General features: G+C 72.0%; 97 protein-coding genes, 1 pseudogene and 1 riboswitch. Of the genes and pseudogenes, 32 read left to right on the top strand and 66 right to left on the bottom strand.

Annotated features, from left to right (window positions below; genetic code table 11):
- The first annotated feature begins 156 nt into the window (after positions 1-156).
- Positions 157-414 (top strand): hypothetical protein, encoded by a 258-nt coding sequence (locus ACFWB8_RS12105; RefSeq protein WP_385224913.1) that lies wholly within the window; start codon positions 157-159, stop codon positions 412-414.
- A gap of 96 nt (positions 415-510) precedes the next feature.
- On the opposite strand, the gene ACFWB8_RS12100 is transcribed toward ACFWB8_RS12105, so the two are convergent.
- The 5 genes from ACFWB8_RS12100 to ACFWB8_RS12080 all read right to left on the bottom strand — a co-directional run bounded on the left by ACFWB8_RS12100 (position 511) and on the right by ACFWB8_RS12080 (position 5133).
- Positions 511-1686 (bottom strand): acyl-CoA dehydrogenase family protein, encoded by a 1176-nt coding sequence (locus ACFWB8_RS12100; RefSeq protein ID WP_385224911.1) that lies wholly within the window; start codon positions 1684-1686, stop codon positions 511-513.
- Positions 1687-1829: 143 nt separating this feature from the next.
- Positions 1830-2543, bottom strand: coding sequence for a TetR/AcrR family transcriptional regulator (locus ACFWB8_RS12095; RefSeq protein ID WP_385224909.1), 714 nt, complete (start codon positions 2541-2543; stop codon positions 1830-1832).
- Between the two features lie 331 nt (positions 2544-2874).
- Entirely contained in the window at positions 2875-3027 is a 153-nt protein-coding gene (locus ACFWB8_RS12090; protein WP_385224907.1) for an SCO1431 family membrane protein, read from the bottom strand.
- Positions 3028-3185: 158 nt separating this feature from the next.
- Positions 3186-3650, bottom strand: a complete 465-nt coding sequence (locus ACFWB8_RS12085; RefSeq protein ID WP_385224905.1) for an SPW repeat protein — start codon at positions 3648-3650, stop codon at positions 3186-3188.
- Positions 3651-3732: 82 nt separating this feature from the next.
- Complete coding sequence (locus tag ACFWB8_RS12080; RefSeq protein WP_385224903.1) at positions 3733-5133, bottom strand: peptidase C39 family protein; 1401 nt, start codon at positions 5131-5133, stop codon at positions 3733-3735.
- Between the two features lie 181 nt (positions 5134-5314).
- Between ACFWB8_RS12080 and ACFWB8_RS12075 the strand changes: the two genes are divergently transcribed.
- Together ACFWB8_RS12075 and ACFWB8_RS12070 are read left to right on the top strand one after the other, a co-directional pair.
- Positions 5315-5968: a uridine kinase gene (locus ACFWB8_RS12075; RefSeq protein ID WP_385224901.1), complete on the top strand. Its 654-nt coding sequence runs from the start codon at positions 5315-5317 to the stop codon at positions 5966-5968.
- A 375-nt stretch (positions 5969-6343) separates the two neighbouring features.
- Positions 6344-8314 (top strand): AAA family ATPase, encoded by a 1971-nt coding sequence (locus ACFWB8_RS12070; protein WP_385224899.1) that lies wholly within the window; start codon positions 6344-6346, stop codon positions 8312-8314.
- A gap of 39 nt (positions 8315-8353) precedes the next feature.
- On the opposite strand, the gene ACFWB8_RS12065 is transcribed toward ACFWB8_RS12070, so the two are convergent.
- From ACFWB8_RS12065 to ribD, 11 genes are all read right to left on the bottom strand, one after another.
- Positions 8354-8764, bottom strand: a complete 411-nt coding sequence (locus ACFWB8_RS12065) for a hypothetical protein (protein WP_385224897.1) — start codon at positions 8762-8764, stop codon at positions 8354-8356.
- An 87-nt stretch (positions 8765-8851) separates the two neighbouring features.
- Positions 8852-9931, bottom strand: a complete 1080-nt coding sequence (locus ACFWB8_RS12060; protein WP_385224895.1) for a hemolysin family protein — start codon at positions 9929-9931, stop codon at positions 8852-8854.
- On the bottom strand, positions 9928-11292 hold the full coding sequence (locus ACFWB8_RS12055) for a hemolysin family protein (protein WP_385224893.1): 1365 nt from the start codon (positions 11290-11292) through the stop codon (positions 9928-9930). Before ACFWB8_RS12055 ends, ACFWB8_RS12060 begins: the two co-directional genes overlap by 4 nt.
- A gap of 200 nt (positions 11293-11492) precedes the next feature.
- Entirely contained in the window at positions 11493-11957 is a 465-nt protein-coding gene (locus tag ACFWB8_RS12050; protein WP_385224891.1) for a PH domain-containing protein, read from the bottom strand.
- A 39-nt stretch (positions 11958-11996) separates the two neighbouring features.
- A complete protein-coding gene (hisG, locus tag ACFWB8_RS12045; protein ID WP_385224889.1) occupies positions 11997-12845 on the bottom strand; it encodes an ATP phosphoribosyltransferase in 849 nt (282 codons plus the stop codon).
- 53 nt (positions 12846-12898) lie between these two features.
- Complete coding sequence (locus ACFWB8_RS12040; protein ID WP_385224887.1) at positions 12899-13180, bottom strand: phosphoribosyl-ATP diphosphatase; 282 nt, start codon at positions 13178-13180, stop codon at positions 12899-12901.
- 35 nt (positions 13181-13215) lie between these two features.
- Positions 13216-13701 carry a 6,7-dimethyl-8-ribityllumazine synthase gene (gene ribH, locus ACFWB8_RS12035; protein WP_215031692.1) on the bottom strand — a complete coding sequence of 162 codons (486 nt, stop codon included), beginning with the start codon at positions 13699-13701 and terminating at the stop codon, positions 13216-13218.
- A 53-nt stretch (positions 13702-13754) separates the two neighbouring features.
- Entirely contained in the window at positions 13755-15062 is a 1308-nt protein-coding gene (locus ACFWB8_RS12030) for a bifunctional 3,4-dihydroxy-2-butanone-4-phosphate synthase/GTP cyclohydrolase II (RefSeq protein WP_385224885.1), read from the bottom strand.
- Positions 15059-15712 (bottom strand): nicotinamide riboside transporter PnuC, encoded by a 654-nt coding sequence (locus tag ACFWB8_RS12025; RefSeq protein ID WP_385224883.1) that lies wholly within the window; start codon positions 15710-15712, stop codon positions 15059-15061. The genes ACFWB8_RS12030 and ACFWB8_RS12025 overlap by 4 nt, the downstream gene beginning before the upstream one ends.
- A complete protein-coding gene (locus ACFWB8_RS12020; RefSeq protein WP_385224881.1) occupies positions 15709-16332 on the bottom strand; it encodes a riboflavin synthase in 624 nt (207 codons plus the stop codon). The genes ACFWB8_RS12025 and ACFWB8_RS12020 overlap by 4 nt, the downstream gene beginning before the upstream one ends.
- Positions 16333-17418 (bottom strand): bifunctional diaminohydroxyphosphoribosylaminopyrimidine deaminase/5-amino-6-(5-phosphoribosylamino)uracil reductase RibD, encoded by a 1086-nt coding sequence (gene ribD / locus ACFWB8_RS12015; RefSeq protein WP_385224921.1) that lies wholly within the window; start codon positions 17416-17418, stop codon positions 16333-16335. It abuts the gene before it with no gap.
- A gap of 245 nt (positions 17419-17663) precedes the next feature.
- A riboswitch (FMN riboswitch) is annotated at positions 17664-17794 on the bottom strand.
- A gap of 290 nt (positions 17795-18084) precedes the next feature.
- On the opposite strand from ribD, the gene ACFWB8_RS12010 reads away from it, so the two are divergent.
- The 3 genes from ACFWB8_RS12010 (at position 18085) to ACFWB8_RS12000 (ending at position 22251) form a co-directional block, all read left to right on the top strand.
- Entirely contained in the window at positions 18085-20445 is a 2361-nt protein-coding gene (locus tag ACFWB8_RS12010; protein WP_385224879.1) for a chitinase C-terminal domain-containing protein, read from the top strand.
- 85 nt (positions 20446-20530) lie between these two features.
- Positions 20531-21430 (top strand): RNA polymerase sigma-70 factor, encoded by a 900-nt coding sequence (locus ACFWB8_RS12005; RefSeq protein WP_385224877.1) that lies wholly within the window; start codon positions 20531-20533, stop codon positions 21428-21430.
- Between the two features lie 53 nt (positions 21431-21483).
- Positions 21484-22251: an SDR family oxidoreductase gene (locus ACFWB8_RS12000; protein WP_385224875.1), complete on the top strand. Its 768-nt coding sequence runs from the start codon at positions 21484-21486 to the stop codon at positions 22249-22251.
- Here ACFWB8_RS12000 and ACFWB8_RS11995 read toward each other — a convergent pair whose 3' ends face one another.
- Entirely contained in the window at positions 22252-23667 is a 1416-nt protein-coding gene (locus ACFWB8_RS11995) for a S41 family peptidase (RefSeq protein WP_385224873.1), read from the bottom strand.
- A 122-nt stretch (positions 23668-23789) separates the two neighbouring features.
- Positions 23790-24917, bottom strand: a complete 1128-nt coding sequence (locus ACFWB8_RS11990) for an ROK family protein (protein ID WP_385224871.1) — start codon at positions 24915-24917, stop codon at positions 23790-23792.
- 55 nt (positions 24918-24972) lie between these two features.
- Here ACFWB8_RS11990 and ACFWB8_RS11985 point away from each other — a divergent pair, with 55 nt between their 5' ends.
- The 3 genes from ACFWB8_RS11985 to ACFWB8_RS11975 all read left to right on the top strand — a co-directional run bounded on the left by ACFWB8_RS11985 (position 24973) and on the right by ACFWB8_RS11975 (position 28467).
- Complete coding sequence (locus ACFWB8_RS11985) at positions 24973-26187, top strand: MFS transporter (protein WP_385224869.1); 1215 nt, start codon at positions 24973-24975, stop codon at positions 26185-26187.
- Positions 26188-26274: 87 nt separating this feature from the next.
- Complete coding sequence (locus ACFWB8_RS11980) at positions 26275-27678, top strand: uracil-xanthine permease family protein (protein WP_385224867.1); 1404 nt, start codon at positions 26275-26277, stop codon at positions 27676-27678.
- A gap of 75 nt (positions 27679-27753) precedes the next feature.
- A complete protein-coding gene (locus ACFWB8_RS11975; protein ID WP_385224865.1) occupies positions 27754-28467 on the top strand; it encodes a DUF5995 family protein in 714 nt (237 codons plus the stop codon).
- Positions 28468-28539: 72 nt separating this feature from the next.
- Here ACFWB8_RS11975 and ACFWB8_RS11970 read toward each other — a convergent pair whose 3' ends face one another.
- The 3 genes from ACFWB8_RS11970 to ACFWB8_RS11960 all read right to left on the bottom strand — a co-directional run bounded on the left by ACFWB8_RS11970 (position 28540) and on the right by ACFWB8_RS11960 (position 31766).
- Positions 28540-30237: a flavin monoamine oxidase family protein gene (locus ACFWB8_RS11970; RefSeq protein ID WP_385224863.1), complete on the bottom strand. Its 1698-nt coding sequence runs from the start codon at positions 30235-30237 to the stop codon at positions 28540-28542.
- A 38-nt stretch (positions 30238-30275) separates the two neighbouring features.
- A complete protein-coding gene (locus ACFWB8_RS11965) occupies positions 30276-31076 on the bottom strand; it encodes a carbon-nitrogen hydrolase family protein (RefSeq protein WP_385224861.1) in 801 nt (266 codons plus the stop codon).
- A 189-nt stretch (positions 31077-31265) separates the two neighbouring features.
- Positions 31266-31766 carry a hypothetical protein gene (locus tag ACFWB8_RS11960; protein ID WP_385224859.1) on the bottom strand — a complete coding sequence of 167 codons (501 nt, stop codon included), beginning with the start codon at positions 31764-31766 and terminating at the stop codon, positions 31266-31268.
- Between the two features lie 713 nt (positions 31767-32479).
- On the opposite strand from ACFWB8_RS11960, the gene ACFWB8_RS11955 reads away from it, so the two are divergent.
- From ACFWB8_RS11955 to ACFWB8_RS11935, 5 genes are all read left to right on the top strand, one after another.
- Positions 32480-33199 (top strand): GNAT family N-acetyltransferase, encoded by a 720-nt coding sequence (locus tag ACFWB8_RS11955; RefSeq protein WP_385224857.1) that lies wholly within the window; start codon positions 32480-32482, stop codon positions 33197-33199.
- 432 nt (positions 33200-33631) lie between these two features.
- Complete coding sequence (locus ACFWB8_RS11950) at positions 33632-34801, top strand: LLM class flavin-dependent oxidoreductase (protein ID WP_385224855.1); 1170 nt, start codon at positions 33632-33634, stop codon at positions 34799-34801.
- A 75-nt stretch (positions 34802-34876) separates the two neighbouring features.
- Complete coding sequence (locus tag ACFWB8_RS11945) at positions 34877-36244, top strand: NtaA/DmoA family FMN-dependent monooxygenase (protein ID WP_385224853.1); 1368 nt, start codon at positions 34877-34879, stop codon at positions 36242-36244.
- A 78-nt stretch (positions 36245-36322) separates the two neighbouring features.
- Complete coding sequence (locus ACFWB8_RS11940; protein ID WP_385224851.1) at positions 36323-37453, top strand: LLM class flavin-dependent oxidoreductase; 1131 nt, start codon at positions 36323-36325, stop codon at positions 37451-37453.
- 80 nt (positions 37454-37533) lie between these two features.
- Positions 37534-37860: a WhiB family transcriptional regulator gene (locus tag ACFWB8_RS11935; RefSeq protein ID WP_385224849.1), complete on the top strand. Its 327-nt coding sequence runs from the start codon at positions 37534-37536 to the stop codon at positions 37858-37860.
- On the opposite strand, the gene ACFWB8_RS11930 is transcribed toward ACFWB8_RS11935, so the two are convergent.
- Complete coding sequence (locus ACFWB8_RS11930) at positions 37838-38293, bottom strand: Lrp/AsnC family transcriptional regulator (protein ID WP_007262967.1); 456 nt, start codon at positions 38291-38293, stop codon at positions 37838-37840. The genes ACFWB8_RS11935 and ACFWB8_RS11930 overlap by 23 nt on opposite strands.
- A gap of 10 nt (positions 38294-38303) precedes the next feature.
- The gene (locus ACFWB8_RS11925) at positions 38304-39761 is read right to left on the bottom strand and encodes an amino acid permease (protein ID WP_385224847.1); all 1458 of its coding nucleotides are present in this window, start codon (positions 39759-39761) and stop codon (positions 38304-38306) included.
- Between the two features lie 316 nt (positions 39762-40077).
- On the opposite strand from ACFWB8_RS11925, the gene ACFWB8_RS11920 reads away from it, so the two are divergent.
- From ACFWB8_RS11920 to ACFWB8_RS11885, 8 genes are all read left to right on the top strand, one after another.
- The gene (locus ACFWB8_RS11920) at positions 40078-41202 is read left to right on the top strand and encodes an LLM class flavin-dependent oxidoreductase (protein ID WP_385224845.1); all 1125 of its coding nucleotides are present in this window, start codon (positions 40078-40080) and stop codon (positions 41200-41202) included.
- Positions 41199-42029, top strand: a complete 831-nt coding sequence (locus tag ACFWB8_RS11915) for an SDR family NAD(P)-dependent oxidoreductase (protein WP_385224843.1) — start codon at positions 41199-41201, stop codon at positions 42027-42029. The genes ACFWB8_RS11920 and ACFWB8_RS11915 overlap by 4 nt, the downstream gene beginning before the upstream one ends.
- A gap of 83 nt (positions 42030-42112) precedes the next feature.
- Positions 42113-43078, top strand: coding sequence for a GDSL-type esterase/lipase family protein (locus tag ACFWB8_RS11910; RefSeq protein ID WP_385224919.1), 966 nt, complete (start codon positions 42113-42115; stop codon positions 43076-43078).
- A gap of 123 nt (positions 43079-43201) precedes the next feature.
- Positions 43202-44155 carry an SCO0930 family lipoprotein gene (locus tag ACFWB8_RS11905; protein ID WP_385224841.1) on the top strand — a complete coding sequence of 318 codons (954 nt, stop codon included), beginning with the start codon at positions 43202-43204 and terminating at the stop codon, positions 44153-44155.
- Between the two features lie 113 nt (positions 44156-44268).
- Positions 44269-45117, top strand: coding sequence for a LytR/AlgR family response regulator transcription factor (locus ACFWB8_RS11900; protein ID WP_385224839.1), 849 nt, complete (start codon positions 44269-44271; stop codon positions 45115-45117).
- Positions 45118-45297: 180 nt separating this feature from the next.
- Positions 45298-45573 (top strand): hypothetical protein, encoded by a 276-nt coding sequence (locus ACFWB8_RS11895; protein WP_385224837.1) that lies wholly within the window; start codon positions 45298-45300, stop codon positions 45571-45573.
- 104 nt (positions 45574-45677) lie between these two features.
- Positions 45678-47462 (top strand): cation acetate symporter, encoded by a 1785-nt coding sequence (locus ACFWB8_RS11890; RefSeq protein ID WP_385224835.1) that lies wholly within the window; start codon positions 45678-45680, stop codon positions 47460-47462.
- A complete protein-coding gene (locus tag ACFWB8_RS11885) occupies positions 47459-48694 on the top strand; it encodes a histidine kinase (RefSeq protein ID WP_385224833.1) in 1236 nt (411 codons plus the stop codon). Before ACFWB8_RS11890 ends, ACFWB8_RS11885 begins: the two co-directional genes overlap by 4 nt.
- Positions 48695-48813: 119 nt before the next feature.
- On the opposite strand, the gene ACFWB8_RS11880 is transcribed toward ACFWB8_RS11885, so the two are convergent.
- On the bottom strand, positions 48814-50256 hold the full coding sequence (locus tag ACFWB8_RS11880; protein WP_385224831.1) for a GuaB1 family IMP dehydrogenase-related protein: 1443 nt from the start codon (positions 50254-50256) through the stop codon (positions 48814-48816).
- A 536-nt stretch (positions 50257-50792) separates the two neighbouring features.
- Positions 50793-52088 carry an IS701 family transposase gene (locus ACFWB8_RS11875; RefSeq protein ID WP_385224829.1) on the bottom strand — a complete coding sequence of 432 codons (1296 nt, stop codon included), beginning with the start codon at positions 52086-52088 and terminating at the stop codon, positions 50793-50795.
- Positions 52089-52127: 39 nt separating this feature from the next.
- Between ACFWB8_RS11875 and ACFWB8_RS11870 the strand changes: the two genes are divergently transcribed.
- Complete coding sequence (locus tag ACFWB8_RS11870) at positions 52128-52475, top strand: hypothetical protein (protein ID WP_385224923.1); 348 nt, start codon at positions 52128-52130, stop codon at positions 52473-52475.
- Positions 52476-52503: 28 nt separating this feature from the next.
- On the opposite strand, the pseudogene ACFWB8_RS11865 reads toward ACFWB8_RS11870, so the two are convergent.
- Positions 52504-52785 (bottom strand): annotated as a pseudogene (locus tag ACFWB8_RS11865) (TMEM175 family protein); the annotation flags it as partial.
- Positions 52745-52921, bottom strand: coding sequence for a hypothetical protein (locus tag ACFWB8_RS11860; protein ID WP_385224827.1), 177 nt, complete (start codon positions 52919-52921; stop codon positions 52745-52747). The gene ACFWB8_RS11860 and the pseudogene ACFWB8_RS11865, both read right to left, overlap by 41 nt.
- 81 nt (positions 52922-53002) lie before the next feature.
- Between ACFWB8_RS11860 and ACFWB8_RS11855 the strand changes: the two genes are divergently transcribed.
- From ACFWB8_RS11855 to ACFWB8_RS11845, 3 genes are all read left to right on the top strand, one after another.
- The gene (locus ACFWB8_RS11855) at positions 53003-53512 is read left to right on the top strand and encodes a hypothetical protein (protein WP_385224825.1); all 510 of its coding nucleotides are present in this window, start codon (positions 53003-53005) and stop codon (positions 53510-53512) included.
- Between the two features lie 81 nt (positions 53513-53593).
- The gene (locus ACFWB8_RS11850; RefSeq protein ID WP_385224823.1) at positions 53594-53923 is read left to right on the top strand and encodes a putative quinol monooxygenase; all 330 of its coding nucleotides are present in this window, start codon (positions 53594-53596) and stop codon (positions 53921-53923) included.
- Entirely contained in the window at positions 53920-54393 is a 474-nt protein-coding gene (locus ACFWB8_RS11845; protein ID WP_385224821.1) for a group II truncated hemoglobin, read from the top strand. The genes ACFWB8_RS11850 and ACFWB8_RS11845 overlap by 4 nt, the downstream gene beginning before the upstream one ends.
- Before the next feature lie 58 nt (positions 54394-54451).
- Here ACFWB8_RS11845 and ACFWB8_RS11840 read toward each other — a convergent pair whose 3' ends face one another.
- The 7 genes from ACFWB8_RS11840 to fmt all read right to left on the bottom strand — a co-directional run bounded on the left by ACFWB8_RS11840 (position 54452) and on the right by fmt (position 60202).
- Entirely contained in the window at positions 54452-54862 is a 411-nt protein-coding gene (locus tag ACFWB8_RS11840) for a barstar family protein (protein WP_385224819.1), read from the bottom strand.
- Positions 54859-55305 carry a ribonuclease domain-containing protein gene (locus tag ACFWB8_RS11835; RefSeq protein ID WP_385224817.1) on the bottom strand — a complete coding sequence of 149 codons (447 nt, stop codon included), beginning with the start codon at positions 55303-55305 and terminating at the stop codon, positions 54859-54861. Before ACFWB8_RS11835 ends, ACFWB8_RS11840 begins: the two co-directional genes overlap by 4 nt.
- Before the next feature lie 64 nt (positions 55306-55369).
- Complete coding sequence (locus tag ACFWB8_RS11830; RefSeq protein ID WP_365918320.1) at positions 55370-55591, bottom strand: CarD family transcriptional regulator; 222 nt, start codon at positions 55589-55591, stop codon at positions 55370-55372.
- Between the two features lie 127 nt (positions 55592-55718).
- Positions 55719-56732, bottom strand: a complete 1014-nt coding sequence (locus ACFWB8_RS11825; protein ID WP_385224917.1) for a sugar-binding transcriptional regulator — start codon at positions 56730-56732, stop codon at positions 55719-55721.
- A 124-nt stretch (positions 56733-56856) separates the two neighbouring features.
- Positions 56857-57543, bottom strand: a complete 687-nt coding sequence (gene rpe / locus ACFWB8_RS11820; RefSeq protein WP_385224815.1) for a ribulose-phosphate 3-epimerase — start codon at positions 57541-57543, stop codon at positions 56857-56859.
- 136 nt (positions 57544-57679) lie between these two features.
- The gene (locus tag ACFWB8_RS11815; RefSeq protein WP_385224813.1) at positions 57680-59164 is read right to left on the bottom strand and encodes an RsmB/NOP family class I SAM-dependent RNA methyltransferase; all 1485 of its coding nucleotides are present in this window, start codon (positions 59162-59164) and stop codon (positions 57680-57682) included.
- A 93-nt stretch (positions 59165-59257) separates the two neighbouring features.
- A complete protein-coding gene (fmt, locus tag ACFWB8_RS11810; RefSeq protein ID WP_385224811.1) occupies positions 59258-60202 on the bottom strand; it encodes a methionyl-tRNA formyltransferase in 945 nt (314 codons plus the stop codon).
- A 282-nt stretch (positions 60203-60484) separates the two neighbouring features.
- On the opposite strand from fmt, the gene ACFWB8_RS11805 reads away from it, so the two are divergent.
- Complete coding sequence (locus ACFWB8_RS11805; RefSeq protein WP_385224809.1) at positions 60485-61018, top strand: hypothetical protein; 534 nt, start codon at positions 60485-60487, stop codon at positions 61016-61018.
- A 165-nt stretch (positions 61019-61183) separates the two neighbouring features.
- Here the strand turns inward: ACFWB8_RS11805 and ACFWB8_RS11800 are convergent, their stop codons facing one another.
- The 14 genes from ACFWB8_RS11800 to pyrR form a co-directional block, all read right to left on the bottom strand.
- Positions 61184-63283 carry a primosomal protein N' gene (locus ACFWB8_RS11800; RefSeq protein ID WP_385224807.1) on the bottom strand — a complete coding sequence of 700 codons (2100 nt, stop codon included), beginning with the start codon at positions 63281-63283 and terminating at the stop codon, positions 61184-61186.
- 81 nt (positions 63284-63364) lie between these two features.
- Positions 63365-64573, bottom strand: a complete 1209-nt coding sequence (gene metK / locus ACFWB8_RS11795; protein ID WP_385224805.1) for a methionine adenosyltransferase — start codon at positions 64571-64573, stop codon at positions 63365-63367.
- A gap of 195 nt (positions 64574-64768) precedes the next feature.
- On the bottom strand, positions 64769-65983 hold the full coding sequence (gene coaBC, locus ACFWB8_RS11790; protein WP_385224803.1) for a bifunctional phosphopantothenoylcysteine decarboxylase/phosphopantothenate--cysteine ligase CoaBC: 1215 nt from the start codon (positions 65981-65983) through the stop codon (positions 64769-64771).
- Between the two features lie 110 nt (positions 65984-66093).
- A complete protein-coding gene (rpoZ, locus tag ACFWB8_RS11785) occupies positions 66094-66366 on the bottom strand; it encodes a DNA-directed RNA polymerase subunit omega (protein ID WP_004948662.1) in 273 nt (90 codons plus the stop codon).
- 62 nt (positions 66367-66428) lie between these two features.
- Positions 66429-66992, bottom strand: coding sequence for a guanylate kinase (gene gmk / locus ACFWB8_RS11780; RefSeq protein WP_385224801.1), 564 nt, complete (start codon positions 66990-66992; stop codon positions 66429-66431).
- Between the two features lie 61 nt (positions 66993-67053).
- A complete protein-coding gene (locus tag ACFWB8_RS11775) occupies positions 67054-67377 on the bottom strand; it encodes an integration host factor (protein ID WP_008740406.1) in 324 nt (107 codons plus the stop codon).
- A gap of 328 nt (positions 67378-67705) precedes the next feature.
- Positions 67706-68548: an orotidine-5'-phosphate decarboxylase gene (pyrF, locus tag ACFWB8_RS11770; RefSeq protein ID WP_385224915.1), complete on the bottom strand. Its 843-nt coding sequence runs from the start codon at positions 68546-68548 to the stop codon at positions 67706-67708.
- A gap of 5 nt (positions 68549-68553) precedes the next feature.
- Positions 68554-69663: a quinone-dependent dihydroorotate dehydrogenase gene (locus ACFWB8_RS11765; RefSeq protein WP_385224799.1), complete on the bottom strand. Its 1110-nt coding sequence runs from the start codon at positions 69661-69663 to the stop codon at positions 68554-68556.
- A gap of 85 nt (positions 69664-69748) precedes the next feature.
- A complete protein-coding gene (carB, locus tag ACFWB8_RS11760; protein ID WP_385224797.1) occupies positions 69749-73057 on the bottom strand; it encodes a carbamoyl-phosphate synthase large subunit in 3309 nt (1102 codons plus the stop codon).
- On the bottom strand, positions 73050-74201 hold the full coding sequence (gene carA, locus ACFWB8_RS11755; protein ID WP_385224795.1) for a glutamine-hydrolyzing carbamoyl-phosphate synthase small subunit: 1152 nt from the start codon (positions 74199-74201) through the stop codon (positions 73050-73052). The genes carB and carA overlap by 8 nt, the downstream gene beginning before the upstream one ends.
- Complete coding sequence (locus tag ACFWB8_RS11750) at positions 74198-74779, bottom strand: hypothetical protein (protein WP_385224793.1); 582 nt, start codon at positions 74777-74779, stop codon at positions 74198-74200. The genes carA and ACFWB8_RS11750 overlap by 4 nt, the downstream gene beginning before the upstream one ends.
- The gene (locus ACFWB8_RS11745) at positions 74776-76062 is read right to left on the bottom strand and encodes a dihydroorotase (RefSeq protein WP_385224791.1); all 1287 of its coding nucleotides are present in this window, start codon (positions 76060-76062) and stop codon (positions 74776-74778) included. The genes ACFWB8_RS11750 and ACFWB8_RS11745 overlap by 4 nt, the downstream gene beginning before the upstream one ends.
- A gap of 2 nt (positions 76063-76064) precedes the next feature.
- Positions 76065-77054, bottom strand: coding sequence for an aspartate carbamoyltransferase catalytic subunit (locus ACFWB8_RS11740; protein WP_385224789.1), 990 nt, complete (start codon positions 77052-77054; stop codon positions 76065-76067).
- A 101-nt stretch (positions 77055-77155) separates the two neighbouring features.
- Positions 77156-77749 (bottom strand): bifunctional pyr operon transcriptional regulator/uracil phosphoribosyltransferase PyrR, encoded by a 594-nt coding sequence (pyrR, locus tag ACFWB8_RS11735; RefSeq protein ID WP_385224787.1) that lies wholly within the window; start codon positions 77747-77749, stop codon positions 77156-77158.
- Between the two features lie 231 nt (positions 77750-77980).
- On the opposite strand from pyrR, the gene bldD reads away from it, so the two are divergent.
- The gene (gene bldD / locus ACFWB8_RS11730) at positions 77981-78481 is read left to right on the top strand and encodes a transcriptional regulator BldD (protein WP_069929708.1); all 501 of its coding nucleotides are present in this window, start codon (positions 77981-77983) and stop codon (positions 78479-78481) included.
- Between the two features lie 172 nt (positions 78482-78653).
- On the opposite strand, the gene nusB is transcribed toward bldD, so the two are convergent.
- From nusB to ACFWB8_RS11665, 13 genes are all read right to left on the bottom strand, one after another.
- The gene (nusB, locus tag ACFWB8_RS11725) at positions 78654-79088 is read right to left on the bottom strand and encodes a transcription antitermination factor NusB (RefSeq protein ID WP_385224784.1); all 435 of its coding nucleotides are present in this window, start codon (positions 79086-79088) and stop codon (positions 78654-78656) included.
- Positions 79089-79090: 2 nt separating this feature from the next.
- Positions 79091-79657, bottom strand: a complete 567-nt coding sequence (efp, locus tag ACFWB8_RS11720; protein ID WP_385224782.1) for an elongation factor P — start codon at positions 79655-79657, stop codon at positions 79091-79093.
- A gap of 60 nt (positions 79658-79717) precedes the next feature.
- Positions 79718-80827, bottom strand: a complete 1110-nt coding sequence (locus tag ACFWB8_RS11715) for an aminopeptidase P family protein (protein WP_385224780.1) — start codon at positions 80825-80827, stop codon at positions 79718-79720.
- 78 nt (positions 80828-80905) lie between these two features.
- On the bottom strand, positions 80906-81682 hold the full coding sequence (locus ACFWB8_RS11710) for an AAA family ATPase (protein ID WP_385224778.1): 777 nt from the start codon (positions 81680-81682) through the stop codon (positions 80906-80908).
- 147 nt (positions 81683-81829) lie between these two features.
- A complete protein-coding gene (aroB, locus tag ACFWB8_RS11705; RefSeq protein ID WP_385224776.1) occupies positions 81830-82921 on the bottom strand; it encodes a 3-dehydroquinate synthase in 1092 nt (363 codons plus the stop codon).
- Positions 82918-83436, bottom strand: a complete 519-nt coding sequence (locus ACFWB8_RS11700; RefSeq protein ID WP_385224774.1) for a shikimate kinase — start codon at positions 83434-83436, stop codon at positions 82918-82920. Before ACFWB8_RS11700 ends, aroB begins: the two co-directional genes overlap by 4 nt.
- On the bottom strand, positions 83433-84617 hold the full coding sequence (gene aroC, locus ACFWB8_RS11695; protein WP_385224772.1) for a chorismate synthase: 1185 nt from the start codon (positions 84615-84617) through the stop codon (positions 83433-83435). Before aroC ends, ACFWB8_RS11700 begins: the two co-directional genes overlap by 4 nt.
- A gap of 164 nt (positions 84618-84781) precedes the next feature.
- The gene (locus ACFWB8_RS11690; protein WP_385224770.1) at positions 84782-85606 is read right to left on the bottom strand and encodes a shikimate dehydrogenase; all 825 of its coding nucleotides are present in this window, start codon (positions 85604-85606) and stop codon (positions 84782-84784) included.
- Positions 85603-87147, bottom strand: a complete 1545-nt coding sequence (mltG, locus tag ACFWB8_RS11685) for an endolytic transglycosylase MltG (protein ID WP_385224768.1) — start codon at positions 87145-87147, stop codon at positions 85603-85605. The genes ACFWB8_RS11690 and mltG overlap by 4 nt, the downstream gene beginning before the upstream one ends.
- A 229-nt stretch (positions 87148-87376) precedes the next feature.
- Positions 87377-87847: a Holliday junction resolvase RuvX gene (gene ruvX, locus ACFWB8_RS11680; RefSeq protein WP_385224766.1), complete on the bottom strand. Its 471-nt coding sequence runs from the start codon at positions 87845-87847 to the stop codon at positions 87377-87379.
- Between the two features lie 2 nt (positions 87848-87849).
- Positions 87850-90519, bottom strand: coding sequence for an alanine--tRNA ligase (gene alaS / locus ACFWB8_RS11675; protein WP_385224764.1), 2670 nt, complete (start codon positions 90517-90519; stop codon positions 87850-87852).
- The gene (locus ACFWB8_RS11670; RefSeq protein WP_385224762.1) at positions 90519-90881 is read right to left on the bottom strand and encodes a DUF6167 family protein; all 363 of its coding nucleotides are present in this window, start codon (positions 90879-90881) and stop codon (positions 90519-90521) included. Before ACFWB8_RS11670 ends, alaS begins: the two co-directional genes overlap by 1 nt.
- An 8-nt stretch (positions 90882-90889) precedes the next feature.
- A complete protein-coding gene (locus tag ACFWB8_RS11665; protein ID WP_385224760.1) occupies positions 90890-91318 on the bottom strand; it encodes a DUF948 domain-containing protein in 429 nt (142 codons plus the stop codon).
- 220 nt (positions 91319-91538) lie between these two features.
- On the opposite strand from ACFWB8_RS11665, the gene ACFWB8_RS11660 reads away from it, so the two are divergent.
- Positions 91539-91712: a hypothetical protein gene (locus ACFWB8_RS11660; protein ID WP_385224758.1), complete on the top strand. Its 174-nt coding sequence runs from the start codon at positions 91539-91541 to the stop codon at positions 91710-91712.
- A 259-nt stretch (positions 91713-91971) separates the two neighbouring features.
- On the opposite strand, the gene rpsD is transcribed toward ACFWB8_RS11660, so the two are convergent.
- Positions 91972-92583 carry a 30S ribosomal protein S4 gene (gene rpsD, locus ACFWB8_RS11655; protein WP_008740451.1) on the bottom strand — a complete coding sequence of 204 codons (612 nt, stop codon included), beginning with the start codon at positions 92581-92583 and terminating at the stop codon, positions 91972-91974.
- Positions 92584-92860: 277 nt separating this feature from the next.
- Here rpsD and ACFWB8_RS11650 point away from each other — a divergent pair, with 277 nt between their 5' ends.
- Positions 92861-93514, top strand: a complete 654-nt coding sequence (locus ACFWB8_RS11650) for a DUF2470 domain-containing protein (protein ID WP_385224756.1) — start codon at positions 92861-92863, stop codon at positions 93512-93514.
- A 119-nt stretch (positions 93515-93633) separates the two neighbouring features.
- On the opposite strand, the gene ACFWB8_RS11645 is transcribed toward ACFWB8_RS11650, so the two are convergent.
- The 4 genes from ACFWB8_RS11645 to ACFWB8_RS11630 all read right to left on the bottom strand — a co-directional run bounded on the left by ACFWB8_RS11645 (position 93634) and on the right by ACFWB8_RS11630 (position 97801).
- Positions 93634-94989: a replication-associated recombination protein A gene (locus ACFWB8_RS11645; protein WP_385224754.1), complete on the bottom strand. Its 1356-nt coding sequence runs from the start codon at positions 94987-94989 to the stop codon at positions 93634-93636.
- Positions 94990-95050: 61 nt separating this feature from the next.
- Positions 95051-95668 carry a vitamin K epoxide reductase family protein gene (locus tag ACFWB8_RS11640; RefSeq protein WP_385224752.1) on the bottom strand — a complete coding sequence of 206 codons (618 nt, stop codon included), beginning with the start codon at positions 95666-95668 and terminating at the stop codon, positions 95051-95053.
- Between the two features lie 140 nt (positions 95669-95808).
- Entirely contained in the window at positions 95809-97068 is a 1260-nt protein-coding gene (gene hisS / locus ACFWB8_RS11635) for a histidine--tRNA ligase (RefSeq protein ID WP_385224750.1), read from the bottom strand.
- Between the two features lie 10 nt (positions 97069-97078).
- Entirely contained in the window at positions 97079-97801 is a 723-nt protein-coding gene (locus ACFWB8_RS11630; RefSeq protein WP_385224748.1) for an MBL fold metallo-hydrolase, read from the bottom strand.
- 154 nt (positions 97802-97955) lie between these two features.
- Here ACFWB8_RS11630 and ACFWB8_RS11625 point away from each other — a divergent pair, with 154 nt between their 5' ends.
- Positions 97956-98738, top strand: a complete 783-nt coding sequence (locus tag ACFWB8_RS11625; RefSeq protein ID WP_385224746.1) for a peptidylprolyl isomerase — start codon at positions 97956-97958, stop codon at positions 98736-98738.
- Between the two features lie 191 nt (positions 98739-98929).
- Positions 98930-100159, top strand: coding sequence for a DUF349 domain-containing protein (locus ACFWB8_RS11620; protein ID WP_385224744.1), 1230 nt, complete (start codon positions 98930-98932; stop codon positions 100157-100159).
- The last annotated feature ends 57 nt before the right edge of the window (positions 100160-100216 follow it).

The raw sequence follows: 100216 nt of genomic DNA, 5'->3' as shown, positions 1-100216 counted from the left end.
GCACCGGCGCTCCGGGGCCGGCGCCGCCGCGCGGACCGCGCCCGGCCGGGGCCGGCGGGGGCCGGCAGGGCTGTATGCGCCGTTAAGGCGGGAACGGGGAGAGTGGGAGGGGTCGAACGGATGGGCGGCGGTGGAGAGGGGTTACGCGGAGGTGCGGTGGCGCGTTGGCCCGGCATGACCACGATGGAGACCTCCACACCGCGGGTGGGGCGTCGGCGGCGGCCGGCCTCGGACGGGTACGAAGAATCGGTTCGCCAGGCGGCGGCCCGATACCCCGACCCGCCCATCTACCTGGCCCTGCTGACCCGCTGGACCGAAGACGGCCGGACCGTGCCCGGGCGCCGCGACCCGGAGTGGTCCCGGATCGCCTCCTCCCCGATCTGGCCGACCGGCCCCCTCTTCGGCGGCCAGTAGCCCGGGCCCGGCCGCGTCACGCACGGCAGGGGCCCGGGTACGGCTCACGGTCGGCGCGCGCCCTCCGCGCCGGAACCAAGCGCACCGGACGAGCGGCTAGCGCGTCTCCGGCCCCGCCAGGTGGCGGGCGATCACCATGCGCTGGATCTGGTTCGTGCCCTCCACGATCTGCAGCACCTTCGCCTCCCGCATCAGCCGCTCCACCGGGAAGTCCGCGGTGTAGCCGTAGCCGCCGAGGACCTGGACCGCGTCCGTGGTGACGGCCATCGCCGCGTCGGTGCAGAACAGCTTGGCCATGGCCGCCTGCCGGGAGAACGGCTTGCCCACGTCCCGCAGCCGCGCCGCGGCCAGGTACAGCGCCCGGCCCGCCTCGATCTTCGTCGCCATGTCGGCCAGCATGAAGCGCAGCCCCTGGAAGTCCGCGATCGGGTGGCCGAACTGCTTGCGGTCCAGCGCGTACGTCAGGGCCTCGTCCAGCGCGGCCTGCGCGACGCCGATGGCGCAGGCCGCGATGCCGAGCCGGCCCGCGTCCAGGGCGGCCAGCGCGATGGTGAAGCCCTGGCCCTCCTCGCCGATGCGCCGGCCGTCCGGCACCCGTACCCCGTCGAAGTGCAGCTGGGCGGTGGGCGAGCCCTTCATGCCCATCTTCTTCTCCGGGACGGCCGCCGTCAGGCCCTGCGCGTCGCCGGGGACCAGGAAGGCCGTGATGCCCTTGGGGCCCTCGGCGCCGGTGCGCGCCAGCACCGTGTAGAAGTCGGCGACCCCGCCGTGGGTGATCCAGGCCTTGGTGCCGGTGATGACCCAGTCTCCCCCGCCGTCCCGGACCGCCTTGGTGGTCAGGGAGGCCGCGTCGGAGCCCGCGGCCGGTTCGGAGAGGCAGTACGCGCCGAGCAGGCCGCCGCCGAGCATGGCGGGCAGGTGGGCGCCCTGCTGCTCCTTGGTGCCGTAGCCGGCCAGGCCGTGGCAGGCCAGGGAGTGCACGCTGACGCCGAGCCCGACGGTGAGGCGGGCCGCGGCCAGCTCCTCCAGGACCTGGAGGTAGACCTCGTACGGCTGCTCGCCTCCGCCGAATTCGCCGGCGTACGGGAGCCCGAGCAGGCCGGCCTCGGACAGCAGGGTGAAGACCTCGCGCGGGAAGCGCCCGGAGTCCTCTTCCTCGGCGGCCCGGGGGCGGATCTCCCGCTGTGCGATCTCGCGTACGAGCGCCAGAAGGTCGCGGGACTCCTCGGTCGGCAGCTGACGGTCAACCGGCTGCGGGGCGCGGTCGGTCATGGCGGCGCTCTCCTCATTCGTGGGCACGGGGCGGCGCGTGAGGGTGTGACGCGACGCCGGGTCTCGGTGCTCTCACAGCCGATACTGCCCCTCCGGATCGCGGAAGGGGCTGTTCAGTGGCTGCGGCGGTTGAGTATGCCTGATCAGGAGCTTCCCGTCACGGGTACGAGATCACCGTCCGGGACGGGCGGAGCCGGGCACTGCGGGACGAACTCCGCGATCACCGTCAGCGTCGCCCGCAGCTGCCTGACCAGGAGGGCGCCGAGCTGGGCGTGGTCCGGCTGGCCGTCGGCCCCCGCACCCGCCGCGGCCCCCGCACCCGCCGCCGCCCGCGCCGCGAGCCCGCCGATCCACTCCAGTGTGATTCCCTCGACTCCCGAGAGCCAGCCGACCAGGGCCAGCCGGGCGAGGGGCGGGACGGTTCGGTGCCCGTACGCGCCTTCGGCGATGGTGGCGACCAGTTCCTCGCGGACGGCGTCGCGGATGGCGAGGACCTCGGAGTCGGAGCCGACCCCGCCGGTGACGATGGTGCGGTAGGCGGCCTGGTGGTGCTCGGCGTAGTACAGGTAGCCGTCGATGGTGCGGCGCACCCGTTCGGCGTTGGGGAGGTCGGTCTCCCCGCCGGCGCGGGCGACGAGCTCGGCGACCGAGTCCTCGACGATGGCCAGGTAGTAGCCGCGTTTGCTCTTGAAGTAGTAGTAGATGAGCCCCTTGGCAATGCCCGCGTGCTTGGCGATGTCGTCCACGGAGAGCGCGTCGTACGAGGTGTCTGCGAACAACTTGCGCCCGATCGCTATGAGTTCGGCCCGCCGAACCTGCGAACGCCCGGTCGTCCCACGCTGTTGACTATTATTCAAATTCAGCCCTAGCCTCGAACTGCCACAGGATGTCCGCAGTATCGCATCCCGGCACTTCCCCCTCAGCGCTTCCCTGCGCACCGGACGACGTACGGGAGGAACACCTGATGGGCAAGGGCGCGAGACCCGGCCGCTGAAGGTGCTGCGGATGCGCGACGGCCGGGAGGAGTGCGGGCTGGCCTCGAACTCCCTGGGACCTGCGCGGGGACGTGACCTCGCACCTGACCAGGTTCAGCGGCTGCATCGAGGGGGTGAGCGCGGAGCCGGCGGGTGGGACGGCAGCGGGCCGGGCTGCGGGAGGCGGGCGCCGGGGAGACCGGGGCGGGGGAGGCTAGAGCCAGCCGACCTGGGTGACGAACATCGCGACGACGACCACGAGGGTCCAGCCGAGCACGTGCTCGAGCCAGGCGGAGTCCTCCTTGGGGCCACCGGTGCCCACGACGTTGCGGGCACGGGCGGTGAGGGGGGCGCTGGAAGTCGTCATGCCGTCCAATGTGCCAGCGTTCGCCGCTTTCGCGGTAGAGACGATGGTCACTGGTGGCACGCGTCACGCGGCACGCGTCACACAGCCACCGCCGGGCCCCGACCGTGGTCGGCCGGGGCCCGGCGATGCCGGGAGCGTCCGCCGGGGCCGGTGTCCGCTCAGGTGACGGTGTCGCGCCTGCCGCCGCCGCGCCGGCTGTCGCGCCTGCCGCCCGCCATGGCCGCCATGGCCAGGCCGAGGCACAGGGCGACGGCGCCGGTGATGACATTGCTCGTCACGCTTCGGGTCGTGTCCATCTCACCGGCCATGACCCAGGGGGCGACGATCGTCCAGGCACCGATCGCGACCGCCGTCCAGGCCATCGCGTGGGTGCGCTCGTACGCCGAGCCCAGCCCGCCCATGCACAGACAGAACGCCAGGCCGGCGATGAGGTTGTTGATGGCCAGCGGGCCGAGCCCGCTGAAGCCGGCGATCCATGGCGAAGCCGCCAGGTACAGGCCCGTGATCAGGGCCAGTGCCTCCACGGCCTGCGCGCGGGGAGTGGTGGTCACCCGCTCGAACCGAGTCCGCATCTCGGCAAGGTCCGGGTGGTGTTCGATGTTCGTGTTCGGATGGGTGGTCATGGTGGGCTGCCTTCTACGAGAAGCCTTATGCGCCCCTTATGCCCATAATCTCCCTATTCAGCCCTTCGGACCAGGGGCATTTTCACAGCACTCCGACCTTCCGCAGCGCCTGGACCTGGGCGGCGCTCGGGCGGATCGGGCCGTAGAGGTAGCAGACTCCCCCGGTGCCCGAGACGACCTTGCCCGCGGCGTTGTACCGCTTGGTGCGCAACCAGTTGTTCTCGAACTCGCGGCGCCGGTAGACCCGGCGCACGGCCGGGTTCGCGGCCGAGTTGGGGTCGTTGGCGATGACGTCGCCGGCCGCCGTGAAGCCGATGACGGTCATGAGGTGGCCGGCGGTGCCGTAGCCCGCGCCGGTGAGCTCCTCGGACCGGAAGGACTGGGAGGTGATGGCCGGGATGCCGGCCCGGACCAGCGTCTCCAGGTCGGTCAGCGAGCCGAGCCGGGTGACGAGGCCGGCGAGCTGGCGGTAGGTGGCGGCGTAGGCGGCGTTGAAGGGCCAGTTGCCGCAGCCCTTGTAGGCGGCGTCGTAGGTGGAGCGGGCGGCGTGGCAGACCTGCGGGTCGGCGTAGGCCTTGTTGACCCAGGCCAGGGACTTCGCGGCGGGCCTGCGGCCCCAGAACTCGATGATCATCTGCGAGGAGGTGGGGCTGCACCAGGCCTCGCCGCCGTTGTCGTACTCGGGGTACTGGCCGACGTGGGTCTCCTGCGAGTAGCGGGGCACCTTCAGCTCGTGCGCCCCGCCCGACGGGGTGGAGGCGGGGACGGTGAACCGGTCCGGGACGTGGGAGACCATGGCTCCCGCCAGCCACACGGTGGGGCCGCGCAGGGCGCCCGGCTTGCGGTAGAGGGTCAGGCGCAGCCGCCAGTCCTTGATCCGCAGGCCGCCGGCCGCGGTGGGTGCGTCCACGGCCAGGGTGTCGGTCCAGACGGTGGACTTGCCGTCGGTCTGGCCGTCCACCGAGGTGCGCCGGATGTCGCCGTCGCCGGAGGCCCAGCGGCCCATGACGTACCAGGGGGTGGCGGTGCCGTCGGTGTAGGTGCCGCGCAGCTCGGTCTGGATCCAGGTGCCGGCCGGGGTGCGGGCGTTCCAGGAGGCGATGGCCTCGCTGGCGGGCACGGTGGAGGCGTGCACCGGGGAGGTCCAGGTGGCGTACTCCCAGGTGCTCTTCTTGCCGGTGTGCGGGTCGGCGTACTCGATGCGGCCGGCCGGGGTCTTGATCTCCAGGCCGGGGCGGGCGCCGCCGACGGCGGTGGTGCCCTGGTGGAAGCCGGCGCGCCAGTGGGCGTACGAGAACCAGAACCGGTTGTCCACGGTCTTGGCGGACGCCGCCCCGGAGGCGGGGGCCGGCGCGGCGCCCGGGGCGGCGGCCGCCGCGGGGCCGGAGGAGGCCGCCGAGGCCCTCCCCCCGGGCAGGGTGGCGGCGGTGGCGGCTGCCAGGGCGACGGCGAGCAGGGCCCGGCGTGGCGTGGGTGCGGTCATCGGCGTGGCCCCCAGGGGTCGGTGCGGTGGTCGGTGCGGTGGTCGGTGCGGTGGTCGGTGCGGTGGTCGGTGCGGTGGTTCGGGCTCCTCCGGCCTTCACCCTTGCAGTTCCCGGTGGCCGGGCGCCGAAGCCACGGGCCCGTGTCGGGGGTGACGCCGGGGGGCCGCCTAGGCTGGCCGGGTGAAGCAACACCAGTCACCCCCCGCGCAGCAGTCGCTCGAGGCCCTCGCGAGCGAGCTCGCCGCGCTGACGCCGTCCCTCGGCCCGGTGCGGCTGATCGGCATCGACGGGCACGCCGGTTCCGGGAAGAGCACCTTCGCGGCGCGGCTCGCCGGGGCGCTGGGCGGTGCACCCGTGCTGCATCTGGACGACGTGGCCACCCACCAGGAACTGTTCGGCTGGCCGGAGCGGCTGCGCGCGCAGGTGCTGGAGCCGCTCGCGGCCGGCCGGGCCGCGCACTGGGCCCCGTACGACTGGGTGGAGCGGCGGTTCGGTCCGGAGCGGGTGCTGGAGCCGTCGGCGGTGCTGCTCGTGGAGGGGGTCGGGGCCGGGCGGCGGGTGCTGCGCCCGCATCTGGCGCGGCTGCTGTGGATGGAGCTGCCGCGCGTGACCTCGTGGGGGCGCGGGCGAAACCGGGACGGGCGTGAACTTTCCGATTTCTGGGACGGATGGGAGCGCGCGGAGCTCGCGCACTTCTCGGATGATCCTTCGCGCCCCTTCGCGGACACCCTGGTACGCCAGAGCGGTACGGGATACGAGTGGACTTGCGGGACTGCTGGGGCCCCGGGAACAACTGCTTCCGTAACCGAGGGTGACGAACTCCCCCGGGCCTGAACGGGTCCTGATATCCGCTCCTCCAAGGCTCCACCGGGCCGCTTGACCCGGGCGCCGCAGCGGCCTTACGTTCTCAATGCGCGGTCTTCCAAGGCCGCAGCGGACGCGGAGCCCCCGATTGTTCCCCCGTGATCGGGGGCTTCGTTCTGTCCGGATCGCCTCCGCTGCCGCGTCGCGCGGGCGAAACCGACCCCGAATCTTCACCCTGCGTCACCACGACCGCCCGGGGTGCGTTCCCGACGCATGCCCGCCGCACCCTACGTAAGGTGCGTAACCGCAGGTACGATGCACCCCTGATTTCATCGGCGCTGGACAACTCGCGCGCACCACGCGGGGGTTGCCGCGCACCACGGGGGCAGGCTTGTGGGGGACGTGATGGATTTCGGCATGCCGGGCAACACCCACGCCCCGGCCGAACTTGCCTGGCTGCGGGGGGTGGACGCCTGCACCATGGGCGCCTATCCGCAGGCCGAGGAGGAGTTCCGGGCGGCGGTACGACTGGATCCCGCGATGGCCGACGCCTGGCTGGGCCTGCACGCGCTCCGGGTCGACACGACCAACGCCTTATTGCGCATGTACACCCACCGGGACCGCTTCGGCGAGCAGCGGGCCCGGCACCGACGGACGCTGAACTCCTGGTACTGGCTGGGTTGGTGGGTGCAGCCGGTGCTGGAGAGCCGCCGGGACCTGCTGCTGGCCCACGCCTCGCACTGGCTGGACGGGCGCCACGTGCCCGAGCTGGACCAGGCGTTGGCGGCGCTGCCCCCGGTGGACGCGGATCCGCAGGTGCGGTTCCTGCACGCCTGCCGGGCTTATCTGGTCAAGGACTGGGAGCAGTTGGTCCGGCACACCGAGCCGCTGGTGGACGATCCGCTGCTCGGGATCGAGGCGGGGCTGTTCGGCGGGATGGCCCGGGTCCGGCTGGAGATGTACGGGCAGGCCGAGCCCCTGCTGTCGACGGCGCTGATGCGCTGCCGCAGCGAGCAGCCGCAGCGCAAGGAGCTGCGGTACTGGCTGGCGCGGGCGCACGAGGGCACGGGGCGCAGCGCGGCGGCGCTTCCGCTGTACCGGGCGGTGCACCGGGTGGATCCGGCGTTCATGGACACGGCGGCCCGGCTGACGGCCATCGAGGACAGCGATTGCATCGACGGGTACGACGGGTACGAGGGCCATGCCGGGGACTCCCGCGTCGGCGGGCACGGCCTGGCTCCCGGCGGCGGGGGCTTCGCGGCGGTGGCGCTGGGCGGCGGTCCCGTACAGGACATCGCGGCGGACGGGCAGGTGGAGCAGGACCCGCTGACGGCCGCCGATCCCCCGGAGCCGCGCCACGGCCCGGGAGCGCCGCCCCAGCCGCCCGGCGCGGGCGGAAGCGGGGGCGGGGGCCGGCTGGAGGGCGTACGGCGCAAGGTGTCGGTGCCGCCGCAGCCGGCGCCGGCGGGGCTGCCCACCGGGCCCGCCGATCCGGCGGCGCTCGCCGAGGCGCTCGCGGAGCTGGAGCGGATGGTGGGTCTGGAGCCGGTGAAGCGGCAGGTGAAGGCGCTCTCGGCGCAGTTGCACATGGCCCGGCTGCGGGCCGGCCAGGGGTTACCGGTACAGCCGCCGAAACGGCACTTCGTCTTCTCCGGGCCCTCCGGCACGGGCAAGACGACGGTGGCCCGGATCCTGGGCCGGGTGTTCTACGCGCTGGGCCTGCTCGGCGGCGACCACCTGGTGGAGGCCCAGCGGGCGGACCTGGTCGGCGAGTTCCTCGGGCAGACGGCGGTCAAGGCCAACGAGCTGATCGATTCGGCGATCGGCGGGGTGCTCTTCGTGGACGAGGCGTACAGCCTGTCCAACTCCGGCTACAGCAAGGGCGACGCGTACGGGGACGAGGCCCTGCAGGTGCTGTTGAAGCGGGCGGAGGACAACCGCGACCACCTGGTGGTGATCCTGGCGGGCTATCCGGCCGGGATGGACCGGCTGCTGGCGACCAATCCGGGGCTGTCCTCACGGTTCACCACCCGGGTGGACTTCCCCAGCTACCGGCCGCCGGAGCTGACCGCGATCGGCGGGGTGCTCGCCGATGCGAACGGGGACCGCTGGGACGAGGAGGCGCTGGAGGAACTGCGCAGCATCAGCGGGCACGTGGTGGAGCAGGGCTGGATCGACGAGCTGGGCAACGGCCGGTTCCTGCGCACCCTGTACGAGAAGAGCTGCGCGTACCGGGATCTGCGGCTGTCGGGCTTCGCGGGGGATCCTTCGCGGGACGACCTGGCGACGCTGCGGCTGCCGGACCTGATGCAGGCGTACGGGGAGGTCCTGTCGGGCCGTGGGCCGCAGGAGCGGCCGGAGCCGCCGACGCTGTGAGCCCGGCCGGTGCCCTTCCTGCGGGCATGACCGGGGCCCCTACGGCATGACTGGGGGCGGACCGGAGAAGGCCGCGATCGCGGAGACGACCAGGAAGGCGATGACCAGGGCGATCAGGAACCAGACCGCCGAGAGGGGCCGTCCGCCGTACCGCTCCGCCCACTGCGCGTCCGCCTCGCCGTCCCCGAGCCTTCCCCGCAGCAGGGCGCGCACCTGCGTCGCGAACGCCGGGTCCGCTGCCGCGAGTTCCGTCAGGGCCGACTCGAGGTCATGGGCGGCGGCCGGTGCGTGCGGTGCGCGCTCGAAGGCGACGAAGGCGCCCGCGCGATCGGCCGGCAGCCGGTCGAGGAGCACCTCCCGCAGGCGGCGTGCCACCGGGGAGGGTGCGTCGGGGTCCTCCCTCAGCCGGTCCAGCACCTCGCGGGCCGTGTCCCGGAACTCTGACCGCATGACCGCGCCCCCTCACACCGCCGTGGCGCGAGTATGACGGACGATCGTGGCCGCCGGACCCGTCGTGCGACGGGTCCGGCGACGGTGTCAGGCGGTGAGCGCGCGCTCCGGGCGGAGTTCGGGCCTGCGGGCCTGCGGGGCCGTGCGGTGGGCGGGGTCGCGGACCTCGCCGACCAGCATCTCCAGGACGTCCTCCATGGCGACCAGGCCCAGGACCCGCCCCGCCGGGTCGGCGACCTGGGCGAGGTGGGTGGCGTCCCGGCGCATGACGCTGAGCGCGTCGTCCAGCGGGAGGGTGGAACACAGGATGGTCATCCGGCGCCAGACCCGCTGGGGTACGGCCCGCTCCCGGTCCTCCAGGTCCAGTACGTCCTTCACGTGCAGGTAGCCCATGAAGGCGCCGTCGTCGGAGCGGACGGGGAAGCGGGAGTACCCGGTGCGGACGGTGAGCTGCTCGATCTGCCGCGGGGTGGCCGAGGGGCCGACCGTGACGAGCCGGCCCGGGGCGAGGAGGACGTCGGTGACCGGGCGGCTGCCCAGCTCCAGGGCGTCCTCCAGGCGCTCCTGCTCACCGGGGTCGAGGAGGCCGGCCTGCCGGGAGTCCTCGACGAGCCGGCCGAGCTGCGCGGAGGTGTAGACGGCCTCGACCTCGTCCTTGGGCTCGACCTTGAAGAGCCGCAGGACGAGCTTGGCGCAGGCGCCGAGTGCGGTGGTGACCGGCCCGCACAGCCGGGCGAAGGCGACCAGGCCGGGGCTGAACCACAGCGCGGTCTTCTCGGGTGCGGCCATGGCGAGGTTCTTGGGGACCATCTCGCCGATGACCAGGTGCAGGAAGACCACGGCGGCGAGCGCGAGCGCGTAGCCGAGGGGGTGGATCATGCCCTCGGGCACGTGGGCCGCTTGGAAGACGGGCTCCAGCAGCCGGGCCACGGTGGGCTCGGCGACCGCGCCGAGGGTGAGCGAGCAGACGGTGATGCCGAACTGTGCGGCGGCCATCATGCGCGGCAGGTTCTCCAGGCCGTGGAGCACCTGGCGGGCCCGCTTGGAACCGGCCGCGAGGGGCTCGATCTGGCTGCGGCGCACGGAGACGAGCGCGAACTCGGCGCCGACGAAGAAGCCGTTGGCCAGGACGAGGAGCAGGGCGAAGAGGAGCTGGAGCGCGTTCACCGGCGGCCACCCACCGGTTCCAGCTCGGCGGGCGCGGGCACGGTGCCCAGCGGCGTGGTGCGCACCAGCCGGACCCGTTCGGCGCGGTAGCGGCCGACCTGGCGGACGGACAGCTTCCAGCCGGGGAGTTCGGCGCGGTCCCCGGGAGCGGGGATGCGGCCGAGCAGGTCGGCGACGAGGCCGGCGACGGTCTCGTACGGGCCTTCGGGGACCTCGAGGCCTATCCGGCGCAGGGTCTGGACGCGGCAGCTGCCGTCGGCCTCCCAGGAGGGGCGGCCGTCCTCGGCGGGTACGGCGGCCAGCTCGGGGCTCTCGTCCTCGGCGAGGTCGTGCTCGTCGCGGACCTCGCCGACGAGTTCCTCCACGATGTCCTCCAGGGTGACGACTCCGGCGGTGCCGCCGTATTCGTCGACGACGACGGCCATCGGCTGTTCGCTGCGCAGCCGCTCCAGCAGCGGCTGCACCGGCAGGGATCCGGGCACCCGCAGCGGGGCGACGCAGATGCGGCTGACGGTGGTGCGCCCGCGCTCGTCCTCGGGGACGGCGAGTGCGTCCTTGAGGTGGACGACGCCGGTGATCTCGTCGATGCGCTCGCGGTAGACGGGGAATCGGGACAGACCGGTGGCGCGGGTCAGGTTGAGCACGTCGGCCGCGGTGGCCGTGTGCTGGAGTGCGCTGACCCGGATCCGGGGGGTCATGACGTGCTGGGCGGTGAGTTCGCCCAGCGAGAGGGTCCGTACGAAGAGGTCGGCGGTGTCCTGTTCGAGGGCGCCGGCCTGGGCCGAATGGCGGACCAGGGAGACCAGTTCGCCGGGGGTGCGGGCGGAAGCCATCTCGTCGGTGGGCTCCACGCCGAGCGCGCGTACGAGGCGGTTGGCGACGGCGTTGAGGCCGGCGATGACCGGGCGGAAGGCGCGGGAGAAGGCGTTTTGGGGGCCGGCGACGACGCGGGCCACCTGGAGCGGCCGGGAGACCGCCCAGTTCTTCGGGACGAGCTCGCCGACGACCATCTGGACGGCGGAGGCGAGCAGCATCCCGATGACGACGGCGACGCCGGGGACGGCTCCTCGGGGCAGGCCCGTCGCGGCGATCGGCCCGGCCAGCAGGGCGGCGAGGGCCGGCTCGGCGAGCATGCCGACGACGAGGGAGGTGATGGTGATGCCGAGCTGGGTGCCGGAGAGCTGGAAGGACAGCTCCCGCAGGGCCTTGACCACCGTACGGGCACGGCGGTCTCCGTCGGCTGCGGCGCGTTCGGCCTCGGGTCTCTCCACGGTGACGAGGCCGAATTCGGCTGCCACGAAGAATCCGTTGGCGAGGATCAGAACGAATGCCGCCACGAGCAGGAGCAGCGGGGTGGTCATGCCGCCGCCTCCGGGGGGAGGGCGGCGCGGGTACTACCGGACGATCCGTCCATTGCTGGAGGGAGTCACTCCTCAAGTCGCAGGTGCCCAAGGGCCGCGGGGTCCCGGGGCCGGTGGGAGGGCGCCGGTCCGCGCCCCGCCACCAGGGTAGTCACTGAGATCGCCGCCGCAATGGGACGCATCGACGAGCCTCGGCGGGGTCAGTGGTCGTTTGCACCGGTTCCGTACGTTTCGGCCAGGGCGCGCAGCGTCCGGGCGTCACTGATCGCCTGCTGCTTGGCGACCCCGGGCTGGATGCCCAGTGCAGGCAGGCTCGTGCCGTCGCTGAGGTCGAGGAACACCCAGGGATCGCCGGGGCGGAGGTTGACGCGCAGGATCTGCGCCCACTCCAGGCGGTGGGTCCTGGTGAGATTGACCACGGTCACCCCGCCCTCGTCGGCGACCACCTTGGGGCGGCTGAGCAGGACGAGGACGGATGACAGCAGCACGGCCGTGAAGATGAAGCTGATCCGCTCCCCCGGGTGGAGGGTGTCGAGGAGCAGGGCGATGGCCGTGATGGTGAGGAACATGGCGGCGCCGACGCCCAGCAGAACGACCCGGGTGCGGGTCGGCCGGAAGGTGACCGGCAGGGCGGGTGGTACGTGCTGGGCGGCGGGCTCGGCCATGGGTGCGGTGCCTTCTGGAGCGTCGGTACGGCGTACGGGTCAGAGCCGGCAGGCGTGGATCGAGGTGGTGAGGATCGCGCGCGCGCCGAGCGCGTACAGGTCGTCCATGATCCGCTGGGCTTCCTTGGCCGGGACCATCGCGCGGACGGCGACCCAGCCTTCGTTGTGCAGCGGGGAGACGGTCGGCGACTCCAGGCCCGGGGTGAGGGCGACCGCGCGCTCCAGGTGCTCGGCGCGGCAGTCGTAGTCCATCATCACGTAGCTGCGGGCCACCAGGACGCCCTGGAGGCGGCGCAGGAACTGCTGGGCCCGCGGGTCGTCGGTGTCGGTGCCGTTGCTGCGGATCACCACGGCCTCGGAGGTGAGGATCGGCTCGCCGATGACCTCCAGACCGGCGTTGCGCAGGCTGGTGCCGGTCTCGACGACGTCCGCGATGATCTGGGCGACGCCGAGCTGGATGGCGGTCTCGACCGCGCCGTCGAGGTGGACGACGGAGGCGTCGATCCCCTTCTCGGCGAGGTGCTTGGCGACGATTCCCTCGTACGAGGTCGCGATCGTCATCCCGTGGAAGTCCTCGGGGCCCTTCGCGGTGCCGGGGATGGTGGCGTAGCGGAAGGTGGACCGGCCGAAGTTCAGCGGCAGGATCTCCTCGGCGCTGGCGCCGGAGTCGAGCAGCAGGTCGCGGCCGGTGATGCCGATGTCGAGCTTGCCGGAGGACACGTAGATCGCGATGTCCTTGGGGCGGAGGTAGAAGAACTCCACCTCGTTCTCGGGGTCGACGACCACGAGCTCCTTGGACTCCTTGCGCATCCGGTAGCCGGCCTCATGGAGCATCGCCGCCGCCGGTCCGGAGAGTGAACCCTTGTTGGGGACGGCGATGCGCAGCATGGGGCTTCCTTCGTGCGTGGATACGTGGACTACGGGCAGGCGGTGCGGGCCGGTCAGAGGTGGGAGTAGACGTCGTCGAGGGAGATCCCGCGCGCCACCATCATCACCTGGACGTGGTAGAGCAGCTGGGAGATCTCCTCGGCGGCGGCTTCCTTGCTCTCGTACTCGGCGGCCATCCAGACCTCGGCGGCCTCCTCGACGACCTTCTTGCCGATGGCATGGACGCCCTTGCCGACGAGCTCGGCCGTGCGGGAGGTGCTGGGGTCGCCGTTGGCGGCCTTGAGCTGAAGCTCACTGAAGAGCTCTTCGAAGCTCTTTGTGGGTTTGTTCGCCATGATGGTCCTCAGAATACGGGGTCCGGCCCTGCCACTCAGCGCCAGGGTTCGCTGACGGTGCGCAGGGTCATGGCGGTGGAGACGGCGGCGGTGACCGCTTCGTGCCCCTTGTCCTCGTTCGACCCTTCGAGTCCGGCGCGGTCCAGCGCCTGCTCGTCGTTGTCGCAGGTCAGTACGCCGAAGCCGACGGGGACTCCGGTGTCGATCGACACCTGGACCAGGCCTTGGGTGACGCCCTGGCAGACGTAGTCGAAGTGCGGGGTGCCGCCGCGGATGACCACTCCGAGGGCGACGATGGCATCGTAACCGCGACCGGCGAGTACCTTCGCCACGACCGGGAGCTCGAAGCTGCCGGGGACGCGCAGCACGGTGGGCTCGTCGATCCCCAGCTCGTGCAGGGCCCGCAGGGCGCCGTCCACCAGGCCGTCCATGACCTTCTCGTGCCACTGGGCCGCGATCACCGCGACTCGCAGGTCTCCGCAGTTCTTCACGCTCAGTTCGGGTGCGCCCTTGCCGCTCACAGCTCTGCTCCTCGGTGGTTCGTGGTGTTCGGGGTGTGGTGTGTGGTGTGTGGCTACTGGTTGCCGCAGGCGGACGTGGTCACGGCCGCTTCCAGCCAGGGCAGGTCGTGGCCCATCCTGTCCCGCTTGGTGCGCAGGTAGCGCAGGTTGTGCTCGCCGGCCTCCATGGGCATCGCTTCCCGGTCGGAGACCTCGATGCCGTGCCGTACGAGGGCCGCGGACTTGTCGGGGTTGTTGGTCAGCAGCCGGACGCTGTGGACTCCGAGGTCGGCGAGGATCTGCGCGCCGGCCGCGTAGTCGCGGGCGTCGGCGGGCAGGCCCAGCTCCAGGTTGGCGTCGAGGGTGTCGCGGCCGCGCTCCTGGAGCTCGTACGCGCGCAGCTTGGACAGCAGTCCGATGCCGCGGCCCTCGTGGCCGCGCAGGTAGACGACGACCCCGCGGCCCTCGGCCGTGATGCGTTCCATGGCGGCGTGCAGCTGGGGGCCGCAGTCGCAGCGCTGGGACTGGAAGATGTCGCCGGTCAGGCACTCGGAGTGCATGCGGACCAGGATGTCCGCGCCGTCGGCGGCGGCGATGTCGCCGTGGACGAGGGCGACGTGCTCGACCCCGTCGACGGTGGAGCGGTAGCCGTACGCCGTGAACTCGCCGAAGGTGGTCGGCAGGCTGACCTGGGCCTCGCGGCGCACGGTCGGCTCGGCGGAGCGGCGGTAGGCGATCAGGTCCTCGATGGAGATGATCGTCAGGCCGTGCTTGCGGGCGAAGGGGATCAGCTCGGGCAGGCGCAGCATGACGCCGTCCTCGCCGGCGATCTCCACGATGGCGCCGGCCGGGCGCAGGCCCGCGAGGCGGGCGAGGTCCACGGCGGCCTCGGTGTGGCCGCCCCGGACGAGCACGCCGCCGGGCTTGGCGCGCAGGGGGAAGATGTGGCCGGGGCGGACGAAGTCGCCAGGTCCGCTGACCCCGTCGGCCAGCAGGCGCAGGGTCGTGGCCCGGTCGGCGGCCGAGATGCCGGTGGTGACGCCGTGGGCGCCGCTCGCGTCGACGGAGACGGTAAAGGCGGTCTGCATCGACTCGGTGTTGTGCTGGACCATCTGCGGGAGTTCGAGCCGGTCCAGCTCGGGGCCCTCCATGGGGGCGCAGATCAGGCCGCGGCACTCGCTCATCATGAACGCGATGATCTCGGGGGTGGCCATCTCGGCGGCGATGACGAGGTCGCCCTCGTTCTCGCGGTCCTCGTCGTCCACGACGACGACCGGGCGGCCGGCCGCGATGTCGCGGATGGCCTGCTCGACGGGGTCGAGACGGAAGGTCTCGTGGGTCTCGGCGTCGGGCACGGGCTTGAGGAGGGGGTTGAGGGTCATGCCGTTGCTCCTTCCAGGGCCTGGGCGGGGGTGGTGCGCGAGCGCTGGTACCAGTCGTGGGCGCCCCACAGCACGAGGGCGAAGTACACGACGTAGACGAGGCCGGAGAAGGCCAGGCCGCTGTTGAAGGCGAGGGGGACGCCGACGAGGTCGACGAGGAGCCAGGCGAACCAGAACTCGACCAGGCCGCGGGCCTGGGCGACCATCGCGACGATCGTGCCGACGAAGATGTACGCGTCGGCCCACGGGCTCCACGACAGGTTCGGGAACAGCGTGAACAGGCCGCCGACGGCGAGGGTGCCCAGCGCCGCGCCGGCCAGGAGCAGTCCGCGCTCCTTCCAGGTGGCGGTGCGCACGGCGATCGAGCCGTCCTGGGCCTTTTGACTGCCGAGCCGCCAGGCGCGCCAGCCCCAGAGCGCCACGGAGATGACGAGGAGCTGCTTGCCGACACCGCCGGCGAGGTGGGCGGAGGCGTAGGCGCCCACCAGGATCAGGCCGGACAGGAGCTGGGCGGGCCAGGTCCATATGGAGCGGCGCCAGCCGAGGGCGAGGGCGGCGAGGCCCATCAGGTTGCCGATCATGTCGGACCAGATGACCTTCTGGTCGAAGACCTCGAAGGCCTCCGTGTTGAGCCAGGTCAGGGCGCTCACCGTTCGGCTCCGTCCGTGTGCAGCGGGTCGACGCCGGCGGCGAGCAGGCGCTCGACGTACTTGGCGAGGACGTCCACCTCGAGGTTGACAGGGTCGCCGGGCTGCTTGATGCCCAGCGTGGTCAGCGCGAGGGTGGTGGGGATGAGGCTGATGGTGAACCAGTCGGCGGCGGCCTCGACCACGGTGAGGCTGACGCCGTCGACCGTGATGGAGCCCTTCTCGACGACGTAGCGCGAGAGGTTCGCCGGGAGGGCGATCTTGACGAGTTCCCAGTGCTCGGAGGGGGTGCGGGAGAGGATCTCGCCGGTGCCGTCCACGTGGCCTTGGACCAGGTGGCCGCCGAGGCGTCCCCCGAGGGCCATCGGGCGCTCCAGGTTGACGCGGGAGCCCTTGGCCAGGGCGCCGAGGCTGGAGCGGTTGAGGGTCTCCTGCATGACGTCGGCGGTGAACTCGCCGTCGGCGGTCTCCACGACGGTGAGGCAGACGCCGTTGACGGCGATGGAGTCGCCGTGCTTGGCGCCCTCGGTGACGACGGGGCCGCGCAGGCGGAAGCGGGAGGCCTCGGCGAGCTCCTCGACGGCGGTGACCTCGCCCAGCTCTTCGACGATTCCGGTGAACACTCAGTGCTCCTTGAGGGCAGTGGGGAGGGAGGGGGCGGTGGGGACTGCGGTGATGCGGATGTCCGTGCCGATGCGGACCGTCTCGGTGATGCGCAGCCGGAGCGCGTCGGTGAGGGTGGCGATGCCGGCGTCGGCGAGGGCGCTGCGGCCCGCGCCGAGGAGGACCGGGGCGAGGTAGCCGACGACCTTGTCGACGGCGCCCGCGGCGACGAAGGCGCCGGCCAGGGTGGGGCCGCCTTCGAGGAGTACGGAGCGGACGCCGCGCCGGTGCAGCTCGCGCAGCAGGGCGTCCACGGAGATCCCGTACTTGTCGTACGGAAGGCGGACCAGCTCCACTCCGGCGAGGTGGCGGGTGTCCGCGTCCTCGGCGACGGCGATCAGAGTGGGAGCCGCCTCGTCCAGGACGCGGGCGGTGGGCCGGATGGTGGCGTGGGTGTCGAGTACGACCCGCAGCGGCTGGTCGGCGGCGGTGCCGGCGGGGCCGCGCACCGCGAGGTGCGGGTCGTCGGCGCGCAGGGTGCCGGAGCCGACGATGACGGCGTCGGCCTCGGCGCGCAGCCGGTGGACGTCGGCGCGGGATTCCGGGGAGCTGATCCAGCGGCTGGTGCCGTCGGCGGCGGCGACGCGGCCGTCCAGGGTGGCGGCGTACTTCCACAGGATGTACGGGCGCCCGAGCCGTACGGAGGTCAGCCAGGCGGCGTTGCCCTCCTCGGCCCGCTCGGCGAGCAGCCCGGTCTCGATGGCGATCCCGGCGGCGCGCAGGGTCGCGGCGCCGCCGCTGGCCTGCGGGTTCGGGTCGGGGACGGCGTAGACCACGCGGGTGATGCCGGCCTCGATGAGGGCGGCGGCGCAGGGTCCCGTACGGCCGGTGTGGTTGCAGGGTTCGAGGGTGACGTAGGCGGTGCCGCCGCGGGTGGCGTCGCCCGCCGCGGCCAGCGCGTGGATCTCGGCGTGCGGGCCGCCGGCCCGCTGGTGCCAGCCCTCGCCGACGACGGTGCCCGAGGCGTCGGTGATCACGCAGCCGACGACGGGGTTGGGACTGGTGGAGCCGAGGCCGCGGGCGGCGAGCTCGATGGCTCGGCCCATGGCGGATGCGTCCGCTTCGCGGGCGGATGCGTCGCTGTCGTGCGCGTCGGCGTGTGTCGCCACCGGGTCCTCCTGCCTCATCGGGCACGGACTCCGGGGCCTGTCGGGATACGACAGATGAAGCGGGTAGCGCACGGGGGGACGCCGAGGCCGGAAATACGGCCACTCTCGCTCGCACGTCCCGAGGGATGTGCCGTGAGGACCGCCGGGTGGAACCCGACGGCGGCGTACCGGTGACTGGCCCGCCGCGCACTGCCTCCCATCCGGACTTTAACCGTCGGTCCAGGAGTTTCACCTGGTCAACCGGCCGCTGGCTGCGGACGGGTCGCGGACTATAACCGCCGGTTCGGAATTACACCGACCCCGGAGTGCGCTGCTTACTGGTACTAGGGCAAGTGTGCCACGGGTGATCCGGGGCCATGCGGGTGAGTCAATGTGGCCTGGGTCACAGAACGGTCACTCTTGAGCGGCTTCATCGCGCCACTCGAGTGACCTTGAGCGAGGCCTCACTTTGGTCCAGACCTATTGACGGGTTGGTCTAGTCCTCTTAACGTTCCCTTCGTCTTCCCCGGGAGACGGCCCGTCAGATGTGCGCACGTCACGGGCCAACACGCGCCACATTTCCGCATGTTGTGTCCTGCCATCCTCCCCTCCCCAGGAGGCACAATGCCGTCCCCCACACGCACGAGAGCGATGCTCCTGGCGTCCGGCGCCGCGATCGCCGGAATGCTGGTCGCGGGCCTCTCCGCAGACGTCTCCCACGCCGCCGACCATGAATCCTGTCGCCCCGACGGGCTGTACAAGACGGCCGGAGTCGACGTCCCGTACTGCTCGGTCTACGACACCGCAGGCCGCGAGAAGATGGGCGCCGACCACCAGCGGCGCGTCATCGGCTACTTCACCGGCTGGCGCACCGGCAAGGACGGCACCCCCGCCTACCTGCCCAACAACATCCCGTGGTCCAAGGTCACCCACCTGAACTACGCCTTCGCCCACGTGGGCGGCGACAACAAGATCTCGGTCGGCGCGGACAACGCGAACAACTCCGCCACCGGGATGACCTGGCCCGGCGTCGCGGGCGCCGAGATGGACCCCGCCCTGCCCTACAAGGGCAACTTCAACCTGCTGAACAAATTCAAGAAGCAGTACCCGAACGTCAAGACGCTGATCTCCGTCGGCGGCTGGGCCGAGACCGGCGGCTACTTCGGCGACGACGGCAACCGCGTCGCCTCCGGCGGCTTCTACTCGATGGCCACCAACGCCGACGGCTCGGTCAACCAGGCCGGCATCGACACCTTCGCGGACTCCTCGGTCGAGTTCATCCGCACGTACGGGTTCAACGGCGTCGACATCGACTACGAGTACCCGACCACCATGAAGGACGCGGGCAACCCGCTGGACTGGCAGTTGTCCAACGCCCGCCGCGCCGGCCTCGTCAAGGGCTGCGCGGCGCTGATGAAGTCCCTGCGCGAGAAGCTCGACCGCGCGGGCGCCGCCGACGGCAGGCACTACCTGCTCTCCGTCGCCGCCCCCTCCTCCGGCTACCTGCTGCGGGGCATGGAGACGTTCCAGATGCAGAAGTACCTGGACTACGTCAACGTCATGTCCTACGACCTGCACGGCGCCTGGAACGAGTTCGTCGGGCCGAACGCCTCGCTCTTCGACGACGGCAAGGACGGCGAACTGGCCGCCGCCGGCGTCTACTCCACCTCCCAGTACGGCGGCGTCGGCTACCTCAACTCCGACTGGGCCTACCACTACTTCCGCGGCTCCATGCCGGCCGGCCGCATCAACATGGGCCTGCCGTACTACACCCGCGGCTTCAAGAACGTGCAGGGCGGCACCGACGGCCTGTGGGGCAAGGCCCCGGCCACCACCTGCCCGGCCGGCGCGGGGCTGACCAAGTGCGGTGACGGCGCCGTCGGCATCGACAACCTGTGGCACGACCTGGACACCAACGGTGTCGAGTCCCCCGCCGGGTCCAACCCGATGTGGCACGCGAAGAACCTGGAGAAGGGCGTCGTCGGCGACTACGTCACCAAGTACGGCTTCCCCGCCAACACCACCCTGACCGGCACCTACGTCCGCAAGTACGACTCCACCCTCGTGGCGCCCTGGCTGTGGAACGCCCAGAAGAAGGTCTTCCTCTCCACGGAGGACGAGCAGTCGGTGGCCGCCAAGGCCGACTACGTGGTCAACAAGGGCATCGGCGGCACCATGGTCTGGGAGCTGGCGGGCGACTACGCGTACAACGCCGCCAAGGGCCAGTACGAGATGGGCGACACCCTCACCACGACGATGTACGACAAGTTCAAGTCGGCCTCCCCCTACGGCGCCCAGCGCGCCACGATCACCATGCCGACCGAAGTGATCAAGGTGGACACGGAGTTCGGGCAGTTCCCGCTCGGCGACTCCAACTACCCCATCAGCCCGAAGCTGAAGATCACCAACCGCACCACGGCAACGCTGCCGGGCGGTACGGAGTTCCAGTTCGACTACTCCTCCTCCGCGCCGGGCAACGCCAAGGACCAGTCCGGCTGGGGCGCGAGCGTCATCCGCAGCGACCACACGGGCACCAACGTGGGCGGGCTGAAGGGCGACTACAACCGGGTCGCGCTCAAAATGCCGGCCTGGCAGTCACTGGCTCCCGGCGCCTCGGTGGAACTGGACTTCGTCTACTACCTGCCGACCTCGACCCCGTCCAACTGGACGGTGAGCTTCGGCGGCAGGACGTACGGCATCACCGGCGACCTGGCGCGCGGTGCGACGGTGGTGGAGCCGGGCGGTGCGACGCAGCCTCCGACCACGCCCCCGACGACCCCGCCGACGACACCTCCCACGACGCCGCCGACCACGCCTCCGGGCGGGACCTGCACGAACCCGGCGTACGTCGCGGGCCGGACCTACACCGGCGGCAGCCTCGTCTCGCACATGGGCCACACCTGGAAGGCCCAGTGGTGGACGCAGAACGAGGAGCCCGGCACCACGGGCGAGTGGGGGGTCTGGAAGGACCAGGGCGTCTGCTGACACCCCAAGCGGGCATGTGAGGTGTGAGGACCCGGTGGCCCGGCGGCCACCGGGTCCTCACATGTGCTCCTCGTACGATTCTGTGGTGGACACACAGGTCGCCGCGACCGTCGCGGACTTCGAGGAACACCGGCCCCGGATGTTCGGCATCGCGTACCGCATGCTCGGCTCCGCCGCGGAGGCCGAGGACACCGTCCAGGACGCCTGGCTGCGCTGGAGCTCCGCGGACCGCGCCGAGATCGAGCGCCCCGGGGCCTGGCTCGCCAAAGCCGTCACCCGGCTGTGCCTCAACCGCCTCGACTCGGCGCGGGCGCGGCGCGAGACGTACGTCGGCCCCTGGCTGCCGGAGCCGGTCCTCACCGGCGGCGGGGCGCTGGGCCCGCTGGATTCGGCGGAGCAGCGCGACGGCGTGTCGATGGCGCTGCTCGTGGTGCTGGAGCGGCTGACGCCGGTGGAGCGGGCGGTGTACGTGCTGCGCGAGGCCTTCGCGTACGGGCACCGGGAGATCGCCGACCTGCTGGACCTCTCCGAGGCCAACTGCCGCCAGCTCTACCGGCGGGCGGCGGCCCGGGTGACCGCGGATCCGGCAGCCGGGCCGAAACCGCGCTTCGCGCCGGATCCCGCGCAGTGGCAGGGCCTGGTGGAGACCTTCCTGGCGGCCGCGCGCAGCGGGGACCTGGCCCGGCTGGAGAGCCTGCTCGCGGCCGACGCCCGGTACGTGGCGGACGGCGGCGGCATCGTCAGCGCGGCACGGCGGCCGATCCTGGGGCGGGAGAACGTGGCCCGCTTCCTGCTGGGCGCGCTGGAGAGGTACGTGGCGGATCTGCCGGTCTCCTCCACCGAGGTCAACGGGGCGCCCGCGCTGGTCTTCGGCGAGGTGGCGGTGTTGGTCGTGGAATTCGAGAACGGGCTGGTCAGCGGCCTGCGGACGGTACTCAATCCGGAGAAGCTGGAATTTCTCCTGCGCCAGTTGTCACATTCCTGAACGCTGTCCGGTCCCAGCTGGTGAACCCACCCACGAGGGAAGGAACGGACACCATGAGCAGCGGCAAGAACACCGTCCTCGTCACCGGCGGCACCGGGAACCTGGGCGCGTTGGTCGTGACACGGTTGCGGGACGCGGGCCACGAGGTGCGCGTCCTGAGCCGGCACGCCGCGGACTACCCGGTCGACCTGCGCGACGGCAGCGGACTGGACGCGGCGATGGCGGGCGCGCAGGTGGTCGTGCACTGCGCGACCACCCCGCGCGGCGGTGACGACGTCGCCGCCGGGCACCTCGTGGAGGCGGCCCGGCGGGCCGGGACGGTCACGAACATCCTCTACATCTCGATCGTCGGGGTGGATGTGGTGCCCGTCGGCTACTACAAGATCAAGCTGAAGGTGGAGCGGATCCTGGAGCGGTCGGGGCTGGGCGTGACCATCCTGCGCACGACGCAGTTCCACGATCTGGTGGCCCAGGTGGTGGGAGCGGTCTCGAAGCTTCCGGTGGCGCCGTTGCCGAACGGGGTCCGGGTGCAGCCGATCGCGGTCGAGGAGGTCGCGGACCGGATGGCGGAGCTCGCGGTCCCGGTCCCGGCCGGGCGGGTCGCGGACATGGGCGGCCCGGAGATCCACACCCTGACGGAGCTGGGCCGCGCGTACCTGACGGCCATCGGCCGCCGGCGCCGGGTGGTGCCGCTGCCGCTGGCCGGGAAGGCGTACGCGGGCTTCAGGCGCGGCGGGAACCTGACGCCCGCGCACGCGGTGGGCAAGGTGACCTTCGCCGAGTTCCTCGCGCGGCGGGCGGCGGCCGCGGACGGCCGCTGATCAGCGCCGGGGAAGCCTGTCGAGGGCAGCGGTGAAAGCGGAGTCCCGGCGCCGGTCGAACTCCTCCTCGGTGAAGACCGGGGTGGTGTGGCCGACCGGGATGCCCGGGCCGTCGAAGGTCTTCCCGGCGGCGGTCAGGAACTGTTCGTTGGGCAGGCCGAGGCTCCAGCCGTTGGGGAGGGTGCGGCCCAGGACGTCGGAGAAGACCCCCTGGGTCGGCTGCCCGATGCGGATCGTCCGGCCGGGGCGGTCGAGGAGGGCCTGGGTGAAGGTCTCGCCCGCGCTGACGGTGGATCCGCCGGTCAGCACGGCGATCGGGCCGGTGTAGCGGGGGGCCCGGGCGGGCTGGACATGAAGGGGCTGCGGGCGGGTGAACCGGGTGGCGTCGGCGGGGTCGTTGCGCACGCGCTTGGCGTAGGCGAAGTACGGGCGGTCCGTGAGCCGGGCCGCGAGCTGGAGGCCGAGTGCGTCATGGCCGCCGCCGTTGATCCGCAGGTCGATGACCAGGCCGCGCAGGCGGGCGGTGCGCTCGGCGGTGAACACGGTGTCCAGGGCGCGGTTCAGCTCGGCGCTCTCGGCGGCGAAGTCCCCGCTCCCGGTGTAGCCGCTGAAGCCGGAGAGCCGCAGGTAGCCGCGGCCGTCGGGGAGGTCGGCGTAGGAGATCCGGCCCTGGGCGAACTCCTGGGGCGCGCGTCCGGCGAGGTCCACGTCCTGGATGTACGCCTTGACCCGCGTGTCGAGTTCCCGGCTGGGGATGGCGGTGCCCGGGCGGCCCTCGGCGAAGAACCGGTCGCCGGCGAGGAGGCGGACGTGGGCGTCGTGGAGGGGGGCGAGCATCTCCTGGAAGACGGCGAAGAGTTCGGCGTCGGTGGTGCCGGCGTGCACACGGGGACGCTGGCGGTCGCGCACCGCGTTCCAGTCGATGCCCTTGGCGGCGAAGAAGGGGTAGTTCTCCGCGAAGGTCTGCCAGAACACGTCGAAGGTGGCGACCGGGTCCGCGGCAGGGCCGGGGGCCGGGGCATCGCGGCACCGGTCGGGCAGGGCGGCGAGGCGGCGGGTGGCCCGGTCGCCTACGGAGCCGTCGATGTGCACCGACCCGGGGCGCACGGTGAGGACCTCGCCGTCCTCGGTGGCGTAGCGGAAGGGGCCGCCGCCCGGAAGCCGCCGGGCGCTCTCGCCGGGCAGGCAGCTGACGCCGGTGAGCTGGTACTCCTGGAGGCGGCCGGACTCCACGCGCAGCACGGTGCCGTAGCCGTCGAGCTGCCATACGCCGACGGGACTCGCGGCCGTGGCACCCGCGGCCCCGGCGGGGCCGGCGGGGCCGGCGAGGGTGGCCGCGAGGGCGAGGAGCACGGCGGTGGCGGCCGTGCGGCGGAGCGCGCGCCCGGGTGTGCGTGTGCTGGTTGTGCTGGTCATCGTGCCGTCCCCGTTCGACGAAGTCCCTTGCTGGTGCCCAGGATCCGGGGCGCCGAGGGGGCAGGAACATCCGGCGGCCCACCCGGCCGGGGTGGGGGTAACCCGACGGCCGCGGGCGGGACTCAGCCGAACAGCACCGCCTGGGCCGCCTCGCGGGCGGCGAGGCGGGCGCCCGCCAGGACCGCCGGGTCGCCGAGGGCGGTGGCGCGGACCTCGGTGGTGACCGGGGTCAGGGTGGTCAGCCGGCGGGCGACCCGGGCGGCGAGGTCGGGCCCGCCCGCGCGGCCGAGTTCGCCGCCGAGGACCACGCAGCCGGGGTCGAGGATGGCCGTCACGGCCGCCGCGCCGAGGGCGAGCCGCTCGGCGAGGGCGTCGAGGAAGGCCTCCCCGGCGGCGCCCGCGACGGCTTCCTCGGCCGGGCCGTGGAAGCCGTGTTCCGCCGCCAGGGCGGTCACGGCGGCGCGGCTGGCGAGGGCGTGGAACCCGCCGTCGCAGTCGGTGGCCGAGGGCAGTGCGCCGGTGCCGGGCACCGGGAGGAAGCCGATCTCGCCCGCCCCGCCGGAGGCGCCCCGGCGCAGCCGTCCGTCCAGGACCACGGCCGCGCCGACGCCCGCGCCGAGCCACAGCAGGACGAAGGAGTCGATGTCCCGGGCGGCGCCCAGGCGCTGTTCGGCCAGGGCCGCCAGGTTGGTCTCGTTCTCCACCACCACCTTGGCCGGCAGCCGCCGTTGCAGGGCCGCCACCAGGTCCCGGTGCCAGGACGGCAGTCCGATGGTGTCGCCGAGTTCGCCGCTGGCCGGGGCGACCAGGCCGGGGGCGCCGACGACGACGGTGTGCAGGCGGTCCGCGCCGGCCGTGCGGGCCAGGCCGACGAGCCGGTCCACGGCTTCCTCGACCGCGTCGACCGGGAGCGGCGCCTGGGCCAGGGGGTTGCCGAGCAGGTCCGCGACGACCGCGGTCGCGCTGTCGGTACGTACGTCCAGTGCGGCCAGGTAGGCCCGTCGGGCGACGATCCCGTACAGCCGGGCGTTGGGGCCGCGCCGCTGTTCGCCGGACTCTCCCACGACCTCGATGAGCCCGGCCTCGGTGAGTCGTTCCACGAGGTCGGCGACGGAGGGGCGGGAGAGGCCGGTCAGCTTCTTGAGCTGGGGGGCCGTCAGCGCGCCCTCGTCCTGGAGGAGTCCCAGCGCGAGGCGGTCGTTGATGGCCCGGGCCGTACTGGGCGAAGCGGGGGAAGTCACGGCGCCCATCTTAGGGAGCTGCGAGGCCTAACTATCAGGCAGGGTCCCTGATAGTTTATGGCCCATGACCGGGGAAACCGACCTCAGCCCGGCGCGACTGCGCCATGCCCGCCTCGCCATCGCCGCCGTCTTCTGCGCCCACGGCGCGGTGACGGGCTCCTTCGCCACCCGCATCCCCTGGATCCAGGAGCATTCCCAGCTCAGCTCGGGCACCCTGGGCCTGGCCCTCGCCTTCCCCGCCCTCGGTGCGGCGCTCGCGATGCCGCTGGCCGGCCGGCTGGGCCACCGCTTCGGCGCCCGAGCCGCCCTGCGGGGCCTGCTGGCGATGTGGACCCTGTCGCTGATCCTCCCGAGCCTCGCCCCGAACCTGGTGGCGCTGTGCTTCGCCCTCTTCGTCTACGGGGCCACCTCCGGGATGGCGGACGTGGCGATGAACGCGCTCGGCGTGGAGACCGAGAACCGGCTCGGCCGCTCGATCATGTCCTCGCTGCACGGCATGTGGAGCGCGGGCGCGCTGGCCGGCTCGGCCGCCGGTACGGTCGCCGCGCACGCCGGCGCCGACGCGCGGCTGCACCACCTGGTCGCCGCCCTGGCATTGACGGTGGCCGGGCTGGTCGCCGTACGGGGCGTGCTGGACCTGCGGCCCGGCCAGGACGCGCAGGCGCCGCCGCACTTCGCGCTGCCCCCCAAGTCCGCGCTGTTCATCGGGGCGATCGGCTTCTGCGCGGTCTTCGCGGAGGGCGCGAGCATGGACTGGTCCGCCGTGTACCTGCGGGACGTGCTGCACACCGAGGCGGGGCTCGCGGCCGCCTCCACCACGGCGTTCGCGCTGACCATGACGGTGGCCCGGCTCGCCGGGGACCGGGTGGTGGACCGGTTCGGCGCGGTACGCACGGTCCGCGCGGGCGGCGCACTGGCCACCGCGGGCGGGCTCCTGGTGATCGGGGTCCGGCACCCGGCCGCGGCGATGGCCGGCTTCGGGCTGATCGGGCTCGGCATCGCGGTGGTGGTCCCGCTGGCCTTCGCGGCCGCGGCGCGCAGCGGGCCGGCCCCGGCGCAGGCCATCGCCGGTGTCGCGACCATCACGTACACCTCGGGGCTGATCGCCCCGTCGGCGATCGGCGCGGTGGCCGACGCGAGCTCGCTGGTGGTGTCGTTCGGCCTGGTCACGCTGTTGGCGTTCGCGCTGATAGCGGGAGCCGCCGTACTGCGCCGGCGGCCCACGATGGGCGGGGCGGTCGCTGCCAATCGGGACGAACCTGCCGGTATCCAGCCGTAATATGGCCGCTGGCCGCGCGGCGGCCCGGAAGCTTGACCCGGTACCGGACAACCCGGATATGCCGGACGACGACGGAAGTGGTGGAACATGGGCCTCGGCGTGCGCTGGACCCTGCACGGAGACGGGCGGACGCCCGCCCCCGGCGCGGTGGTCCGGCCGGACGAGCGGCTGTCGTGGCCGCGTACCGCAGGGCTGGGCGCCCAGCACGTCGTGGCCATGTTCGGGGCGAGTTTCGTGGCGCCGGTGCTCATGGGCCTGGACCCGAACCTGGCCATCATGATGTCCGGCGTCGCGACGGTGATCTTCCTGCTCGCGACGCGCGGCCGGGTTCCCTCGTACCTGGGATGCTCGCTCTCCTTCGTGGGTGTCGCGGCGGCGATCCGGGCGGGCGGCGGGGACAGCGCGGTGGTCACCGGCGCGGTGTTCGTCGTCGGCGTGGCGCTGTTCCTGGCGGGGCTCGCGGTCCAGCGGTTCGGCGCACGGATCATCCACGCCGCGATGCCGCCGGTGGTGACGGGCGCGGTCGTGATGCTGATCGGCTTCAACCTGGCGCCGGTGACGGCCTCGACGTACTGGCCCCAGGACCAGTGGACGGCGCTGCTGACGATGCTGTTCACCGGGCTGGCCGTGGTCTGCCTGCGCGGCTTCTGGTCGCGCATCGCGATCTTCCTCGGCCTGCTCTTCGGGTACGGCATCTCATGGGTCTTCGACCGGGTCTTCGGGAAGATCCACTCCCCGGCGGGCGGGCCGGAGGCCGTGGACCACTGGCGGCTCGACCTCTCCGGTGTCGGCAAGGCCGACTGGATCGGTCTGCCGACCTTCCACGCGCCGTCCTTCGAGTGGTCGGCGATCCTGATCGCGCTGCCCGTGGTGATCGCGCTGATCGCCGAGAACGCCGGGCACATCAAGGCGGTCGGCGAGATGACCGGCGATCCGCTCGACGACAAGCTCGGCACGGCCATCGCGGCCGACGGCGCCGCGTCGATGCTCTCCACGGCGGTGGGCGGGCCGCCGAACACCACGTACTCCGAGAACATCGGCGTCATGGCCGCCACGCGGGTCTACTCGACGGCCGCGTACTGGGCGGCGGCGGGCTTCGCGCTGCTGTTCGGGCTGTGCCCCAAGTTCGGCGCGGTCGTCGCCGCGATCCCGGGCGGGGTGCTCGGCGGGATCACCGTCATCCTGTACGGGATGATCGGCCTGCTCGGCGCGCAGATCTGGATCAACGGACGGGTGGACCTGCGCAATCCGCTGAACCTGGTGCCGGCCGCGGCGGGCATCATCATCGGCATCGGCGGGGTCCAGCTGCACATCTCCGACAGCTTCGAGCTCGGTGGCATCGCCCTCGGCACGATCGTGGTGATCACCGGGTACCACACGCTGCGGTACTTCGCCCCCGCGCACCTGAAGCAGCAGGAGCCGCTGCTCGACGCGGGCACCTCCGGGTACGACGAACCCGACGGCGACGCCGCTCAGGACAAGCGGGGTTGACGAAGCTTCGCCCGAACCGGGGAAGCGTACGGCCAAGTTCCCCGCACGAGCCGCCGCGGCTGCGACGCTGCCACCATGGAAGCGGTACTCGCGCGGATGCGCGCCCTGGACGAGCGGCTCCCCGCGCAGGACGGTGTGGCCGTCTTCAACCGGGTGTACCTGACGGTGACGCAGGCCCTGCACCGGCAGGTGCAGCGCGGGGAGTTCCCGGCGCCCCGGGCGGCGCGGACGCTGAGCGTGCGGTTCGCCGAGCGCTACCTGACGGCGGTGGAGGCGGACCGGGCTCCGGCGTGCTGGCGCCCGCTGTTCCAGTACCGCCGCCACCCGGGCATCCGGCCGCTGCAGTACGCGCTGGCCGGGATCAACGCCCACATCGGGCACGACCTCGCGCTCGCGGTGGTCTCCACCTGCCGGGCCCTGGACTGCGAGCCCCGGGCCCTGGAAGCGGACTTCGACCGGGTCGGGGACACCCTGGTCTCGCTGGAGGAGCGCATCCGCGAGGACCTGATGCCGGGCCCGGACCTGCTGGAGATCGCCGACCCGCTGACCCACCTGCTCGGCTCGTGGAGCCTGGACCGGGCGCGCTCCGGCGCCTGGGCGGCGGCCCGCCTGCTGTGGACCCTGCGCCGCTCCCCCGACCTGGCGGAGGAGTTCACGCAGTCGCTGGACGCCGGCGTCGGCCTGGTGGGCCGCTGCCTGCTCACTCCGACCTCCCTGAAACCCCGCGCGGCCTGCGCGTACGTCTCCCAGCCCGCCCGGGTGCACGACGCCTCGCGCGAAAGCCGCTGAGGTGTGGGCATGAGAACGGGCCGCCGCCGCGTCGTGCGCGGGGGCGGCCCGTGGTCACGGGGCCTGGAGGGATCAGTCCTCCGGGAGTTCGACCGGGGCGATCTCGTCGTAGAGGTCGCCCGGGCCCGGGTTGGTGGCGTCCGTGGAGCCGCCGAGGTGGTGCATCACGCCCCAGACCGCGTTGAGGGCCGTCTGGACCGCGCCCTCCGCCCAGCCCGCCGTCCAGGAGATGTCGTCGCCCGCGAGGAAGATGCCGCGCTTGTCCTCGGGGAGGCGGTCCTGCATGAAGTGGGTGAACAGGCGGCGCTGGTAGCGGTAGTGGCCCGGGAGGTTGGCCTTGAACGCGCCCATGAAGTAGGGCTCGTTCTCCCAGGACACCGTCACCGGGTTGCCGATGATGTGGCGGCGGATGTCGACCTTCGGGTAAATCTCGCCGAGGGACTTCAGCATGACCTCCATCCGCTCGTTCGCGGAGAGCGGCAGCCACTTCAGGCTGTCGTCGCACCACGTGTACGAGAGGCAGATGACGGCCGGCTTGTCCGGGCCGTTGTCCAGGAGGTACGTGCCGCGGGTCATCCGGTCCGTGAGGGTCATCGACATGACGTCGCGGCCCGTCTCCTCGTCCTTGTCGAGCCAGAAGGGGCGGTCGACCGGGATGAAGAGCTTGCTGGACTCCATGTAGTGGGTGCGCTCGATCGCCGTCCAGTGGTCGATCGGGAAGAGCGTGTCGTCGCACGCGATCTTCGACAGGAGCATCCAGGACTGGGCCGTGAAGATCGCGGCGCGGTACGTGCGGATGTCGCCGGACGCGTCCGTCACCGTGATGCGGTTGCCCGCCGTGCGGTGCAGGCGGGTGACCGCCGGACGCGGGGCGCCGTCGTGCAGGATGGACAGCGAGGTGCCCTGGGCCCAGTGGACGATCTTCTCGGGCTCGCGCTCCCACAGGCGCAGCGGGAGCTGCTGCGAGCCGCCCACGATGCCGCGGTGGTGGTCGTCGGCCTCGGTGTAGACGACGCGCAGGATCTCCAGGATGGAGTTCGGGAAGTCGGTGTCCCAGCCGCCCGTGCCGAAGCCGACCTGGCCGAAGATCTCGCGCTTGCGGAAGGACTGGAAGGCTTCGGACTTGCAGAGGAAGCCGTAGAAGGTCTCGTCGTCGAGCTTCTCGACGAGCTTCGCCCAGATCTCGCGGATGCGCGGGACGTCCCGCTCGCGCATCGCGGTGTTCATGTCGGAGAAGTCGGCGCCCTCGTCCAGGCAGGCGTTCCACGCGGCGGACACGTCGCGGTAGACCTGCGGCAGGTCGGCGATGGTCTCGGCGTAGTGGGTCTCGCCCTTGAGGTCGACGACCGTGGAAGGGGTGGACTCGGCGAGCGGGTTCGGGAAGGGCTCCGTGACCAGGCCGACGAGGTCGATGTAGTGCTGGAGGGCGGTGGAGGACGGCGGGAAGCGCATGGCGCCCATCTCCGCGGTCAGTTCCTCGGTGCCGGCGCCCTCGAAGCCGACGGTGCGCAGCCGGCCGCCGATCTGGTCGGCCTCGTAGACGACGGGCTTGAGGCCCATCTTCATCAGCTCGTACGCCGAGATGATGCCCGACAGCCCGCCGCCGATGACGGCGACCTCGGTGCCGTGCTCCGTCGCCGGTATCTGGCCGAGGCCGGCCGGGTGGGCGAGGAAGTCGTCGTACGCGTAGGGGAAGTCCGGCCCGAACATGGTGATCGGCGGCTGTCCGTCGCTGTGCGGGACGGCGGTGGTGGGCACCGTGGACGTCATGGGGTACGGCTCCTTGCGGGGTCGGGCAGGGGGAGGGGTCAGACGAGGGAGGCGTACAGCCCCGGGCGCCGGTCGCGCAGGTACGGGTTGGTCTCGCGCGAGGCGTGCAGCAGCTCGGGGTCGGCCTCGCCGAACACCAGCTCCTCACCGCGGCCGGCCCGGGTCCGGGTGACCCCGTCGGGGCTCGCCAGGCAGCTGAGTCCGACGAACTCGAACTCGCCTTCCGGGCCGGTGCGGTTGACGTACGCGATGTACATCTGGTTCTCGAAGGCCCGTACGGGGACGAGCTGTTCGGCGACGAACTGGAACGGGTGCATCTGCGCGGTCGGCACCAGGAGGAGGTCGGTGCCGGCGAGCGCGTGCGCCCGTACGTTCTCCGGGAACTCCACGTCGTAGCAGATCATGAGACCGATGCGCAGGCCCCCGAGGTCCGCCTGGACGACGGGGGTGTCGCCGGGGGTGAAGGCCTCCTGCTCGAAGCAGCCGAAGAGGTGGGTCTTGCGGTAGTTCGCGAGCGCGGTGCCGTCGGGGCCGATGAGCTGGGCCGCGTTGTATACCGCCTCCCCCGCCCGCTCCGGGTAGCCGTACAGGACGGCCAGGCCGTGGCGGCGGGCGATCTCGCCGATGGCGCGGGCGGACATGCCGTCGGCCGGTTCGGAGAGACGGGCGATGTCCTGCACGTCCAGCGCGTAGCCGGTCAGGAACATCTCCGAGGTCACGAGGAGCCCGGCCCCGCCCTGTGCGGCGCGCGCCGCGGCCTCGTCGAGCGCCTTGAGGTTCTCGGCGGTGTCGCCGAGCCGTCCGGAGCTCTGGAGGAGTGCGGTGCGCAGCGGGGGCATGAGCGTACCTCTGTGGCAGAAGGGGTGGGGGTCATCAAACGGTACGTTTGTGCGTTCGACCGCGACAAGCCGCGACCGTTGCGCTCCGCGCATCGAATCGTTGCGTGTTTCCGGGCCTGTGCGGCGATTCGTTGCGCGGAGGCCCGTAGTGACCCCGTGGCGACCCCCGTCGCCCCTGCTGCGGGGAGTCTACGAGGCTGCGCGGAAGGCCGGGTCCGCGCTCAGCCTGCACAGGTCGTCGAGGATGTCGGGGGTGTGGTTGGAGACGACGCGGCCGCTCCAGGTGTCGCACAGGGCGGGGACGACGAGCGGGCCGGCGTGGTGGGGGCCGGTGGCCTCGTAGGCGCGGCGCAGTGCGGCGTGGCCGGCGGAGGGGGCGGCGGAGTCCGCGCCGAGGAGGGTGGTGGCGACGGAGCCCTCCAGGCCGAGGAGGGTCAGCGCGCGGGACACGCTCAGGGAGAGCGGACACCCGGCGGAGAGGTACAGGCGGTAGCGGTGCGGCACCGGCGAGAAACCGGTCCCGATGCGGCCGCGCAGGACCGGGGCCGGTCCGGTACGGGGCAGATGCGCCGGCGGGACGGGGGCCGCGGACGCGGAGGCGGCTCCGGCTCCGGCCTGCGGCGGGGCGGGCTGGGACGCGGCGCACTCGGGCTGGGGCAGAGCGGACTGGGACACGGCGGTCTGGGACATGGCTCTCCTGTGGGCGGCAGCGCGGGCGGAAGTGGGCGGAAGCGGGCGGAAGCGGGGAGATCCCCGGGTCGGCGGAGATCCGCGGGTGCGGAGGATCCGATGACCCGGGGGACCCGGAGGTTCGGGTCCGGGATCCCGGGGGTCCGGGATCCCCGGGGTCCGGGATCCCCGGGGTCCGGGATCGATCCCGGGATATGGGCGATCAGCGCTCCAGGCGGGGAGCGCCGCTCCGGACGGGGATCAGCGCTCCGGGCCGGGAACACCGCTCCGGACGGGGAGCACCGCTCCAGGCCACGACCAGCGCTCCAAACGGGAAGCACCACTCCAGGCCGGGAGCACCGCTCCAGGCGGGGATCACCGCTCCAGGCGGGGATCACCGCTCCAGGGAGACCGGCGGGGCCGGGGAGGTCAGCCGCGCGCGGCGAATGCGCTGCACACGCGCAGGAGGTCGATGTGCAGGCGCCGGGTCAGCCACCAGCGGCGGAGGGTCCGTGCCCCCGCGCTCGCCGTCCAGGCCTGCTCCACCGGTGCCGTCCCGTCCCGCCCTCGGTGCCCCGCCCCCGGATGGTTAGGCTTTCCGGGGCGGGCACATGTGCGCATGTCCTTCGTGGCCGTCTCCCCGCAGTCTCGCGGTGGCGCCGGGGGCCGTCAAGAAGGCGGTCACCGCCCACTCGGCGCACCGCTCGACGCCGACGGAAGGAAACTCCCCCTCCATGTCTCTAGAGACCCCGTCCGGTACGGCCCTCGACGCGACCCTCGACAACCCCGTCTGGGCGGCGCTGACCGGCCCGCACCGCGGCTTCGCCGAGACCGGGCCGCAGGGGCTCGCCGCCCGCTACAGCGCCGACGCGTCGCCGTTCGCCGCGCTCGCCGACCCGGCGGACCCGCGGGCCTGGGCCGATCTGGCCGAGCTGACCGGCCCCGGGGAGGGCGTCTGGGTCACCGGGCTGCTGACCCCGCCGGCCGGATGGGTCACGGTCGCGTCGGTGCCGGGCGTACAGATGGACGGACGGGCGGTACGGGCCGAGGCCGACCCCGAAGCGGTCCGGCTGGGCCCCGCCGACGTACCGGAGATGCTGGAGCTGGTCTCGCTGACCAGACCTGGACCGTTCTTCGACCGCACCATCGAGCTGGGCACGTACCTCGGGCTCCGGCACGAGGGCCGGCTCGTCGCGATGGCCGGCGAGCGGATGCGCCCGGCCGGCTGGTCGGAGATCAGCGCGGTGTGCACCCATCCCGCACACCGCGGCAAGGGGCTGGCCGCGCGGCTGGTCCGCGCGGTCGCCGCCGCCGTCCGCGAGCGCGGGGACAGCCCGTTCCTGCACGCGGCCGCGGAGAACGCCCCGGCGATACGGCTCTACGAGGCGATGGGTTTCACCGTGCGCAGCGAGCCGCATTTCATCGGGCTTCGCACCCCCGAAAAGAAGCCTTAACACTGGTTAACACGACTTAACACAAAGGCCGTTGCATACGGCAGGCACCTCGCATAGCGTCCGAACGGGCCGGGCGATGAACACCGGGGACGGGGAGGAGGCGGACGTGATCGCACAGACGAGAAGCGCCCACCACCCCACCACCCCGGTGCCGGGCGCGGGCCAGGCAGTCCTCTGCGAGAACTGCCTGGCCCCGCGCGGCCTGCCACCGCGAGGCCTGCCACCGCACGGCCCTGCACCCGCTCCCACCGCCCCGCGCTCGCTGCGCCCCGGGCGTCTGGTGCGGCTGCATTCCCGGGCCCACATCGACCTTCAGCGGGTGGCCGCCGCACTCTGTCGTTCCTGATCCGCGTCTCCTTCGCCGCGCCGCGCCGCGCCGCCCCACCGGCTGCCCGGCGAGCCCGTACGCCCCGATCAGGAAGGCACCCCGGCATGCCCGCTCCCTCCTCCCCCACGGTCCACCTCGCCGTCGCCCTCGACGGCGCGGGCTGGCACCCGGCCGCCTGGCGCGAACCGGGCGCGGGCGCCGACCGGTTGTTCAGCGCCGCCCACTGGGCCGCGCAGGTCGCCGAGGCCGAGTCCGGCCTGCTGGACTTCGTCACCTTCGAGGACTCCCTCGCCCTGCAGTCCACGGACCCCGCCGAGCCCGACGGCCGCACCGACCAGGTACGCGGCCGGCTCGACGCGGTACTGACCGCCGCCCGGGTGGCCCCGCTGACCCGGCACATCGGGCTGGTGCCGAGCGTGAGCGCCACCCACACCGAGCCGTTCCACGTTTCCAAGGCCGTGGCCACCCTGGACTACGTCAGCGCCGGACGCGCTGGCCTGCGCGTGCAGATCTCCGAACGCCCCGACGAGGCACGGCATTTCGGCCGGCGAACCGACATCGGGACGACCGCCGGGCTGTACGCCGAGGCGGCCGACCACATCGAGGTGGTCCGCCGGCTGTGGGACAGCTGGGAGGACGACGCCGAGATCCGGGACGCCGCCACCGGCCGCTTCGTCGACCGCGCCAAGCTCCACCCCGTCGACTTCGAGGGACGCCACTTCAGCGTCCGGGGTCCGTCCATCACGCCGCGGCCGCCGCAGGGCCAGCCCCTCGTCACCGCGCTCGCCTCCGACCCCGCCGCCCTCCCGCTCCTCGCGCACGGCGCCGACCTCGGCTACCTGACCCCGCGCGACGCGGACCAGGCGCGCTCCGCCGTCGCCGCGGTGCGCGCGGCGAGGGAGGAGGCCGGGCGCGCCGCGGAGCCGCTGCACCTGTTCGGGGACGTCGTCGTGTTCCTCGACGAGGCGCCGGTGGTCGCGGAGCGTCGGCTCCAGCGCCTGGACGCCGCGCACGGATCGGCGTACACGAGCGACGCCCACGTCTTCACGGGCACCCCGGAGCAGCTCGCGGACCTGCTGCTGGAGTGGCGCCGGGCGGGGCTGTCCGGCTTCCGGCTGCGCCCCGGGGTGGCGGCGCACGACCTGCCGGCCATCACCCGCGGCCTGGCCCCCGAACTGCGCCGGCGGGGGCTGCTGCGGCGCGCGTACGAGGCCTCCTCGCTCCGCGGCCTGCTGGGTCTCCCCCGCCCGGCGAACCGGTACGCGGCCGCCTAGTGCCCTGACCGGGCCTTCGCACCCGACCCGACCGACCCACCGTCGGCTCCGAGAGACCGAAAGACGGGAACGACCATGAGCAGGCCGCTCAAGCAGATCCATCTCGCGGCGCACTTCCCCGGGGTCAACAACACCACCGTGTGGAGCGATCCGGCTGCCGGGAGCCACATCGAGTTCAGTTCCTTCGCGCACTTCGCGCGGACCGCCGAACGCGCCAAGTTCGACTTCCTCTTCCTCGCCGAGGGTCTGCGCCTGCGCGAACAGGGCGGCGAGATATACGACTTGGACGTGGTCGGGCGACCGGACACCTTCACGGTCCTGGCCGCGCTCGCCGCCGTCACCGAGCGCCTCGGCCTGACCGGCACGATCAACTCCACCTTCAACGAGCCGTACGAGGTGGCCCGGCAGTTCGCCAGCCTCGACCACTTGTCGGGCGGCCGGGCCGCGTGGAACGTGGTCACGTCCTGGGACGCGTTCACCGGCGAGAACTTCCGGCGCGGCGGTTTCCTGCCGCGCGAGGAGCGCTACTCCAGGGCCCGGGAGTTCCTGGCCGTCGCGGGCGGTCTGTTCGACGCCTGGGACGGCGGGGAGATCCGCGCCGACGCGGCTTCGGGGACCTTCCTGCGGGACGCGGCCGCCGGCGCCTTCGCCCACCGCGGTCGGCACTTCGACATCTCCGGGCACTTCAACGTGCCGCGCAGCCCCCAGGGCCGGCCGGTGATCTTCCAGGCGGGTGATTCCGAGGAGGGCCGGGAGTTCGCCGCGGCCGACGCCGACGCGATCTTCAGCCGGTACGGCACCCTGGAGGCGGGCCGCGCCTTCTACGCCGACGTCAAGGGCCGGCTCGCGCGGTACGGCCGTACTCCCGACCAGCTGAAGATCCTGCCGGCGGCGACCTTCGTGCTCGGCGACACCGACGCCGAGGCGCGGGAGCTGGCCCACGAGGTGCGGCTCAAGCAGGTCAGCGGGGCCACGGCGATCAAGTACCTGGAGCACGTCTGGAACCGGGACCTGTCGGGCTACGACCCGGACGGCCCGCTCCCGGACGTCGACCCGGACCCGGGCGAGAACACCATCGCGCTCGGGCGGGCCAGCGTCCGGCAGTTCCGTGATCCGCTGGCCGTCGCCAAGGAGTGGCGGGAGCTGGCGGCCGCCCGGAACCTGTCGATCCGGGAGCTGGTGATCGAGACCACCGGGCGGCAGACCTTCGTCGGATCTCCCGCCACGGTCGCCGGGGCCATCGACCACCTGGTCCAGCAGGACGCGGCCGACGGGTTCATCCTCGTACCGCACCTCACGCCCGGCGGGCTCGACGCGTTCGCGGACACCGTGGTGCCGCTGCTCCAGGAACGGGGGGTGTTCCGGAGCGAGTACACCGGGCCCACGCTGCGCGACCACCTGGGCCTCGGCGCGCCACGCACCCTCGCCGCCGCCGAACACTGAGGCCGCCGAACGCTGAGGCCGCTGAACACTGAGGCCGCCGGACACCGGGGCGGCCCCACACCGAGGAGGAGCACGACCATGACCGGTATTCCGCTCGGGGTCCTGGACCTCGTCCCGATCTCGTCCGGCGCCACCGCCGCCGACGCACTGCGGGGCAGCATCGACCTCGCCCGGCAGGCCGAGCGGCTCGGCTACGCGCGCTACTGGTTCGCCGAGCACCACCTCAACCCCGGGGTCGCCGGGACCTCGCCGGCCGTCGTGCTGGCGCTGACCGCCTCGGCCACGTCCACGATCCGGATCGGTTCGGGCGCGGTCCAGCTGGGACACCGCACCGCGCTGTCGACGGTGGAGGAGTTCGGCCTGATCGACGCGCTGCACCCGGGCCGTCTCGACCTGGGCCTGGGCCGCTCGGCGGGCCGTCCGCCGCAGCGCACCGGGCAGGCCCCGGCCGCGCCGCCGGGCGGTCACACCACGGCGAACGGGCTGCGCATTCCAGCGCCGTTCTCCTTCGCGCACCTGCGCGAGCACCCGCGGGTGGCGCTGCAGCAGCGGCTGCTGAACCTGCCGGGGGGCGAGCCGCAGGACTACGCCGGGCAAGTGGGGGACGTACTGGCCCTGTTGCACGGGGAGTACCGCTCGCCGGAGGGGGTGGAGGCGCATGCCGTGCCGGGTGAGGGCGCCGAGGTGGAGGTGTGGATCCTGGGCAGCAGCGGCGGGGTGAGTGCGGAGACCGCCGGCGCCAACGGGCTCCGGTTCGCGGCCAATTACCACGTCAGCCCGGCGAGCGTGCTGGAGGCGGCCGAGGGTTACCGGGCGGCCTTCAAGCCGTCCGCCGCGCTGGACCGGCCGTACCTGACGGTCTCGGCCGACGTGGTGGTGGCGCCGGACGATGCCACGGCGCGGGAGCTGGCCACCGGGTACGGGCCCTGGGTACGCAGCATCCGTACGGCCGAGGGCGCGATCCCCTACCCGACGCCGGACGAGGCCCGTGCGCTGACCGGGAGTTGGACGGCGGCGGACCACACGCTGGTCGCCGACCGGGTGGAGACCCGGTTCGTCGGCTCCCCCGCGACGGTGGCCGACCACCTGGAGCGCCTCCAGGAGGCCACCGGAGCCGATGAGTTGCTCATCACCACGATCACGCACGATCACGCCGACCGGGTCCGCTCGTACCGGCTTCTGGCGCAGGAGTGGGACCGGCGGCGGTAATCGGGGTCCACTTTGCCCACGGCAGGTTTCGGGGCGCGCTGCGCGGTCAGACGCGGGACAATCCACGGAAAGGAACTGCCATGACCGACGTCACCCACCTGCCCGGCTCCGCGATGCACCACTGGCAGTGGCAGTCCCACGCGGCCTGCCGCGACCTGGGCTCGGCCCGCTTCTTCCACCCCGCCGGCGAGCGGGGCGAGGACCGCGAGGACCGCGACGAGGCGGCGAAGCGCGTATGCGCCTCCTGCCCGGTCCGCACGGCCTGCCTGGCCCACGCCCTGCGCACCCGGGAACCCTTCGGCGTCTGGGGCGGCCTGACGGAGGAGGAACGCCACACCCTCCTCACCGCCCCGGGCTCGCCCCGCCGCAGCGCGTACGCGCCGGTCAGGCAGGGGCGCCCGAGGTGAAGCGGCGCAGGAGGGGGGAGAGGACCAGGACGGACTTGGTGCGCTCCACGAAGGGCTCGCCCGCGATGCGTTCCAGGACCCGCTCGAAGTGGCGCATGTCGGAGGCGAAGACCTGGACGAGGGCGTCCGCGTCGCCGGTGACGGTCGACGCGGACACCACCTCGGGGTACCGCTCCAAACCTCGCCGGATGTCGTCCGGCGAGGTGTTGTGGCGACAGTAGATCTCAATGAAGCCCTCGGTCTCCCAGCCCATCGCGGCGGGGTCCACGCGGACCGTGAAGCCAGTGATGGCGCCCTCGGCGCGCAGCCGGTCCACGCGCCGCTTGACGGCGGGGGCGGAGAGCCCGACCTCGGAGCCGATGTCCGCGTAGGAGCGGCGGGCGTCCTCGGCGAGGGCGTGCACGATGCGTTCGTCGAGATCGTTCAGTCGCACTGCGGGTGGATCACTTCTCTGCTGTGGCCAGTCGGGAGCGGCGGATGCCGTACAGGAAGTAGACCACGAGGCCGACGGCCATCCAGCCACCGAAAGCGATCCACGTGGCGACCGGCAGGCTGTACATCATGTAGGCGCAGGCGAGGAAGCCGAGGATCGGCGTGACCGGGAAGAGCGCCACCTTGAAGGTGCGCGGCATGTCGGGCTTGGTGCGGCGCAGGATCACGACGGCGATGTTGACGAGGGCGAAGGCGAAGAGCGTGCCGATGCTGGTCGCGTTCGCGAGCTCACCCAGGGGGATGAAGGCCGCCAGCGCGCCGCAGAACAGGGAGACGATCACCACGTTGGCGCGCGGGACGCCGGTCTTCGCGTCGACCTTGGCGAACACCTTGGGGACGAGGCCGTCGCGGGACATCGCGAAGAGGATGCGGGTCTGGCCGTACAGGACGGCGAAGACGACGGAGAAGATGGCGATGACCGCGCCGGCCGCGAGGACGACGCCCCAGAAGCTGTCGCCGGTGACGTTGGTCATGATCTGCGCGAGCGCGGCCTCGGTGCCCTCGAAGTCCTGCCACGGCATGGCGCCGACGGCGACGAAGGCGACGAGGACGTACAGGACGGTGACGATGCCCAGCGAGAGCATGATCGCGCGGGGCAGGTCCTTCTTCGGGTTCTTGGCTTCCTCACCGGCGGTGGAGGCGGCGTCGAAGCCGATGTACGAGAAGAAGAGCGTGGAGGCGGCGGCGCTGATGCCGGTGACGCCGAGCGGGGCGAGCGGGGCGTAGTTGCCGGACTTGATGCCCATGACGCCGATGCCGATGAAGAGCAGCAGGGTGACGATCTTCACGCCGACCATGATCGAGTTGACCCGGGCGCTCTCCTTGGCGCCGCGCATCAGGAAGACCATGGAGAGCAGGACCACGACCAGCGAGGGCAGGTTGATCCAGCCTCCGTCGCCCAGCGGGGCGGCGGAGAGCTTCTCGGGGATGGTGATGCCTATGGTCCCGTCGAGCAGCTCGTTGAGGTACTGGCCCCAGCCGACGGCGACGGCCGCGACCGACACGGCGTACTCCAGGACCAGGCACCAGCCGCAGACCCAGGCGACGAACTCGCCCATGGTCGCGTAGGAGTACGAGTACGAGGAGCCGGAGACCGGTACGGAACCGGCCAGCTCGGCGTAGGACAGGGCCGAGAACAGGGCGGTCAGGCCCGCGATGATGAAGGAGATCGTGACGGCCGGGCCGGCCTTGGGGGCCGCCTCGCCGAGGACCACGAAGATGCCGGTGCCGAGCGTGGCGCCGATGCTGATCATCGTCAGCTGCCACATGGTGAGCGAGCGGCGCAGGGACCCGCCCTCGCCCTGGCCGCCCTCGGCGACGAGCTGCTCGACGGGCTTGCGGCGCAGCAGCGGGTGCGCGGGCTTGCGGGGCTCGGACGTGAGCGGTGGCGCCTGGCCGTGGTCGAGCACGAGGGGACTCCTTTTTCGCTGCGGGTGGGGATTGTCGGCGTCGACCGCAGCGGTCCGGAGCAGTCCCAAGGCAGGGCAGAGCCTGTCTGGGCATGGGGGGACCGCCGAGCAGGCGGTCCGCGCCACTCCACGTACAGCGAGTGAGCCTACGAGCTGAGGGATACCGCCCGTAATGCACCATCCTTGCACATTGGCGCACGATCGTTGCGCGGATCTGTCCCGGATGGTCCTTTGTTGCGTACGGATGATCGATCAGTGCGCGGGGGGCCATTTCGTCGTTCTTGACACTTCGTCAGATATCCCGCAGCGTGCCGCCATGGATCTGGACGTGCTCTACGAGATCGACGTGCCGAGGCCTTGGCACGGACCCCATCCGCACGGACAGCGGGCCGCCGAGCAGCGCGCCTACCGCGAGGCGGTCGAGCAGATCCGGCTCGCCGACCGGATGGGCTTCCGCACGGTCTGGGCGGTCGAGCACCACTTCCGCGAGGGACGCTCGCACTGCCCGGCCCCCGAGGTGCTCCTCGGGCACCTCGCCGGGCTCACCGAACGCATCCGGCTCGGCTTCGGGGTGACCCTGACCCCCTTCGGTTTCACCCCGCCCCAGCGGATCGCCGAGAAGGTGGCCACCGTGGACGTGCTCTCCGGGGGCCGGGTCGAGTGGGGCACCGGACGCTCCACGCCCATGGAGCAGACCGCCTTCGGCGTGGACCGGGAGAAGTCCCGGGACGACTGGCGCGAGGCCATCGGGATCGTGACCGGGATGTGGCGCGAGGAGTACTTCGAGTACGCCTCCGAGCGCTTCCGCTTCCCGCGCCGCATGGTCACCCCCAAGCCGGTGCAGGACCCGCACCCGCCCGCCTGGATGGCGGCCACCTCCGCCGGCTCGGCCGAGATCGCCGGGGAGAACGGCCTCGGGCTGCTCTCCTTCTCGATCATGCAGCCGCTGGAGGCGATGGCCCGGCAGGTGGCCGCGTACCGGGCCGCCGCCCGCACCCCGCGGCCGCTCACCGACGTCACGACGAACCGGGTCAGCGCCTACACCCTGGTCCACGCGACGGCGCCGCGCACCGAGCCGGGCGCCCACGTCTGGGACTCCGTGGCCTGGTGGTACTCCAACCTGGCACGCTTCACCCTCGACTGGGAGCTGCCCCACCTGACCCCCGAAGAGCGCGATCGGACCTTCCCGCTGCTCACCCCGATCCTCGAAGGGAACGTGCCCGTACGGGAGTTCAGCGACGGCGACATGATCCTGATCGGTGACGCGGAGGCGATCGTCGCCAAGGCCAAGCGGTACGCCGACCTCGGCGTGGACCAGCTGATCTGCTACGTCCAGTGGGGCTACCTGGAGCACCGGGAGATCCTGCGGACCCTGGAGATCCTGGGCAAGGAAGTCATCCCGGAGCTCGCCCGCTACCGGCCCCGGACGGCCGCCCCGTGAGCACCGAGCCCCTCGACACCTCCCTCGACGCCTCCCCCGTCCCCGACTACCCCGCCCTGCACCGGCTGGACGGCCGCGGCTTCGTCCTCCTCGGCGCCGGCAACGGCATCGGCCGCCAGAGTGCCCACGCCCTGGCCGCCGGGGGCGCCCGCGTGCTGTGCGCGGACGTGGACGCCGGGCGCGCCCGGGCCGTCGCCGCCGAGGTCGCCGGCGTCCCGTACGCCGTCGACGCCACCCGGCGCGAGGCCGTACGGGACCTCTTCGCCGATGCCCCGCGGCTGCTCGGCGGCCGCCCGGTCGGCGGTGTGGTGGACGTCATCGGCATGGCCCGGTACGCCGCGCTGCCCGAGATCGACGACGCCGGCTGGGACTGGCACTTCGACCTGGTGCTCCGGCACGCCTGGCTCGCCGTCCAGTACGGCGGCGAGGCCGTCGCGGCGGCCGGCGGCGGCCCCCTGGTCTTCGTCGCCTCCGTGTCGGGGCTCACGGCCGCCCCGCTGCACGCCGCGTACGGGGCCGCCAAGGCCGGGCTGATGTCTTTGGTGCGCTCCGCGGCGGTCGAACTGGGCCCGCGCGGGGTACGGGTCAACGCGGTGGCCCCGGGGGTCGTCTGGACCCCCAGGGTCGCCGCCCTGCTGGGCGACGAGGGCCGGCGGCGCAATGCGCGAAACGCCCCGCTGGGCCGTGTGGCCGAGACCTCGGACATCGCGTCCGCCCTGTATTTCCTCGCCTCGCCGCAAGCCTCGTACGTGACGGGGCAGACGCTGGTGGTGGATGGCGGGGTCGGCGTGAAGTTCCCGTACCCGACGATCGGAGGCGAACAGTGACCGCGCAGCCCCCCGGGCGAACAGAACCGGCCCACGAGAGCTCCGAAGCCGCCCCCGCCCCCTGGCTCGACCCGGTCCCCTTCCTGCGCGGCGTGGCCTGGCTGGACAGGGGCCGCCCGGTGCGCGCCGATCCGGCGGACACCATGCGGCTGCCCTGGGACACGGGCGAGCGGGCCACCCTGCCGATAGGCGTGCGGCTGGAGTTCACCGCGCAGGGCGCGCGGGCCGTGGAGATCCGCTACCGGGCCACCGTGCCCGGCCCCACCGACGCGCTGCGCGACGTGGCCCACGGGTTCGCGCTCTGGGACCGGCACGGGGTGGTCCGCGAGGTGTTCACCGAGCCGGCCGCGGAGGCCGTCGTACGCATCGAACTGCCCCGGTCGCACGGGCCGTTCACCGTACATCCGCCCGAGACGCAGTCCCCGCTGATCCTCGGCCTGCGCGGGATCGGCGGCGCCGTCGCCCCGGCGCCGCCCGCACGGCGCTGGGTGGTGCACGGCGACTCCATCACCGAGGGCTGGTGGTCGACCCGCCCCGCGCACGGCTGGCCCGCGGTCACCGGCCGGGCGCTCGGCTGGGACACCGTCAACCTCGGGTACGCGGGCGCCGCGCGGGGCGAGCTCGCCACCGCCGAGCAGCTCGCGGAACTTTCCGCCGACGTCCTCACGCTCGCCTTCGGCACCAACTGCTGGTCCCGGGTGCCGTTCTCGGCCCCCCTGCTGTACGAGACCACGCGCGTGTTCCTCGAACTGGTCCGCCAGGGCCACCCCCGGACCCCGATGCTGCTGGTCTCCCCCGTGCTGCGGCCCGACGCGGAGCGCACCCCGAACAAGCTGGGCGCCACCCTGGGGGCGTTGCGCGATGCGATGGAGCGCGCCACCAGGGACCGGATCGCCGCCGGGGACGACCGGCTCGCGCTGCTGGCCGGGCGGGACGTGCTGGGGCCCGAGCACCTGGCGGACGGGCTGCACCCGAACGACTCCGGACACCTGACACTCGGCCTCGCTGTGGCCACGGCCCTGCGGCGGGCCGGGTTCACCGCGGAGTGAGTGAAACACCCCACAGCGACCGGCTTGAACAGACCGGACCCCACGCGGCGTGTCCTGCACACAGTTGCCGCCGCTCCGCAGCCGGAGCGGCGGGCACCGCAGACACACGTGGGAGAGATCAAGATGGGCATGAAGCGCGGAACCACCCTCGCCGCCGTGGCAGTTGTCGTCGCCCTCACGTCGACGGCATGCGGCGGGGACGACGCGAAGTCGGCCGACTCGGTCAAGCCGGCCGGGGCCGCCGCCGCCCAGGACCCCGCCTCGGACGACGGCTACGGTTCGAGCGGCTACGGCGACGCGGGGGCCTCCGCCTCGGAGGCGAAGCCCGCCGGGCAGCTGGCCATCACCCCGAACGACCAGATCGGCTCCCTCCTCACCGACAGCGCCGGCCGCACGCTCTACCGCTTCGACAAGGACACCGCCAAGCCCCCGAAGTCGAACTGCGACGGGGACTGCGCGAAGACCTGGCCGGTGGTCGCGGCGGGCGACGTGACCGCCGCCGCCGGCATGGACCCGAGCCTGCTGGGCGAGGTGGTCCGCACCGACGGCACCAAGCAGCTGACGGTGGCGGGCTGGCCGATGTACCGGTTCGGCAAGGACGCCAAGGCCGGCGACACCAACGGCCAGGGCGTCGGCGGCACGTGGTTCGCGGCCGCGCCCGACGGCAAGAAGGCCGCGAAGGCGGCGGCCCCCGCCCCGGCGGCCGCCGGCCAGAGCGCGGGCGCCCTCACCGTGGCCAAGGACCCCAAGCTCGGCGACCACATCGTGGACGGCAACGGCATGACCGTCTACCGCTTCAAGCCGGACACCGCCTGGCCGATGGTGTCCAAGTGCGAGGGCGACTGCGTGGCCAAGTGGCCGGTGGTACCGCCCGTGGACCAGGCCAACGCCAAGGGCATCATCGAGAAGAACTACCTGGTCCTGGACCGCCCCGACGGCAAGAAGCAGCAGACCGTGAACTGCTGGCCGGTCTACACCTTCACCGGTGACAAGAAGGCGGGCGACACCAACGGGCAGGGCGTCGGCGGCACGTGGTACGCCGTGGCCCCCGACGGCAAGCTCATCACCGTCCAATAGTCCGGCCCGGACACTCGGCCACCTGACCGCGCGGCCCCCGCCCCGCCTCCCTCCCCCGGGGCGGGGGCCGCGCACCGTTTCCCCCGGACGGAGCGGAACCTAGACTCCGTCGCATGCTGCGCGCACTGGCCGTCGACGACGAGAAGCCGCTCCTCGAGGAGCTCCTCTACCTGCTGCGTTCCGACCCCCGCGTGCTCAGCGCCGAGGGTGCCTCGGACGCCACCGAGGCGCTGCGCCGGATCACCCGGGCGCTGGAGACCGGCCCGGACGGGGCCGACGGCATCGACGTGGTCTTCCTGGACATCCACATGGCCGGGCTGACCGGCCTGGACATCGCCCGGCTGCTCGCCGGGTTCGCGCAGCCGCCGCTCATCGTGTTCGTCACCGCCCACGAGGGGTTCGCGGTGCAGGCCTTCGACCTCAAGGCCATGGACTACGTGCTCAAGCCCGTCCGGCCGGAGCGGCTGGCCGAGGCCGTCCGGCGGGTCTGCGCGCAGCTCGGCCGGGCCGCCGAGGATCCGCCTGCGGCGGCGCCCGCACGGGGCCTGCCGGCGGGCGCGGCCCCGCGTACCGCGGTCGTCCCGCCCGCCCCGGTCCTCACGGTCCCCGCTCAGCCGGCCGCCGAGGTCCCGGAGCAGATCGCCGTCGAACTGGGCGGGGTCACCCGCTTCGTGCCCATCGCGGACATCGCGTACGTCGAGGCCCAGGGCGACTACGCCCGGCTGCACACCGACGAGGGCAGCCACCTGGTCCGCATCCCCCTGTCCACGCTCGAAGAGCGCTGGGCGGCGCGCGGATTCGTCCGGATCCACCGCCGCCACCTGGTCGCCCTCGGCCGGATCGACGAGCTGCGCCTCGACGCGGGCACCACCACCGTGCGAGTCGCCGCGGCTGAACTCCAGGTGAGCCGCAGGCACGCACGGGAACTGCGGGACCTGTTGATGCGCCAGGCGATGCGCTGAGCGCGGAGCCGCCGGGGCGGCGCTTCGACCGTCCGGCGAACCGGTGAGCCGTTCGTCGCACCGGGAGGGGCGTACGGCGACCCGGCGGAGCCGTCGGCCGCAGCGGTGGCGCAGCGGTCCGCCGCCGCGGGTGCCCCCGCGTATCGTGGATCTTCCGGCGCGGGAGGAGGCAATGCCTAGATGTCCGAGATCCAGGCGCTGCTCGACGCCCTGACCGGACTGCCCCGCACCCGGCCCGCCGGGCCCGCCGAGGCCGAGGCGCTGCTGGCCCGGCTGCGCAGTGCGGCCGCGCGCTGGGCCGACGTACTGGGCGAGGCCAATGACGGGGTCACGCAGCAGCTGCCGCCCCGGGCGCAGGCGGCGCTGACGCTGGCCTTCCGGCGCGCGGAGCAGTCGTACGTGGAGCTGGAGATCGCCCTGCGCGACTGTGAGGAGCACCGGGACCCGGCGCGCTGACTCCCGCGTGAGGATGCGGGGATGGCGCCGGATCACGCCTGTTGCCCGGTCAGGGGCCGTGCATAGACTCCGGTCACCCCCGCCCCCAGCCGAAGGACCGACCGGTGAACCAGACGTACGCGCTGACCGCGGTCACCGTGGTCGTGCTGGTCACGGTGCTGGTCGGCGCGCTGGGGCTGCGGATATCCCGGACCACCTCCGACTTCTACGTGGCCTCGCGGACGGTCGGGCCCCGCCTCAACGCGGCGGCCATCAGCGGGGAGTACCTCTCCGCAGCCTCCTTCCTCGGGGTCGCGGGCCTGGTGCTGCTCCAGGGGCCCGAGATGCTCTGGTACCCGGTCGGCTACACCGCGGGGTACCTGGTGCTGCTGGTGCTGGTGGCGGCCCCGCTGCGGCGCTCGGGGGCGTACACGCTGCCCGATTTCGCCGAGGCCCGGCTGGAGTCGCAGGCGGTGCGGCGCATCGCGGTGCTGTTCGTGCTCGGGGTCGGCTGGCTGTACCTGCTGCCGCAGTTGCAGGGCGCGGGGCTGACCCTGGAGATCCTGACGGGGGCACCGCACTGGGTGGGCGGGGTGGTCGTCGCGTGCGTGGTGACGGCGGCGGTCGCGGCGGGCGGGATGCGGAGCGTCACCTTCGTGCAGGCCTTCCAGTACTGGCTGAAGCTCACCGCCCTGCTGGTCCCGGCGTTCTTCCTGCTGGCGGCCTGGGCCGGGGACGGGGCGCCGCGGGTCTCCTTCGACGCCCCGGCGGTCTTCCGCGAGCACACCGCCGTCACGCTCTCGGAGGACGTACGGCTCTCCCTGGACACCCCGCTGACGGTGACGGTGACCGGCCGGGTGGACGGGCGCACGTTCGAGGCCGCCCCGCTGACCCTCGGCGCCGGGCAGCATTCGGTACGGGCGCACGCGCGGCTGGAGTTCGCCCCGGACACGCCCGTACCGGGCACCCGGACGCAGGGCGCGCCGGGCGGTTCCAGCTGGTCGGAGTCGCTGTCCGGGGACCGGCCGGAGCTGCGGCTGTACGCGACGTACGGGCTGATCCTGGCCACCTTCCTCGGCACCATGGGGCTGCCGCACGTGGCCGTGCGCTTCTACACCAGCCCCAACGGGCGGGCCGCGCGGCGCACCACGCTGGTGGTGCTCGGGCTGGTCGGCGTCTTCTACCTGCTGCCGCCGGTGTACGGGGCGCTCGGCCGGATCTACGCCCCCGAGCTGGCCCTGACCGGGGACGCGGACGCGGCCGTGCTGGTGCTGCCGGAGCGGCTGGTGGGCGGGGTGGGCGGGGAGCTGCTGGGGGCGGTGCTGGCCGGGGGCGCGTTCGCGGCGTTCCTGTCGACGGCCTCGGGGCTGACCATGGCGGTGGCCGGGGTGCTCCACCAGGACGTGCTGCGGGCGCGCGGGGTGCGCAGTTTCCGGGTCGCGGTGCTGGTGGCGATCCTGGTGCCGCTGGGAGGCAGTGTCGCGGCGACGGACGTGCCGGTGGCGGATGCGGTGGGGCTGGCCTTCGCGGTGTCGGCGTCCTCGTTCTGTCCGCTGCTGGTGCTGGGGATCTGGTGGCGCGGGCTGACCCCGCCCGGGGCGGTGGCCGGGCTGGTGACGGGTGGCGGGGCGGCGCTGAGTGCGGTGCTGGTGACGCGGGCCGGGCTGGTGCCGGCGGGGTGGGTCAACACGCTGCTGGCGTGGCCGGCGGTGTGGTCGGTGCCGCTGGGCTTCCTGACGATGGTGCTGGTGTCGCTGGCCACCCGGGCTCGGATCCCGGCCGGGACGGCGGGGACTCTGGCCCGGCTGCACCTGCCGGAGGACGTGACGGCGGGGGCCGGTTCCGGCGTCGGCATCGGCATCGGCATCGGCTTCGCGGGCACGGGCGCTGACGCGGGCGGTGCTCCATGACCGGAACGGTGCTCTCGCTGCTGGCGCCGGCGGGCGCCGCCCTGCTGCTGGGCCTCGGCTGGGCGGGCGGCCGGTGGCACGCCCGCCGCGGCGAACGGGCCGTCGGCCTCGACCTCGGCACCCCGGTGGAACGGGCCACCTTCCACACCCTGCACACCGCGTCCCTCGCCGCGCCCCCGCTGCGGGCGGGCCTGACCGAGGACGCCGCCCGCAAGGCCGCCAAACGGCTGCGCTCGCTGCTCGGCACCGAGGCGCTGTGCCTCACCGACCGCGAGGCGGTGCTGGCCTGGGACGGGCCGGGCGCCGACCACCACCAGCGGCGGGCCATGGCCGGAGTGGCGGTGATGCTGGAGTCGGGCCGCAGCCAGAGCCTGCGGACCGAGTGCGAGCGGCCCCACTGCCCGCTGAAGTGGGCGGTGGTGGCCCCGCTGACCGGCGAGGACGGGATGCTGGGCGCACTGGTGGCCTACGGCTCCCGGGAGTCGGCGGTGCTGGCGCGGGCCGCCACCGAGCTCGCCCGCTGGGTCTCCGTGCAGCTGGAGCTCTCCGAGCTGGACCGCTCGCGGACCCGGCTCATGGAGGCGGAGATCAAGGCGCTGCGGGCGCAGATCTCCCCGCACTTCATCTTCAACTCCCTCGCGGCCATCGCCTCGTTCGTGCGCACCGACCCGGAGCGGGCGCGGGACCTGCTGCTGGAGTTCGCGGACTTCACCCGCTACTCCTTCCGGCGGCACGGTGACTTCACCACGCTGGCCGAGGAGTTGCGCTCCATCGAGCAGTACCTGGCGCTGGCCGGAGCCCGGTTCGGGGACCGGCTGAAGCTGACCTTGCAGGTGGCTCCGGAGGTGCTGCCGGTGGCCCTGCCGTTCCTGTGCCTCCAGCCCCTGGTGGAGAACGCGGTCAAGCACGGACTGGAGGACTCCACCGAGGAGTGCCGCATCACGATCGCCGCCCGGGACGCGGGAGCGGAGGCGCTGATCACCATCGAGGACAACGGCGTCGGGATGGACCCGGCCCTGCTGCGCCGGATCCTGGCCGGGGAGCGGGCGGGCTCCTCCTCCGGCATCGGCCTGCCCAATGTGGACGAGCGGCTGCGCCAGGTGTACGGGGACGACTCCGGGCTCGTCATCGAAACGGGTGTCGGAGCCGGCATGAAGATCACGGTGCGGATTCCCAAATACCGTGCGGGAGTGCACAGTTCCACGCCCGAGGGACGGCTCCCCCGGCACTGAACGACCGGAGGGATGGGCGACGTGCGGGGCGGACGAGAACCCTTCCGGGGCTCCGCCCCGGGAACGCACGTGGCCCCCGGCCGTCCACCTGGGACGGTCGGGGGCCACGGGGAAAGCGACTAGCTCCAGCTGGCGTGCAGCGGCTTGCCCTCGGCGTAACCGGCGGCGGACTGGATGCCGACGACCGACTTCTCCTCGAACTCCGCGAGCGAGCCCGCGCCCGCGTAGGTGCACGAGGACCGGACGCCCGCGATGATCGAGTCGATCAGGTCCTCGACGCCCGGACGCGCCGGGTCGAGGAACATCCGCGAGGTGGAGATGCCCTCCTCGAACAGCGCCTTGCGGGCGCGGTCGTAGGCGGACTCCTCCGAGGTGCGGTTGCGCACGGCACGCGCCGAGGCCATGCCGAAGGACTCCTTGTACAAGCGCCCGTCGGCGGACTGCTGCAGGTCGCCCGGGGACTCGTACGTACCGGCGAACCAGGAGCCGATCATGACGTTCGACGCACCGGCGGCCAGCGCCATCGCCACGTCGCGCGGGTGGCGGACGCCGCCGTCGGCCCACACGTGCTTGCCGTACTTCTTCGCCTCCGCCGCGCACTCCAGCACCGCGGAGAACTGCGGGCGGCCCACGCCGGTCATCATGCGGGTGGTGCACATGGCGCCGGGGCCCACACCGACCTTGATGATGTCGGCGCCGGCGTCGATGAGGTCCTTGACGCCCTCGGCGGCGACGATGTTGCCGGCCACGATCGGGACCCGCGGGTCGAGCGCGCGGACGGCCTTGATCGCGGTGATCATCGATTCCTGGTGGCCGTGCGCGGTGTCGATGACGAGCGTGTCCACGCCCGCGTCGAGCAGCTGCTTGGCCTTGGCCACGAAGTCGCCGTTGATGCCGACGGCCGCCGCGATGCGCAGCTTGCCGTTGGCGTCGGTGGCCGGGGTGTACAGGGTCGCGCGCAGCGCACCCTTGCGGGTGAGGATGCCGACGAGCCTGCCGTCCTTGTCGACGGCCGGGGCCAGCTTGCGGTGGCCGGCGTCGAGCTTGTTGAAGGCCTCGCGGGGGTCGATGTCGGCGTCGATGAGCAGCAGCTCCTTCGACATGACCTCGGAGAGCTGGGTGAAGCGGTCCACGCCGGTCAGGTCGTGGTCGGTGACGACGCCGACCGGGCGGCCCTCGCCGTCGACGACGATGCCGGCGCCGTGGGCACGCTTGGGCAGCAGGGACAGCGCGTCGGCGACCGTCTGGGTGGGCGCCAGCGTGATCGGGGTGTCGAGCACGAGGTGGCGGGTCTTCACCCAGGAGATGACGTCGGTGACGATCTCGATCGGGATGTCCTGCGGGATGACGACGATGCCGCCGCGGCGGGCGACCGTCTCGGCCATCCGGCGGCCTGCGATGGCGGTCATGTTGGCCACGACCAGCGGAATGGTGGTGCCGGTGCCGTCGGGCGAGGAAAGGTCGACGCCCTGGCGGGAACCGACCGCGGAGCGGCTCGGCACCATGAACACATCGTCGTACGTCAGGTCGTACGGCGGCTTCAGGTCATTGAGGAAACGCACGTGCTGAACATCCCAGTCGATCGAAGGATCCTGTTAGTGGCTGACAGGGCAGCCGAGGAAACGCACGTACTTCATTCTCCCATGGCCCGGGGTTTACGCCGCCCGGGCCGATCGTCCAGGACATACCGGGCCGGGTGGTTCTTTCCTACGGGACCTTGGTCCTTTCCGGGATGGCGCAGCCGCGCCCGCGCGAGCGGACCCACCCCTTGCGCCCGCAGCCGGGCACCCGGCGGCCGATTCCGCGGCCAGGTGCCGGTGGGGCCAGTCCACGATCACCTCGTCGGCGCCGGGGAAGCGGGCCCTGCCCGTGCGCCCGGCCAGCGGCAGCGCCCGCACCTGCCCGGCGGCGGCCCGGTCCAGCTCCGCGCCCCCGCCCGGGCCGGCGAGGGAGCCGAGCGCGCGGCGTCGCCGGCGTCCACGGCGAGCGAGGCCCCGGTGTCCGCGCGGCGCGCTGCCGCTGACGGCCACCACCGTGGCCGGCGCGTAGTCCCGCCCGGCGGCGCACCACGCGCGTAGTTCCGCGGCGATGTCGAGCATCAGCGGATGTACTCGCGGCGCACGGTCGGCCCGTGTGTGAGCGGTCGCGGCGGCAGTACCGGGGGTGTGGCGGCGCGGCCGGCCGGGCGGCTGGCCACGGGGCGCGCCGGGCCGGGGCAGGCCTCGGGGAGTCGGCCGCCGGCGCCCAGCAGGGTCGCGGCGTGGGCGACGCTGGCGAGGGTGGCGTGGTGGTGCCAGCCCCGGAAGGAGCGGCCCTCGAAGTCCCGGATGCCGACGGGTTCGCAGACGTCGGTGAAGTCGAGGGAGACCCGGTCGGTGAGCTTGGCCAGCAGGAAGAGCTGCGCCAGCGGCCGGTCCCCGATGTTGGTGATCCAGAACTCGGAGGGCAGCAGGGCCGCTTCGGTCCACGCGCCCACCAGCAGCAGTGGGGTGGGGGGCGCGGGCGCGAACCGGTCCTCGCCGGGGGCGGCGGTGAAGATCGAGGCCGAGGTCAGCAGGGTCACGGCTCCCTCGGTGCGGCCGTGCCGGGTCCATTCCACGACGCGCCGCGGGGAGCGCAGGGAGTCGATGAGCTCGCGGGCCGGCGCGACGTGCGGCCCGGGTTTGTGGCGGCCGGCGCCGCCGAAGGAGACGGGCAGCGAGCCGTCCACCTTGAAGACGAAGGGGATGTCCTGGAGGGCGAAGGACTCGACGCACTGCGGGAGTTCGGGGTTGGAGACCTCCATCACCACGGGCCGGCGCTTGAGTTGCCAGGTCGCGGCCATCCGCTGGACGGCGTGTACGGCGTCCTGGGCGGGAGTGAGGGAGCGGGCGGTGTCGGGTATGCCGGCCCGCCGGCGGCGCAGGAGTTCGCTGGTCCACGGTCCGGGGAGGGTCAGGGTCCATTCGACGGGGAAGCCGGCTTCGCTGGACGCGAGCCAGATCCCGCTGGCTTGCTGGCAGTTGGCGGTGCGGCCGAGCTGGGGGACGAACTGCCGGCCGACGCCGACCGAGCGGTCACCGGCCTTCTCGATGACCATGGGCTGGACGACCCAGGCCAGCGGGCCCTGGGCGGTGCGTTCCAGGTGCTGGGCGAGGGAGCGGCGCACGGGGGTCCAGTCCCACGGGGATTTGCTGATGAACTGCTGGAGGCTCTGCTCGACGGAACTGGCCCCTGTTCCGGCGATGTTACGGATTGTCTTCTTGCCGGTGGTCCGCACGAGGCCGTTCAGATATACGCGGGCCCAGTTTCGCTGGTCCCGTCGGGGTAAGGAATCGAAGAGAAGTGAGATCAGTACGTCGATCAATTCGGAGATTCCCTTGGTGGATTCCTCCGGCAGAGCTACGCGAGCCATCTCGGCCTCCCCCGCGACCAGCTAGATCCATTACCCTACTTGACCGCGCAGAACGGCCGTATGGCCGAGCGGCTACTTCCTGAGGTCGCTGGCAGTTTCGAGCCGCTCCTCATCTACCACGAAGGGGATGGGGATCTGGTTCGCCGCGTAGTAGAGGGCAATCAGGAAGTGTGCGACGAGAGCGAGCGGGGCGGAGAAGAAGGACAGGACGACGGTCAAGGGGTAGGCGACGGCGCCCAGGCCGCATCGCATCCGCGTCGCACGGGCCCCGTCCTCGTCCACGGTTTCGTGGAAAAAGTGGCCGAATCATCGTTCCCGGAGATTCAGGAACAACAGCGGTCGGTCGACCCGTTGGAGATGAGATCGTGTGGTGATTCACCCACATGACGCCGATGATCAGGAAACTCACGACGTATGCCGCGTAGTGCGGCCATTGTTCCCGCAGTCCGTTCCAGAGCTCGCCCCCCTGACCTTCCGGAACCTTTAATTCCAGGACCAGGATCGTGATCACGATGGCGAATACGCCGTCGCTGAACGCCTCGATCCGGTTCGTTTCCTGCTCCACGGCCTCCCCTTCACCCCTGCGCTCGCGCCCTCGCGGGTGCCCGGGGGGCGCTGCCCGACCCTCCCCACACACGCTACCCAGATCTCGGGCCTCAGCCGCCGAAGCCGGCGGTCCGGCGCCAGATCCGGCCATCACGGACGACGAGTGTCCCGAACGCGTGCTCCGGTTCGCCGTTCAGATTCATGATCGCCCGGTAGAAGGCGTCGTGGAGCGCGTCGCTTCGGGCGTGGGCGAAGACGTGGGCGCGATGGCGGTGCCGCTGATCCACCGCTACCGCTCGATGGGCTGAGAGCGAACGCGGACGCGAACCGCTTGCGATCAAGTCCGCAACCGATGCAACGTTGATTACATGATTACATCCGAGCGGAACGAGCAGCAGAGCGAGCAGCTTCGCGAGTGGTTCGCGGACCGCCTGCCGGTGGACGTCTACGAGTCCCTGACCGAGGTGGCCCTCGACCGCGAGGAGATCACGGTCGTCGGCACCATCCCGGCGACCGAGTCGGTCAAGGAGTTCCGCGAGCGCACGCGGGAACAGCGCATCGAGGTCGCGCGCGAGGCGGAGGACCTCTACCGCCGCAAGGTCGCCTGGGCCGTGCAGTCGGGCGAGGAGCGGACCGTCTTCACCCACCTCGCGGTCCCGGTGATGACCCGCCTGCGCCAGCCCGAGCGCCAGGTCCTCGACACCCTGGTCGCCGCAGGCGTGGCACGCAGCCGAGCCGACGCCCTGGCCTGGTGCGTCCGCCTCGTCGCGCGCAACACGGACGAGTGGCTCACGGAGCTCCGGGACTCCCTGGCCAAGGTGCAGCAGGTCCGCGCGGAGGGCCCCGATGTCACAGACTCCAGGAAGTCTGGGTCATGAGGACGAAAGCGCCCCGCCCCCGCGCATGATCACGAAAGGGTTGGCGGCGACCCACACCCGTCCCAGGGAGAGGCACGCACCATGACCACGACCGTCGAATACATCCGCTACCGGATCGCATTGGACGACCAGCCGGCCTTCGAGGAGTCGTACCGGAAGGCCGCCGAGGCCCTGGCCGCCTCACCCGAGTGCATCGACTACGAACTGGCCCGCTGCGAGGAGGAGAAGGAGCGCTACGTCCTGCGCATCCGCTGGACCTCCGTCGACGCCCACCTCAACGGATTCCGCAGGGGCGAGCACTTCCCGGCGTTCTTCAGCGCGATCCGTCCGTACGTGACGGCCATCGAGGAGATGCAGCACTACCTCGTCACCGCGGTGGCCGGCCCGGGAAAGGCTGCCGAACAGTCATGAGCGACAGCACCACACCCACCATCTACGAGTGGATGGGCGGGACGGAGGCGATGAACCGCCTCACCGACGCCTTCTACGCCCACGCCCTGCGGGACGAGATCCTGGCACCGGTCTTCGCGGGCATGGACGCGGAGCACCCCCGGCACGTTTCGGTCTGGCTGTCGGAGGTCTTCGGCGGCCCGGCGCAGTACACGGCCCACCACGGCGGCCACCAGCACATGGCCACCAAGCACCTGGGCCGCGGCATCACCGAGGAGCAGCGCCGCCGCTGGGTGGACCTGCTGATGGACACGGCCGACGAGGTCGGCCTGCCGTCGGACCCGGAGTTCCGCGCGGTGTTCGCGTACTACATCGAGTGGGGCACCCGTATGGCGCTGATCTACTCGGGCCCCAACCCGCCCCCGGTCGACGCGGCCGAAATCCCCGTCTGGTCCTGGGGGCAAACCCCGCCCTGGATCCCGAAGAGCTGACCGTCCCGGCGTGTGAGGCGCGGGACCCGGGGCCCGGCCCCGGCGGACGACCCGCGCCTCAGCGCCCGGCGGTCGGCTTGCGTCGCGGCGGCTCGGGCCGCGGCGGCTCGGCCACCAGCACGGTCAGGCCGGGGCCGTCACCCTCGCGCCAGAAGTCCACGGCCTCCTCCAGGACCTCCCGCAGGGTGCCCCAGTCGTCCGGCCGCGCGGCGGCGAAGGCCCGCCACGAGGTCACGACCAGCAAGCGCCCCGGCGGATCCGCGTCCGGCAGCCACGACAGATCGCGCAGCGCGTCCGCCAGCGCATCCCAGTTCCCCCCGAAGTACTCCGGCACCCGCAGCGCGTCCCCGCACCGCCGCATCAGCCCGGTCTTGCTCCGAACGCCGTCCAGGTCCAGCCGGAACGTCGTCCACCCCGCCTCCTCGGCGGCGGCAAGGGCAGGGGTCAGCGGCTGCGGATCCAGCGTCATCGGAGAACCGCCTCGAAGGTCTTGTAGTGGTCGTCCGTGTAGAAGAACTCCCCACCCTCACCGGTCACGATCCGCCGTGCCCCGCGGTCCCGCTCCCCCGGCGTCTTCACCGTGAACTCGTGGTAGTAGCCGCGCTTCTGCTTGGGCAGGACCTTCTCGAAGTTCCCGAAGACCGTCCCGTCCTGCCGGTACGCGTACGGCCCGCCCTTGTCGATCAGCGCCAGGACGTCCCGGGCCTGCTGCGGCAGCTCGGCAGCCCGTACGGTCGCCATCCCCTTCGCCCACCCGGGCATCGGCGGGACGGCACCCGCCGAACCGGCGCCGGTACTGGCGGCGGACGCCGGACTCTTCGCACCGCATCCCACCGCACCCACCAGCGCCGCACAGAGGAACACGGCCCCCAGCAAACGCAGCAACGATCGGGGCACGTTCCGAAAGATCATGCACCGATCGTGCCAAATATCCGATTCGCTCGCGAATCGCGTAACGCCCGCACCGGCCGAGGCCTCAGAGCGCGGCCATCTTGGTGTAGGGACTCAGGACTCGTTTCTGGACCGAACCGAAGTCAACGAGGACAGCGATCCCCTCCTCGATACCGACGACACGGCCGAGACCGTGTTCATCGTGAGTAACCCGGTCGCCCACGCTGAACTGCCGTACCGGCGGTTCCACGGGGGCCTTGAACGGGCTGGACGGCAAATGGCGGCGAGGTACTGCTGACTTTGTCATTGGAACCAGTATGCGCCCCAGAGGCCGCCGCACGGTCCGCCGTTCGGATCTCAATTACGGCACCATCCGCATCAGCGAACACCGCGGAGCCGTGTTTGGACGCCATTCGTCCGAAGAATCCGAACAATCACTCGTCGGGGTCGGCCCGCTCCAGCGCCGGCCGCAGCCCGGGCTGCGACTCGGTCAGCAGGTAGTCGGCGACGGCCGTATCCGTGACCAGGCTGGTCACCAGCCCCGACCGCAGCACCGCCCCGATCGCGGAAGCCTTCCGCAGCCCGCCGGCGATGGCCACCACCTCGGGGATCCGGCGCAGCCGGTCCGCCTCCACGGTGATGCACCGCTCGCCGAGGTCCCGGCCCACCCGGCGGCCCTCTGCGTCAAACAGGTGAGCCGACATCTCGGCCGCCACACCGAGGGAGGCGTAGTGCGCCCGCTCCTCGTCGGTCAGCATGTCGTGGACGGTGGAGATGCCCGGCTCCCAGGAGCCGATCGACACCGCCGCGACCGTGACCTTGTCGAAGTACTCGAAGGCCCGCGCGATCCCCGTCTGGCCCCGCAGCGCGGCCGCGGTGGCCGGATCGGGCAGCAGCATCGGCGCGTAGATCGGGTGCGCGTCGCCGCCCGAGACCTGCGCGGCCCTGCGCACGGCCTCCACGGAGCCGCGCTCGGCGGTGCCCGCGTCGTACACCCCGGTCAGCTGGACCACGGTGCACGGAGGCAGCCGGTGCAGGGAGGCGGCCATGTGGATGGTCGATCGGCCCCACGCCAGGCCGAGCACGTCGCCCTCGTTGACCAGCTCGCCGAGGAGGTCGGCGGCGACCGCGCCCAGGTTCTCCGGGTCCGGCGCGTCCTCGGTGGCATCGGCCGGGGACTCGACCACCACCGCGTGCCGCAGCCCGTACCGGGCGCGGAGCGCGTCCGAGCGCTCCGCGTCGAGCTCGGCGGGCACCCGGATCTCGATCCGCACGAGGTCGCGCTCCAGGGCCGTCTCGAGGACCCGGGCCACCTTGAAGCGGCTCACGCCGAACTCCTCGGCGATCTGGATCTTGGACTTGCCCTCCAGGTAGAAGCGGCGCGCCATGGCCGCCGCCTGCACCAGCTCCGCGGGTCCCATCCGCAGGGCTGACCGTCCCGCCGACATTGCAGACACCGCGTTCTCCTCACTGCTGTTCACACTCTCGACTCGCCGTTCATCCTGTCAGATCCGACGACCGTTGATCAGCCTGGACAGCTACCGTTCACCGAGCTGTTCACCAACGCTCCGCTCAGTGGTCGCAAGCCCAGGGCGCCGCGGCGATCGCGGCGCCCGCCTGCTCACGGAGCGTGCGTACGGCAGCCGACGGATCGACCGCTCCGTAGACCGCGCTGCCCGCGACGAAGACGTCCGCGCCGGCCTCGGCGCAGCGTTCGATGGTCGAGGCCGAGACCCCGCCGTCGACCTGGACCCACACCTCAAGACCGTGCTTGGCGATCAGCTCCCGGGTCCGGCGGATCTTGGGGAGCATGATGTCGAGAAAGGGCTGGCCGCCGAAGCCCGGCTCGACCGTCATGATCAGCACCATGTCGAGCTCGGGCAGGATGTCCTCGTACTGCTCGATCGGCGTCGCGGGCTTGAGCGCCATGGACGCCCGGGCCCCCTTGGCCCGGATCTCCCGCGCGAGGCGCACGGGCGCGGCCGCGGCCTCGGCGTGGAAGGTGACGGAGCCCGCGCCGGCCTCGACGTACTGGGGGGCCCAGCGGTCGGGGTCCGCGATCATCAGGTGCAGGTCCAGCGGGATGTCCGTCGCGCGGCTCAGCGACTCGACGATCGGCACACCGAGGGTGAGGTTCGGGACGAAATGGTTGTCCATCACGTCGACGTGCAGCCAGTCGGCCCCCTCGACGGCCTTCGCCTCCTCGGCGAGTCGGGCGAAGTCGGCGGACAAGATGCTGGGATTGATCTGAACGGCCATGCCCCAAGCGTGCCATGCCGTCGGCGGGTTCCGGCCACTACCCCGGAAGTCGCCGAAACCGAAGCGATCCGGCGCGCGCAGGAGCCTCCCGGACCCCTCCGCACCCCCGGGGCACACGGGCTTGGGGCCCCGGAACCTACCCCGTCCGCCGGATCAGAGCCAGGTACATCGCGTCGGTGCCGTGCAGGTGCGGCCACAGCTGGACGTCCGGGCCGTCGCCCAGGGCCGGTACGCCGCTCATGTACGGGCGGGCGTCGACCAGTTCCGCGGCGACGGGGGTCGCGCCCGCGCCGCGGCCCTTCAGGACGTCCTCCACCACCACGCGGGTCTCCGCCAGGTGCGGCGAGCACGTCGCGTAGCCCACGACACCGCCCACCCGGACCGCGGAGAGGGCCTCCCGCAGCAGTGCCCGCTGGAGCGGCCCGAAGCTCTCCAGGTCCTCCGGGCGACGGCGCCAGCGCGCCTCGGGCCGGCGGCGCAGCGCGCCCAGGCCGGTGCACGGAACGTCCATCAGCACCCGGTCGAAGGACCCCGGCAGCCACGGCGGGCGGGTGCCGTCGGCCGTGATGACCTGGTACGGCCCCGGGTTCCCGGCGAGCGCCCGCTCGACCAGGCGCGCCCGGTGCGGCTGCTTCTCCGAGGCCAGCAGGAACGCCCCGCGCTGCGCGGCCAGCGCCGCCAGCAGCGCGGCCTTGCCGCCCGGGCCCGCACAGCCGTCGAGCCAGAGGCCGTCGCGGCCCTCGACCGGCACCTGGGCCAGGGCCATCGCCACGAGCTGGCTGCCCTCGTCCTGGACCCCGGCGCGACCCTCGCGGACCGCCTCCAGCGCGCCCGGCTCGCCGCCCTCGGACATCCGGACGGCGTACGGGGACCAGCGGCCCGGCAGCGCCGAGTCCTCGCCCACCGCTTCCAGCAGCTCCTGCGCCGTGGACCGGCCCGGCCGCGCCACCAGCGTGACCTCGGGCCGCTCGTTGTCGGCCTCCAGCAGGTCCTCGATGCCGGCGCGCCCGCCGCCGAGCGAGTCCCACAGGGCGCTGACCACCCAGCGGGGGTGCGAGTGGTAGATCGCGAGGTGTTCCTCGGCGTCGTCCTCGTAGGGCGGGGCGACCTTCTCCAGCCACCCCTCCAGGTCGTGCGCGGCGATCTTGCGCAGGACGGCGTTCACGAACTTCGCGCGCCCGTCCCCGAGCACCACGCGGGCCAGCTCCACGCTCGCGGAGACCGCCGCGTGGGTGGGGATCCGGGTGCCGAGCAGCTGGTGCGCGCCGAGCGAGAGCACGTCCAGCACCGGCGGGTCGACCTCGCGCAGCGGCCGGTCGATGCAGGCCTTGATGACCGCGTCGTACGTCCCCTGGCGGCGCAGCGTCCCGTACACCAGCTCGGTGGCCAGCGCCGCGTCCCGCGCCTGGAAGTTCTCGTCCTGGCGGGCCTTGCGCAGCAGCGGCGGCAGCACGAGGTTGGCGTACGCGTCGCGCTCGCCCACCGCCCGCAGCGCCTCGAAGGCCAGCATGCGGACGGGGTCCTTCTGGGGACGCCGGTACGGCTTGGCCTGCTTGCCGGACGGCGTGCCGCCCCCGCCGGCGGCGGGTCGGCGACGAGGCTGACGAGGCTGTTCGCTCACGTGAAAGGTGCTCCGGGGTTACGAGTTGCGAGGTACGAGGTACGAGGTGCTACGGGTGTCTCGGGGCGCACACCGCGAGAAGTACGGCTCGGTTCAGCCTACGTCGGCCCCGCCGAGCCGCTCGCCGGGAGCGATGCGCACCCCGCGGGCCCAGTCGGCGCCCTTCATCGGCTTCTTGCCCTGGGGCTGCACCCAGAGGAGCTCGACGGCGTGCGATCCGGTGCCGACGTAAAGGTTGTTCTTGGCGGGGGCCAGCACGCCGGGTTCGAGGTCCGTGCGGTCGCTCACCAGTCCCAGCGAGATCAGCTTGAGCCGCTCGCCGCGGAAGACCGTCCAGGCGCCGGGCGCAGGCGTGCAGCCGCGCACCACGCGGTCCGCGCGCATCGCCGGGGCCTTCCAGTCGATCCGGGCGTCCTCGACGGTGATCTTCGGGGCGAGCGAGATCCCGTCGGTGGGCTGCGGGACGGCGTGCAGGGTGCCGTCCTCGATGCCGTCCAGGGTCGCGGACAGCAGTCCGGAGCCGGCGAAGGCGAGCCGGGTCAGCAGGTCGCCGCTGGTGTCGGTGGGCCGGACCTCCTCGGTCAGGACCCCGTAGACCGGGCCGGAGTCGAGGCCCTCCTCGATCTGGAAGGTGGCGGCTCCGGTGACCTGGTCCCCCGCCATGATCGAGTGCTGCACGGGCGCGGCCCCTCGCCAGGCGGGCAGCAGCGAGAAGTGCAGGTTGACCCACCCGTGGCGGGGGATCTCCAGGGCGCTCTTGGGGAGCAGCGCACCGTACGCGACGACCGGGCAGCAGTCGGGGTCGATCTCGCGCAGTCGGGCCTGGAAGTCCGGGTCGCGGGGCCGGGCGGGCTTGAGGACCTCGATCCCGGCTTCCTCGGCGCGCTGGGCGACGGGGCTGGCGACGAGGTGGCGGCCGCGGCCGGCCTGTGCGTCGGGACGGGTGACGACGGCGGCGACCTCGTGACGCCCGGAGGCGATCAGGGCGTCCAGGGCGGGTACGGCGACCTCGGGGGTGCCTGCGAAGACGAGCTTCACCGGTGTCTACCTCGCTATCTCGGCTGTCAGCAGCGCACCAGTCTATGGTCTGTCCGCCGGGCGGCCCACCTGCGGTCACGCCGCCGCCGGGGCGGGGCCGCGCACGAGCCGTAAGGGGGCGTACGCACCCACACGCGCCCCTCGCATATGCCGACACGCCCCCACAGCGTGACCTGGGCGCCGGGTGACGCGTTGGTCAAGAGAGATTGACCGAAACGGGCCGCGTTTGAACGGTGTCTGCGGCCCTATCCGCTCTTCAGCACCGGTTCGAGAGGCTTCTTCATGGCCGACCACGCCACCCACGACGCCCAAGCACGGGCCAGCCTGCACCTCCTGGTGCGGGACATCGAGCGGGTTCGCCGCCAGGTGGATGCTCTGCGTACGCTCACCGCCCAGCTCGGCAACGTGTACCGCCCGCGCCGCTCAGGTCCCTCCACGGGCTTCGTCGTCTACGGCCGGGCGCCCGCGCCCACCGTCCGCCTCGCGCAGGAGCTGCGGGACAGCGTCGAGACGCTGGTCACCGCCGCGGTGGACTTCGACCGCTCGCTCGGCTTCTCGTGGGACGCGGTCGGCTCGGCGCTCGGCGTCACCAAGCAGGCCGTGCACCGGCGCTACGGTGCCCGGCGCGCGCAGAGCGCCGAGTCCGCCGAGCGCGAGCAGCAGCCGGCCGAGGGCACGACGACCCGGACGCTGGGCCCGCTGCCCACCGTCCCGGCGGCCCGCTCGGTCCCGCCGCAGCCGCTGCGCGAGGAATCCCAGGCGGCGGCCGCGGGCGCGTCCCGCTCCGCCGCCTTGCCTGGCCCCCGCAACGGCTGACCCGTCCCCCGCCGCCGGGACGCCGACCCCCGACGGCCCCCGCCCCACCCCGCCCCCGGCGGAGCGCCCCCCAGGCCGCCCCACCGGGGGCGTTCGGCGTTCCCGCGCCCTGGGGCTCCGCCCCGGACCCCGCGCCTCGAACTCCGCCGGACGGCGGCTCTGCCGTCAGCCGATGTCCGGCGGGTCGACGCGGATCCGCACAGCGTCCGCCGCCGCGACGCCCCGCGCCAGGCGGGCCGCCTGCGCCGACTTCAGGGCCGCCGCCAGCGCAGCGCCACTGCCCGGCGGGACCCGGACCAGCGCCCGCTCCCCCGCGGACGGCTCCCCGCGCCGCCCCGGCAGCGGCACCGGCCCGAGGACCTCCGCGTCCACCGGCAGGCCCGCACCGGCCAGGAAGGCCTCCACCGCCTCACCGCGCCCGGCCACCTCCGCCATCCGCGACACCGGCGGGAAACCGAGCTGGGCCCGCTCCGCGAGCTCCCGCACCGCATGCCCGACGGGGTCCCACCGCACCAGCGCCTGGACCGGCCGCAGCGTCGGCTCGGCGACCACGACGACCTGCCCGTCCCCCCGCACCAGCGAGGAGGCGGCGATCCACCGCCGCAGCGCGTCCTCCCCCGCCCGCAGGTCGGGCCGGGTCAGCATCGCCCAGCCGTCGAGCAGCAGCGCCGCCGCGTACCCGGCGCCCGCCGCGACCGGTTCGGCGCCGGGGGTGGACACCACCAGCGCGGGCTGGTCCGGCACCTCGTCCAGGACGTGGTCGCGCCCGGAGGTCCGTACGGGCACGGCCGGGAAGGCCCGCCCCAGTTCCTCGGCGGTCCGCCGGGCACCGACCACCTGGGCCCGCAGCCGGAAGGAACCGCACTCCTCGCAGTGCCACGCCGGCTCGGCCCGCCCGCACCACCCGCACTGCAGGTCCCGCTCGTCGGGGGCCTCCAGCGGCCCCGCGCAGACCGTGCACCGCGCAGGTGTCCGGCACCGCTCGCAGGAGAGCCGGGGCACATAGCCGCGCCGGGGCACCTGGACCAGTACGGGCCCGGTCTTGAGCCCCTCCCGTACGGTCTCCCACGCCAGGCTCGGCAGCCGGGCGGCCCGCGCCGCGCCGTCGCGGGCCAGCAGCTCGTCGCCGACGGTCCGGATCCGCGGGGCGCACGCCCGTACCGTCTCGCGGCTCGCGGCCAGCGGGCGCGCCCAGCCGGACTCCACCAGCTGCGCGGCCTCGACGGTGCAGCTGGTGCTCCCGGCGAGGAAGCCGCAGCCCTCGCTGACCGCGCGCAGTTCCAGGACCTCCCGGACGTGCGGGAAGGGGGCGTGGTCGTCGCTGTGGCTGGAGTCCCCGTCGTCCCAGACGGCGACCAGCCCGAGGTCCCGTACGGGTGCGAACATCGCGGCCCGGGTCCCGACGACGGCCCTCACCGAGCCCCGGCTCACGGCCAGCCACTGGCGGTAGCGCTTCTCGGGCCCGGACTCGGCGGTGAGCAGCGCGTGCCGCCCGTCCCCCAGCAGAGCGGTGAGCGCCGCGTCGACGCGGGCGGCGGTGCGCCCGTCGGGTACGACGGCGAGGGCGCCGCGCCCGGAGGCGAGGGTGGCGGCCATGGCGCGGGCGAGCTCGTCGGCCCAGCCGGGGCCGGGCAGGGCGGTCCACACGGCGCGGGGCGCCCCGCCGGTGGCCAGGGCCCGCAGGAAGCCCGGGCCGTTGCCGTACCGCTCCCAGCCGCCGGCTTCGGGGGCGGCGGGCGGCGGCAGCGGCTCGGGCGAGGGCTTCGCCTCGGCGCGGGCGCTGCGCGCGGGGAGGGCGAGCTGGAGCACGTCGGCCAGGCTGCCGGCGTACCGGTCGGCGACGGCGCGGGCGAGGGCGAGCATGCGCGGGCCGAGCACGACCTCGGGCGAGACGACCTGGGCGAGGGCGGCGAGGGCGCCGCTGTAGTCGGACTCGGCGCGCCGCTCGACGATGAACCCGTCGATGAGTCCGCCGCCCTCGCGGCGCCCGCCGTGGACCTGGTGGGAGCCGGCGCCGAAACGGACCCGGACGCGGACGCCCGGCTGGGCGCTCTCGGCGAGCTCGGCGGGGACGGCGTAGTCCCACAGCTGGTCGAGGTGGAGCACGCCCTTGTTGACGAGGATCCGGGCGACCGGAAGCTCCTCGGCGAGGGCGGCCCCCCGCCAGGTGCGGGGTTTGGCCTTGGGTGCCTTGGCCTTCGCCTCGGCCACCATTTCCCGGATCAGGGCGAGCTGTTCCGGCGGGGAATCGTTCGCGCTGCTCACACCAGCATTCTTACCAAACGCCACCGACAACGAACGGCCCCGGACCTGGAGAGGTCCGGGGCCGTTCGGTTCGGCCGGGTGTTACAGACCGGCGGCGGCGCGCAGGGCGTCCACGCGGTCGGTGCGCTCCCAGGTGAAGTCCGGCAGTTCGCGGCCGAAGTGGCCGTACGCGGCGGTCTGGGCGTAGATCGGGCGCAGCAGGTCGAGGTCGCGGATGATCGCGGCCGGGCGGAGGTCGAAGACCTCGCCGATGGCCTCCTCGATCTTCTGGACGTCGACCTTGGCGGTGCCGAAGGTCTCGACGAAGAGACCGACCGGCTCGGCCTTGCCGATCGCGTACGCGACCTGGACCTCGCAGCGCGAGGCGAGCCCGGCGGCGACGACGTTCTTGGCGACCCAGCGCATCGCGTACGCGGCGGAGCGGTCGACCTTGGACGGGTCCTTGCCGGAGAAGGCGCCGCCACCGTGGCGGGCCATGCCGCCGTAGGTGTCGATGATGATCTTGCGGCCGGTGAGGCCGGCGTCGCCCATCGGGCCGCCGATCTCGAAGCGGCCGGTCGGGTTGACCAGCAGGCGGTAGCCCTCGGTGTCGAGCTTGATGCCGTCCTCGACGAGCTGGGCCAGCACGTGCTCGACGACGAACTCGCGGATGTCCGGAGCGAGCAGCGAGTCCAGGTCGATGTCCGCGGCGTGCTGCGAGGAGACCACGACGGTGTCGAGGCGCACGGCCTTGTCACCGTCGTACTCGATGGTGACCTGGGTCTTGCCGTCGGGGCGCAGGTACGGGATGGTCCCGTTCTTGCGGACCTCCGACAGCCGGCGGGAGAGCCGGTGCGCGATGTGGATCGGGAGCGGCATGAGCTCGGGGGTCTCGTCGCAGGCGTAGCCGAACATCAGGCCCTGGTCGCCGGCGCCCTGCTTGTCGAGCTCGTCCTCGTCGCCCTCGACCCGCTTCTCGTACGCGGTGTCGACACCCTGCGCGATGTCCGGGGACTGGGCGCCGATGGACACCGAGACGCCGCAGGAGGCGCCGTCGAAGCCCTTCTTGGACGAGTCGTAACCGATTTCGAGGATCTTGTCGCGCACGAGCTGGGCGATCGGCGCGTAAGCCTTCGTCGTCACCTCGCCCGCGATGTGCACCAGACCGGTGGTGATGAGGGTCTCCACGGCCACACGCGAGGTCGGGTCCTCGGCGAGGAGCGCGTCGAGGATCGTGTCGCTGATCTGGTCAGCGATCTTGTCGGGGTGACCCTCGGTCACGGACTCCGAGGTAAACAGGCGACGGGACACAACGCTCCCTGGGGTTGCAGCGGCTGCTGGCTGATCATTTGGCGGAACCACATCGGGGGCTGCGCCCGATCACGTTCCGGATGCAGTTTATCGGTCGCCACCGTACGCCGGACCACCTGTCTCGCCCTGTGGGAGGCATGTGACCTGCGGCACTCCATTCTTGCGCAAGGAGTTGCCCGCGGAAAGAGGCTCCACTCAGGCGCGTCGGGATGTGAGGCGAGCCGCGACCTGGTCCCACACCACCTCGGCCAGCGCTTCCTTTGGACCGTAGGGGACCTGCGTCTCGGCCCCGTCGGAGGCCAGGATGACGGCCTCGTTCTCCTCGGAACCGAAGGTCTTGGCTTCGCCGACCTCGTTCACGACGAGAAGGTCACATCCCTTGCGCAGGAGCTTGGCGCGCCCGTTGGCGAGCACGTCGTCCGTCTCGGCGGCGAAACCGACCACGACCTGCCCCTCCCGGGCCCGGTCGGCGGAGATCTCGGCGAGCACGTCCGGGTTGCGCACGAGGGCGACCGGCGCCGGGTCCTCCCCGTCCTTCTTCTTGATCTTTCCGCCGGCGTACTCGGCCGGCCGGAAGTCGGCGACGGCCGCGGCCATCACCACGGCGTCGGCATCGGCGGCCGCCTTGAGCACGGCCTCCCGCAGCTGTACGGCCGTGCCGACCCGTACGACGTCCGCCCCGGCCGGGTCGGCGAGCGCGGTGTTGGCCGCGACGAGCGTGACCCGGGCGCCGCGCGCCACGGCTGTGCGGGCGAGCGCGTAGCCCTGCTTGCCCGAGGAGCGGTTGCCGAGGAAGCGGACGGGGTCGAGCGGCTCCCGGGTGCCGCCGGCGCTGATCACCACGTGGCGTCCGGCGAGGTCGGGCTCGGCCCCCGGGCGCGCCAGGACCCTGCGGCACACCTCGTAGATCTCCTCGGGGTCGGGCAGCCGCCCCTTGCCGGTGTCCTTGCCGGTGAGCCGGCCGACGGCGGGCTCGATGACCACGGCTCCGCGCCGGCGCAGCGTGGCCACGTTCTCCTGGGTGGCGGGGTGCTCCCACATCTCGGTGTGCATCGCGGGGGCGAAGACCACCGGGCAGCGCGCGGTGAGCAGCGTGTTGGTCAGCAGGTCGTCGGCGAGGCCGTGGGCGGCCTTGGCCAGCATGTCGGCGGTGGCCGGGGCGACGACGACGAGGTCCGCGGACTGGCCGATGCGCACGTGCGGCACCTCGTGGACGGTCTCCCAGACCTCGGTGGAGGCCGGGTTCCCGGAGAGGGCGGCCCAGGTGGCCTCGCCCACGAAGTTCAAGGACGCGGCCGTCGGCACCACCCGTACCTCGTGCCCGGACTCGGTCAGCCGGCGCAGCAGCTCGCACGCCTTGTAGGCGGCGATCCCGCCGCTGACCCCCAGCACGACCTTCGGCTTACCCACCAGGCACTCCCCTTCAGGATCCGTCTCACTGTGACACCTACGGGCCTATGACACACCACAGGCCCGGCAGATGTTCTGCCGGGCCTGTGGTGAAAGGAATTCTCGGTGCCTTACTGAGCCGGGGCCTCGATGGCCTCGGAGGTCAGCAGACCCGCGTTGATCTCGCGCAGCGCGATCGAAAGCGGCTTCTCGTGGACGTGGGTGTCCACCAGCGGGCCGACGTACTCGAGCAGGCCCTCACCGAGCTGCGAGTAGTACGCGTTGATCTGACGCGCACGCTTGGCCGCGTAGATCACGAGGCTGTACTTCGAGTCAGTAGCCTCGAGCAGCTCGTCGATCGGCGGGTTGATGATGCCCTCGGGCGCAGTGATGGAAGAGGACACGCTCTACCTTCCGAAGATGGGTGAAAGATCAAGCATTGATCGATGCAAAAATCGATCAACGATCAGACAACTTCCATCAAGGCTAGCAGCTCGCGAGCCACGTCCTCGACGGAGGTGTTGACAAGGGTGGTGTCGAACTCTGACTCGGCAGCGAGTTCGATCTTGGCGGTGTCGAGCCGGCGCGCGATCACATCGGCCGTTTCGGTGCCCCGGCCGGTGAGCCGCCGGACCAGTTCGTCCCAGCTCGGTGGGGCCAGGAAGACCAGCTGGGCCTCGGGCATCGACTCGCGGACGAGCCGGGCGCCCTGGAGGTCGATCTCCAGCAGTACCGGTTCGCCGTTCTCCAGGCGTTCCAGCACTGCGCCGCGCGGTGTGCCGTAGCGGTTGCCCGCGAATTCGGCCCATTCGAGCAGCTCGCCGTTGGCGATCAGCTTGTCGAACTCGTCGTCGTTGACGAAGAAGTACTGGACTCCGTGTCGCTCACCGGGCCGCGGCTTGCGGGTGGTGGCCGACACCGAGAGCCAGACCTCGGGGTGGACCTTGCGCATATGCGCGACGACCGTGCTCTTGCCGACCCCCGAGGGGCCGGAGAGCACGGTCAGCCGCGGACGAACCTCTGCTGCCATAGAGCGATTATCCAGCTTCTCGGGACTGCCTGAGAACGCCGGGGGAACTTCAGGCAGCGCGTCAGCCGGCAGGAGTGCCGAACTCACGCTCCAGAGAGGCGATCTGGTTGGAGCCGAGACCTCGAACACGTCGAGACTCGGAGATGCCGAGGCGCTCCATGATCTGCTTGGCGCGGACCTTGCCCACGCCGGGCAGGGACTCCAGCAGGGCGGAGACCTTCATCTTTCCGATGACGTCGTTCTCCTGGCCCGTCTTGATGACCTCTTGGAGCGAGGCGCCGGAATGCTTGAGTCGATTCTTCACCTCGGCCCGCTCCCGGCGAGCCGCGGCGGCCTTTTCGAGCGCGGCTGCGCGCTGTTCAGGGGTAAGGGGCGGAAGAGCCACGCCTACGTCACCTCGGATGTCGAACTGTCGGATACGGACCGGCGGGGAGCCTGAAGGCACCACGCCAGGCGAGGGCCCGAACAGCGGTGATGCTCGATCGCTGCTCGTTCACTCTGATCGGAGACTAGCGGCCATGACCGCTCCAGTCAGCGAGAACGGACGAAAAGTCCTGGTCAGCCTCCACTGAACCGTACATCACGGACAAACTACCCCGGTTTTGTCCGAGGAAAGACGTTCGAATTTCGTCAGGTGGGGCGACGAGCCCTCCGACGGCCTCCCCGAAAGACCGGAATCCGGGTCCGGGGAGCGCCGTGCGCAGGTCGTCGCGTCAGGCGGCCACGGCCTTGCGGATCTCTTCCGCGAACTCGTTCGCCGAGGAGCGCAGGGCGGCCGCGTCCGGGCCGTGCTTCAGTACCCCCCGCGACACGTTCGGCACGACGTTGCGGACGGCCGCGCCGAAGACGCCCGGCAGGTCCTGCGCCGTCGCGCCCTGCGCGCCGATCCCGGGGGCCAGCAGCGGCCCGTTGATGTCCAGGTCGAAGGAGGAGAGGTCGCCGAGCGTGGCGCCCACGACCGCGCCGAAGGACCCCATCGGCTCCGCGCCCGCGTTCTCCGCCGCCAGGTGCGCCAGCATCGTCGCGCCGACCGACAGCCCGTCGGCCCGCACCGCCCGCTGGACCTCCGCACCCTCCGGGTTCGAGGTGAGGGCCAGCACGAACAGGCCCGCCCCCGACTCCCGCGCCAGCTCCACGGCCGGCTTCAGCGAGCCGTAGCCCAGGTACGGGGACACCGTCAGCGCGTCCGAGAACAGCGGCGAGGACGGCGAGAGGAAGGTCTCGGCGTACGCGGCCATGGTCGAGCCGATGTCGCCCCGCTTGGCGTCCATGACGACCAGGGACCCGGCCGCGCGCGCGTCCGCGACGGTCCGCTCCAGGACCGCGACGCCCCGCGACCCGAAGCGCTCGAAGAAGGCGGCCTGCGGCTTGAACACCGCCACCGAGTCCGCCAGGGCCTCCACGACGGTCCGCGAGAACCGCTCCAGGCCCGCGATGTCGTCGTTCAGGCCCCAGGAGGCCAGCAGCTCGGCGTGCGGGTCGATGCCCACGCACAGCGGGCCGCGCGAGTCCATGGCGGCGCGCAGGCGGGCACCGAACGGGGTCACGGGGGTCACAGGGGTCACAGCGCGGCCTTTCGGGTCTCGGCGCCCACCGCGTCGGCGAGCGTCTCGTACGGGCTGGCGGCCAGGCGCGCGGCCAGGCCCTTGTGAATGGCGCGGGCGTAGAACGGGCCCTCGTAGATGAAGGCGCTGTAGCCCTGGACCAGGGTCGCCCCGGCCAGGATCCGCTGCCAGGCGTCCTCGGCGTTCTCGATGCCTCCGACACCCACCAGCACCAGCCGGTCCCCCACGCGGGCGTACAGCCGCCTCAGGACCTCCAGGGAGCGCTCCTTGACGGGGGCGCCGGACAGCCCGCCGGCCTCCTTCACCAGGGAGGGGTCGGAGCGAAGGCCCAGGCCCTCCCGCGCGATCGTCGTGTTCGTGGCGATGATGCCGTCCAGGCCCAGCTCCAGCGCGAGGTCGGCGACCGCGTCCACGTCCTCGTCGGCGAGGTCCGGCGCGATCTTGACCAGCAGCGGGACCCGCCGGTCCGTCACCACGCGGTCCGCGGCCTCGCGCACGGCCGCCAGCAGCGGGCGCAGGGACTCGGCGGCCTGGAGGTTGCGCAGCCCCGGGGTGTTCGGCGAGGAGACGTTGACCACGAGGTAGTCGGCGTGGCGGGCGAGGCGCTCGGTCGAGGCGACGTAGTCCCGGGCGGCCTCCTCCTCCGGTACGGCCTTCGTCTTGCCGATGTTGACGCCGACGACCGTCTCGAAGACCGGCGTACGGGTGGCCAGGCGCTCGGCCACGGCCGCGGAGCCCTCGTTGTTGAAGCCCATCCGGTTGATCAGCGCGCGGTCCGGCACGAGCCGGAAGAGCCGCTTCTTCGGGTTGCCCGGCTGGGCCTCGGCGGTGACCGTGCCGATCTCGATGTGGTCGAAGCCGAGCATCGACATGCCGTCGATGGCGACCGCGTTCTTGTCGAAGCCCGCGGCGAGGCCGAAGGGGCCGTGCATCCGCAGTCCGAGCGCCTCGGTGCGCAGCGACGCGTGGCGCGGTGCCAGGGCCGCCGCCACGAAGGTGCGCAGCACCGGCGTACGGGCCGCGAGGCGGATCCAGCGGAAGGCCATGTGGTGGGCCTGCTCCGGGTCCATCCGCTTGAAGACGAGGTTGAAGAAGAGTTTGTACATCGGCTGGAAGATCCCTCTGCGCTCATGAAGAGGGGGACACCCGTCGCATCAGCGAATCCGGTGTCCCCCTCTCCTGTACGGGCTGCTAGTCGCGGGCCGCGATCAGGTGCTCGGCGTGTTCCTGGAGCGAACGGACGCCCACGTCGCCGCGGTTGAGTGCGTCGATGCCCTGGACGGCGGCGGCGAGCGCCTGGACCGTCGTCAGACACGGGACGCTGCGCGCCACGGCCGCCGTGCGGATCTCGTAGCCGTCGAGGCGGCCGCCGGTGCCGTACGGAGTGTTGACGATCAGGTCGACCTGGCCGTCGTGGATCAGCTGGACGATGGTCTTCTCGCCGCCCGGGCCCTCGCCCTCGCTGAGCTTGCGCACCACGGTGGCGTTGATGCCGTTGCGGCGCAGCACCTCGGCGGTGCCGGAGGTCGCGAGCAGCTCGAAGCCGTGGGCGACGAGCTCGCGCGCCGGGAAGATCATCGAGCGCTTGTCGCGGTTGGCGACGGAGATGAAGGCGCGGCCCTTGGTCGGCAGCGGGCCGTAGGCGCCGGCCTGCGACTTGGCGTAGGCCGTGCCGAAGACGGAGTCGATGCCCATGACCTCGCCGGTGGAGCGCATCTCCGGGCCGAGGACCGTGTCGACGCCGCGGCCGTGGATGTCGCGGAACCGCGACCACGGCATGACGGCCTCCTTGACGGAGATCGGCGCGTCGAGCGGCAGGGTGCCGCCGTCGCCGGTCTTGGGCAGCATGCCCTCGGCGCGCAGCTCGGCGATGGTGGTGCCGAGCGAGATGCGCGCGGCGGCCTTCGCGAGCGGGACGGCGGTCGCCTTCGAGGTGAAGGGGACGGTCCGGGAGGCGCGCGGGTTGGCCTCCAGGACGTAGAGGATGTCACCCGCCATCGCGAACTGGATGTTGATCAGGCCGCGGACGCCGACGCCCTTGGCGATGGCTTCGGTGGAGGCGCGCAGCCGCTTGATGTCGTAGCCGCCGAGGGTGATCGGGGGCAGGGCGCAGGCCGAGTCGCCGGAGTGGATGCCGGCTTCCTCGATGTGCTCCATGACGCCGCCGAGGTAGAGCTCGGTGCCGTCGTAGAGGGCGTCGACGTCGATCTCGATGGCGTCGTCGAGGAAGCGGTCGACCAGCACGGGGCGGGTCGGCGAGATCTCGGTGGACTCGGCGATGTACGACTCGAGGCGGGCCTCGTCGTACACGATCTCCATGCCGCGGCCGCCGAGCACGTACGAGGGGCGTACGAGGACGGGGTAGCCGATCTCGTCGGCGATGGCCTTGGCACCCGTGAAGGTGGTGGCGGTGCCGTGCTTGGGGGCCGGCAGGCCGGCGTCGGCGAGGACCTGGCCGAAGGCGCCGCGGTCCTCGGCGGCGTGGATGGCCTCCGGGGAGGTGCCGACGACGGGGACGCCGTTGTCCTTGAGCGCCTGGGCGAGACCGAGGGGGGTCTGGCCGCCGAGCTGGACGACGACGCCGGCGATGGGGCCGGCGAGGGACTCGGCGTGGACGATCTCCAGCACGTCTTCGAGCGTCAGCGGCTCGAAGTACAGGCGGTCGGAGGTGTCGTAGTCGGTGGAGACCGTCTCCGGGTTGCAGTTGACCATCACGGTCTCGTAGCCGGCGTCGCTGAGGGCGAAGGAGGCGTGGACGCAGGAGTAGTCGAACTCGATGCCCTGGCCGATGCGGTTCGGGCCGGAGCCCAGGATGATGACCGCGGGCTTGGTGCGCGGGGAGACCTCGGACTCCTCGTCGTACGAGGAGTAGAAGTACGGGGTCTTCGCGGCGAACTCGGCGGCGCAGGTGTCGACCGTCTTGTAGACCGGGCGGACGCCGAGCGCGTGGCGGACCTCGCGGACGACGTCCTCGCGCAGGCCGCGGATCTCGGCGATCTGGGCGTCGGAGAAGCCGTGGCGCTTGGCCTCGGCGAGCAGCTCGGGGTGGAGCTTCTCGGCGGCGGCCAGCTCGTCGGCGATCTCCTTGATCAGGAAGAGCTGGTCGACGAACCAGGGGTCGATCTTCGTGGACTCGAAGACCTCTTCCTGGGTGGCGCCGGCGCGGATGGCCTGCATGACGGTGTTGATGCGGCCGTCGGTCGGGCGGGCCGCGGTGGCGAGGAGTTCGGCCTTGTCGCCGACCGGGCCGACGAAGGTGAACTGCGAGCCCTTCTTCTCCAGGGAGCGCAGGGCCTTCTGGAGCGCCTCGGTGAAGTTGCGGCCGATGGCCATGGCCTCGCCCACCGACTTCATGGTGGTGGTGAGGGTGGAGTCGGCGAGCGGGAACTTCTCGAAGGCGAAGCGCGGAGCCTTGACCACGACGTAGTCGAGGCTCGGCTCGAAGGAGGCCGGGGTCTTCTCGGTGATGTCGTTGGGGACCTCGTCGAGCGTGTAGCCGATGGCCAGCTTGGCGGCGATCTTGGCGATCGGGAAGCCGGTGGCCTTCGACGCGAGCGCCGAGGAGCGCGAGACGCGCGGGTTCATCTCGATGACGATGACGCGGCCGTCGGCCGGGTCGATGGCGAACTGGATGTTGCAGCCGCCGGTGTCGACGCCGACCTCGCGGATGATCGCGATGCCGATGTCGCGCAGCCGCTGGTACTCGCGGTCGGTCAGCGTCATCGCCGGGGCGACGGTGATGGAGTCGCCGGTGTGGACGCCCATCGGGTCGAAGTTCTCGATGGAGCAGACGACGACCACGTTGTCCTTGGTGTCGCGCATCAGCTCCAGCTCGTACTCCTTCCAGCCGAGGATGGACTCCTCCAGGAGCACCTCGGTGGTCGGGGAGAGCGTCAGGCCCTGGCCGGCGATGCGGCGCAGCTCTTCCTCGTCGTGGGCGAAGCCGGAGCCGGCGCCGCCCATGGTGAAGGAGGGGCGCACGACGACGGGGTAGCCGCCGAGGGTGTCGACGCCCTTGATGACGTCGTCCATCGTGTGGCAGATGACCGAGCGGGCGGACTCGCCGTAGCCGATCTTGGCCTTGACGGCCTCGACGACGCCCTTGAAGAGGTCGCGGTCCTCGCCCTTGTTGATGGCCTCGACGTTGGCGCCGATGAGCTCGACGCCGTACTTCTCCAGCACACCCTGCTCGTGCATGGAGATGGCGGTGTTCAGCGCGGTCTGGCCGCCGAGGGTCGGGAGCAGCGCGTCGGGGCGCTCCTTCGCGATGATCTTCTCGACGAACTCGGGGGTGATCGGCTCGACGTACGTGGCGTCGGCGATCTCCGGGTCGGTCATGATCGTCGCGGGGTTGGAGTTCACCAGGATGACCCGCAGGCCCTCGGCCTTGAGGATGCGGCAGGCCTGGGTGCCGGAGTAGTCGAACTCGGCGGCCTGGCCGATGACGATCGGGCCGGAGCCGATGACCAGGACGGACTGGATATCGGTGCGCTTAGGCACGCTCGGCCTCCATCAGAGATACGAAGCGGTCGAAGAGGTACGCGGCGTCGTGCGGGCCGGCAGCCGCCTCGGGGTGGTACTGGACGGAGAAGGCCGGCTGGTCGAGCAGCTGGAGGCCTTCGACGACCTGGTCGTTCAGGCAGACGTGGGAGACCTCGGCGCGGCCGTAGGGGGTCTCGGAGACCTTGTCGAGGGGCGCGTCCACGGCGAAGCCGTGGTTGTGCGCGGTGACCTCGACCTTGCCGGTGGTGCGGTCCTGCACCGGCTGGTTGATGCCGCGGTGGCCGTACTTCAGCTTGTACGTGCCGAAGCCGAGCGCGCGGCCCAGGATCTGGTTGCCGAAGCAGATGCCGAAGAGCGGGGTCTTGCGCTCCAGGACACCCTGCATGACGGCCACGGGGCCGTCCGCGGTGGCCGGGTCGCCCGGGCCGTTGGAGAAGAACACGCCGTCCGGGTTGACCGCGTAGACGTCCTCGACGGTGGCGGTGGCGGGGAGCACGTGCACCTCGATGCCGCGCTCGGCCATCCGGTGCGGGGTCATGCCCTTGATGCCGAGGTCCACGGCGGCGACGGTGAACTTCTTCTCACCGATCGCGGGGACGACGTACGTCTCCTTGGTGGCGACCTCGGCGGAGAGGTTGGCGCCCTTCATCTGCGGGGCTTCCAGGACGCGGGCCAGCAGGGCCGCGTCGTCGGTGGCACCGGCGGTCGCCTCGCCGGAGAAGATGCCGACGCGCATGGCGCCGCGCTCGCGCAGGTGGCGGGTCAGGGCGCGGGTGTCGATGCCGCAGATGCCGACGACGCCCTGCTTGACCAGTTCCTCGTCCAGCGAGCGCTGCGAGCGCCAGTTGGACGGGACGCGGGCGGGGTCGCGTACGACGTAGCCGGCCACCCAGATGCGGGAGGACTCGGGGTCTTCGTCGTTGACGCCGGTGTTGCCCACGTGCGGGGCGGTCATCACGACGACCTGCCGGTGGTACGACGGGTCGGTGAGGGTCTCCTGGTAACCGGTCATGCCGGTGGAGAACACGGCCTCGCCGAAGGTCTCCCCCACAGCGCCGTAGGCACGGCCGCGGAAGATCCGACCGTCCTCCAGGACGAGTACGGCGGGAGCTTTGGCTGCTCCCCTGGTGGAGGTCGTCATCGTTCGGCGCCTTCCGTCGTGATGGATGAGTTCATGAGATTGACGGCTTCGACCCATGCGGCGTGTTCGGCCGCGCGGTCGGAGCGGAAACCGGAGTCGATCAGCCTGTCGCCGTGCGCCCATGTGACGACGAGCAGACCGCCCTCGGTGAGTACCTTGCCCGCGATTCCCTTGTCGAGGCGGGCGCCGCGCAGTTGCGCGGCCGGTACGAAGAAGTCGGTGGCACCCGGACGGACCACGTCGAGGCCCGCGTCGGTGAGCGTGAGCTCGACCCGGCTGCGGACGCCCAGACCGTGGGCGACGATCCGATCGAGCCACTGCCCCGCGGTGGTGGAGCCGTGGTACCGGCCGGTCAGGGCCAGGCGGTGCTCGGGGAGACCGCCGGGGGCGACGGGCAGCTCCGGCAGATCGCTCTGCAGGGTGCCGCGCCATTTCCAGCCCTGCCGCATCAGCCAGTACACGAAGGCGATGAAGGCGAGCAGACCGATCACCCACGCGATGCGCGCGCCCCAGTCCGTCACCTCCGCCGACTGTCGTTCGGCGGCCTCCGCGGCCAGTTGGATTACTGCAGGTGTCACGCCAGCTTCCCGTCCACGACCGTTGCCCGGCCCCGCAGGAAGGTGTGAGTGACGCGACCCGGCAGCTCACGGCCCTCGTAAGGCGTGTTGCGGCTGCGGGAGGCGAAGTGTGCGGGGTCCACGACTCCACGGTACGAGGTATCGACCAAGGTCAGGTTCGCGGGTTCACCTGCCGAGACGGGCCGGCCGTGGTTCTGCAGGCTGCCGATGCGCGCCGGGGCGTGCGACATGCGCTCGGCGACGCCCGCCCAGTCGAGCAGTCCGGTCTCCACCATCGTCTGCTGGACCACGGACAGCGCGGTCTCCAGACCCACCATGCCCATGGCGGCGGCGGCCCACTCGCAGTCCTTGTCCTCGTGCGGGTGCGGGGCGTGGTCGGTGGCGACGATGTCGATCGTGCCGTCGGCGAGCGCCTCGCGCAGGGCCATGACGTCGCGCTCGGTGCGCAGCGGCGGGTTGACCTTGTAGACCGGGTCGTACGAGCGGACGAGCTCGTCGGTGAGGAGCAGGTGGTGCGGGGTGACCTCGGCGGTGACGTCGATGCCGCGGGACTTGGCCCAGCGGACGATCTCCACGGAGCCGGCGGTGGAGAGGTGGCAGATGTGCACGCGGGAGCCGACGTGCTCGGCGAGGAGGACGTCGCGGGCGATGATCGACTCCTCGGCGACGGCCGGCCAGCCGCCGAGGCCGAGCTCGGCCGAGACGATGCCCTCGTTCATCTGGGCGCCCTCGGTCAGGCGGGGCTCCTGGGCGTGCTGGGCGACGACGCCGCCGAAGGCCTTCACGTACTCCAGGGCGCGGCGCATGATCACGGCGTCGTCGACGCACTTGCCGTCGTCGGAGAAGACCGTGACGCGGGCGGCGGACTCGTGCATGGCACCCAGCTCGGAGAGCTTCTTGCCCTCCAGGCCCACGGTGACGGCGCCGATCGGCTGCACGTCGCAGTAGCCGGACTCCTTGCCCAGGCGCCAGACCTGCTCGACGACGCCGGCGGTGTCGGCGACCGGGAAGGTGTTGGCCATGGCGAAGACGGCGGTGAAGCCGCCGGAGGCGGCGGCGCGGGTGCCGGTCAGGACGGTCTCGGAGTCCTCGCGGCCGGGCTCGCGCAGGTGGGTGTGCAGGTCGACGAGGCCGGGGAGGAGCACCTGGCCCCCGGCCTCGATGACGGTCGCGCCCTCGGCGGACAGGTCCTGCCCCACCTCGGCGATGGTCTCGCCGTCGATCAGGACGTCCTGCGCCTCGCCACCGAGTACCTTCGCGCCACGAATAAGGATCTTGCTCATCTTTACTTGCTCTCCTCGGTGCGGGGCGTGCTGGTGGTGGTGACGGCGGGCTCGGATCCACCGAGCAGCAGGTACAGGACGGCCATGCGGATCGACACGCCGTTGGCGACCTGCTCGACGACCGTGCAGCGGTCGGAGTCGGCGACCTCGGCGGTGATCTCCATGCCGCGGACCATCGGCCCGGGGTGCATGACGATGGCGTGCTCGGGCATCCGCGCCATGCGCGCGCCGTCCAGACCGTAGCGCCGGGAGTACTCGCGCTCGGTCGGGAAGAAGGCGGCGTTCATGCGCTCGCGCTGCACACGCAGCATCATGACCGCGTCCGACTTCGGCAGCACCTCGTCGAGGCTGTACGAGATCTCGCACGGCCAGGTCTCGACGCCGACGGGCACCAGGGTGGGCGGGGCCACCAGGGTGACCTCGGCGCCGAGGGTGTGCAGCAGGTCGACGTTGGAACGGGCCACGCGGCTGTGCAGGACGTCGCCGACGAGCGTGATCCGGCGGCCGTCGAGCCCCTTGCCGAGTCCGGCGTCCTTGCCGACCAGGCGGCGGCGCATGGTGAACGCGTCGAGCAGGGCCTGGGTGGGGTGCTGGTGGGTGCCGTCGCCCGCGTTGATCACGGGGGCGTCGATCCAGCCGGAGGTCGCGAGCCGGTAGGGGGCGCCGGAGGCGCCGTGCCGGATGACCACGGCGTCGACGCCCATGGCCTCCAGGGTCTGGGCGGTGTCCTTGAGGGACTCGCCCTTGGAGACGCTGGAGCCCTTCGCCGCGAAGTTGATGACGTCGGCGGAGAGGCGCTTCTCGGCGGCTTCGAAGGAGATGCGGGTGCGGGTCGAGTCCTCGAAGAAGAGGTTGCAGATGGTGCGTCCGCGCAGGGTGGGCAGTTTCTTTATCGGCCGGTCCGCGACGCGGGCCATCTCCTCGGCGGTGTCGAGGATGAGGACGGCGTCGTCGCGCGTGAGATCGGCGGCCGAGATGAGGTGGCGCTTCATCCGGGTGCTCCGTAAGTCGGGGAGGGCAGACAGCGGGGCTGGCTGGAGGTACGGGCAGGGCAGGCTGCGGCGCGGGCCCGGGGGCCCGGGGCGCGTACGGGCTAGAGCCCGGCTGCCCGGTCGGTCCGCTGGCCGAGCAGCACGGCGTCTCGGCCGTCCTCCTCCTGGAGCTGGACCTTGACGGTCTCCCGCAGCGACGTGGGGAGGTTCTTGCCGACGTAGTCGGCGCGGATCGGCAGTTCGCGGTGGCCGCGGTCGACGAGGACAGCGAGCTGCACGGCGCGGGGGCGGCCGATGTCGCCGAGGGCGTCGAGGGCGGCGCGGATGGTGCGTCCGGAGAAGAGCACGTCGTCGACGAGGACCACGAGGCGGCCGTCGATGTCGTCGCCGGGGATCTCGGTGCGGCCGATCGCGCGGGCGGGCTTCATCCGCAGGTCGTCGCGGTACATGGTGATGTCGAGGGAGCCGACCGGGATCTTCGTGCCGGTGATCTCTTCGAGCTTGGCGGCCAGCCGGCGGGCCAGGTACACACCGCGGGTGGGGATGCCGAGGAGCACCACGTCGTCGGCGCCCTTGGCGCGTTCGACGATTTCGTGGGCGATGCGGGTCAGGACCCGCGCGATGTCCTGTGCGTCGAGTACGGGACGCATGGCATCGGAGAGCCCGGAGTTCTGGGCAGCGTTCTGAGTGTCCATGAAAAGGACCTCCTTCTCCGCCTCACGGGACGGACCTTAAAGGACGTCTGATGTACGCGTTCCACGGTACCAGGGGGATCGGGCCGAATTCGCATCGGGGCTGACCAGAGCCCCTCTAAGAGGGGGTTGGTGACCATTCGGCTTGACGCACCCAAGTAACGCTGCGTAACCTCACAGTGAGTTACCAGCCGCGCGGCGGAGCCGCTCGTCGTCACAGCGTCCGGGAGCCTTATGTCCAGCGAATACGCCAAACAGCTCGGGGCCAAGCTCCGCGCCATCCGCACCCAGCAGGGCCTTTCCCTCCACGGTGTCGAGGAGAAGTCCCAGGGCCGGTGGAAGGCCGTTGTGGTCGGTTCCTACGAGCGCGGAGACCGCGCCGTGACCGTCCAGCGCCTCGCCGAGCTGGCGGACTTCTACGGGGTGCCGGTTCAGGAGCTGCTGCCGGGTACGACTCCCGGCGGGGCTGCCGAGCCGCCGCCGAAGCTGCGCCTCGACCTGGAGCGCCTGGCCCACGTACCCGCCGAGAAGGCCGGACCGCTGCAGCGTTACGCCGCGACGATCCAGAGCCAGCGCGGCGACTACAACGGCAAGGTGCTGTCGATCCGCCAGGACGACCTGCGCACCCTGGCCGTCATTTACGACCAGTCCCCCTCGGTCCTGACCGAGCAGCTCATCAGCTGGGGAGTCCTGGACGCGGATGCCCGTCGCGCCGTGGCGCACGAGGACATCTAGCTTCCTGGGCCCAGGGCCAGCAGAAACGTTTACCGGTGGGTGCCGGGGTGCCGAGAGGCGTCCCGGCACCCACCGGTTTTTTCGTACCCGCGCACCCCGCCGCGCACCCCGCATACGGAAGGGCCCGCAGAGCGTGCTCTGCGGGCCCTTCCGTATGAAGCGTGGGCGCGCGTCAGCTCTCGCTGCGGCGCAGGTTCGGCTTCAGGTCCTTGAACCGGCCGAGCAGCCCGTTCACGAACGAGGGCGACTCGTCCGTGGAGAACTCCTTGGCCAGCTGGACGGCCTCGTCGATGGCCACGGCGTCCGGGGTGTCGTCCACCCAGATCAGCTCGTAGGCACCGAGGCGCACGATGTTCCGGTCCACGACCGGCATGCGGTCGAGGTCCCAGTCCACGGCGTAGGTGATGATCAGGTCGTCGATCCGGTCCACCTTGTCGGCGTACCCCTCGACGAGATCCATCGTGAAGGCGCTGACCGGCGGCTGCCGGTCGTCCGACCTCGCGTGGCGGATCCAGTCCGCGAGGACCTCGCGCACGGGCACCCCGCGCTGGTCGGCCTCGAACAGGATCTGGAAAGCGCGCTTGCGCGCGTTGCTCCGGGCAGCCACGGTTAGCTGTTCACCCGGCCGAGGTAGCCGCCGGTGCGGGTGTCAACCTTGACCTTCTCGCCGGTGGTGACGAAGAGCGGGACCTGCATCTCGTAACCGGTCTCCAGCGTGGCGGGCTTGGTGCCACCGGTGGAGCGGTCGCCCTGGACGCCCGGGTCGGTGTGCTCGATGACGAGCTCGACCGCGGCCGGGAGCTCGACGTAGAGCACCTCGCCGTCGTGCTGCGCCACGGAGGCGGTGAAGCCCTCCAGCAGGAAGTTGGCGGCGTCGCCGACAGCCTTCTTGTCGACCATCAGCTGGTCGAAGGTGCCCATGTCCATGAAGACGAAGTACTCGCCGTCCATGTACGAGAACTGCATGTCACGGCGGTCGATGGTGGCCGTCTCGACCTTCGTGCCGGCGTTGAAGGTCTTGTCGACGACCTTGCCGGAGAGCACGTGCTTGAGCTTGGTGCGCACGAAGGCCGGGCCCTTGCCGGGCTTGACGTGCTGGAACTCGACGACGGACCAGAGCTGGTCACCGTCGAGCTTGAGCACCATGCCGTTCTTGAGGTCGTTCGTGGAAGCCACGGTTGCGGAATCTCCTGCACTGGAAGACCACGGGTGCGCGCACACGCCCGCCGCGGCGGGCTAGAGCGCAAGCAGTTCCTTGGTCGTAATGGTGAGTAGCTCGGGACCGCCGTCCGCCTCGGGGCGTACGACGAGCGTGTCATCGATCCGGACACCTCCCCGGCCCGGGAGGTGAACCCCCGGTTCGACGGTGACCGGCACGCAAGCGTCCAGTTTACCCATTGCCGTAGGTGCAAGCTGCGGGTCCTCGTCGATTTCGAGGCCGACGCCGTGCCCGGTCCACAGAGCGAGGGCTTCACCATGACCTGCGGAGTCGAGTACGGAGCGGGCGGCACGGTCCACATCGCGGTAGGCGGCGCCGGGCAGCAGGGCCTCGCGACCGGCCCGTTGGGCCGCGAAGACGAGCTCGTACAGCTCGATCTGCCAGTCGGCGGGGGTGGTGCCGATCACGAAGGTACGGCCGATCTCACACCGGTATCCGCGGTAGTTCGCGCCCAGGCAGACGGACAGGAAGTCGCCCTCCTCCACGCGCCGGTCGGAGGGCCGGTGCCGGGAACGGCCCGAGTGCGGGCCGGTGCCCACGGAGGTCGGGAAGGCCGGTCCGTCGGCCCCGTGGTCGACCAGACGGCGCTCCAGCTCCAGGGCCAGGTGCCGCTCCGTGCGGCCCACCAGGATCGACTCCAGGAGCTCGCCCAGGGCCTGGTCGGCGATCTCCGCGGCGATCCGCAGGCAGGCGATCTCCTCCTCGTCCTTGACGACGCGCTGCTGTTCGACGGCCGTACCGAGGTCCGCGAGGCGCAGCTTGGGCGCGACGGAGCGCAGGGCGCGGTGGCGGCCCACGGTGAGGTGGTGCTCCTCGACGGCGAGGGACTCGGCCCGCGCCGAGGCGGCCAGGTCGGCGGCCGCGACGGCCGGGTCACTGCCGGGACCTTCCAGCACGGAGAGCCGCAGCCGCTCGTCGAGCCGCCCTTCGTCGGCCTCCCCGGTGGGCGGGCCGGCGCAGAAGAGCATGTCCTCGCCGGCGGGCCCGACCAGGAGCACGGCGCCCAGCGGAGACGCCCCGGTGAGGTAGCGGACGTTCGCCGGACGCGTGATCAGTGCGGCGGCGTTCCCCGCGGCGGCACAGCGGTCGCGAAGCAGGCCCCGGCGGGTCGCGTACACGTCTGACATGTTTTCGAGCCTACGAGCGCCCGGCGCATCCGGCCTGGTGAGCGCGTCCGGACGGGGCCCCCGGGGCCCCGCCGCGCATCACCAGGGCGGGGGCGCCGCGATGGCCCGGGCCAGCGTCTCGTCCAGGGCGCGGGCCGTGCCTTCGACGTCGAGGTGCGAGTTGTCGATGATCGGCAGGCCGGAGCCGTACCAGCCCGCCATGCGGCCGTGGATCCGCGCGACCTCCTCGTCGGAGAGCCGGCGGTTGCCGGAGCGGGCCGCGTTGCGCTCCAGGACGATCTCCAGGCCCGGCAGCAGCACCACGGGCAGCAGGGCGGGCCCCACGTGGCGCTTCCAGCCGCCGAGCCCGACCACCGGACGGTCGGGGAAGACGGCGTCGTCGAGGATGCAGGAGATGCCGTTCGCCAGGAAGTTGCGGGCGGCGAAACCGCACGTGCGGCGGGCGAGGCGGTACTGGGCCTCGGAATGGTCGTTCCAGCCCGCCTGCGGGTCCGCGAAGCCCGAGCACACCCATTCCCGTACGTCGTCCAGGCTGATGTGCGCGGTGGGGACGGGCCGGGTGCCGGCCCAGTGCCGGGCCACGGTGGTCTTGCCCGCCCCGGCGGGGCCGATGAGCAGGACGGCGAGCGTGGCCCCGCCGGTCCCCGCGACCGCGGGCGGCAGCGGGACGTGCCCGGTGGCCGCGTCGGGGACCGGCGCGGCCGACGCCATCGGCACCTGCTGTACGGGGGGCGCGGCGGGCGCCGGCACGGGCGGCACCGGCCAGCCCTGCGCAGGGGGTATCGGCGGCTGCGGGGGCGCCGCCGGGTGCTGACCCGACGACTCCCAGCTCACGCCCCCCACTCCATGCTGCATCCGGTGCCACTCCGTCTCGTTCCCACACGACTGATGCGAGAACGTTATACGACTGCGGATGTCCGGCGGTTCACGCCCGCCGGTTCACGTCCGCCCGTTCACGTCCGCCCGTTCACGTCCGCCCGTTCACGCCGGTCAGCCAACCGCTCAGGCCGCGACCTCGCCGAACGCCGCCACCAGAACGGCCGGGTCGGGCCCTTCCAGCACGGTCGGCTTGGCCAGCCCGTCCAGGACGATGAAGCGCAGCAGGTCGCCGCGGGACTTCTTGTCGACCTTCATGGTCTCCAGCAGCTTGGGCCACTGGTCGCCTCGGTAGGTCAGCGGCAGCCCCACCGAGGCGAGCACCGCCTTGTGCCGGTCGGCCGTCGCGTCGTCGAGGCGGCCCGCGAGCCGGCCGAGCTCGGCCGCGAAGACCATGCCGACCGACACGGCGGCGCCGTGGCGCCACTTGTAGCGCTCGTTCTTCTCGATGGCGTGCGCGAGGGTGTGGCCGTAGTTGAGGATCTCCCGCAGCCCGGCCTCCTTCAGGTCGCTGGAGACCACGTCGGCCTTGACCTGGATCGAGCGCACGATCAGCTCGGCCGTGTGCGGCCCCGCGGGCGTGCGCGCCGCCTCCGGGTCCGCCTCGACCAGGTCGAGGATCACCGGGTCGGCGATGAAACCGGCCTTGATGATCTCGGCGAGGCCGCTGACGTAGTCGTTGACCGGCAGCGAATCCAGCGCGGCGAGGTCGCAGAGCACGCCCGCCGGCGGGTGGAAGGCGCCGACGAGGTTCTTGCCCTCGGCGGTGTTGATGCCCGTCTTCCCGCCGACCGCGGCGTCCACCATGGCCAGGATGGTGGTCGGCACGGCGATCCAGCGCACCCCGCGCAGCCAGGTGGCCGCGACGAAGCCCGCGAGGTCGGTGGTGGCGCCGCCGCCGACGCCGACGATCACATCGGTCCGGGTGAAGCCGGACTGGCCGAGCGCCTTCCAGCAGTACGCCGCCACCTCGGCCGTCTTGGCCTCCTCGGCGTTCGGTACCTGGATGGCGACGGCCTCGTAGCCCTGCTCGGTGAGGTCGTCGCGCAGGGCCTCTCCGGTCGAGGCCAGTGCCTCGGGGTGGATCACGGCGACCCGCCGGGCCCTCGTACCGATCAGGCTGCCCAGTTCACCGAGCAGCTGACGGCCGACCAGCACGTCATACGGGTCGTGGCCGGCGCCGCCGCCGACGTGGATGCGCGTCACCTGGTCTGTCATACGTCCTTCAACTCCAGAGCGTCGAGGACCGCCTGGGCGACCTCTTCGGGGGTGCGGTCGTCGGTGGCCACCACGACGCGCGCGACTTCGGTGTACAGGGGGCGCCGGGCCTCCATCAGCTCGCGCCACTGACGGCGCGGGTTGACGGCGAGCAGCGGGCGCGCGGCACCGAGGCCCACGCGCCGTACGGCTTCTTCGACGTCCATCGACAGGTAGGCGACGGGCAGCCCGGCCAGCAGCGCGCGCGTCCCCTCGTCGAGGACGGCGCCGCCGCCGAGGGCGAGGACTCCGGTGTGCCCGGCGACGGCGGCCGCGACCGCCTGCCGCTCCAGCTCACGGAAGTACGGCTCGCCCTCGTCGACGAAGATGTCCGAGATCTCCCGGCCCTGTGCGGCGACGATGTCCGCGTCGGTGTCCCGGTAGGCCGCGCCGAGCCGCTGTGCGAGCAGCTCCCCCACCGTGGACTTGCCGGACCCCATGGGGCCGACCAGGACGACCAGCGGTCCGCCCGTCACCGGATCTGCAGGTTGTCGAGGTACGACCGCACGTTGCGCCGGGTCTCGGGCACGGAGTCGCCGCCGAACTTCTCGACGACGGCGTCCGCCAGCACCAGGGCGACCATGGCCTCGGCGACGATGCCCGCGGCGGGCACGGCGCAGACGTCGGAGCGCTGGTGGTGCGCGACGGCGGCCTCGCCGGTGGCGACGTCCACGGTCGCGAGCGCCTTCGGCACGGTCGCGATGGGCTTCATGGCGGCCCGTACGCGCAGCAGCTCGCCGGTGGTCAGACCGCCCTCGGTGCCGCCGGAGCGGCCGGAGGTGCGCTTGAGGCCCTCGGGGGTGGAGACGATCTCGTCGTGGGCCTGGGAGCCGGGCACGCGGGCCAGGTCGAAGCCGTCGCCGACCTCGACGCCCTTGATGGCCTGGATGCCCATGAGCGCGGCCGCGAGGCGCGCGTCGAGGCGGCGGTCCCAGTGGACGTGCGAGCCGAGGCCGACCGGCACCCCGTACGCGAGGACCTCGACGACCCCGCCGAGGGTGTCGCCGTCCTTGTGGGCCTGGTCGATCTCCGCGACCATCGCCTTCGACGCGTCGGCGTCGAGGCAGCGCACCGGGTCCGCGTCGAGCTTCTCGACGTCGGCGGGGGTCGGGTAGAGGCCGTACGGGGCCTTGGCGGCGGCCAGTTCGACGACGTGCGAGACGATCTCGATGCCGGCGGTCTCCTTGATGAAGGACCGGGCGATGGCTCCGAGGGCGACGCGCGCGGCGGTCTCGCGGGCGCTGGCGCGCTCCAGGATCGGGCGGGCCTCGGAGAAGCCGTACTTCTGCATGCCCGCGAGGTCGGCGTGGCCGGGGCGCGGGCGGGTCAGCGCCGCGTTGCGGCCGGTCTCCTTGAGCAGCGAGGGGTCGACCGGGTCGGCCGACATCACGGTCTCCCACTTGGGCCACTCGGTGTTGCCGATCATGACGGCGATCGGAGACCCCTGCGACAGCCCGTGACGGACGCCGCCGAGGAAGGTGATCTCGTCCTGCTCGAACTTCATCCGGGCACCGCGCCCGTAGCCGAGCCGGCGCCGGGCCAGGTGATCGGCCACCAGCTCGGTGGTGACCGGGACGCCGGCGGGAAGTCCCTCCAGCGTCGCCACCAGCGCCGGTCCGTGCGATTCCCCGGCGGTCAGCCAACGCAACCTGCTCAACGATGCTCCTCATGCTCGCGCCTGGTACAGCGACGGCGCGATCGGGTGCGCGGCCCGGACCCGCCTCACCCGATCCTCCCATGTCCGGGTCGGTGCGCCGCCCTCGGTCCAACTGTCGGACGACGACGCACCCACGCAGGGTGACGGGCGCGGCTATCCGCTTCCTACATGTGGCGCTCGCGCAGGGCCGCTTCACCGGCGGCCCGCATGGCGGCGAGCGGGCCCGGGGTGCGGCCCGTCATCTGCTCGACCTGGAGCACGGCCTGGTGGACCAGGAGGTCCAGGCCGCCGAGGAGCTTTCCGCCGCGCTCGGACCAGGCCGCGGCGAGCGCGGTCGGCCAGGGCTCGTACAGGACGTCGAACAGCGTGCCGGGGCGCTCGGGAACGGCCGCGGCCAGCTCGTCCGTCGCGCCGGCGGGGGTCGTGGCGATCACCAGGGGCGCGGCCAGCGCCTCGGCCGCGTCCGACCAGTCGGCCGTGCGGACGGGCACGCCCAGCCGCTCGCCCCAGTGGCGCATCTCGTCGGCGCGGGCCCGCGAACGGACGTACGCCGTGACCTCGCCGGCGCAGACCCGCGAGAGCGCGGCGAGCGCCGAGGAGGCGGTGGCCCCGGCGCCGAGGACGGCGGCGGACTCCACCTTCTCCACGCCCCGTTCGCGGAGCGCGGAGATCAGGCCGGGGATGTCGGTGTTGTCGCCGACCCGCCGGCCGTCCTTCGTGAGGACGACCGTGTTGACCGCCTCGACGGAGGCGGCGGTGTCGCTGATCCCGTCGAGCAGCGGGATGACCGCCCGCTTGAGCGGCATGGTCAGCGAGAGCCCGGCCCACTCGGCGCCGAGCCCGGCCACGAACGCCGGGAGCGCGGCCTCGTCGACCTCGAACCGGTCGTAGGACCAGTCGTCGAGGCCGAGCTCCTGGTACGCGGCGCGGTGCAGCACCGGGGAGAGGGAGTGCTCGATGGGTGAACCCAGCACTGCTGCGCGTATCACTGGCCGGTCTTCTTCCGTTCCTCTTCGTACCTCTGGCGGTTGCGGTTGTGCTCGGCGTTCGTCACGGCGAACAGCGTCTCGTCCTCGTTGATCGACACGAAGTAGTACCAGGGGCCGGCTGCCGGGTTGAGCGCCGACTTCAGCGCGTCCGGACCGGGGTTGCCGATGGGACCGGCCGGCAGGCCCTTGATCTTGTACGTGTTGTACGGATCGTCGATCTTGCGGAGCTCGTCGACGGAGCCGATGTCCAGCGTGCTCTGGCCCTTCATGTAGTTGACCGTGGAGTCGAAGTCGAGCAGACCGTACGTCTCGGTGTTGCCCGGCTTGAGGCGGTTGTAGACGACCCGGGAGATCTTGTCGAAGTCGTGCTGGTACCTGCCCTCGGCCTGGACGAGGCTCGCGACGGTGACGAGCTGGAGCGGATTCTCCAGGTTCAGCTTCGCGGCCTGCGCCTTGAGGTCCGCGTTCCCGTAGGCCTGGGTGGCCTTGGCCACCATCTCCTTGAGGAGGGTCTGCGGGGTCGCGTCCTTCTTCAGGTCGTAGCGCGCCGGGTAGAGGAAGCCCTCCAGCGGGTCCTTGATCTTCGGGTTGGTGTTGGCCCAGTCGGGCAGCCCGAGGGTCTTGAACTCCTTGGTGGCGACGTCGTGCGTCGTGCCGTCCTTGAGCTTGAGGCGCTTGTCGATCGCCTCGTAGACCTGCACGTTGCGCCAGCCCGGGATGACGTCGAGGGCGTTGAGGCCCGCACCGTTCGCCATGAGGTCCACGGCGGCCTTGGCCGACATGTGCTCCTTCATCGCGTACGAGCCGGCCTGGATGGCGCCGCCCTTGGGGTGCACGTGGGCGGCGTCGACGAAGGCCTGCGCGCTCGCGACGACGCCGTGCGCCTTGAGGATGCGGCCCATCTCGCCGAGGCCGGTGCCCTTGGGGATGTCGATGCTGACGGAGCCGGTGCCCTCGCCCGCGTAGTCCTCGGCCGCGCCGAACTTGGCCTTGAGGTACGTGTAGCCGTAGTAGCCGCCACCGCCGACCACACCGATGATGACGACGGCCGCGATCAGGCAGGCCGTGCCGCTGCGCTTCTTCGGCTTGTCCTTCGAACGGCCGGAGCGGCGGCCGGAGGGCTCGTCGCCGTCGCCGCCCTTGCCCGCGCCGCCGGCCAGGAACGAGTCGGCCTCCTCGGCCGTCTCCTCGTCCTGCCACTGTTCATCGGGCTCCGTGGCCGGGCGGCGCCGGCCGGGGGGCTGCGGCGGCGGGTAGGCCTCGGCGGTGCCGTAGAGGTCGGGAGCCTCGCCGGGGTAGGCGGCGACGGGCTGCTGCTGGGCGTACGGGTCCGTGCCGCCCGCGTACGGGTCGGTGGTCTGCGGGACCTCCAGGTACTGGCCCTGGCCGGTGTCCCAGACCTGCCCGCCGCCGCCGTACGTCGGCTGCTGCTGGTACTGCTGTGGGTGGGACTGCTGCTGGTACTGCGGCTCTTGGTACTGCGGTTCCTGGTACTGCGGCTCCTGCGGATACTGCTGCTGCGGGCCACCGCCATAGGGCATCCGACCCTGCTGGGGCTCGTGCCCGATCCACCCCTGGTCCCCGTACTGAGGGTCCTCAGGGTGCCACGGTTCGGGGCCAGGGCCCCGGCCATACTCAGTCATCGATCCCCTAGAGCCGCGAGACGAAGGCCGCGGCTCCGTCTGCCGCGACACCCGGTTCCGCCTCTTTGGTGGTGGGCGACGGCTGTTCGAATGCCGTCACGTCGCGCGGAACGTTACCGTATCGCGATCAGACAATTACTTCGACGCACTCACCGGGCGGATTACCTGATACCCGTTCGGTCTCCAGAGCGTTCTGAAGGATGACCACTGCGGCTGCCTGGTCGATGACCGACCGGCCCTTCTTCGCGTTCCTGCCGGAGGCCCGCAGCCCCTGGGCGGCGGTGATCGTGGTCATCCGCTCGTCCACCAGACGGACCGTCACCGGCTTGATGCCCTTCGCGAGTTCGTTCGCGAAGACGCGCACCTTGGCCGCGGCCGGCCCCTCCCGCCCGCTGAGCGAGCGGGGCAGGCCGACCACGACTTCGAGGGGCTCGTACTCCTCGACGAGCTGCCGCAGCCGCCGGTGAGCGAAGGGGACGTCCCGTCCCGGAACGGTCTCCACCGGTGTGGCCAACACCCCATCGGGGTCGCACGAGGCGACCCCGATCCGGGCGTCCCCGACATCGATGGCGAGCCGGCGGCCGCGGCGCAGAGTCATCGTCAGACCGTCTCGACGACGAGGCGCTCGACGGCGCTGATGGCCTCCGGGATGGCGCCCGGGTTCTGGCCGCCGCCCTGGGCGACGTCCGGCTTGCCGCCACCGCCGCCACCGAGGGTCTTGGCGGCCGTACGGACCAGGTCGCCGGCCTTGAGACCGCGCTCGCGGGCCGCCTCGTTGGTGGCGATGACGGTCAGCGGGCGGTCGTTCGCCACGGTGAACAGGGCCACGACGACCGGGCGGTCACCCTGGATGCGGCCGCGGACGTCGAGGACCAGCTTGCGCAGGTCGTCGGCGCCGGTGCCGTCCGGGACGGTGCCCACGACGAGGGCGACGCCGTGGATGTCCTGGGCGTTCGCGGCGAGACCGGCGGCGGCCTGGAGGACCTTCTCCGCGCGGAACTTCTCGATCTCCTTCTCGGCGTCCTTCAGCTTGCCGAGCATGGAGGCGATCTTCTCCGGGAGCTCCTCGGGGCGGCCCTTGACCAGCTCCTGGAGCTGGGCGACGACCGTGTGCTCCTTGGCGAGGAAGTTGTACGCGTCCACGCCGACGAGGGCCTCGACACGCCGTACGCCGGAGCCGATGGAGGACTCTCCGAGCAGCTTCACCAGGCCCAGCTGGGCGGTGTTGCCGACGTGCGTACCGCCGCACAGCTCCTTGGAGAAGTCGCCGATGGTCACGACGCGCACGCGCTCGCCGTACTTCTCGCCGAACTCGGCGATGGCGCCCTGCTTCTTCGCCTCGTCGATGCTCATGATCTCGGCGGTGACGTCGAGCTCGCGGGAGAGCACGTCGTTGATCTTCTGCTCGACATCGGTGAGCACCGAGCCGGGAACGGCGTTCGGGGAGCCGAAGTCGAAGCGGAAGCGGCCGGGCGAGTTCTCGGAGCCGGCCTGCGCGGCCGTCGGGCCCAGGGCGTCGCGCAGGGCCTGGTGGGTCAGGTGGGTGGCCGAGTGGGCGCGGGCGATGGCCCGGCGGCGGTTGATGTCGATGGCGGCGTACGCGGAGGCGCCCACCGTCACCTCTCCGACCTGGACGGAGCCCTTGTGCACGGACACACCGGGGACCGGCTGCTGGACGTCGCGGACGACGATGACGGCGCCGGAGTCGAGCTTGATGCGGCCCTGGTCGGCGAGCTGGCCGCCGCCCTCGGCGTAGAAGGGGGTGCGGTCGAGGACGACCTCGACCTCGTCGCCCTCGGAGGCGGCGGGCGCGGAGACGCCGTTGACCAGGAGGCCGACGATGGTGGACTCGCCCTGGGTGGTGGCGTAGCCGGTGAACTCGGTGGCGCCGGAGCCGTCGGCGATCTCCCGGTAGGCGGACATGTCCGCGTGGCCGGTCTTCTTGGCCTTGGCGTCGGCCTTGGCCTTGTCGCGCTGCTCCTGCATGAGGCGGCGGAAGCCGTCCTCGTCCACGGAGAGGCCCTGCTCGGAGGCCATCTCCAGGGTGAGGTCGATCGGGAAGCCCCAGGTGTCGTGGAGCAGGAACGCCTTGTCGCCGGAGAGGACGGTGCCGCCGGTGGCCTTGGCCTCGGTGATGGCGGTGTCGAGGATGTTGGTGCCGCCCTTGATGGCCTTGAGGAAGGCGGCCTCTTCGGCGAGCGCGACGGTCTCGATGCGCTTGCGGTCGGTGACCAGCTCCGGGTACTGCCGCCCCATCGTGTCGATCACGACGTCGACGAGGTCCTGGACGACCGGACCCGTGGCACCCATGAGGCGCATGTTGCGGATGGCGCGGCGCATGATGCGGCGCAGCACGTAGCCGCGGCCCTCGTTGCCGGGGGTGACGCCGTCGCCGATGAGCATGACGGAGGTGCGGATGTGGTCGGCGACCACGCGCATCGAGACGTCGGTGCCCTGGGCGGCGCCGTACTGCACGCCGGTCAGCTCGGTGGCCTTGTCCATGACCACGCGCAGGGTGTCGGTCTCGTACATGTTCTGTACGCCCTGCAGGATCATGGCGAGGCGCTCGAGACCCAGACCGGTGTCGATGTTCTTCGACGGCAGGTCGCCGAGGATCGGGAAGTCTTCCTTCCCGTCGCCGGCGCCGCGCTCGTACTGCATGAAGACCAGGTTCCAGATCTCCACGTACCGCTCGTCGTTGACGGCGGGGCCGCCCTCGACGCCGAACTCGGGGCCGCGGTCGTAGTTGATCTCGGAGCAGGGGCCACAGGGGCCCGGGACGCCCATGGACCAGAAGTTGTCCTTCTTGCCCAGACGCTGGATGCGCTCGGCGGGGACGCCGATCTTCTCGCGCCAGATCTGCTCGGCCTCGTCGTCGTCGAGGTAGACGGTGATCCAGAGCTTCTCGGGCTCGAGGCCGTAGCCGCCGTCCGCCACGGAGCTGGTGAGCAGCTCCCAGGCGTACTGGATGGCGCCTTCCTTGAAGTAGTCCCCGAAGGAGAAGTTGCCGCACATCTGGAAGAACGTGCCGTGGCGGGTGGTCTTGCCGACCTCTTCGATGTCCGGCGTACGGACGCACTTCTGCACGCTGGTGGCGCGGGGGGCCGGGGGCTTGGTCTCGCCGAGGAAGTACGGCTTGAAGGGGACCATGCCCGCGTTGACCAGCAGCAGAGTCGGGTCGTCCGCGATGAGCGACGCCGAAGGGACAACGGCGTGACCGCGCTCCTCGAAGAAGCTCAGCCAGCGGCGGCGGATTTCAGCCGACTCCATCAGTGGTCCTCATTCCGGTTGTACGTAACCGCCGAGTGGTTCGGGCGGTGGGTGGTCTGGTCGTTCTGGTCGTGCTCGACGGCCCGCAGCCGCCGCGGCCCCGGGAGGGCGGTGACGTTGTCGGGGCGGTCGGGATCGTGGTGCAGTCCCAGGGCGTCGTTCAACTCGTCCTCGCGCTGGGTCATTCCCGCCTTGACGTCGAGCGCGAAGTCCTTGAGGCGGTGACCCGCCTCGACGGCCTTGTCGGCGGCCTGGGCGGCGAGGCTCTCCGGCGTCAGCTTCTTCAGCTGCCGGTTGACCTTGGTGGTGGCCCACACGCCGGCGGCCGCGCCGGCGGTGAACCAGAAGGCTCGGCGGAACATCGGAGGTCTCAGCCCTTCTGCTTCCGGCGCCGGGCAGCCGGCACCGTACGGCCGACGATCACAGTACGTCGGGGGGTCTTCTGCGGCACCTCGTCCGTCCGGCCGAGCGCCTTGCGGACGCCGTAGCCGAAGGCCGCGATCTTGACCAGCGGGCCGCCGAAGGTCGAAGCCACGGTGGAGGACAGTGCGGAGGCGTTGGAGGTGACCTCCTGGACGTCGCTCGCGATGGCGTCGACCCGGTCGAGCTGGGTGCGCGCGGAGCGGACGGTCGTGGAAGCGTCCGCGAGCAGCGGGACCGCCTGCTCGGTCACGTCGGCCACCATCTTGGTGGTCGCCTTGAGCACCTGGGCCAGCCTCACCAGCACCACGGCGAGGAAGGAGACCAGGATGGCCCAGAAGACGGCCACGAGAATCCCGGCCACCTCTCCACCGGACACGTTGCACCGCTCCCTGCACCTGGAAAATCCACGGAAAAAGTCGTCCTCCGACCCTATCGCGCCGGAGATCCCCGGCCGTACCGGAATTCAGGGTCCGTCGGGCCCGCCTTGTACGCACCGCACGCGCACCGCCACCCTCCGTGTCCCATGCGACACGGACCCGTCCCCGGCAGGCCCCGCGGCAATCTTCCCTCGGAGCTGGGCGGCTTCATCGGCCGGGGTGGAGAACTCGCGGAGTTGGGACGACTGCTGGAGGCCTCCGGCGTACGCGATCCGGCGCCTGGACGAGCCGGAGGAGAGCCACCTGGGCCGGTACCTGGCGGGCACCCCGCAGTTCTACTGGGCGGGCTGCGACCGGCTCACCGAGGCCGGCACTGGCTGGAGCGCGCCCTGAAGGGCGGCTGGTGCCCGGCGGAGTCGGAGCACGGGGGCGCCCTGTCGGTGGACGAGGGGGTGGAGCGGGCCCTGCGGACGCCGGAGCCGGTGGCCGCGCCGGGGTCGATGCCGCGGCCCCGTACGGCGGCGGGATGCCGGATCGGGCACGGGCGGGGGCTCGGGGGGCGGGCGCGGGGCACCCGGGAAACAGGAAGCCCGCCGGCTCCCCCAAGGGGGAACCGGCGGGCTGACCAGCCTGTGAGGCTACGTCCGCTGGATCAGCGGGCGTAGTACTCGACGACGAGCTGCTCGTCGCAGATGACCGGGATTTCCTTGCGGTTCGGGTCGCGGTCCAGGCGGAAGGCCAGGGCCTTCAGGTTGACCTGCAGGTAGCGCGGGGTCTCGCCCTCGCCTGCGTAGCCACCCTCACGGGCAACCTGGAACGGAACCTTCTCGCGGCTGCGCTCGCGCACCGTGATGACGTCGTCCGGGCGGACACGGAACGACGGCTTGTCGACCTTGTCACCGTTGACCTCGATGTGGCCGTGAACGACCATCTGGCGGGCCTGGTAGATGGTGCGGGCGATGCCCGAACGCAGAACCAGGGCGTCGAGGCGACGCTCGAGCTCGACGACGAGCGCCTCGCCCGTCTTGCCTTCGGCCTTCTTGGCGCGGTCGTACGCGCGGGCCATCTGACGCTCAGAGATGTCGTACTGAGCGCGCAGACGCTGCTTCTCCAGCAGACGAACCTTGTAGTCCGAGTTCTGCTTGCGGCCACGGCCGTGCTCGCCCGGCGGGTAGGGGCGGGCCTCGAAGTACTTGACGGCCTTCGGGGTCAGCGCAATGCCGAGGGCACGCGACTTCTTGACCTTGGGTCGCTTCTGGTTCACGTGGAACCTACCTCCATGTAAGTTAGGTGAGGCTTACCTTAGCGAGGAGGACGTAATGTCTCGACCACATGGGATCCCCCTGCCCAGTGCGCATCGAAGTTCAGATCCAAACGAAACAGGATCTGCTTTCGACGACGGTAGGCAAGGTCAGCCGCGTCCCAGGGAAGGCGTTCGGCAGCTCACCGGAGCCGAACGCGTACGAACCCTCGTAGAGTCCAACGCCTCAGTATCCCTCATGCTCCCGGGTGCTTGTGACCGGGAGGAACTCGGGACAGGGATGCCGGCCACACGGACCGTCACCCCGGACGGGGACGTGATTCTCCTGGTATCAGGGGAATCCGCGGCTGCCAGGGCAGCCGCTCACGCCCAGGACGACGACCTCACCGCCGTGATCGAGATCACGGATGTGGCGCCGGTGTCCGTGCCCCATCGTATCCGAGGCCGCGCGTGGCTGGCCGGGTGGCTGACGGCGGTGCGCGGGGACGACCGCGCGGCCTGTGCTGCGCTGCTCGCGGAGCGCCATCCGGTGGGTGAGCTGCTGGGATTGTCGGGGTCCCGGGCATGGGTCCTGCTCCGGCTGGAGGTCGGCGAGATCTCGGTCGACGACCTGTGGGGCGCCGAGCACGTGAACCCCGAGGACCTGGCCGCGGCGGAGCCCGACCCGATGGTCGCGCACGAGAGCGAGCTGCTCCAGCATCTGCACGCGGCCCACGGAGACCGGCTCGGCGAGCTGTGCGGCCTGCTGGGCGCGCGGGAGGACTCCGGCATGAGGGCGGTTCCGCTGGCCCTGGACCGCCTGGGGCTGCGCGTGCGCTTCACCGGGGGCGCGGCCGGCTCCTTCGACGCCCGCTTCGACTTCCCGGATCCGGTGGCCGACATCGGCGGCCTGCGCCGCGCGATGCACACCCTCTTCTCGGCGGCCTCCCGCTAACGCCGGCGGGGCTGGATTTGCCGGGCGGAGCTGTGAGCGGACGTCATCTGCCAAAATCCAGCCTCGCCGGCGTTTGAGGCGCGGGGTCCGGGGCGGAAGCCCCGGCAGTGGGCCCGGGGTCAGGACCCGCCGCCGCGCAGGCGCTCCCGGACCTTCTCCACCACGTCCGCGTACCGCGCCTCCGCGCCGTACCGCGTCGGCTCGTAGTACCGCTTGCCGTGGATCTCGTCCGGCGCGTACTGCTGCGCGGCGATACCGCCCGGCACGTCGTGCGGGTACACGTACCCCACCGCGTGCCCCAGCTTCGCCGCCCCCTTGTAGTGCCCGTCCCGCAGATGCGCCGGCACGGCCCCCGCCAGCCCCGCCCGGACGTCCGCCAGCGCCGCGCCGATCGCGGTGGTCGCGGTGTTCGACTTCGGGGCCAGCGCCAGCGCGATGGTCGCGTGCGACAGCGTCAGCGCGGCTTCCGGGAAGCCGATCATCGCCACCGCCTGCGCCGCCGCCACGGCGATCGGCAGGGCCGTCGGGTCGGCCAGCCCGATGTCCTCGCTCGCCGAGATCATCAGCCGGCGCGCGATGAACCGCGGGTCCTCCCCCGCCTCGATCATCCGCGCCAGATAGTGCAGCGCGGCGTCCACGTCCGAGCCGCGGATCGACTTGATGAGAGCGCTCGCCACGTCGTAGTGCTGGTCGCCGTCCCGGTCGTACTTGACCGCCGCCCGGTCGACCGCCTCCTCCACCGTCTGGAGGGTGATCTCGTCCTCGCCCTTGGCGATGGCCGACCCGGCCCCCGCCTCCAGCGCCGTCAGCGCCCGTCGCGCGTCGCCACCGGCGATCCGCAGCAGGTGCGCCTCCGCATCGGCCGGGAGGGAAACGGCCCCGCCCAGCCCCCGCTCCTCCGTCAGGGCCCGCCGCATCAGCGCGCTCAGGTCCTCGTCCGTCAGCGGCTCCAGCGTGAGCAGCAGCGACCGCGACAGCAGCGGCGAGATGATCGAGAAGTACGGGTTCTCCGTGGTCGCCGCGATCAGCGTCACCCAGCGGTTCTCGACCGCCGGCAGCAGCGAGTCCTGCTGCGCCTTGCTGAAGCGGTGGATCTCGTCGAGGAACAGCACGGTCTCCTTGCCGTACCCGCCCGCCGCGCGCCGGGCACCCTCGATGACGGCCCGTACCTCCTTGACGCCCGCGGTGATCGCGGACAGTTCCACGAACCGCTTCTGCGTCGCCTGGCTGACCACGTACGCGAGCGTGGTCTTGCCGATGCCCGGCGGGCCCCAGAGGATCACCGACGAGGCCCCGGCCGGTCCCCCGGCGCCCTCCCCCACCAGCCGCCGCAGCGGCGAGCCCGGCTTCAGCAGGTGCTGCTGGCCCACGACCTCGTCCAGGGTGCGCGGGCGCATCCGGACGGCGAGCGGGGAAGTCGAGGGGTCCTTCTCCTGGCGGTCTTCGGCGGCGGCGGTGAAGAGGTCTGGTTCCACACGGGAAGCCTATGCGAGCCCACCGACACTCCCGCCGGACCGAGCCGGAGGGACGGGCGGATCAGGAGGTCCAGAAGTCCCACCAGCGGGTCAGGATCAGCATCCCGATGATCCCGATGTGCAGGACGGGCGGCACCCACGCGAACTCGTCGAAGAAGCCCCGCAGCCAGGCGGGGGCGGGCAGCAGCCGGTTGCGGACGTTGTGCGAGGTCACGTACCAGAACATGACGATGGTGGCGACCCAGGCCAGGCAGCACCACAGGCACAGCGAGTTGATGTTGTACAGCGACTGGTACATCAGCCAGGTGCAGAAGCCGACGCCGAAGAGGGTGCCCGCGTTGAGGGTGAGCCAGTACCAGCCGCGGAACCGGGCCCCGGCGAGCAGGCTCATGCCGACGCAGATCACCATCCCGTAGGCGACCAGCCCCAGCATCGGGTTCGGGAAGCCGAACGCGGACGCCTGGTCGCTCTTCATGATGTTGCCGCAGGAGACGATCGGGTTCAGGCTGCAGGCCGGCGTGAAGTTCGGGTCCTCCAGCAGCTTGAACTTGTCGATCGTGATCACCCACGCGGCGAGCAGGCCCGCGGCTCCCGTGATCACGAGCAGCAGGGCCAGCGCCCGGCTGCCGCCGACGGTCCGCGGTGCGGCGGTGTCTGCGTCAGTGCCTCGTGTCGTCATACCGCCCGCTCCACATCTGCAAGGTCATCAAGCAGGGGCCATTGTGCCGTACGAGGCCTGCCGTCCACCGTTCGGTGGACATAAGGAGGCGCGGGGTCCGGGGCAGAGCCCCGCGAACCCCGCGCCACGGGCAACGGCCGTCAGGCCAGGCGGGCCTGGACCGTGGCGACCACATCGGCGACCGCCACGGAGGTCTGCTCGCCGGACTCCATGTCCTTCAGCTGGACCACGCCCTCCGCGAGATCCCGGTCACCCGCGACCACGGCGAACCGCGCCCCGCTCCGGTTCGCGTCCTTCATCGCACCCTTGAGGCCCTTGCCCCCGTACGAGATGTCCGCCGCGACACCCGCCCGCCGCAGCTCGGTCACGAGCCCGAACAGCACCGGCTTGGCCTCGCCGAGCGCCACCGCGAAGACCGAGGTGGCCGCCGGGATGTCCAGCGCCACGCCCTCCGCCTCCAGCGCGAGCACCGTACGGTCCACGCCCAGCGCCCAGCCCACCGACGGCAGCGCCGGGCCGCCGATCATCTCGGACAGGCCGTCGTAGCGGCCGCCGCCGCCGACCGCCGACTGCGAGCCCAGACCGTCGTGGATGAACTCGAAGGTGGTCCGGGTGTAGTAGTCGAGCCCGCGCACGAGCTTCTCGTCGTCCTCGAAGGCGACCCCGGCCGCCGTCACCAGCGCCCGCACCTCCTCGTGGTACGCCTTGCACGCGTCACACAGGAAGTCCCGCAGCATCGGGGCGCCGACCAGCTGCTTCTGTACGTCCGCCCGCTTGTCGTCGAGCACCCGAAGCGGGTTGATCTCGGCCCGGCGCACGGTCTCCGCGTCCAGGTCGAGCCCGCGCAGGAAGGCCTGGAGCGCCTCCCTGTACACCGGGCGGCACTCCTTGTCGCCCAGCGAGTTCAGCAGGATGCGGAAGTTGCGCAGGCCGAGCGAACGGTAGGCCTGGTCGGCCAGGATGATCAGCTCGGCGTCCAGCGCCGGGTCCTCGGCGCCGATCGCCTCGGCGCCGACCTGCGAGAAGTGGCGGTAGCGGCCCGCCTGCGCCCGCTCGTAGCGGTAGTACGAGCCGGAGTACCAGAGTTTGACGGGCAGGCCGCCGAGCTTGTGCAGGTTGCCCTGGAGCGCCGCGCGGAGCACGGAGGCGGTGCCCTCGGGGCGAAGGGCCAGCTGGTCGCCGCCCTTCGTGGTGAGGGTGTACATCTCCTTGCTGACGATGTCGGTGGACTCGCCGACACCTCGGGAGAAGAGCTCGACGTTCTCGAAGCCGGGGGTCTCGACGTACCCGTAGCCGGAGTTCCTCAGCGGCGCGGCGATCGCCTCGCGCACCGCGAGGAAGGTCGCCGAGCGGGGCGGCAGCAGGTCGTACGTGCCCTTGGGGGCCTGGAAAGTACTCACGAAACTCTCGTCACATTCCTCGTCGTGGAGCGGGGGCGGCACCGCTCGGGTTCGCTCCCAGGCCGGCGGCGACTTCCCGCAGGTACGGGTTGGTCGCGCGCTCGCGGCCGATGGTGGTCTGGGAACCGTGGCCGGACAGCACCACCGTCGAGTCGTCCAGCGGCAGGCACACGCGGGCCAGCGACTGGAGCATCTCGGCGTGGGAGCCGCCGGGCAGGTCGGTGCGTCCGACGGAGCCGGCGAAGAGCAGGTCGCCCGAGAAGAAGACCGACGGGATGTCGGCCAGCTCTGGCATCCGGAAGGTCACCGACCCCTTCGTGTGGCCGGGCGCGTGCGCCACCGAGAAGTCCATTCCGGCCAGCTTCAGCGCGGCGCCGTCGGTGAGTTCGCGGACGTCGTCCGGCTCGCCCACGGTCAGCTCGCCCATCAGCGGCATCCCGATGGAGCGGCCGAGGGCCTTCTCCGGGTCGCTCATCATGTAGCGGTCCTCGGGGTGGATCCAGGCCGGTACGTCGTGTGCTCCGCACACCGGGACCACGGAGGCCACATGATCGATGTGGCCGTGGGTCAGGACGACCGCGACGGGCTTGAGCCGATGCTTCATCAGCGTCTCCTCGACACCCTGCGTGGCCTGGTGGCCCGGGTCGATGATGACGCACTCCTCACCGGCGGCGGGGGCGACCACATAACAGTTGGTCCCCCAGGCCCCGGCCGGGAACCCGGCAATCAGCACGTTCGTCCTCAATCGTCGTCCGGCGGGAGCTTCGGCAGCGGCCGTGGATCGGAATGCTGCTGCTCAGAGCCTACCGGCGCCGCTCATTACACAGCGAACCCATATACGGTACGGCCTGGACAGGGGTACCAGAGACGCACAAGGAGACGACCCGGTGGTCACGAGCGATCAGCGGCGGCGACAGCTCGCCAGGGAAAAGTACGAGCGCCAGCAGAAGCGTCGGGTCGAGGCCCGTCACAAGACGCGTCGGCGGATGGCCGTGATCGGCGCGGCGGTGGCCGTGGTGGTCGCGACGCTGGTCGGCCTCGTGGTCGGCGGCGTGTTCGACAAGGACAAGAAGGACCAGGCGGCCGACCCGGCCGCGAACCCTTCGGCGTCGCCGACGCCGAAGCAGTCGCCCTCGCCCGCGATGGCGATCGACGGCAAGGCGAAGTACACCTTCGCGCTGAAGACCAGCGCGGGCGACGTCACGTTCGAGATGGACGCGGCGAAGACCCCGCAGACGGTCAACTCGTTCAAGTCGCTCGCCGACAAGAAGTTCTTCGACAACACCAAGTGCCACCGCCTGACGACCTCCGGGATCTTCGTGCTCCAGTGCGGCGACCCCGAGGGCACCGGCATGGGCGGCCCCGGCTACACCATCGCGGACGAGAACCTCGACTCGCTGGGCAAGCCCAACGAGCAGGGGCAGGTGGTCTACCCGGCGGGCACGGTGGCGATGGCGAACACCGGCCAGCCCGGCTCGGGCGGCAGCCAGTTCTTCCTGGTCTACAAGGACAGCCCGCTGGCTCCGTCGTACACGCCCTTCGGCAAGATCGACGCGGCCGGCCTGAAGGCCCTGGAGGACGTGGCCAAGGCCGGCACGGTCGACGGCGGCCAGGACGGGGCACCCAAGACCCCGGTGACCATCGAGCAGGGCACCGTCACCAAGAACTGACGGGAGCACGGCGGCCCGCCCCGGCCGGCGTCCCGTCCGTACGGCGATATTCCGTCGTGCGGGATGCGGACAGCCGGCCCGGCGGTCGCCTATGTTGGCGTTGTGCAGGGCGGGCGCTGCCCGCCCCAGGAAACTGTGGACGATGCCCAGGGGGGCGAACCCCCTCGCAGGCATCAGGTGGAGGAGGCGCTGTGAGCAGCGACCCGTGGGGCCGAGTCGACGAGACCGGCACCGTGTACGTGCGTACTGCCGATGGCGAGAAGGTCGTCGGCTCGTGGCAGGCCGGCACCCCGGAGGAGGCCCTGGCCTACTTCGAGCGCAAGTACGAGGGCATCGTGGTCGAAATCGGCCTCCTCGAACGACGGGTGCGGACCACCGACCTTTCGGCCAAGGACGCACAGACGGCGATCGTCCACCTGCGCACGCAGGTGGACGAGCACCACGCCGTCGGCGACCTCGACGCCCTGCGCGTCCGGCTGGACAAGCTCGTGGCGACCGTCGACTCGCGCCGCGAGGAGCGCAAGGTCCAGAAGGCCAAGCAGACGGACGAGGCCCGCGCGGCCAAGGACGCCCTGGTCGTCGAGGCCGAGCAGCTGGCGCAGAGCGACCAGTGGCGCAGCGCCGGCGAGCGGCTGCGGGCCCTGGTGGACATCTGGAAGGGTCTCCCCCGCCTCGACCGCAAGTCGGACGACGAGCTGTGGCACCGCTTCTCGCACGCCCGCTCCGCCTTCTCCAAGCGCCGCAAGGCGCACTTCGCCTCGCTCGACGCGCAGCGCGAGGACGCGCGCAAGGTCAAGGAGAAGCTGGTCGCGGAGGCCGAGTCGCTGTCGAAGTCGACGGACTGGGGTCCCACGGCGGCCCGCTACCGGGAGCTGATGACGGACTGGAAGGCGGCGGGCCGGGCGCAGCGGGAGTCCGAGGACGACCTGTGGAACCGTTTTCGCGGTGCGCAGGACGTGTTCTTCGCGGCCCGCGGCGAGGTGTTCGCGGAGCGCGACGCGGAGCAGGTCGAGAACCTGAAGGTGAAGGAGGAGCTGGCCGACGAGGCCGAGAAGCTCGTCCCGATCACCGACCTGAAGGCGGCCCGTGCGACCTTCCGCTCCCTGAACGAGCGCTGGGAGGCCGTCGGCCACGTACCGCGGGACGCGCGTCCCAAGGTCGAGGGCCGGATGCACTCCGTGGAGCGGGCGATCCAGGAGGCCGAGGAGGGCGAGTGGCGCCGTACGAACCCGGAGGCGCGGGCCCGCGCGGCCGGTCTGACGGGTCAGCTCCAGGCGGCCGTCGACAAGCTGCGTGAGCAGATCGACGCCGCCCGCGCGGCGGGCAACAACGCGAAGGCCGACAAGCTGGCCCGGGAGCTGGAGGGCCGCCAGGCCCTGCTGGACCAGGCGCTGAAGGGCCTGGAGGAGTTCGGCGGCTGAGGCCTGCGCCTCGTGCGCTGATCGACTTGTGACGGTGGGCGCCACCCCCTCGGGGGG

The organism is Streptomyces sp. NPDC060031 (assembly GCF_042736805.1).
Lineage (GTDB): Bacteria > Actinomycetota > Actinomycetes > Streptomycetales > Streptomycetaceae > Streptomyces.
This window is presented reverse-complemented; position numbering and strand designations above follow the sequence as displayed.

Excerpts from the sequence above, each read along its gene's own strand:
- ACFWB8_RS12010 (WP_385224879.1), top strand. The coding sequence starts at position 18,085 with ATGCCGTCCCCCACACGCACGAGAGCGATGCTCCTGGCGTCCGGCGCC.
- ACFWB8_RS11805 (WP_385224809.1), top strand. The coding sequence starts at position 60,485 with ATGGCCGACCACGCCACCCACGACGCCCAAGCACGGGCCAGCCTGCAC.
- carA (WP_385224795.1), bottom strand. The coding sequence starts at position 74,201 with ATGACGACCTCCACCAGGGGAGCAGCCAAAGCTCCCGCCGTACTCGTC.
- ACFWB8_RS11920 (WP_385224845.1), top strand. The coding sequence starts at position 40,078 with ATGGATCTGGACGTGCTCTACGAGATCGACGTGCCGAGGCCTTGGCAC.
- ACFWB8_RS12080 (WP_385224903.1), bottom strand. The coding sequence starts at position 5,133 with ATGACCGCACCCACGCCACGCCGGGCCCTGCTCGCCGTCGCCCTGGCA.
- ACFWB8_RS12070 (WP_385224899.1), top strand. The coding sequence starts at position 6,344 with ATGGATTTCGGCATGCCGGGCAACACCCACGCCCCGGCCGAACTTGCC.
- bldD (WP_069929708.1), top strand. The coding sequence starts at position 77,981 with ATGTCCAGCGAATACGCCAAACAGCTCGGGGCCAAGCTCCGCGCCATC.
- ACFWB8_RS11745 (WP_385224791.1), bottom strand. The coding sequence starts at position 76,062 with ATGAGCAAGATCCTTATTCGTGGCGCGAAGGTACTCGGTGGCGAGGCG.
- alaS (WP_385224764.1), bottom strand. The coding sequence starts at position 90,519 with ATGGAGTCGGCTGAAATCCGCCGCCGCTGGCTGAGCTTCTTCGAGGAG.
- ACFWB8_RS11640 (WP_385224752.1), bottom strand. The coding sequence starts at position 95,668 with ATGACGACACGAGGCACTGACGCAGACACCGCCGCACCGCGGACCGTC.
- ACFWB8_RS11765 (WP_385224799.1), bottom strand. The coding sequence starts at position 69,663 with ATGTACAAACTCTTCTTCAACCTCGTCTTCAAGCGGATGGACCCGGAG.
- ACFWB8_RS11855 (WP_385224825.1), top strand. The coding sequence starts at position 53,003 with ATGATTACATCCGAGCGGAACGAGCAGCAGAGCGAGCAGCTTCGCGAG.
- ACFWB8_RS11845 (WP_385224821.1), top strand. The coding sequence starts at position 53,920 with ATGAGCGACAGCACCACACCCACCATCTACGAGTGGATGGGCGGGACG.
- ACFWB8_RS11830 (WP_365918320.1), bottom strand. The coding sequence starts at position 55,591 with ATGACAAAGTCAGCAGTACCTCGCCGCCATTTGCCGTCCAGCCCGTTC.
- ACFWB8_RS12085 (WP_385224905.1), bottom strand. The coding sequence starts at position 3,650 with ATGACCACCCATCCGAACACGAACATCGAACACCACCCGGACCTTGCC.
- ACFWB8_RS11885 (WP_385224833.1), top strand. The coding sequence starts at position 47,459 with ATGACCGGAACGGTGCTCTCGCTGCTGGCGCCGGCGGGCGCCGCCCTG.
- ACFWB8_RS11650 (WP_385224756.1), top strand. The coding sequence starts at position 92,861 with ATGCCGGCCACACGGACCGTCACCCCGGACGGGGACGTGATTCTCCTG.
- hisG (WP_385224889.1), bottom strand. The coding sequence starts at position 12,845 with ATGCTGCGCATCGCCGTCCCCAACAAGGGTTCACTCTCCGGACCGGCG.
- ACFWB8_RS11670 (WP_385224762.1), bottom strand. The coding sequence starts at position 90,881 with ATGTTCCGCCGAGCCTTCTGGTTCACCGCCGGCGCGGCCGCCGGCGTG.
- rpe (WP_385224815.1), bottom strand. The coding sequence starts at position 57,543 with ATGGCCGTTCAGATCAATCCCAGCATCTTGTCCGCCGACTTCGCCCGA.
- ACFWB8_RS12030 (WP_385224885.1), bottom strand. The coding sequence starts at position 15,062 with ATGACCCTCAACCCCCTCCTCAAGCCCGTGCCCGACGCCGAGACCCAC.
- ACFWB8_RS11940 (WP_385224851.1), top strand. The coding sequence starts at position 36,323 with ATGACCGGTATTCCGCTCGGGGTCCTGGACCTCGTCCCGATCTCGTCC.
- ACFWB8_RS11985 (WP_385224869.1), top strand. The coding sequence starts at position 24,973 with ATGACCGGGGAAACCGACCTCAGCCCGGCGCGACTGCGCCATGCCCGC.
- ACFWB8_RS11975 (WP_385224865.1), top strand. The coding sequence starts at position 27,754 with ATGGAAGCGGTACTCGCGCGGATGCGCGCCCTGGACGAGCGGCTCCCC.
- ACFWB8_RS11905 (WP_385224841.1), top strand. The coding sequence starts at position 43,202 with ATGGGCATGAAGCGCGGAACCACCCTCGCCGCCGTGGCAGTTGTCGTC.
- ACFWB8_RS11900 (WP_385224839.1), top strand. The coding sequence starts at position 44,269 with ATGCTGCGCGCACTGGCCGTCGACGACGAGAAGCCGCTCCTCGAGGAG.
- ACFWB8_RS11970 (WP_385224863.1), bottom strand. The coding sequence starts at position 30,237 with ATGACGTCCACGGTGCCCACCACCGCCGTCCCGCACAGCGACGGACAG.
- ACFWB8_RS11715 (WP_385224780.1), bottom strand. The coding sequence starts at position 80,827 with ATGTCAGACGTGTACGCGACCCGCCGGGGCCTGCTTCGCGACCGCTGT.
- ACFWB8_RS12000 (WP_385224875.1), top strand. The coding sequence starts at position 21,484 with ATGAGCAGCGGCAAGAACACCGTCCTCGTCACCGGCGGCACCGGGAAC.
- ACFWB8_RS11950 (WP_385224855.1), top strand. The coding sequence starts at position 33,632 with ATGCCCGCTCCCTCCTCCCCCACGGTCCACCTCGCCGTCGCCCTCGAC.
- ACFWB8_RS11980 (WP_385224867.1), top strand. The coding sequence starts at position 26,275 with ATGGGCCTCGGCGTGCGCTGGACCCTGCACGGAGACGGGCGGACGCCC.
- ACFWB8_RS11710 (WP_385224778.1), bottom strand. The coding sequence starts at position 81,682 with ATGCAGCATGGAGTGGGGGGCGTGAGCTGGGAGTCGTCGGGTCAGCAC.
- ACFWB8_RS11850 (WP_385224823.1), top strand. The coding sequence starts at position 53,594 with ATGACCACGACCGTCGAATACATCCGCTACCGGATCGCATTGGACGAC.
- ACFWB8_RS12090 (WP_385224907.1), bottom strand. The coding sequence starts at position 3,027 with ATGACGACTTCCAGCGCCCCCCTCACCGCCCGTGCCCGCAACGTCGTG.
- gmk (WP_385224801.1), bottom strand. The coding sequence starts at position 66,992 with ATGGCAGCAGAGGTTCGTCCGCGGCTGACCGTGCTCTCCGGCCCCTCG.
- ACFWB8_RS11840 (WP_385224819.1), bottom strand. The coding sequence starts at position 54,862 with ATGACGCTGGATCCGCAGCCGCTGACCCCTGCCCTTGCCGCCGCCGAG.
- ACFWB8_RS12100 (WP_385224911.1), bottom strand. The coding sequence starts at position 1,686 with ATGACCGACCGCGCCCCGCAGCCGGTTGACCGTCAGCTGCCGACCGAG.
- ACFWB8_RS11935 (WP_385224849.1), top strand. The coding sequence starts at position 37,534 with ATGACCGACGTCACCCACCTGCCCGGCTCCGCGATGCACCACTGGCAG.
- pyrR (WP_385224787.1), bottom strand. The coding sequence starts at position 77,749 with ATGGACACTCAGAACGCTGCCCAGAACTCCGGGCTCTCCGATGCCATG.
- ACFWB8_RS12040 (WP_385224887.1), bottom strand. The coding sequence starts at position 13,180 with ATGGCGAACAAACCCACAAAGAGCTTCGAAGAGCTCTTCAGTGAGCTT.
- ribD (WP_385224921.1), bottom strand. The coding sequence starts at position 17,418 with ATGGGCCGAGCCATCGAGCTCGCCGCCCGCGGCCTCGGCTCCACCAGT.
- ACFWB8_RS11965 (WP_385224861.1), bottom strand. The coding sequence starts at position 31,076 with ATGCCCCCGCTGCGCACCGCACTCCTCCAGAGCTCCGGACGGCTCGGC.
- ACFWB8_RS11740 (WP_385224789.1), bottom strand. The coding sequence starts at position 77,054 with ATGAAGCGCCACCTCATCTCGGCCGCCGATCTCACGCGCGACGACGCC.
- ACFWB8_RS11895 (WP_385224837.1), top strand. The coding sequence starts at position 45,298 with ATGTCCGAGATCCAGGCGCTGCTCGACGCCCTGACCGGACTGCCCCGC.
- aroB (WP_385224776.1), bottom strand. The coding sequence starts at position 82,921 with ATGACAGACCAGGTGACGCGCATCCACGTCGGCGGCGGCGCCGGCCAC.
- ACFWB8_RS11955 (WP_385224857.1), top strand. The coding sequence starts at position 32,480 with ATGTCTCTAGAGACCCCGTCCGGTACGGCCCTCGACGCGACCCTCGAC.
- ruvX (WP_385224766.1), bottom strand. The coding sequence starts at position 87,847 with ATGACTCTGCGCCGCGGCCGCCGGCTCGCCATCGATGTCGGGGACGCC.
- ACFWB8_RS12055 (WP_385224893.1), bottom strand. The coding sequence starts at position 11,292 with ATGACCACCCCGCTGCTCCTGCTCGTGGCGGCATTCGTTCTGATCCTC.
- ACFWB8_RS11875 (WP_385224829.1), bottom strand. The coding sequence starts at position 52,088 with ATGGCTCGCGTAGCTCTGCCGGAGGAATCCACCAAGGGAATCTCCGAA.
- ACFWB8_RS12065 (WP_385224897.1), bottom strand. The coding sequence starts at position 8,764 with ATGCGGTCAGAGTTCCGGGACACGGCCCGCGAGGTGCTGGACCGGCTG.
- ACFWB8_RS11990 (WP_385224871.1), bottom strand. The coding sequence starts at position 24,917 with ATGGGCGCCGTGACTTCCCCCGCTTCGCCCAGTACGGCCCGGGCCATC.
- ACFWB8_RS11945 (WP_385224853.1), top strand. The coding sequence starts at position 34,877 with ATGAGCAGGCCGCTCAAGCAGATCCATCTCGCGGCGCACTTCCCCGGG.
- ACFWB8_RS12050 (WP_385224891.1), bottom strand. The coding sequence starts at position 11,957 with ATGGCCGAGCCCGCCGCCCAGCACGTACCACCCGCCCTGCCGGTCACC.
- mltG (WP_385224768.1), bottom strand. The coding sequence starts at position 87,147 with ATGCCCTATGGCGGTGGCCCGCAGCAGCAGTATCCGCAGGAGCCGCAG.
- ACFWB8_RS11995 (WP_385224873.1), bottom strand. The coding sequence starts at position 23,667 with ATGACCAGCACAACCAGCACACGCACACCCGGGCGCGCGCTCCGCCGC.
- ACFWB8_RS11960 (WP_385224859.1), bottom strand. The coding sequence starts at position 31,766 with ATGTCCCAGACCGCCGTGTCCCAGTCCGCTCTGCCCCAGCCCGAGTGC.
- ACFWB8_RS11825 (WP_385224917.1), bottom strand. The coding sequence starts at position 56,732 with ATGTCGGCGGGACGGTCAGCCCTGCGGATGGGACCCGCGGAGCTGGTG.
- ACFWB8_RS11835 (WP_385224817.1), bottom strand. The coding sequence starts at position 55,305 with ATGATCTTTCGGAACGTGCCCCGATCGTTGCTGCGTTTGCTGGGGGCC.